At 47.3% G+C, this 115,343-nt stretch carries 102 protein-coding genes, 7 tRNA genes, 4 pseudogenes and 1 riboswitch (2 of these 114 running past the window's edge); of the genes and pseudogenes, 44 read left to right on the top strand and 69 right to left on the bottom strand.

The annotated features are described in order from the left end of the window. Positions 1-307, bottom strand: a protein-coding gene (locus ACT6PV_RS01380; protein ID WP_445114732.1) for an IS3 family transposase whose coding sequence is annotated in 2 segments (ribosomal slippage) — positions 1-49 and positions 49-307 — 1,140 coding nt in all (it extends 832 nt beyond the left edge of the window). Because the reading frame shifts where the segments join, the coding sequence is not laid out codon by codon here. A gap of 159 nt (positions 308-466) precedes the next feature. Between ACT6PV_RS01380 and ACT6PV_RS01375 the strand changes: the two are divergent. Further along, positions 467-589: pseudogene (locus ACT6PV_RS01375) on the top strand (IS1595 family transposase); the annotation flags it as partial. 425 nt (positions 590-1,014) lie between these two features. Here ACT6PV_RS01375 and rpoC read toward each other — a convergent pair. The 28 genes from rpoC to ACT6PV_RS01235 form a co-directional block, all read right to left on the bottom strand. Further along, complete coding sequence (rpoC, locus tag ACT6PV_RS01370) at positions 1,015-5,208, bottom strand: DNA-directed RNA polymerase subunit beta' (RefSeq protein WP_445114731.1); 4,194 nt, start codon at positions 5,206-5,208, stop codon at positions 1,015-1,017. A 117-nt stretch (positions 5,209-5,325) separates the two neighbouring features. Continuing rightward, positions 5,326-9,414: a DNA-directed RNA polymerase subunit beta gene (gene rpoB, locus ACT6PV_RS01365; RefSeq protein WP_445114730.1), complete on the bottom strand. Its 4,089-nt coding sequence runs from the start codon at positions 9,412-9,414 to the stop codon at positions 5,326-5,328. 307 nt (positions 9,415-9,721) lie between these two features. Continuing rightward, on the bottom strand, positions 9,722-10,096 hold the full coding sequence (gene rplL, locus ACT6PV_RS01360) for a 50S ribosomal protein L7/L12 (protein ID WP_445114729.1): 375 nt from the start codon (positions 10,094-10,096) through the stop codon (positions 9,722-9,724). A 48-nt stretch (positions 10,097-10,144) separates the two neighbouring features. Then, positions 10,145-10,651, bottom strand: a complete 507-nt coding sequence (rplJ, locus tag ACT6PV_RS01355) for a 50S ribosomal protein L10 (protein WP_445114728.1) — start codon at positions 10,649-10,651, stop codon at positions 10,145-10,147. A 368-nt stretch (positions 10,652-11,019) separates the two neighbouring features. Then, on the bottom strand, positions 11,020-11,715 hold the full coding sequence (gene rplA / locus ACT6PV_RS01350; RefSeq protein ID WP_445114727.1) for a 50S ribosomal protein L1: 696 nt from the start codon (positions 11,713-11,715) through the stop codon (positions 11,020-11,022). 3 nt (positions 11,716-11,718) lie between these two features. Then, complete coding sequence (rplK, locus tag ACT6PV_RS01345; RefSeq protein WP_121972937.1) at positions 11,719-12,147, bottom strand: 50S ribosomal protein L11; 429 nt, start codon at positions 12,145-12,147, stop codon at positions 11,719-11,721. A 112-nt stretch (positions 12,148-12,259) separates the two neighbouring features. Beyond that, positions 12,260-12,793 carry a transcription termination/antitermination protein NusG gene (gene nusG / locus ACT6PV_RS01340; RefSeq protein ID WP_445114726.1) on the bottom strand — a complete coding sequence of 178 codons (534 nt, stop codon included), beginning with the start codon at positions 12,791-12,793 and terminating at the stop codon, positions 12,260-12,262. A gap of 7 nt (positions 12,794-12,800) precedes the next feature. Further along, positions 12,801-13,241 (bottom strand): preprotein translocase subunit SecE, encoded by a 441-nt coding sequence (secE, locus tag ACT6PV_RS01335; protein ID WP_445114725.1) that lies wholly within the window; start codon positions 13,239-13,241, stop codon positions 12,801-12,803. Between the two features lie 75 nt (positions 13,242-13,316). Further along, positions 13,317-13,392, bottom strand: a tRNA-Trp gene (locus ACT6PV_RS01330). A 51-nt stretch (positions 13,393-13,443) separates the two neighbouring features. Further along, a complete protein-coding gene (gene tuf / locus ACT6PV_RS01325) occupies positions 13,444-14,634 on the bottom strand; it encodes an elongation factor Tu (protein ID WP_445114724.1) in 1,191 nt (396 codons plus the stop codon). Positions 14,635-14,779: 145 nt separating this feature from the next. Then, positions 14,780-14,854 (bottom strand) — tRNA-Thr (locus ACT6PV_RS01320). Between the two features lie 13 nt (positions 14,855-14,867). Then, a tRNA-Gly gene (locus ACT6PV_RS01315) sits at positions 14,868-14,943 on the bottom strand. Between the two features lie 38 nt (positions 14,944-14,981). Continuing rightward, positions 14,982-15,065, bottom strand: a tRNA-Tyr gene (locus tag ACT6PV_RS01310). A gap of 56 nt (positions 15,066-15,121) precedes the next feature. Continuing rightward, positions 15,122-15,197 (bottom strand) — tRNA-Thr (locus ACT6PV_RS01305). Between the two features lie 97 nt (positions 15,198-15,294). Then, positions 15,295-16,788, bottom strand: a complete 1,494-nt coding sequence (trpE, locus tag ACT6PV_RS01300) for an anthranilate synthase component I (protein WP_445114723.1) — start codon at positions 16,786-16,788, stop codon at positions 15,295-15,297. A 150-nt stretch (positions 16,789-16,938) separates the two neighbouring features. Continuing rightward, the gene (locus tag ACT6PV_RS01295; protein WP_445116986.1) at positions 16,939-17,613 is read right to left on the bottom strand and encodes an HAD-IA family hydrolase; all 675 of its coding nucleotides are present in this window, start codon (positions 17,611-17,613) and stop codon (positions 16,939-16,941) included. Between the two features lie 90 nt (positions 17,614-17,703). Beyond that, a complete protein-coding gene (locus ACT6PV_RS01290; RefSeq protein WP_445114722.1) occupies positions 17,704-18,441 on the bottom strand; it encodes an FHA domain-containing protein in 738 nt (245 codons plus the stop codon). A 102-nt stretch (positions 18,442-18,543) separates the two neighbouring features. Next, positions 18,544-20,823, bottom strand: a complete 2,280-nt coding sequence (gene gspD, locus ACT6PV_RS01285; protein ID WP_445114721.1) for a type II secretion system secretin GspD — start codon at positions 20,821-20,823, stop codon at positions 18,544-18,546. Positions 20,824-20,863: 40 nt separating this feature from the next. Continuing rightward, complete coding sequence (locus ACT6PV_RS01280; RefSeq protein ID WP_445116985.1) at positions 20,864-21,700, bottom strand: type II secretion system protein N; 837 nt, start codon at positions 21,698-21,700, stop codon at positions 20,864-20,866. Between the two features lie 8 nt (positions 21,701-21,708). Next, positions 21,709-22,452, bottom strand: coding sequence for a type II secretion system protein N (gene gspN, locus ACT6PV_RS01275; RefSeq protein ID WP_445114720.1), 744 nt, complete (start codon positions 22,450-22,452; stop codon positions 21,709-21,711). A gap of 169 nt (positions 22,453-22,621) precedes the next feature. Further along, positions 22,622-22,948 (bottom strand): H-NS histone family protein, encoded by a 327-nt coding sequence (locus ACT6PV_RS01270; RefSeq protein ID WP_445114719.1) that lies wholly within the window; start codon positions 22,946-22,948, stop codon positions 22,622-22,624. A gap of 157 nt (positions 22,949-23,105) precedes the next feature. Beyond that, complete coding sequence (locus ACT6PV_RS01265) at positions 23,106-23,537, bottom strand: acyl-CoA thioesterase (protein ID WP_445114718.1); 432 nt, start codon at positions 23,535-23,537, stop codon at positions 23,106-23,108. Positions 23,538-23,545: 8 nt separating this feature from the next. Beyond that, positions 23,546-24,739: a heme biosynthesis protein HemY gene (locus tag ACT6PV_RS01260; protein WP_445114717.1), complete on the bottom strand. Its 1,194-nt coding sequence runs from the start codon at positions 24,737-24,739 to the stop codon at positions 23,546-23,548. 4 nt (positions 24,740-24,743) lie between these two features. Then, positions 24,744-25,586 carry a hypothetical protein gene (locus ACT6PV_RS01255; RefSeq protein WP_445114716.1) on the bottom strand — a complete coding sequence of 281 codons (843 nt, stop codon included), beginning with the start codon at positions 25,584-25,586 and terminating at the stop codon, positions 24,744-24,746. Then, complete coding sequence (locus tag ACT6PV_RS01250) at positions 25,583-26,365, bottom strand: uroporphyrinogen-III synthase (RefSeq protein WP_445114715.1); 783 nt, start codon at positions 26,363-26,365, stop codon at positions 25,583-25,585. The genes ACT6PV_RS01255 and ACT6PV_RS01250 overlap by 4 nt, the downstream gene beginning before the upstream one ends. Positions 26,366-26,371: 6 nt before the next feature. After that, entirely contained in the window at positions 26,372-27,289 is a 918-nt protein-coding gene (gene hemC / locus ACT6PV_RS01245) for a hydroxymethylbilane synthase (RefSeq protein WP_445116984.1), read from the bottom strand. Positions 27,290-27,385: 96 nt separating this feature from the next. After that, a complete protein-coding gene (locus tag ACT6PV_RS01240; protein ID WP_445114714.1) occupies positions 27,386-28,126 on the bottom strand; it encodes a LytR/AlgR family response regulator transcription factor in 741 nt (246 codons plus the stop codon). Between the two features lie 57 nt (positions 28,127-28,183). Further along, positions 28,184-29,341 carry a sensor histidine kinase gene (locus tag ACT6PV_RS01235; protein WP_445114713.1) on the bottom strand — a complete coding sequence of 386 codons (1,158 nt, stop codon included), beginning with the start codon at positions 29,339-29,341 and terminating at the stop codon, positions 28,184-28,186. Between ACT6PV_RS01235 and argH the strand changes: the two genes are divergently transcribed. Then, a complete protein-coding gene (gene argH / locus ACT6PV_RS01230; protein ID WP_445114712.1) occupies positions 29,332-30,762 on the top strand; it encodes an argininosuccinate lyase in 1,431 nt (476 codons plus the stop codon). The two genes, ACT6PV_RS01235 and argH, sit on opposite strands and share 10 nt — an antisense overlap. An 11-nt stretch (positions 30,763-30,773) precedes the next feature. Then, positions 30,774-31,046, top strand: coding sequence for an oxidative damage protection protein (locus ACT6PV_RS01225; RefSeq protein WP_445114711.1), 273 nt, complete (start codon positions 30,774-30,776; stop codon positions 31,044-31,046). 569 nt (positions 31,047-31,615) lie between these two features. Here the strand turns inward: ACT6PV_RS01225 and phoU are convergent. After that, positions 31,616-32,338 carry a phosphate signaling complex protein PhoU gene (gene phoU / locus ACT6PV_RS01220; RefSeq protein WP_445114710.1) on the bottom strand — a complete coding sequence of 241 codons (723 nt, stop codon included), beginning with the start codon at positions 32,336-32,338 and terminating at the stop codon, positions 31,616-31,618. A gap of 128 nt (positions 32,339-32,466) precedes the next feature. Beyond that, positions 32,467-33,822 carry a TolC family outer membrane protein gene (locus ACT6PV_RS01215; protein WP_445114709.1) on the bottom strand — a complete coding sequence of 452 codons (1,356 nt, stop codon included), beginning with the start codon at positions 33,820-33,822 and terminating at the stop codon, positions 32,467-32,469. A gap of 279 nt (positions 33,823-34,101) precedes the next feature. Here ACT6PV_RS01215 and ACT6PV_RS01210 point away from each other — a divergent pair, with 279 nt between their 5' ends. The 6 genes from ACT6PV_RS01210 to gluQRS all read left to right on the top strand — a co-directional run bounded on the left by ACT6PV_RS01210 (position 34,102) and on the right by gluQRS (position 40,568). Then, a complete protein-coding gene (locus ACT6PV_RS01210) occupies positions 34,102-35,190 on the top strand; it encodes a hypothetical protein (protein WP_445114708.1) in 1,089 nt (362 codons plus the stop codon). A 71-nt stretch (positions 35,191-35,261) separates the two neighbouring features. After that, positions 35,262-35,396: riboswitch (TPP riboswitch) on the top strand. Positions 35,397-35,492: 96 nt separating this feature from the next. Next, the gene (gene thiC, locus ACT6PV_RS01205) at positions 35,493-37,388 is read left to right on the top strand and encodes a phosphomethylpyrimidine synthase ThiC (protein WP_445114707.1); all 1,896 of its coding nucleotides are present in this window, start codon (positions 35,493-35,495) and stop codon (positions 37,386-37,388) included. A 74-nt stretch (positions 37,389-37,462) separates the two neighbouring features. Then, positions 37,463-38,113, top strand: a complete 651-nt coding sequence (locus ACT6PV_RS01200; protein ID WP_445114706.1) for an NUDIX domain-containing protein — start codon at positions 37,463-37,465, stop codon at positions 38,111-38,113. Continuing rightward, complete coding sequence (cpdA, locus tag ACT6PV_RS01195; protein WP_445114705.1) at positions 38,100-38,906, top strand: 3',5'-cyclic-AMP phosphodiesterase; 807 nt, start codon at positions 38,100-38,102, stop codon at positions 38,904-38,906. Before ACT6PV_RS01200 ends, cpdA begins: the two co-directional genes overlap by 14 nt. 208 nt (positions 38,907-39,114) lie before the next feature. Beyond that, positions 39,115-39,648 (top strand): RNA polymerase-binding protein DksA, encoded by a 534-nt coding sequence (gene dksA / locus ACT6PV_RS01190; RefSeq protein ID WP_445114704.1) that lies wholly within the window; start codon positions 39,115-39,117, stop codon positions 39,646-39,648. Next, on the top strand, positions 39,648-40,568 hold the full coding sequence (gene gluQRS, locus ACT6PV_RS01185) for a tRNA glutamyl-Q(34) synthetase GluQRS (RefSeq protein ID WP_445114703.1): 921 nt from the start codon (positions 39,648-39,650) through the stop codon (positions 40,566-40,568). The genes dksA and gluQRS overlap by 1 nt, the downstream gene beginning before the upstream one ends. 3 nt (positions 40,569-40,571) lie before the next feature. Here gluQRS and ftsW read toward each other — a convergent pair whose 3' ends face one another. The 5 genes from ftsW to ACT6PV_RS01160 all read right to left on the bottom strand — a co-directional run bounded on the left by ftsW (position 40,572) and on the right by ACT6PV_RS01160 (position 45,689). Beyond that, a complete protein-coding gene (gene ftsW, locus ACT6PV_RS01180; protein ID WP_445114702.1) occupies positions 40,572-41,768 on the bottom strand; it encodes a putative lipid II flippase FtsW in 1,197 nt (398 codons plus the stop codon). A 22-nt stretch (positions 41,769-41,790) separates the two neighbouring features. After that, positions 41,791-43,137, bottom strand: coding sequence for a UDP-N-acetylmuramoyl-L-alanine--D-glutamate ligase (gene murD, locus ACT6PV_RS01175; protein WP_445116983.1), 1,347 nt, complete (start codon positions 43,135-43,137; stop codon positions 41,791-41,793). A 162-nt stretch (positions 43,138-43,299) separates the two neighbouring features. Then, entirely contained in the window at positions 43,300-43,551 is a 252-nt protein-coding gene (locus ACT6PV_RS01170) for a DUF6587 family protein (protein ID WP_445114701.1), read from the bottom strand. A gap of 15 nt (positions 43,552-43,566) precedes the next feature. Next, on the bottom strand, positions 43,567-45,423 hold the full coding sequence (gene feoB / locus ACT6PV_RS01165; protein WP_445114700.1) for a ferrous iron transport protein B: 1,857 nt from the start codon (positions 45,421-45,423) through the stop codon (positions 43,567-43,569). Then, on the bottom strand, positions 45,420-45,689 hold the full coding sequence (locus ACT6PV_RS01160; protein WP_445114699.1) for a FeoA family protein: 270 nt from the start codon (positions 45,687-45,689) through the stop codon (positions 45,420-45,422). The genes feoB and ACT6PV_RS01160 overlap by 4 nt, the downstream gene beginning before the upstream one ends. A gap of 175 nt (positions 45,690-45,864) precedes the next feature. Between ACT6PV_RS01160 and xerD the strand changes: the two genes are divergently transcribed. The 4 genes from xerD (at position 45,865) to thrC (ending at position 50,619) form a co-directional block, all read left to right on the top strand. Then, a complete protein-coding gene (xerD, locus tag ACT6PV_RS01155) occupies positions 45,865-46,782 on the top strand; it encodes a site-specific tyrosine recombinase XerD (RefSeq protein ID WP_445114698.1) in 918 nt (305 codons plus the stop codon). Positions 46,783-47,187: 405 nt separating this feature from the next. Next, the gene (locus tag ACT6PV_RS01150; protein WP_445116982.1) at positions 47,188-48,021 is read left to right on the top strand and encodes a DsbC family protein; all 834 of its coding nucleotides are present in this window, start codon (positions 47,188-47,190) and stop codon (positions 48,019-48,021) included. Positions 48,022-48,109: 88 nt separating this feature from the next. Then, the gene (locus tag ACT6PV_RS01145; RefSeq protein ID WP_445114697.1) at positions 48,110-49,414 is read left to right on the top strand and encodes a homoserine dehydrogenase; all 1,305 of its coding nucleotides are present in this window, start codon (positions 48,110-48,112) and stop codon (positions 49,412-49,414) included. Positions 49,415-49,473: 59 nt separating this feature from the next. Beyond that, entirely contained in the window at positions 49,474-50,619 is a 1,146-nt protein-coding gene (gene thrC, locus ACT6PV_RS01140) for a threonine synthase (RefSeq protein WP_445114696.1), read from the top strand. Positions 50,620-50,832: 213 nt separating this feature from the next. On the opposite strand, the gene pbpG is transcribed toward thrC, so the two are convergent. Continuing rightward, positions 50,833-51,882: a D-alanyl-D-alanine endopeptidase PBP7/8 gene (gene pbpG, locus ACT6PV_RS01135; protein ID WP_445114695.1), complete on the bottom strand. Its 1,050-nt coding sequence runs from the start codon at positions 51,880-51,882 to the stop codon at positions 50,833-50,835. Positions 51,883-52,104: 222 nt separating this feature from the next. Between pbpG and gacA the strand changes: the two genes are divergently transcribed. The 3 genes from gacA (at position 52,105) to ACT6PV_RS01120 (ending at position 55,757) form a co-directional block, all read left to right on the top strand. Then, complete coding sequence (gene gacA, locus ACT6PV_RS01130; RefSeq protein WP_445114694.1) at positions 52,105-52,740, top strand: response regulator transcription factor GacA; 636 nt, start codon at positions 52,105-52,107, stop codon at positions 52,738-52,740. Between the two features lie 25 nt (positions 52,741-52,765). Next, positions 52,766-54,322 (top strand): sensor histidine kinase, encoded by a 1,557-nt coding sequence (locus tag ACT6PV_RS01125; protein ID WP_445114693.1) that lies wholly within the window; start codon positions 52,766-52,768, stop codon positions 54,320-54,322. An 85-nt stretch (positions 54,323-54,407) separates the two neighbouring features. Further along, positions 54,408-55,757, top strand: coding sequence for a sigma-54-dependent transcriptional regulator (locus ACT6PV_RS01120; RefSeq protein ID WP_445116981.1), 1,350 nt, complete (start codon positions 54,408-54,410; stop codon positions 55,755-55,757). A 29-nt stretch (positions 55,758-55,786) separates the two neighbouring features. On the opposite strand, the gene ACT6PV_RS01115 is transcribed toward ACT6PV_RS01120, so the two are convergent. The 4 genes from ACT6PV_RS01115 to lptF form a co-directional block, all read right to left on the bottom strand. Then, positions 55,787-56,959 (bottom strand): S41 family peptidase, encoded by a 1,173-nt coding sequence (locus tag ACT6PV_RS01115; protein ID WP_445114692.1) that lies wholly within the window; start codon positions 56,957-56,959, stop codon positions 55,787-55,789. Between the two features lie 27 nt (positions 56,960-56,986). Beyond that, the gene (gene gpmI, locus ACT6PV_RS01110; protein WP_445114691.1) at positions 56,987-58,534 is read right to left on the bottom strand and encodes a 2,3-bisphosphoglycerate-independent phosphoglycerate mutase; all 1,548 of its coding nucleotides are present in this window, start codon (positions 58,532-58,534) and stop codon (positions 56,987-56,989) included. A 128-nt stretch (positions 58,535-58,662) separates the two neighbouring features. Next, the gene (gene lptG, locus ACT6PV_RS01105) at positions 58,663-59,733 is read right to left on the bottom strand and encodes an LPS export ABC transporter permease LptG (protein ID WP_445114690.1); all 1,071 of its coding nucleotides are present in this window, start codon (positions 59,731-59,733) and stop codon (positions 58,663-58,665) included. Continuing rightward, entirely contained in the window at positions 59,733-60,833 is a 1,101-nt protein-coding gene (lptF, locus tag ACT6PV_RS01100; protein WP_445114689.1) for an LPS export ABC transporter permease LptF, read from the bottom strand. The genes lptG and lptF overlap by 1 nt, the downstream gene beginning before the upstream one ends. Positions 60,834-60,978: 145 nt before the next feature. Between lptF and ACT6PV_RS01095 the strand changes: the two genes are divergently transcribed. The 3 genes from ACT6PV_RS01095 to blhA are packed head-to-tail and all read left to right on the top strand — an operon-like array spanning position 60,979 to position 63,478. Further along, positions 60,979-62,427 (top strand): leucyl aminopeptidase, encoded by a 1,449-nt coding sequence (locus ACT6PV_RS01095; protein ID WP_445114688.1) that lies wholly within the window; start codon positions 60,979-60,981, stop codon positions 62,425-62,427. After that, positions 62,420-62,827: a DNA polymerase III subunit chi gene (locus ACT6PV_RS01090; RefSeq protein ID WP_445114687.1), complete on the top strand. Its 408-nt coding sequence runs from the start codon at positions 62,420-62,422 to the stop codon at positions 62,825-62,827. The genes ACT6PV_RS01095 and ACT6PV_RS01090 overlap by 8 nt, the downstream gene beginning before the upstream one ends. A 33-nt stretch (positions 62,828-62,860) precedes the next feature. Then, the gene (blhA, locus tag ACT6PV_RS01085; protein ID WP_445114686.1) at positions 62,861-63,478 is read left to right on the top strand and encodes a cell division protein BlhA; all 618 of its coding nucleotides are present in this window, start codon (positions 62,861-62,863) and stop codon (positions 63,476-63,478) included. A gap of 517 nt (positions 63,479-63,995) precedes the next feature. Here the strand turns inward: blhA and ACT6PV_RS01080 are convergent. Then, positions 63,996-64,181 (bottom strand): annotated as a pseudogene (locus tag ACT6PV_RS01080) (esterase/lipase family protein); the annotation flags it as partial. 71 nt (positions 64,182-64,252) lie between these two features. On the opposite strand from ACT6PV_RS01080, the gene ACT6PV_RS01075 reads away from it, so the two are divergent. Further along, a protein-coding gene (locus ACT6PV_RS01075; RefSeq protein WP_445114685.1) for an IS3 family transposase occupies positions 64,253-65,328 on the top strand; the annotation gives its coding sequence in 2 pieces (ribosomal slippage) (positions 64,253-64,505 and positions 64,505-65,328; 1,077 coding nt in all). 175 nt (positions 65,329-65,503) lie between these two features. On the opposite strand, the pseudogene ACT6PV_RS01070 reads toward ACT6PV_RS01075, so the two are convergent. From ACT6PV_RS01070 to glnK, 8 genes and pseudogenes are all read right to left on the bottom strand, one after another. After that, positions 65,504-65,935 (bottom strand): annotated as a pseudogene (locus ACT6PV_RS01070) (DUF2345 domain-containing protein); the annotation flags it as partial. Between the two features lie 98 nt (positions 65,936-66,033). Further along, entirely contained in the window at positions 66,034-66,579 is a 546-nt protein-coding gene (locus tag ACT6PV_RS01065; RefSeq protein WP_445114684.1) for a VTT domain-containing protein, read from the bottom strand. A 127-nt stretch (positions 66,580-66,706) separates the two neighbouring features. Continuing rightward, positions 66,707-67,366 carry a riboflavin synthase gene (locus ACT6PV_RS01060; RefSeq protein WP_445114683.1) on the bottom strand — a complete coding sequence of 220 codons (660 nt, stop codon included), beginning with the start codon at positions 67,364-67,366 and terminating at the stop codon, positions 66,707-66,709. Positions 67,367-67,472: 106 nt separating this feature from the next. Then, complete coding sequence (locus ACT6PV_RS01055; protein ID WP_445114682.1) at positions 67,473-68,771, bottom strand: DNA adenine methylase; 1,299 nt, start codon at positions 68,769-68,771, stop codon at positions 67,473-67,475. Beyond that, complete coding sequence (gene ribD, locus ACT6PV_RS01050; RefSeq protein ID WP_445114681.1) at positions 68,768-69,853, bottom strand: bifunctional diaminohydroxyphosphoribosylaminopyrimidine deaminase/5-amino-6-(5-phosphoribosylamino)uracil reductase RibD; 1,086 nt, start codon at positions 69,851-69,853, stop codon at positions 68,768-68,770. Before ribD ends, ACT6PV_RS01055 begins: the two co-directional genes overlap by 4 nt. A 15-nt stretch (positions 69,854-69,868) precedes the next feature. Next, on the bottom strand, positions 69,869-70,333 hold the full coding sequence (gene nrdR, locus ACT6PV_RS01045) for a transcriptional regulator NrdR (protein ID WP_445114680.1): 465 nt from the start codon (positions 70,331-70,333) through the stop codon (positions 69,869-69,871). Positions 70,334-70,456: 123 nt separating this feature from the next. After that, on the bottom strand, positions 70,457-71,845 hold the full coding sequence (locus ACT6PV_RS01040) for an ammonium transporter (protein WP_445114679.1): 1,389 nt from the start codon (positions 71,843-71,845) through the stop codon (positions 70,457-70,459). Positions 71,846-71,934: 89 nt separating this feature from the next. Further along, a complete protein-coding gene (gene glnK / locus ACT6PV_RS01035; RefSeq protein ID WP_004868205.1) occupies positions 71,935-72,273 on the bottom strand; it encodes a P-II family nitrogen regulator in 339 nt (112 codons plus the stop codon). 291 nt (positions 72,274-72,564) lie between these two features. Between glnK and ACT6PV_RS01030 the strand changes: the two genes are divergently transcribed. From ACT6PV_RS01030 to ACT6PV_RS01020, 3 genes are all read left to right on the top strand, one after another. Next, positions 72,565-72,792, top strand: coding sequence for an accessory factor UbiK family protein (locus tag ACT6PV_RS01030; protein WP_445114678.1), 228 nt, complete (start codon positions 72,565-72,567; stop codon positions 72,790-72,792). A 72-nt stretch (positions 72,793-72,864) separates the two neighbouring features. Beyond that, entirely contained in the window at positions 72,865-74,355 is a 1,491-nt protein-coding gene (locus ACT6PV_RS01025; RefSeq protein ID WP_445114677.1) for a YifB family Mg chelatase-like AAA ATPase, read from the top strand. A gap of 225 nt (positions 74,356-74,580) precedes the next feature. Then, positions 74,581-75,394 (top strand): IS5 family transposase gene (locus ACT6PV_RS01020; protein WP_445114676.1). Its coding sequence is split into 2 segments (ribosomal slippage): positions 74,581-74,963 and positions 74,962-75,394, totalling 816 coding nucleotides; the frame shifts between segments, so codons are not numbered across the junction. A gap of 225 nt (positions 75,395-75,619) precedes the next feature. On the opposite strand, the gene ACT6PV_RS01015 is transcribed toward ACT6PV_RS01020, so the two are convergent. Continuing rightward, a complete protein-coding gene (locus ACT6PV_RS01015) occupies positions 75,620-76,435 on the bottom strand; it encodes a TorF family putative porin (protein WP_445114675.1) in 816 nt (271 codons plus the stop codon). Positions 76,436-77,099: 664 nt separating this feature from the next. Between ACT6PV_RS01015 and ACT6PV_RS01010 the strand changes: the two genes are divergently transcribed. Beyond that, complete coding sequence (locus tag ACT6PV_RS01010) at positions 77,100-78,380, top strand: OprD family outer membrane porin (protein WP_445114674.1); 1,281 nt, start codon at positions 77,100-77,102, stop codon at positions 78,378-78,380. 106 nt (positions 78,381-78,486) lie between these two features. On the opposite strand, the gene ppa is transcribed toward ACT6PV_RS01010, so the two are convergent. Continuing rightward, positions 78,487-79,014: an inorganic diphosphatase gene (gene ppa, locus ACT6PV_RS01005; RefSeq protein WP_445114673.1), complete on the bottom strand. Its 528-nt coding sequence runs from the start codon at positions 79,012-79,014 to the stop codon at positions 78,487-78,489. A 128-nt stretch (positions 79,015-79,142) separates the two neighbouring features. Continuing rightward, positions 79,143-79,541 carry an MAPEG family protein gene (locus tag ACT6PV_RS01000; RefSeq protein ID WP_445114672.1) on the bottom strand — a complete coding sequence of 133 codons (399 nt, stop codon included), beginning with the start codon at positions 79,539-79,541 and terminating at the stop codon, positions 79,143-79,145. Between the two features lie 102 nt (positions 79,542-79,643). On the opposite strand from ACT6PV_RS01000, the gene ACT6PV_RS00995 reads away from it, so the two are divergent. Continuing rightward, entirely contained in the window at positions 79,644-80,024 is a 381-nt protein-coding gene (locus ACT6PV_RS00995; protein ID WP_445114671.1) for a hypothetical protein, read from the top strand. Positions 80,025-80,110: 86 nt separating this feature from the next. Here ACT6PV_RS00995 and ACT6PV_RS00990 read toward each other — a convergent pair whose 3' ends face one another. Next, positions 80,111-82,459, bottom strand: coding sequence for a Tex family protein (locus ACT6PV_RS00990; RefSeq protein ID WP_445114670.1), 2,349 nt, complete (start codon positions 82,457-82,459; stop codon positions 80,111-80,113). A gap of 426 nt (positions 82,460-82,885) precedes the next feature. On the opposite strand from ACT6PV_RS00990, the gene ompR reads away from it, so the two are divergent. The 3 genes from ompR to ACT6PV_RS00975 all read left to right on the top strand — a co-directional run bounded on the left by ompR (position 82,886) and on the right by ACT6PV_RS00975 (position 85,986). Further along, positions 82,886-83,650, top strand: coding sequence for an osmolarity response regulator transcription factor OmpR (ompR, locus tag ACT6PV_RS00985; RefSeq protein ID WP_445114669.1), 765 nt, complete (start codon positions 82,886-82,888; stop codon positions 83,648-83,650). A gap of 267 nt (positions 83,651-83,917) precedes the next feature. Further along, positions 83,918-85,378, top strand: a complete 1,461-nt coding sequence (locus tag ACT6PV_RS00980; protein ID WP_445114668.1) for an ATP-binding protein — start codon at positions 83,918-83,920, stop codon at positions 85,376-85,378. A 188-nt stretch (positions 85,379-85,566) separates the two neighbouring features. Then, positions 85,567-85,986 (top strand): GNAT family acetyltransferase, encoded by a 420-nt coding sequence (locus tag ACT6PV_RS00975; protein WP_445114667.1) that lies wholly within the window; start codon positions 85,567-85,569, stop codon positions 85,984-85,986. Positions 85,987-86,027: 41 nt separating this feature from the next. On the opposite strand, the gene ACT6PV_RS00970 is transcribed toward ACT6PV_RS00975, so the two are convergent. The 4 genes from ACT6PV_RS00970 to ACT6PV_RS00955 all read right to left on the bottom strand — a co-directional run bounded on the left by ACT6PV_RS00970 (position 86,028) and on the right by ACT6PV_RS00955 (position 87,786). Beyond that, the gene (locus ACT6PV_RS00970) at positions 86,028-86,756 is read right to left on the bottom strand and encodes a class I SAM-dependent methyltransferase (protein WP_445114666.1); all 729 of its coding nucleotides are present in this window, start codon (positions 86,754-86,756) and stop codon (positions 86,028-86,030) included. A 214-nt stretch (positions 86,757-86,970) separates the two neighbouring features. After that, positions 86,971-87,046, bottom strand: a tRNA-Phe gene (locus tag ACT6PV_RS00965). 153 nt (positions 87,047-87,199) lie between these two features. Next, positions 87,200-87,275: transfer RNA gene (locus tag ACT6PV_RS00960), tRNA-Phe, on the bottom strand. 133 nt (positions 87,276-87,408) lie between these two features. Continuing rightward, entirely contained in the window at positions 87,409-87,786 is a 378-nt protein-coding gene (locus tag ACT6PV_RS00955; RefSeq protein ID WP_445114665.1) for a GNAT family N-acetyltransferase, read from the bottom strand. Positions 87,787-87,878: 92 nt separating this feature from the next. Here ACT6PV_RS00955 and hisB point away from each other — a divergent pair, with 92 nt between their 5' ends. The 3 genes from hisB to ACT6PV_RS00940 all read left to right on the top strand — a co-directional run bounded on the left by hisB (position 87,879) and on the right by ACT6PV_RS00940 (position 89,746). Continuing rightward, complete coding sequence (gene hisB, locus ACT6PV_RS00950) at positions 87,879-88,472, top strand: imidazoleglycerol-phosphate dehydratase HisB (protein ID WP_445114664.1); 594 nt, start codon at positions 87,879-87,881, stop codon at positions 88,470-88,472. Then, positions 88,472-89,089: an imidazole glycerol phosphate synthase subunit HisH gene (hisH, locus tag ACT6PV_RS00945; RefSeq protein ID WP_445114663.1), complete on the top strand. Its 618-nt coding sequence runs from the start codon at positions 88,472-88,474 to the stop codon at positions 89,087-89,089. Before hisB ends, hisH begins: the two co-directional genes overlap by 1 nt. Before the next feature lie 150 nt (positions 89,090-89,239). Next, on the top strand, positions 89,240-89,746 hold the full coding sequence (locus tag ACT6PV_RS00940) for a DUF805 domain-containing protein (protein WP_445114662.1): 507 nt from the start codon (positions 89,240-89,242) through the stop codon (positions 89,744-89,746). Positions 89,747-89,814: 68 nt separating this feature from the next. Here ACT6PV_RS00940 and ACT6PV_RS00935 read toward each other — a convergent pair whose 3' ends face one another. Next, positions 89,815-90,219 carry a helix-turn-helix domain-containing protein gene (locus ACT6PV_RS00935; RefSeq protein WP_445114661.1) on the bottom strand — a complete coding sequence of 135 codons (405 nt, stop codon included), beginning with the start codon at positions 90,217-90,219 and terminating at the stop codon, positions 89,815-89,817. A 228-nt stretch (positions 90,220-90,447) separates the two neighbouring features. Here ACT6PV_RS00935 and hisA point away from each other — a divergent pair, with 228 nt between their 5' ends. After that, entirely contained in the window at positions 90,448-91,179 is a 732-nt protein-coding gene (gene hisA, locus ACT6PV_RS00930) for a 1-(5-phosphoribosyl)-5-[(5-phosphoribosylamino)methylideneamino]imidazole-4-carboxamide isomerase (protein ID WP_445114660.1), read from the top strand. A gap of 58 nt (positions 91,180-91,237) precedes the next feature. On the opposite strand, the gene ACT6PV_RS00925 is transcribed toward hisA, so the two are convergent. The 3 genes from ACT6PV_RS00925 to ACT6PV_RS00915 all read right to left on the bottom strand — a co-directional run bounded on the left by ACT6PV_RS00925 (position 91,238) and on the right by ACT6PV_RS00915 (position 97,142). Continuing rightward, positions 91,238-95,227 (bottom strand): Pls/PosA family non-ribosomal peptide synthetase, encoded by a 3,990-nt coding sequence (locus tag ACT6PV_RS00925; protein ID WP_445114659.1) that lies wholly within the window; start codon positions 95,225-95,227, stop codon positions 91,238-91,240. A gap of 325 nt (positions 95,228-95,552) precedes the next feature. Further along, positions 95,553-96,179 (bottom strand): DUF1294 domain-containing protein, encoded by a 627-nt coding sequence (locus ACT6PV_RS00920; RefSeq protein WP_445114658.1) that lies wholly within the window; start codon positions 96,177-96,179, stop codon positions 95,553-95,555. A 12-nt stretch (positions 96,180-96,191) separates the two neighbouring features. Then, positions 96,192-97,142 (bottom strand): homoserine kinase, encoded by a 951-nt coding sequence (locus ACT6PV_RS00915; protein ID WP_445114657.1) that lies wholly within the window; start codon positions 97,140-97,142, stop codon positions 96,192-96,194. Between the two features lie 113 nt (positions 97,143-97,255). Here ACT6PV_RS00915 and hisF point away from each other — a divergent pair, with 113 nt between their 5' ends. Then, positions 97,256-98,014 (top strand): imidazole glycerol phosphate synthase subunit HisF, encoded by a 759-nt coding sequence (gene hisF / locus ACT6PV_RS00910; RefSeq protein WP_445114656.1) that lies wholly within the window; start codon positions 97,256-97,258, stop codon positions 98,012-98,014. Between the two features lie 139 nt (positions 98,015-98,153). On the opposite strand, the gene ACT6PV_RS00905 is transcribed toward hisF, so the two are convergent. The 4 genes from ACT6PV_RS00905 to ACT6PV_RS00890 all read right to left on the bottom strand — a co-directional run bounded on the left by ACT6PV_RS00905 (position 98,154) and on the right by ACT6PV_RS00890 (position 101,215). Beyond that, positions 98,154-98,657 (bottom strand): hypothetical protein, encoded by a 504-nt coding sequence (locus ACT6PV_RS00905; protein ID WP_445114655.1) that lies wholly within the window; start codon positions 98,655-98,657, stop codon positions 98,154-98,156. Between the two features lie 18 nt (positions 98,658-98,675). Next, positions 98,676-99,998 (bottom strand): LysM peptidoglycan-binding domain-containing protein, encoded by a 1,323-nt coding sequence (locus ACT6PV_RS00900; protein WP_445116980.1) that lies wholly within the window; start codon positions 99,996-99,998, stop codon positions 98,676-98,678. 2 nt (positions 99,999-100,000) lie between these two features. Next, a complete protein-coding gene (locus ACT6PV_RS00895; protein WP_445114654.1) occupies positions 100,001-100,135 on the bottom strand; it encodes a hypothetical protein in 135 nt (44 codons plus the stop codon). A gap of 411 nt (positions 100,136-100,546) precedes the next feature. Further along, the gene (locus ACT6PV_RS00890; protein ID WP_445114653.1) at positions 100,547-101,215 is read right to left on the bottom strand and encodes a hypothetical protein; all 669 of its coding nucleotides are present in this window, start codon (positions 101,213-101,215) and stop codon (positions 100,547-100,549) included. A gap of 227 nt (positions 101,216-101,442) precedes the next feature. Between ACT6PV_RS00890 and ACT6PV_RS00885 the strand changes: the two genes are divergently transcribed. After that, positions 101,443-102,444 (top strand): AraC family transcriptional regulator ligand-binding domain-containing protein, encoded by a 1,002-nt coding sequence (locus tag ACT6PV_RS00885; protein WP_445114652.1) that lies wholly within the window; start codon positions 101,443-101,445, stop codon positions 102,442-102,444. Positions 102,445-102,547: 103 nt separating this feature from the next. Beyond that, a pseudogene (aqpZ, locus tag ACT6PV_RS00880) lies at positions 102,548-103,238 on the top strand (aquaporin Z). Positions 103,239-103,494: 256 nt separating this feature from the next. On the opposite strand, the gene ACT6PV_RS00875 reads toward aqpZ, so the two are convergent. Then, on the bottom strand, positions 103,495-105,093 hold the full coding sequence (locus ACT6PV_RS00875) for a GMC family oxidoreductase (protein ID WP_445114651.1): 1,599 nt from the start codon (positions 105,091-105,093) through the stop codon (positions 103,495-103,497). A 693-nt stretch (positions 105,094-105,786) separates the two neighbouring features. Here ACT6PV_RS00875 and ACT6PV_RS00870 point away from each other — a divergent pair. From ACT6PV_RS00870 to ACT6PV_RS00835, 8 genes are all read left to right on the top strand, one after another. Next, positions 105,787-106,107, top strand: coding sequence for a hypothetical protein (locus ACT6PV_RS00870; protein ID WP_445114650.1), 321 nt, complete (start codon positions 105,787-105,789; stop codon positions 106,105-106,107). Between the two features lie 330 nt (positions 106,108-106,437). After that, the gene (gene mdtD / locus ACT6PV_RS00865; protein ID WP_445114649.1) at positions 106,438-107,823 is read left to right on the top strand and encodes a multidrug transporter subunit MdtD; all 1,386 of its coding nucleotides are present in this window, start codon (positions 106,438-106,440) and stop codon (positions 107,821-107,823) included. Positions 107,824-108,016: 193 nt separating this feature from the next. Continuing rightward, on the top strand, positions 108,017-108,736 hold the full coding sequence (locus ACT6PV_RS00860; RefSeq protein WP_445116979.1) for a glycoside hydrolase family 25 protein: 720 nt from the start codon (positions 108,017-108,019) through the stop codon (positions 108,734-108,736). 133 nt (positions 108,737-108,869) lie between these two features. Continuing rightward, positions 108,870-109,925 (top strand): DNA polymerase IV, encoded by a 1,056-nt coding sequence (gene dinB / locus ACT6PV_RS00855; RefSeq protein WP_445114648.1) that lies wholly within the window; start codon positions 108,870-108,872, stop codon positions 109,923-109,925. Between the two features lie 412 nt (positions 109,926-110,337). Then, complete coding sequence (gene creB / locus ACT6PV_RS00850) at positions 110,338-111,069, top strand: two-component system response regulator CreB (RefSeq protein ID WP_445114647.1); 732 nt, start codon at positions 110,338-110,340, stop codon at positions 111,067-111,069. A 5-nt stretch (positions 111,070-111,074) separates the two neighbouring features. Beyond that, entirely contained in the window at positions 111,075-112,574 is a 1,500-nt protein-coding gene (gene creC / locus ACT6PV_RS00845) for a two-component system sensor histidine kinase CreC (RefSeq protein ID WP_445114646.1), read from the top strand. Between the two features lie 188 nt (positions 112,575-112,762). Further along, positions 112,763-112,999 carry a hypothetical protein gene (locus ACT6PV_RS00840; RefSeq protein WP_445114645.1) on the top strand — a complete coding sequence of 79 codons (237 nt, stop codon included), beginning with the start codon at positions 112,763-112,765 and terminating at the stop codon, positions 112,997-112,999. A gap of 42 nt (positions 113,000-113,041) precedes the next feature. Beyond that, positions 113,042-113,395 carry a RidA family protein gene (locus ACT6PV_RS00835; protein WP_445114644.1) on the top strand — a complete coding sequence of 118 codons (354 nt, stop codon included), beginning with the start codon at positions 113,042-113,044 and terminating at the stop codon, positions 113,393-113,395. Between the two features lie 36 nt (positions 113,396-113,431). Here ACT6PV_RS00835 and ACT6PV_RS00830 read toward each other — a convergent pair whose 3' ends face one another. Next, positions 113,432-113,974 (bottom strand): DUF2726 domain-containing protein, encoded by a 543-nt coding sequence (locus ACT6PV_RS00830; RefSeq protein ID WP_445114643.1) that lies wholly within the window; start codon positions 113,972-113,974, stop codon positions 113,432-113,434. A 274-nt stretch (positions 113,975-114,248) separates the two neighbouring features. Between ACT6PV_RS00830 and ACT6PV_RS00825 the strand changes: the two genes are divergently transcribed. Next, the gene (locus ACT6PV_RS00825) at positions 114,249-114,548 is read left to right on the top strand and encodes a hypothetical protein (RefSeq protein ID WP_445114642.1); all 300 of its coding nucleotides are present in this window, start codon (positions 114,249-114,251) and stop codon (positions 114,546-114,548) included. Here ACT6PV_RS00825 and ACT6PV_RS00820 read toward each other — a convergent pair. Beyond that, positions 114,545-115,343, bottom strand: partial view of a YgiQ family radical SAM protein gene (locus ACT6PV_RS00820; protein ID WP_445114641.1) — the final stretch only. Its footprint extends 1,613 nt past the window's final position; 799 of the gene's 2,412 nt are visible here — the last part of the coding sequence; the start codon falls outside the window, past its right edge; the stop codon is at positions 114,545-114,547. The two genes, ACT6PV_RS00825 and ACT6PV_RS00820, sit on opposite strands and share 4 nt — an antisense overlap.

Raw genomic sequence — 115,343 nt, 5'->3', positions numbered from 1 at the left:
TATTCAAGAATAAACTGATACTTTACTCGGGCAGGCTTGCAAAGTACCTTGCGGCCTTTTTTAAGATATCCCGTTCCTCTTCAGTCTGTTTAAGCTGACTTTTAAGACGCAGGATTTCTTTCTTTGCCTCAAGCAGTTCATGTTCATCCGGGTTGCTGCGTAAAGGCTGTACTGCCTTTAGCCATTTATAAATGCTGTGCTGTGATACCCCTAAACGTTCTGCGACATCAGTGACAGAATATCCACGTTCAGTAATCAATTTAACAGCTTCATCTTTAAATTCCGGGGTGTATCGTTGTCCGCTCATAATGTTCTCTCCTATGCAAAAATAATAGACGATATTTGTCCAGGAGAGTGGTGGCAGTCCAATAATAGACGATATTTGTCCAGGAGAGTGGTGGCAGTCCAGTTATGTGATTAAAAAACTAGGGGCTGTAGTAGATTAGCTTTGTGATAGTCTACTTTTATGAAGAGAGCCCAATGTGTACTAGCTCAGAGCAAGCTATTTGAGTTTTTTATTGCTGAAGTAACTGCTAGAACTGCTGCTGATTTACTTGGGATACAACCTAATTCTGCAGCATTGTTCTATAGTCAACCTGTCAAAAAACCCATACACGTAAATATAATTTCTCTTAATTAATATTTTCAATCAAATCAATCGTATGATGAAATAAATTGTTCGATTATAAAAAAGCTTTTATTGCCACATTTTGCTTTGAAGGCAGCGCAAGTCCGCCCAACAGCGACATCCATGTCGCCCTACAGTAAGACAATCACTTATGATTCAAAAGTAAAAAAACAATTGATAACCGATAATTTCTAAAAGTTCATACAAAAATATAGGTTTCATTTATAATCAATAGTTTGAATAAAATCATATGTGTGAATAATTAGGCGGTTTGACTATACCTTTCTCAGTTCTGCAGATCAATCAGGGGATCTTAACTCAGGGAAAGTACAGTCACATGATATAAAAAAAGACGCCCTCAGGCGTCTTTTTTTCAGCTTTTCAGCTTAGAACTGTTCTTCGTTGAGTGCCTGAGAGAAGGCCTGATCAACTTCAGAGAAGTCATTTACCAGCTCATGTTCAGCAGCTTCTGCTTCCTGACGGCGGCGTTCCAGGTGATACGCAAGACCCGTACCGGCCGGAATCAGACGCCCCACTACAACATTCTCTTTCAGACCACGCAGATCATCTTCCTTACCTGTTACAGCGGCCTCAGTCAACACACGGGTTGTTTCCTGGAACGATGCAGCAGAAATGAACGAGTCTGTAGACAGTGAGGCTTTGGTAATCCCCATCAGCTGACGTTCAAACTTCGCAGGGAACTTGTTCTGAGCCAGTACTGCCTGGTTCTCCTCAACTACACGGATGTAGTCCACCTGTTCACCCTTAATGAAGCTGGTATCGCCACCATCGGTAATATCAACCTTACGCAGCATCTGACGTACAATGACTTCAATGTGCTTATCGTTGATTTTTACACCCTGGAGACGATAAACGTCCTGAACTTCATTGACGATATAGTTGGTTAATGCCGCTTCACCTTTCAGACGTAAAATGTCATGTGGGTTCTGCGGGCCATCAGACACGGTTTCACCACGGTTCACATGTTCACCTTCGAACACGTTAATGGTACGCCATTTCGGAATCAGTTCTTCGTAAATCTCCGAACCATCATCCGGGGTAATCACCAGACGGTTCTTACCTTTGGTTTCCTTACCGAAGCTCACCACACCAGAAATTTCTGCAAGAATTGCATGCTCTTTCGGTTTACGCGCTTCAAACAGGTCAGCTACACGTGGCAGACCACCGGTAATATCACGGGTACGTGAAGATTCCTGTGGTACACGGCCAATAACATCACCCACACCGATGGTTTCACCATCACGCACTGTTACAATCGTGTTCTGTGGCAGGAAGTAGAACTGCTCTCCACCCTCAGCCGTATCCAGTACAATTGCCGGACGCAGATCCTTACCGGATGCAGGCCGGGCTGTCACAGGCAGAATTTCAACCGTGGTCATGCCGGTTGCATCATCTGTTTTCGATGTTGCAGTGACGCCATCAGCAATCTGACTGAAACGTGCCTTACCGGCAACTTCCGTGACCAGTGGATGTGTATGCGGATCCCATGTCGCCACGATACCGCCTGCTTCCACAGCTTCACCGTCCTTCAGCAGGATGGATGCACCGTATGGCAGTTTATAGCGTTCACGTTCACGACCCAGGTCATCTGCAATACCAATTTCACCCGAACGGGAAACCGAAACCAGATGCCCTTTGGCATGCTGTACGGTTTTCACATTGTGGAAACGTACTGTACCCTTGTTACGGACCTGTACGCTGTTTGCCGCAGACGTCCGGCTTGCAGCACCACCCACGTGGAAGGTACGCATGGTTAACTGAGTTCCCGGTTCACCAATGGACTGAGCTGCCATGACACCGACGGACTCACCCGGATTCACCTGATGACCACGTGCCAGGTCACGGCCATAACATTTGGCACAGACCCCGAAAGTCGAAGCACAGTTCACAACGGAACGTACCCGGACTTCATCGACACCGGCTTCTTCAAGATAAGCCGCAATTTTTTCGTCAATCAGTGTATTGCGTGGCAACACCACTTCATCTGAACCGGCACGGGTTACATCTTCAGCAGTCACCCGACCCAGTACTCGTACACTTAACGATTCAATGACATCGCCGCCCTGAATCAATGGAGTCATCACCAGGCCTTCTGTGGTACCACAGTCAGGCTCAGTAATCACCAGATCCTGCGCCACATCGACAAGACGACGGGTCAGATAACCGGAGTTCGCTGTTTTCAATGCCGTATCGGCCAGACCTTTACGGGCACCATGTGTTGAAATGAAGTACTGAAGTACAGTCAGGCCTTCACGGAAGTTGGCCTTAATCGGTGTTTCAATGATCGAACCATCCGGTTTCGCCATCAGACCACGCATACCGGCCAGCTGACGAATCTGCGCCGCACTACCCCGGGCACCGGAATCCGACATCATGTAAATACTGTTGAATGACTTCTGTTTTTCATCCACACCCTGTTTGTTTTTCACCGTGGTGAAGGACAGATTGTCCATCATCGCCTTGGCAACCTGGTCATTGGTACGCGCCCAGATATCAACTACTTTGTTGTAGCGTTCGCCGGCCGTTACAAAGCCCTGCTCAAACTGCTGTTCAATTTCACGAACTTCAGTTTCCGCTTTTTCAATGATAGCCTGTTTCTGCGGTGGAATGACCATGTCTTCCATACCCACGGAAACGCCGGAGCGTGTTGCCTGACGAAAACCGAGATACATCAGCTGATCGGCAAAAATCACCGTGTCTTTCAGCCCCAGTTTACGGTAGCAGGAGTTGATCAGTTTGGAGATGTTCTTTTTAGTCATCTCAAGGTTGATCTGCTGGAAATCCATCCCTTCCGGAACAACTTCCCACAGTAAGCAACGACCCGGTGTGGTTTCCACAACAATGGTCTGATGCTCGCGTTCACCCTTTTCATTGATCACCGTCTGATGGACACGGGCTTTAACACGCGCATGCAAGTCAACCTGACCGGTTGCCAGCGCACGGTTGACCTCTGCCGTATCCGAGAACACCATACCTTCACCTTTGGCATTGACGGCATCACGGGTGATGTAATAAAGACCCAGTACCACGTCCTGAGACGGCACGATGATCGGTTCACCATTGGCAGGCGACAGAATGTTGTTGGTCGACATCATTAACGCACGTGCTTCAAGCTGTGCCTCAAGTGTCAGTGGCACGTGCACCGCCATCTGGTCACCATCGAAGTCGGCGTTGAATGCAGCACAGACCAGCGGGTGCAGGCGGATTGCCTTACCTTCAATCAGAATCGGTTCAAATGCCTGTAAACCCAGACGGTGCAGGGTTGGCGCACGGTTCAGCATCACCGGATGCTGACGGATCACGGACGCCAGCACATCCCAGACTTCTGAGGTTTCACGTTCCACCATTTTCTTGGCTGCTTTAATGGTGGTTGCCTGGCCTGAGGCCTGCAGTTTCGCAAAAATAAATGGTTTGAATAACTCAAGCGCCATTTTTTTCGGAAGACCACATTGATGCAAACGTAAATCCGGGCCAACGGTAATCACCGAACGACCGGAATAATCGACACGTTTACCCAACAGGTTCTGACGGAAACGACCCTGTTTACCCTTGATCATATCCGCCAGTGATTTCAACGGACGTTTGTTGGAACCGGTAATGGCACGACCACGACGACCGTTATCCAGCAGCGCATCCACAGATTCCTGCAGCATCCGTTTTTCGTTACGCACAATAATATCCGGCGCAGCCAGATCAAGCAGGCGTTTTAAACGGTTGTTACGGTTAATCACACGACGATAAAGATCGTTCAGGTCAGAGGTCGCAAAACGACCACCTTCAAGTGGAACCAATGGGCGCAGATCAGGTGGCAGTACAGGCAGTACATTCATCACCATCCATTCCGGCTTGTTGTTCGACTCTTTAAAGGCTTCCATCAGCTTCAGACGCTTGGATGCTTTTTTCAGCTTGGTTTCTGAGGTTGTGTTTGGAATCTCTTCACGCAAACGGGAAATTTCCGCTTCCAGATCGATATCCTTTAACAGGTCCTGAACCGCTTCCGCGCCCATCTTGGCAGTGAACTCATCACCGTGTTCTTCCAGCGCTGTGAAGTATTCTTCATCGTTCAGTAACTGGTACTTTTCCATAGGCGTCATGCCAGGATCCGTCACCACATAGGATTCGAAATACAGGACACGCTCAATGTCACGTAAAGTCATATCAAGCAGCAGGCCAATACGCGATGGCAGTGATTTCAGAAACCAGATGTGGGCAACCGGTGAGGCCAGTTCAATGTGACCCATGCGCTCACGACGGACTTTGGCCGTAGTGACTTCAACACCACATTTTTCACAGATTACGCCTTTGTATTTCATACGCTTATACTTACCGCATAAGCATTCATAATCCTTTACAGGACCAAAGATTTTGGCACAGAACAGACCATCACGTTCCGGCTTAAATGTCCGGTAGTTAATGGTTTCTGGCTTTTTCACTTCACCGTGAGACCACGACTTAATCATTTCCGGTGACGCAAGACCAATACGGATACGGTCAAATTCAATAGGTGCATGACCGTCTGAATCCGTCTTTTTACGCATGATATCGAGCAAGTCTTTCAATTTTTTTCTCCGTGTGCCAGAAAGCTCATCACTCTCCGGCTGGGTCACAAATATTGTTTTTAACTGAAAAATTCCCTGCCTCTCCCCCTTAATTAAAGGGAGAGTCAGGAAGGATTCTTAGTCACCATTTTTCAGTTCAATGTTGATACCTAAAGAACGGATCTCTTTGGTCAGTACGTTAAACGACTCAGGCATGCCTGGATCCATATAATGGTTTCCATCTACAATATTCTTGTAGATACGGGTACGGCCTTCAACGTCATCCGATTTCACAGTGAGCATTTCCTGAAGGGTATAAGCGGCACCATAAGCTTCAAGCGCCCAGACTTCCATCTCACCGAAACGCTGACCACCAAACTGGGCTTTACCACCCAATGGCTGCTGAGTCACCAGGGAGTAGGAACCTGTTGAACGTGCATGCATCTTGTCATCCACCAGGTGATTCAGTTTCAGCATGTACATATAACCGACGGTAACCGGACGGTCAAAACGCTCACCGGTACGACCATCATACAGTACAGTCTGACCGGTACGCGGCAGTTCAGCAAGCTCAAGCAGGTCCTTGATCTGACCTTCTTCAGCTCCGTCAAATACCGGCGTTGCCAATGGCACACCCTGACGCAGATTACCTGCAAGTTTCAGAATTTCGTCATCCGTCAGACTGTCCAGTTCTTCCTGCTGACCACCGACCTTGTTGTAGATCTTGTCCAGGAAAATACGCAGTTCGGCAATGGTCCGCTGTTGCTGCATCATCTTGTCAATCTGCTCGCCCAGACCTTTAGCGGCCAGCCCCAGATGTGTTTCCAGAATCTGACCCACGTTCATACGTGATGGAACGCCCAATGGGTTCAGCACCACGTCAACCGGGACACCATGAATGTCATGCGGCATGTCTTCAACCGGCAGAATGTTGGAGACAACACCCTTGTTTCCGTGACGACCCGCCATCTTATCGCCCGGCTGAATCCGGCGTTTTACTGCCAGATAAACTTTAACAACCTTCAGTACGCCAGTTGTCAGTTCATCACCGGTGGAAAGTTTGCGTTTTTTCTCTGCAAATTTTTCATCAATTTCCTGGCTTTTCTCTTTCAGGAACACCTGAATCTGAGTTAGGCGTTCAGCAATGGCTTCATCATTCGGCTGAATTTCCAGTAAATCGACAAACTCAAGACCGGACAGCAGTTCTTCAGAAAGCTTATCACCACGTCGGGTCGTACCACCACCGTTGGATTCCTTACCCTTAAGCAGACGGATAATACGTTCCCGTGCTGCTTCTTCGAAGATTTTGTATTCTTCCTTCAAATCCTTACGGTAAGCATCCAACTGCGCTTTTTCAATGGCCTGTGCACGTTCGTCCTTTTCAATACCATCACGGGTAAAGATCTGAACGTCAATCACGGTACCTTTGGTGCCGGATGGAACACGTAAGGAGGAATCCTTCACATCAGCCGCTTTTTCACCAAAAATTGCACGCAGCAGTTTTTCTTCCGGCGTCAGCTGCGTCTCACCTTTCGGTGTCACTTTACCGACAAGAATGTCACCGGCAGTCACTTCCGCACCGATATAAACAATACCGGACTCATCCAGTTTGGATAGTGCAGCTTCACCGACATTTGGAATATCCGCAGTGATTTCCTCTGCACCCAGTTTGGTATCACGTGCAACACATGACAATTCCTGAATGTGAATGGACGTCAGACGGTCTTCCTGCAGCACACGCTCGGACAGCAGGATCGAATCTTCGTAGTTGTAGCCATTCCAGGTCATGAATGCAACACGCATGTTCTGGCCCAGTGCAAGCTCACCGCCATCGGTTGATGGACCATCAGCCAGTACATCACCACGACCGACCTTATCGCCCAGGTTCACCAGTACTTTCTGATTGATACAGGTGTTCTGGTTGGAACGGGTGTATTTGATCAGGTTATAGATATCCACACCTGCTTCACCGGCGATCATTTCGTCTTCATTGACACGAATCACCACACGTGATGCATCAACAAATTCAATACGTCCACCGCGTTTTGCAATTACACAGACACCGGAATCACGCGCAACGTTTGCTTCCATACCGGTACCGACCAATGGCTTGTCAGCCAACAGCGTAGGAACCGCCTGACGCTGCATGTTTGAACCCATCAATGCACGGTTGGCATCATCGTGTTCAAGGAATGGAATCAGTGATGCAGCCACAGAAACGACCTGCTGTGCAGAGACGTCCATATGTGTCACTTTTTCCGGTGGCATACGTACAAATTCACCCTGATGACGGACTGAAACAAATTCTTCCGTCAGATTGCCGTCCTGATCCAGTGCGGAGTCGGCCTGTGCAATGACAGTGCCCACTTCTTCAATGGCAGACAGATATTCAACTTCTTCTGTTACACGTCCATCCACAATTTTACGATACGGTGTTTCAAGGAAACCGAAATCATTGGCTTTGGCATATACAGACAGTGAGTTGATCAGACCGATGTTCGGACCTTCCGGAGTTTCAATCGGGCAGACACGACCATAATGTGTCTGGTGTACGTCACGCACCTCAAAACCGGCACGTTCACGGGTCAGACCACCCGGCCCAAGTGCTGATACACGACGCTTATGGGTAATTTCAGACAATGGATTGTTCTGATCCATAAACTGTGACAGCTGGCTTGAACCAAAGAATTCCTTGATTGCAGCCGCGACAGGTTTCGCATTGATCAGATCCTGTGGAGACAGGTTATCTGTTTCTGCCTGGCTTAAACGTTCCTTGACTGCACGTTCCACACGCACCAGGCCCACACGGAACTGGTTTTCAGTCATTTCACCGACCGAACGCACACGACGGTTCCCGAGATGGTCGATATCGTCGACTTCACCCTTACCGTTACGGATTTCAACCAATGCCTTCAGTACATCAATAATGTCGTCTTTGGACAGAATGCCTTCCACTTCACGGGTTTTCTGATCGGTACCCACTTCGTATGGACGTCCCAGACGGCGGTTGAACTTCATCCGACCCACCGGAGACAGATCATAACGTTCAGTCGAGAAGAACAGGTTGTTAAACAGGTTCTCAGCGGCCTCTTTGGTCGGTGGTTCACCCGGACGCATCACTTTATAGATTTCTACAAGTGCCTGCTCACGCCCCTCGGTCATATCTGCACGTAATGAGTCAGCCACAAACGGACCATGGTCAATATCATTGGTATACAGCAGGTTAAACTGCTTCACGCCACCTTCTGCCAGCTTCACCATAATTTCGTGACTGAGTACGCTGTTTGCAGCAATGACTTCGCCATCTTTCAGTGGAATATCTTCAGCAGTAATCCGCTCATACAGATATTCGTCAGGCACCGGCAGTTTGCTTAAACCGGCTGCTTCCATCTGACGGACATGACGTGCATTAATACGCTTGCCCTGTTCAACAATGACTTTACCATCGCTGTCGGCAATATCGAACTGCGCCATTTCACCACGCAGGCGCTCAGGTACCAGGTCAATCTGGTAGCTGCCCATGTCCAGATACACGGGTACTTTTTCATAGAACATGTCCAGGATCTGTTCATTGCTGTAACCCAGTGCACGTAACACCACAGTCGCCAGTAATTTACGGCGGCGGTCAATACGCACATACACCAGATCCTTGGCATCAAACTCAAAGTCCAGCCATGAACCACGGTAAGGAATAATTCGTGCTGAATACAGCACTTTACCACTGGAGTGGGTTTTACCCTTATCATGATCAAAGAATACGCCCGGTGAACGGTGTAACTGAGACACGATCACACGCTCAGTACCATTAATCACAAAGGTTCCGTTTTCAGTCATGAGTGGCATTTCACCCATATAGACTTCCTGTTCACGGACGTCCTTGATTGATTTCGTTTCACGATCCTTAATGATCAGACGAATTTTTACGCGCATTGGTGCCGCATAGGTTGAGCCGCGAAGAATACATTCACGTACATCAAACTCTGGTTTACCAAGACTATACTCAACAAATTCCAGGGCTGCATTGCCAGAATAACTTTCTATGGGAAACACTGAACGGAATGCGGCCTGGAGACCGATATCTTCACGATTTTTTGGAGTTTTGCCGTCTTGCAGGAATGTTCTGTACGAGTCGACCTGAATCGAAAGCAAGTACGGAGCATCCATTACCTGGGGCAATTTACCAAAATTCTTACGGATCCGTTTTTTTTCGGTATATGAGTATGCCATCTGGAGTCCTCGGAAAGTAAACCAGGCCCGCCTGCAGAACGGGCCCGGAAGGAATTACGCAGGTCGATATGACCACCACCTTTACAAATGCTGCAATTTTTCAGTGGTATTAAAACGCTTAACAATATTTTTAACCAGAAAAGATATTGTTAAGCGTTTGAACTTACTGACTTATTTTTGAAAATGCCGATTTTCACATCAATCATTCAAAAATCGAGCCGATTATTGTAACGCAAAATGGCCGATGACCCAAGAGCCATCAGCCATTTTATGGAGTCGATTTTTCAAAAACCAACTCCATATGGAATTACTTAAGTGTAACTGTAGCGCCAGCTTCTTCAAGTTTCTTCTTAAGTTCTTCGCCTTCTTCTTTGGTAACGCCTTCCTTAACTGCTGAAGGAGCGCCTTCAACCAGGTCTTTCGCTTCTTTAAGACCCAGACCAGTGACTTCACGAACTGCTTTAATTACAGCAACTTTGTTCGCACCAAAGCTTGTCAGCTCAACATTGAACTCAGTCTGTTCCTCTGCAGCAGCAGCGCCACCGGCAGCAGGACCAGCTGCAACAGCAACAGCCGCTGCAGATACGTTGAATTTTTCTTCGAAAGCAGAAATTAATTCAACAAGTTCAAGAACAGTTTTTTCAGCAACTGCGTTTAGGATTTCTTCGTTAGATAAAGCCATGAGAATAACTCCGGATGGATATTGAATGGTGTGTAAAATTTTTTAAGCTTAAGCAGCTTCTGACTCGTTTTTCTCTTTGAGCGCCGTAATGAGACGACCCAGTTTCGAAATAGGAGCCTGAAGAACAGAGGCGAGCATGGTAAGTGCTTTTTCCTGGTTTGGAAGGTTTGCAATTACACTGACTTCATTTGCACCATAAACCTTGCCGTCAAAAGCAGCTGCCTTTAACTCAAAGTTTTTGTTGGTTTTTGCAAATTCCTCAAACAAGCGTGCAGCTGCACCCATGTCATCTTCAGAAGTTGATAAAGCAATGATTGTTGGACCAATAAGGTTGTCATTCAGAATGTCAAACTGAGTACCTTCAAACGCACGTTTCGCCAGCGTATTACGCACAATACGTACGTAAACACCTGATTGGCGAGCCTGGACGCGAAGTTGAGTCAGCTGCTCAACATTCAAACCCTTATAGTCAGCAACAACAGCAGAGAAAGCCGTGCTGGCAGCTTGATTCACTGCAGCAACAATCTCTTTTTTGTCCTCTAAGCGTAGAGCCACTGTATTACCTCCTAGCGGTGATTCATGCACTCAAAATAAGTGCACTCCCTATTCGTAAGCCTGCATTACTGAAGACTCACACGCGGAGGAGGAAAAAAATCACACCACCGCGTCTACCCAGGCTGGGCTTTTAAGAAACCCGCATAAAACGAATTTCGCCTGAGGTCTTTGACGCTGATAAATTTTCATCTATCAATTCAAAGTCCGCCTGATGATCCAACCGGCAAAACAACGCTTTGCCAGTCGATCCACAAGACTGCAAGTCATACTCCAGATGAAGCCACCTGCTTTTCTTGCCTGAAATCCGGGGCAATGCCTCAGATTTCACTCAGGACTTTAAAATCCTGTTCACACTTACACAACTGAAATCAGCTGGAAACGTTTGCCACATCAACAGTCAGACCCGGGCCCATGGTAGAGCTCAGCGTGATCTTCTTGATGTAAATACCTTTGGATGTAGCTGGCTTTAATTTTTTCAGATCGGCCACTAAAGTTTCAACGTTCTGACGAATCGCAGCCGCTTCAAAACCAATCTGACCAATCGCAGCATGGATAATACCCGCTTTGTCCACACGGTAGCGTGCCTGACCGGCTTTGGCATTTTTCACCGCAGTAGCAACATCAGGAGTCACCGTACCCACTTTCGGGTTTGGCATTAAGCCACGTGGACCAAGGATGGTCCCCAGTTTACCCACAACACGCATTGCGTCCGGTGCAGCAATCACGACATCAAAGTCAAGATTACCGGCCTGAATGCTTTCAGCAAGATCATCGAAACCGACAACATCTGCACCTTCAGCTTTTGCAGCGTCAGCAGCAGCACCCTGAGCAAACACTGCAACACGTACAGTTTTACCAGTACCGGCAGGTAATGTGGTTGCACCACGAACCACCTGGTCCGATTTACGCGGATCCACACCCAGATTCACAGAAATATCCAGTGATTCCTTGAATTTTGCAGCAGGAAGACTGTTCAGAACCTGTACCGCTTCTTCCAGCGTATACACCTTGTTTGCTTCTACAGCAGCAGCAATGGCTTTTTGACGTTTAGTTAACTTTGCCATGTCTTATAGCTCCACTTCCAGGCCCATAGAACGCGCAGAACCGGCAATGGTACGTACACGTGCGTCTAAATCAGCACCAGTTAAATCCGGTTCTTTTGTAGTCGCAATTTCTTCCAGCTGAGCACGGGTCAACTTACCCACTTTAGTCTTGTTGGGTACAGAAGAACCTTTCTGGATACCGGCAGCTTTCTTCAGCAGAATAGCTGCAGGTGGAGTTTTCATGATGAATGTGAACGATTTATCGTTGTACACAGTAATCACGACAGGAATTGGCAGACCTGGTTCAACTTTTTGTGTCGCAGCATTGAATTCCTTACAGAATGCCATGATGTTCACACCACGCTGACCCAATGCAGGACCAATCGGTGGAGATGGATTTGCCTTACCAGCTGGAACCTGCAGCTTGATATAGCCGTCAATCTTCTTCGCCATTTCAATTTACCTCTGGGTACAAACGCCGTCAGGCTCCCCAACTTCACAGATGTAACAAAAACGTTACAATAACAATGCCCGAATAAATCGGGCGCTTTGCAACCAATCAGTCTTAAACCGTTTTTTCGACCTGACGAAATTCCAGTTCAACCTGAGTTGGTCGGTTAAATACATTAATCGTCAGCGTTAAACGCGACTTGTCATACTGAACTTCTTCCACCACACCCTTAAAGTCTGTGAATGGACCGTCAGTAACCAGTAATTCTTCACCGGGCTCAAACATCGTCTTAGGACGTGGTGCTTCACCCTTATTGTGTACCCGCGCAAGAATTGCATCCGCTTCCTTCTGCGTAATCGGTGCCGGCTTTTCTGCCGTACCACCAATGAAACCCAAAACTTTTGGACATTCCTTCACAATGTGCCAGGTTTCATCATTCATTTCCATTTCAACCAATACATAGCCCGGAAAGAATTTACGCTCTGATTTGCGTTTCTTGCCATCCTTCATTTCCACCACTTCTTCGGTAGGAACCAGGACTTCACCAAAACTGTCAGCAACAGCGCTACGCTGGATTCGATCATTAAGTGAACGCATCACTTGTTTTTCATAACCTGAATAGGCATGAATAATGTACCAACGTTTCATAGCTCTCTTACCCGATAATAAACTTCATGAACCAGCCAATGATGTAGTCAAAACACCACAAACCTATAGCAGCAATTATAACGACCAATAGAACCTGCCATGACGTGGTGACTGTTTCCTGCTTGGTTGGCCAGGTGACCCGACGTAATTCCATACGCGAATCTTTCAGCAAACGGACAAAGCCTTTGCCCTGGTGGGTGGCGTATAATAAACCCAAAGCCACAACGATACAAGCAATAATTATCCCGACACGCACCCAGATGTTATTTGCAGGCGCCCAATAGGCCGGCAGAAATTGATTCACCGTCAGCGCGCCGGCAAATAATGCCAGTGCAATTACCCATAGCACAACATCCAGCGCAGAACCGGAACCCACCACTTCAGCAGTGTTATTTCTTTGAGGAATTGGTGTATCGCTCAATGTGTCACCCGATTTATCATTTGACATTTTTGTGCCCGTCACAGTATTCGCGACTTATTATATGACCAGTTTAAGCAGCATCAAGCTTTTATTTAAAAAATCTGGCAGGTCAGGAGGGACTCGAACCCCCAACATTCGGTTTTGGAGACCGACGCTCTACCAATTGAACTACTGACCTTCAGAACAAACCGGGAAAGCATTCCCGGTTTGCAACAGACATCAGTCTCTATTATGCAGTGACTTTCGCAACAACACCAGCACCTACGGTACGGCCACCTTCACGGATCGCAAAACGCAGACCCGGATCCATCGCAATCGGGTGGATCAGTTCAACTGACATTTCAACGTTGTCACCCGGCATCACCATTTCAACGCCTTCCTTCAGCTGGATCGCACCGGTTACATCCGTGGTACGGAAGTAAAACTGTGGACGGTAGCCGTTCAGGAATGGGGTATGACGACCACCTTCTTCTTTGGAAAGTACATAAACTTCCGCATCAAATTTCGTGTGTGGCTTGATTGCGCCCGGCTTGGAAAGTACCTGACCACGCTGCACTTCCTCACGCTTGGTTCCGCGCAGAAGTACACCACAGTTCTCGCCTGCACGACCTTCGTCAAGCAATTTACGGAACATTTCAACGCCGGTTACAGTCGTCTTCACGGTATCCTTGATACCAACGATTTCCACTTCTTCGCCCACTTTGACAATACCGGATTCAACACGACCGGTCACAACAGTACCACGACCGGAAATGGAGAATACATCTTCAATCGGCATCAGGAAGGCTTTGTCAATGGCACGCTCAGGCTCAGGAATGTAGGAATCCAGCGCTTCAACCAGCGCAAGAACTGCAGATTCGCCATACTGACCGGCATCACCATTCAGCGCAGCAAGTGCTGAACCACGGATTACAGGGGTGTCATCACCCGGGAAGTCGTAAGTGGACAGCAGTTCACGCACTTCCATTTCAACCAGTTCAAGCAGCTCTTCGTCGTCAACAAGGTCACACTTGTTCAGGAAGACCAGAATGTAAGGTACGCCCACCTGACGGGAAAGCAGGATGTGTTCACGGGTCTGTGGCATTGGACCATCAGTTGCCGCACATACAAGGATCGCGCCGTCCATCTGAGCTGCACCGGTAATCATGTTTTTCACATAGTCGGCGTGGCCCGGGCAGTCTACGTGTGCATAGTGACGGGTTGGAGAATCGTATTCCACGTGGGAGGTATTAATGGTAATACCACGTGCTTTTTCTTCCGGTGCAGAGTCGATTGCTGCATAGTCCTTCGCTTCACCGCCGTAAGTTTTTGCACAGATTGTTGCAATCGCAGCGGTTAATGTTGTTTTACCATGGTCAACGTGACCAATTGTACCCACGTTAACATGTGGCTTATTACGTTCAAACTTAGCCTTAGCCATGAATCTTTTTCCTCATTGACGTCGAGACAGTTCTGAGACAGGCTCAGCATCGACATACCGCCTAAAAACAGGCACCCAATACTCGAAAAGCAGACTAATAAGCCTGCTTTTGAAAAACTTTGTGAAAGTTACACGCAACCGTATCTGGAGCTCTTATCGAGATTTGAACTCGAGACCTCTCCCTTACCAAGGGAGTGCTCTACCACTGAGCTATAAGAGCGATAATCCTTCGATGGAGCGGGAGACGAGGATCGAACTCGCGACATGCAGCTTGGAAGGCTGCCACTCTACCAACTGAGTTACTCCCGCACATTGCTGGTACTATTTACCATTTCACTCGAAGTTAATGGTGGTGAGAGAAGGATTCGAACCTTCGAAGCTTTCGCGACAGAGTTACAGTCTGTTCCCTTTGACCGCTCGGGAATCTCACCAGTATCACACTTAGTTTTCAGTGCTATCCTCTGATGCAACCATACAAGCTAGAAGATGGTGCCGGCACACGGATTCGAACTGTGGACCTACTGATTACAAGTCAGTTGCTCTACCAACTGAGCTATGCCGGCATTTCTTTTGTTTCGTATGTTTCATATCGGAACGGTGTGCAGTTTAGCAAAACTTTCAGCGCATGCAAGTGCTTTTTTTTAAAAACCAGACAAAAACTTATAGAATCAAGCCATTTGATGATAATTCAACCGCTTTGATTACAGCCCGTGCCTTGATCTGAGTCTCATTCCATTCAGATTCAGGATCCGAGTCTGCGACCAGCCCAGCCCCGGCCTGCACATAGACTTTATTGTCACGGATTACACAGGTCCGGATTGCAATGGACATATCCATTTCACCATGCCAGCCCAGATAACCCACTGCGCCGCCAAAAATACCACGCTTCACCGGCTCCACTTCATCAATGATTTCCATGGCACGTATTTTCGGTGCACCAGACAGCGTTCCTGCCGGAAATGTTGCCTTAAAGACATCCAGCGCATCCACATTGTCCAACACTTCGCCCTGTACATTGGAGACAATATGCATGACATGCGAATAACGCTCAATCACCATCTGATCCGTGACCTGCACTTTTCCGATTTTTGAAACACGACCTACATCATTACGCCCCAGATCAATCAGCATGACATGTTCAGCAATCTCTTTTGCATCCGACAATAAATCTTTTTCCAGCGCCAGATCTTCTTCCTGAGTTTTGCCGCGGGGTCGTGTGCCGGCCAGCGGACGCACCGTCGCCATGCCATTTTCAAGACGGGATAAAATTTCAGGGGAGGAACCCACCACATGAAACGGCTTCTGATCACCCAGGGTCTGCCCCTGAACCAGAAACAGATAAGGTGAAGGATTCAGGTGTCGCAACGCGCGATAGACCTGCAAGGCCTCACCATCAAAATCCGACACCATGCGATGCCCGGGCACCACCTGCATCACATCTCCGGCACGAATATATTCCTTGACCCTGGCCACGGTGTCCAGAAATTTATCCTTGCCGGTCAGTGATTCAAAATGCGGGGCCGTATGGGGCTTTGCCGGCAGACTGACCGGCATGGCCAGTGTCTGCTCCAGCCTGTCCAGCTGCCGCTGGGCAGCATGCCATGCATCTGCATCACCGGTATCGGCATGTACAATCAGAAACAGTGTGTCTTTCAGGTTGTCAAACACAATGACGGTCCTGGACAGCATCATCCAGATATCCGGCAAACCGACCGGGTCTGCTTCAGGCACATTTTTCAGGCGTGGTTCAATATAACGTACCGAATCATAGCCAAAATAACCGACCAGACCACCGGTAAAACCGGGTAACTCCGGAAGTTGCGCTGAGGTCGGAACCTTAAACTGTGCCAGGAAGTCTCGGATAAAGTCGAAAGGCTCACTGCAGGCCCGGGACTGAACCGAACCATCGACCTGCTGCACCGTCAGCATGCCCTGATTGCAGGAGAAAATAGTGGACTCTCCAAGACCGATAATCGAATAACGCGCCCAGTTTTCACCCCCTTCCACAGACTCAAACAGATAAGCCTGCTGATGTTCCTTTAACCGGGCAAAAATGGACAAAGGGGTATCGGTATCCGCAAGGCGCTGGCGATACACTGGAATCAGGTTATAGCCCTGGGATTTTAATTGTTCAAACTGAATCTGACTGGTCATGAGGAATGTTCCCTGTTTTCGATGTTATCCGGTAATTAATCATTGGCGCTGACTTAAGTAACGCCATCGAAAAACGATATGATGGTTCATCCCCCTGTTCCTTGTTTCATCAGAAATTCTCTCTTTCAGGCAGCTGATATTTGAAATTCATTACACCTCAGCCAACAGTTCCGTCAGATCATCCACAATCAGCTGTGGACTGCACAGCCGGATATCCTCACCATGATTATAGCCATAACTGACCACGATACAATCAATCTGCGCACGACGTGCTGCCTCAACGTCATTGCTTGAATCGCCAATCATCAGCGTCTGATCCGGGCGGGCAGCATAATGTTCCATGCAATACAGCAATGGTCGGGGATGTGGCTTGCGCACCTCAAAGCGATCACCGCCAATGACATCAGCAAAATAATGATCCATGTTCAGGACGTCCAGGATTTTCCGGGCAGGCACTTCCGGCTTGTTGGTGACACAGACCAGTTTTTTATGATGTTTCAGTCCCCAGTCCAGAAACTTCAGAATGCCCGGGAACGGTCGGGTATCCACACAGGGATCGGCATTATAAATCTCAAGAACAGTGTTCAGTAATTGCAGGTGCAGTTGCTGATCCACCTCACCCCGCACATACCGCAATGTGCTTTCACAAAACAGTGAGGTCCCTTTTCCAATCCAGGTCCTGACCTGCTCCTCTGTGACCTGCGGTAAATTCAGGTACTCAAGGCTTAAATTCATGGCCCGATACAGGTCAAAAGCTGAATCGACCAGCGTCCCATCCAGGTCAAATAGCAGCAGTTCACGCTGAGTCAGCCGGGCAATTGTCATCATCTGAATACCTAAAAAAGTCACTTAAAAAGAATTATCCAAAAATAACAAGGGCATGCGATTGCATGCCCTGCGTACTGGGCTTATCGCTTACTTCAGAAACAACCACGCAATAATGGCCAATATCACCAATACCGCAATGGCGGTCAGCCCGGTAAAACTATTTTTCGTTTGCTCTTTTGCAGCAGACTGCTGCAACGATTCGGTTTCGGAAGCACCTGCCGTCAGTTTCGGGACCGAATTGGCATTATTTACACTCACATCTGCCGGGAGAGGAGCCGGTTTTGGCACAGCCATCCGTTCAGGCAGACCTTCTGCACTGACCGGAGTTTCAGCAGCACGTTCAGCCAGCACAGGTATTCCCTGATCATTCATTTTCTGTGCTGCTGTCAATGCAACTGATTCAATGGGTGACACCTGTTCAGCCGCCGCCCGGTCAGCAATGGCTTCTGAAACCGCAACAGCTTCCGGCGGCTGTGTCATCTTTCCCGCGGCCTGTTCAGGCTGTAGCCGTTGTTCGCCGGCTTCCCGTGAGTCAACAGGCGCCAACACTGTAAATTTCAGGCCGGCAAACTGCAGAACGTCACCATCCTTCAGCAGTGTTTCGTGTTCAATCCTCAGATCATTGACATAGGTGCCATTTGACGAGCCCAGATCCCGTACCCACAGCGCTCTGTCTGCAAGCAACAGTACAGCATGGCGACGGGAAATTTCAGCCGATTGCAAAATAAGATCAGCATCCTGCTGACGCCCCACCACCATCTCCCGGTTTATACTGATTTCCTGCCCAGTGAGCTCACCTGTAATCGCTTGTAGTTTCCAGGCCATGACCCTTTCCTCTTTCTGATTCAGATTGATCTTAACTATAATGTCGGCTCCGATCTTAACACAGATACAGCAACACCATATTCCACAGCATACAGGCTGAGCTTATTGCGGTGGCTGACTGTCTGTGCGCTGTGCACCCGGCGCCGGCTCCACCACTTTCTTCTGTACAGCAGGCTCCACCGCAACAGGCGTGGTCACAGCCGCTCTGGGTGTTGTTGCAGCTGACGGTGTCACACCACCGGCAGGTACCTGCTGATAGTTACCTTTTTTAGGCCCGGATGTAATCGGCAATCGCGGCTGATAAACATCTTCAACATTTTCAGGCAGTTTCGCAAAATTACCATCCTTATCCATCGCCAGCTGAAGACTGTACAGCTGACTGTAACGTTGTTGGGCAATTCTGCGCACATCCGCACTGTCGCCCACAATCGTTGGATGAATGAACACCAACAGATTTCGTTTATTGCCGGATTTGTTATCTGCCCGGAATAATCGCCCAATGACCGGAATCGCCCCCAGCCCAGGAACCGACTCACGACTGAGCATACTGTTGTCTTCAATCAGACCACCGAGCACCACTGTCTGCCCATGATCAGCAATGACTGAGGTTTTGATGGCCCGCTTACTGGTCACCAGATCCTGCGCCTGCCCTCTGTCCTTGGCAACAGCAGAAACTTCCTGCTCCACCTCAAGGCGGATGGAACCGCCGTTGCCAATATGCGGCACCACCTTCAGGGTTACCCCGACGTCCTTACGCTCAACCGATGTATAGGGATTCACCCCCGTTGCAGATGTGGTCACTGACCCGGTCACAAATGGGACGTTCTGACCCACCACAATGTAAGCTTCCTCATTGTCCAGCGTCACAATGGATGGCGTGGACAGCAGATTGGATTTGGTATTGGTTTTTAATGCCTGAATCAATGCACCATAAAGCTTACGTGAACCATCGGCACCTTCCCTGTAATTCCCCAGTGCCACAGAAGTACCAATACCATTCTGGCTCTGCCCATCAGACAATGCCGCACTGAGACCCGCTGTACCATTGGTCAGATAACCTGCTGCCAGACTGGCCAGTCCGGCACCCACGTTACTGAAATTGACCAGACCAATCCCGCTGCTGATGTCACCCATTGCCCATTGCACACCCAGCTGGTCAGCATCCGTACCTTCAACTTCAATAATCGCAGCTTCAATCAGTACCTGCTCCCGCCGCACATCCAGCTGCTGTACCGCTGCATCAATCTCACGCATTAATTGCGGATCTGCCCTGACCACCAGCGAGTTCTGGGAACTGTCGGCAATAATACTGACGCCATTGCCACTGAAACTGGTCAGATTGTTTTTATTATTCCGGTTTGAATTATTGTTCAGATTAATTGATGGTGTGGAAATGTTTGAACTGCCACTACCTGAACCATCGGAGCCGGTCATCGACGAGTTGCTGCCACCGGTGGTGTTGCTATTACTGCCGGATGATGAAGACGAGTCATCCGAACCTGATTTCACATTCTGTCCAGTCACCAGTCCCTGCAGTATTTCTGCCAGATTTTTGGCACTTGCGTATTTCAGCTTAAAAACTTTCAGCCCGCCTAAACGATCTGCAGATGGCACATCCAGCATTTCAATCATGTGACGAAGACGCTTACGTGTACCCGGATCGCCCTTGACCAGAATCCGGTTGGTCCGGGTATCGGCAATAATCCGTACCCGTGCCCCGGCAAAATCCTTCGATGCACCCGTAGCCGACATGGAATCCAGCAGGGTGATAATTTCCTCTGCCTGGCTTGACTGCAAGGGTACTGCTTCCAGGTCATTCTGCCCGGTACCATCCAGATTGCGGATAATGGTCTCAAGCTGATAAATGTTACTGGCCCGATCCGAAACAATCAGCGCATTGGTTCCCTGAATCGCCGCCAGATGTGCAAACTGAGGCATTAAAGGCCTTAAGGCCGGAATCAGGTCATTGGGATTGGTATTTTCCAGCCAGATGACCCGGGTCACCACCTGATCACCGCGTGCATTTTTTCTGGAATCATAAGGAATACCGGAATTCTTGACATTACTGTCCGGTACCAGCCGAATGGTATTCCCGGCAGGAATGGCAACCACACCATTGACATTCAGAACGCCCAGGAACAGGTCATACACTTCATTTTTATTTAAGGGTTTATTTGAAATGACCGTGACATTGCCGCGCACCCGCGGATCCACTGCAAAATTTTTACCGGTGATATCTGCAACTTCATTAATAAAAGCCGTCAGATCTGCATCACGCAGATTAATTTTCCAGGTCTGAGCCTGAGCAGCAGTCGTCACCGCAATGATCGGTGCCGCTGCAACCAAGGCCCAGAGTGGTCGATGATGATTCAAAAAAGCCATATTTATTATCTTTCCTAATTTGATCTGTAGCCCTGATTGTTTACAGACTTTGCTGAATGGTCATCACCTGATCACCGCGCTTAATTTCAATTTTCACTTTACCTTCCTGTTTTGCCTGTTCCAGCAGCTGGGCATCATTCTGGCCCTGACCAACAGGTCGTCCATTCAGGGACAGAATCCGGTCTCCTGACTTTAAGCCCAGTTTACTGCGCAATGCTGCCGGCGTCTTATCGGTAATTTCATAACCATCAGCGCCATTGGTTTTATTCACGCCCAGGTCTTTCATATACTGTTCATGATCTTCATTCATTTTCTGAATCGCCTGCGTCAAAGCACCATCTCCCGAGTCAGGAGATGAAGCCGGCGTCTTACTGCTGCTGGCCGGCTTTGCTGATGATCCATCAGCTACAATCGGCTGATTCAGCTCCATCCCTGTAAATTTCAATTCACGGCTTGCACCGTTATTCTGCCTTAAAACCACATGATCCCAGTAAACTTCTGCAAGCTGATAAGACGTTCCATCCAGCGTCTGCCCCACCACAATCCGGTCTGCTGCTTCATTGACCTTAATCACGGCAGATGAGTTGCGCGCCGGATATCCGACAATTACCCCCTGCAACTGCATGGGAATGCTTTCATCTGCACTTGCCTTACTTTCTTCATAAAACAGGGAGAATCCTGAAATATTCGGAATCGGCGTCTGCTGCGACCCCAGCCGGACCTGCTCAGGCTGCATGACCTGCGGCGGTGCAACCACCCACCAGAACATGGATGCCAGTTTCCAGCACAGCGCCAGAATCAGCAGCAGCAACACCAGCGGAGCGATCCGATCTGCCTTATTCCACTCAATATTTTCAAATTGTTCGCGAATATTCATTTTTTTCATCACAAACCACCCTGCAACAACGGCTGACGGGTTGTGACGACATAAGTATCCAGTCCGGCCTTGCCATCATAGGACGGTACATTCAGCAACAGACGCTGGGTCAGCTGGACATCCAGCATCATACTCTGATCCAGCATCAGATTCGCCATTTTCTGCCCGCGCTGATCCTGAATACTGATGCCGAGTTTTCCACTTTCATCGGCAATCTGACCATTCAGTGAAGGCATATTCATGCGGTCCTGACGCTGACCAAAGGTATATTGCAGCTCTCCACCGCCCCACTGCAATTTTCCGTCTGCATGACTGAAGCCTTTTTCCTGATTAAAATTAAACTGGACATCCGACAACTGAATTGCATTGGCCGGCCACTGCCAGTTCACCAGGCTTTTTAAGGTTGTCGGGGCAATCTGCCCGGTCATCTGCCTGATAATAATTTTTTTACCCAGCCCATAGCCTACAATCCCCTGCAACTGAGTTTCTCCGCTATGAATTTCCAGATTTGCACCAACACGCAACATAATCAGGTCAAGTGGGCGCGTGCGCCAGGACACTGAACCACGCAAATTTCCCTGATGCCAGTCCGCCTGCCCCTGCCAGATATTCCCACTGACATTCTGTAACGCCCGGGTATCCTTATAGAATTTTGAAATCAGCCATGTTGCAGGAATCTGCAAAAGTACAAAAATTAAAAAAGCAACGATGGCAATAACCCACCAGGTTATCTGTTTAGACTTTTTATTCACCAGCTCTTACCAACGTATTATCCATGTATTCGTCCACGAAGGATCATACCCTTATTGAATACACATTATGCATAATTTTTGCATAGCGCCAATTCACTTGTGTATAAAAAACCAGGCAATATGCCTGGTTCCGTAAACGCTACACCAATCGAATGACAATTGAATGAAATCAGATCAGGAAGTCTTCCAGCTTTGCGCCTTTTTCAATCTCAGCCACCAGCCAGCGTGGCTTCTTACCGCGACCGGTCCAGGTTTCTGCTGTGTTTTTTGTATTGCGATAACGTGGTTCAACAGCTTTACGTGTTGTTTTTTTGCGTTTCTGCGCACCATATTCAATAAACTGCTCCAGCGTCAGACCTGCTGCTTTTGCAATATCCAGGATCTGGTTATAGGCATCTTCAACAGCCTGATCCTTTTTGGATTCAATTAACGCTTCTGCTTCGGCAGTCAGACGTCTTAATTCATCAACAGACAGATTACTAATATCTGGCATCACATAAACTCCATAGAAATTTGATAATAATTATTTGAGCAATAATTTCGTAGCAATAGTATTTTTATTAACTACAATAAGCAAGACTATTATGTCAGCCAGGCTACATAAATAAACAAAAAAAAGTTCACAATTATTTTAAGTACATCACCAAATCACATCAATCCAAAGTGTGATTCACAGAATTTTCCAATGCCAGTATCCGGTTTCTGATATCCTCCGGAATGGCTGTTTTTTTCAGTTCTGCCTGATCAACAAATACCACAACCGCTTCTCCGGTCGCAGCGACCTGCTGCTGTGATTCACTGTATACAACATAATGCATGCGTATTGCACTGTTTCTGATTTCATCCACACGCACACCTATTTTTAAAGTGTCCGGATAAAATACCGGTTTTAAATACTGGCACTGATTTGAAGCAACCACGGTATATATATCCAGCTTAAAAATATCCAGTCGATCAAAATAACCGATCCTGGCACTTTCCATATATCGATAGTAGATTACATTATTCACATGACCGAAGGCATCCATATCGCCCCAGGCAACTTTTTGTTCATAAATAACCGGGTATTCATTAAATAAACTCATCATTTCCCTCATATTTTAAATTGAATAAAATTGGCGTCTTTTTCAAAAACCATATTAAGTTGCTGAATCAGTTCTTCATTTTCATGGAATGTCGACTTAATCCGCAAATAACTCATCAGAATATTATCCGGATACATACTGAGCAACTGATCTGCCAGGCTGCTGCGTTGCGTCGCCATATAGATATGCCATTTTGCAAAAGTAAATACAGGAATGCCCGGATATTGCAACTCAAACTGATTAATCTGCTGTTCCACCACATCATAATCCGGACGCTGTTTTAATAATTGCTGCTGAAACCACAAATAAAAAACGTCCTGATCAAACTGCTGTTGTAATAACTGCAAGGCCAGTTGCTGATGCTGCGTTGCCATTTCCGGTAATCGGGTCAGAACCTTCAGCCATAGTACCCTGATTTCAAAAGGCAGCAATTCAATTTGTTCAGCGCACTCAATATAACGCTGCTGTAATCGCTGTAAATCCTCAACATCCGCCTGTTCAAACTGACCCAGTAATTGCGTTAACCAAGCCTGGCAGGCCGATATTTCCAGTTGATCAGACTGAGTCGAATATAAATATTTCCAGGGAAACTGAACCGCAAAGCGCCCCCATAATTCATTGAGCCGTTGTAAATAAGTTACATTGAGCCGATTTAACCACGGCGAAAGTTCATGTCCCTGTAAAAATTCAAGATGCGTAAAAGCCTGCCTGGCATCATTCTGTGCCAGTGAAATTTCAATACGCTGTATTTCTGCCAGTTCAAAAACGGCTGCAGGACTTTCTTCCAGCAGATTCAGTGCTTCAGCAAATTGATGTTGTCTGGACAACAATTCCGAGCGAACCACCTGTTTCAGCAAAGCCGAGCGGTCAAATACCTGCTGAATAAAACCCTGTTGTTCCTCCTTGCCATCCAGCATCCATATAACACCCATCTGTTCATAAGCATGAAGATGGTTAAAGTCCAGCACCTGCGCCAGTTTCCTTTTCCTGCGGGACAGATCACGCCTGAAGACCAGCCAGCCTATTTGCAGACAAAGCCCCAATACCATCGCCAGCAGCAGCACAACCCACAGATTCGTCTGAATCTGCACCCCGTGCCATAGCACATAAACATAGCCACCCCCGGTGCCATAACTGAGCACACTCATCACGGCAATCAGGATCAGGCTCAGAAACGCATAGGCCAATAGAGTCTGTTTCATGGCGCTAACCCAGCACTGCAGTTGTATTCAGCTTTGGCGCCGGCAAAATTTGCTGTTGCTTCATCTTCATAAGCTGCTGTCTGAATGTCCGGCTTGCCGTATCCGGCAACTGACTTAGCTGCTGAATCACTGAGTCCAGCAGATTCTGATACTCGGCATACTGACCTTTGGCCAGGGTCTGCTGTGCCAGCAGCAGCCTCATCTGCACCTCCTTCAACACCATTTTTCGGCGGCTCAGCTCAGGCGGCTGTTGCTGATCGACCACTTCAATATTCAGCCATTTTTGCCAGAAATGCAGTGGTTTTCCCGCAGCAGAACTCAGTTGCTGATTATTCAGTTCAGCGCCGATACGCTGATCCAGCTGGCGCAGGATATCATTCAGCTTTTTTTGCTGCTCATCCCTGGCCTGCATGAAGTGCTGAATCCCCTGTTTATCACGGGCAATGGACTGATGCAGACTTTGTTTCAATGCGGTTGCCAGCTCATAACCCTCCACCGCCCGGTCCAGCTGATTCAGTTGATCAAGCGCAAATACAAACTCCTTTTGCTGCATGGCAAATTGAATCAACTCCAGTTGCTGCCGGATTACAACCAAAGCAGAAATGCCGGCATGACGCTGTTGCCGGGCGCTTTCTTTTTGCTCACGGGGCTGTACAGTTGCTGCTGTTACAGGCAGCTGACGCTGCATTGCAACCAGCTGATCATTCAGGGCAGCGTCTTTATGCTCATTCTGGTGCAGAATATTCTGTATGGATGACAATTGCTGCGAAAGCATATAAACGTCATAGCTCAGCCTGGCAAGCCCTGCAATCATTAAGAAAAATAAGATCCAGATCAACTTCTTCATTGTTTTCCCTGCAGGCATGCAATGACCTGACTGACCGACTGCGGTTCCAGACTGAGAATTTTACTGATATTAAAACAGAATCCACTGTTTTTTTTATCCTGTTGCAACAGTTGATACAAACGCTCACCCAATACCAGATAGTGACCCTGCTGTAAAATATCATGATCATGCTCACACAGCTGTCGCCAGTTTGTCCAGCCGGCTTCACTGCTGATGCACATCCAGAAAGACTGCCGATTCTGCACAGCCATTTCTTTCAGGACCGCAAACTGTGTCATTGCCCGCAGAGGCAAAGCCCGTTCATACAGGATAAAGTTTAAGACAGAAATATGACGTTCCAGGCATTGTTGCATCATGAACTGACGTCCACCCAGCCCCCGCCAGAAGGCCACTTTATTCAGGGCGGGATCCGAGCTGAAAACCGGCAGACTCAGCATTCCTTCCGAGCTTTCCACTTCCGGCACCTGCCCCTGAACCCCATATTCAGCCAATACACCTGCCGTGGCCTTTCCCACAGCAATCCACTGTACATGACTGAGCCGGGACAGCGGGATTCCGCTATGCTGCAGGTACTGCATACCCAGCCGCACCGCTGTCGGACTGACCACAACAATCATCTGTACAGTCATCAACTCAGTATACAATTGCTGTAACTGCTCACCATAGGTGCACGGCCTTAATTCCAGTAAGGGCAATGTCAGTACCTGAAAACCGGCCTTTGTCAGATGTTCCGTCAATGGCTGAGCCCGGTCAGCAGGACGGGTATTAATAAAGAGCATCGGTCATCACTGAAGTGCGCTCAACAGTTCGCCCGCACCCTGTCGCAGCAACTCCTGCGCAAGTTGCACACCCAGTTGTTCTGCCTGGGACATGGGGCCTGTCAACTCTGCCCGAAGCAGTATCTGACCATCTGCACTGCCGACACGACCTTCCAGTCTCAGCTGATCCTGCATCAGGGTTGCAAATCCGGCAATCGGTACCTGACAGCCCCCCTCAAGATAAGTATTAAAGGCACGTTCAGCCCGCACACAGACATCCGTCTCCAGGTGCATAAGCGGTGAAATTAACGCCAGCACCTGCGGATCCTCACTGCGGCATTCCAGCCCCAGCGCGCCCTGGCCAACAGCCGGCAAACTGACTTCAGTCGTCAGCACATGACGGATCCGCGCCTGCAAACCCAGTCGTTTCAACCCGGCACTCGCCAGGATAATGGCATCATACTGACCATCATCCAGCTTTGCCAGACGTGTCCCGACATTGCCACGCAGATCGATAATATTCAGATCAGGACGCTGTTTTAACAACTGACATTTTCTGCGCAGACTGGAAGTGCCCAACCGGGCTCCCAATGGTAAATCTTCAAATTTCAGATATTGATTTGAAACAAAGGCATCAAAGGGATCTTCGCGCTCACACATAATCGGCAGACTCAATCCTTCCGGAAGTTGCATGGGCACATCCTTCATGGAATGCACTGCAAGGTCTGCCCGTCCATCCAGCAGCGCGGCCTCAAGCTCTTTGACAAAAAGTCCTTTTCCGCCAATTTTAGCCAATGGCGTATCCAGGATTTTGTCGCCCTGAGTCACAAAAGCCACCAGCTCCACCGTCAGGTCAGGGTGCAGAGCCTGTAAACGATCACGGATATGTTCAGCCTGCCACAGGGCAAGAGGACTTTGACGGGTTGCAATTTTCAGGATTTTCATCATTTCAGGGCTGTCAGACTTTCAACACTCTAAACTTAACCGGATGTCCTGAAAATGCAAGCAAATTATCCCCTGTCCTGTAAATTGACCGGCATTTTATAAATTCTGCATTCTTTCCCTGAGCAATGGCAGATGTCTGCGACTGACCGCCAGCCGTTCATTTAACTCACGGCAACGGACCTGGTACTGTCCGGCAGCCACCGGCTCAAGGCCATCCAGATAGTCAACTGAAATCAGTGCATTACGATGAATTCGAATAAAGCGTCCGGCAAACTCCTGTTCCAGTTCCTTCAGGGTTTCATCAATCAGAACACTGCCATTTTTATGCCGGACTGTCACATATTTCTGATCTGCAAGAAAATAATAAATGTTTTCTATGGGAATCAGTTCCAGACCGCGATAGGTTTTTGCAGCAATCTGCTGCCTCTGTTGTGCTTTTTTTTCCATGAGCTGTTTTTTTTCTGTGTTGGATATCTGGGCCTGAGTCAGCCGGGTAATATTATTGAATACAATCTGCAGTTCCTGTGTCGCAACAGGTTTCAGCAAATATCCCTGTGCCTGTAGCTGAATGGCCTGCAACGCATGCTCGTCATAGGCTGTGCAAAATACGACAGCCGGCATTGGATTCAGCTCACTTAAATGCTGCGCACAGGTTAAGCCGTCCATTTCAGGCATCTGAATATCAAGCAGCACAATATCCGGTTCATATTGCTGCACCATTTCCAGTGCCTGTTTGCCATGCTGTGCCGTTGCAACCACCTGATGCCCCAGTTGCGACACCAGTCGGGATAGACGATCCACTGCAAGTGGCTCGTCATCACAAATCAGGATGTCCATCAATCCCCCCCAGCCGGTCAGCCATGGTTATTTTAGTGTGCTGACTGACTTCATACTTTACTTATATTGATATTGAACAACGGTGGTAAATATTCCATTACCTGTATAATTCCGGAACTGTACCGAAGACCCAAAATGCGCCTTAAGCCGTTGCCTTACATTGTCCTGCGCAATACCATGTCCTTCCCTTGGTTTTATTTTATCATCCCGTGTAAGCGGATTGGTAATGACTACAGTGACCTGATTGTGCAATATTTCGACCAATATGGCTATCTTAGCGCCAGTTATTTTTTTTTCAATCCCATGGAAAATACTATTTTCAACCAGCGGCTGTAAAGTCAGCAAGGGAATAGTGACCTGACTGAGCAGCTCCGGTTGCTGAATATTCCACTCCACCACCAGCCGATCTCCCAACCGGATTTGCTCAATCGCGATATATTGCCGGCACAGCTGTATTTCCTCCGCCAGGCTGACCAGTTTTAATTGCTGAAAACTGGCCCTGAACAGCCGGGAAAGATCAATCAGCATCTGTTCTGCCCTGTCCGGCGCAATACTGATCAGACTGACCACGCTGTTCAGACTATTGAACAGAAAATGGGGATGAATACGTGCCTGCATGGCCTGAATGCGGGCATTCAGCTCACTGTTCTGCTGTATGGCCCATTGTTCCCGCATATAAAGATAACGCAGGCAGAACGCCCCCAGCAAAACACCATAACTCAAATGCAGCACCAGCTGATGACTCAGATCTGACCAGGATAAATGCTGCACCGAGAAATAACGACCCCAGTACGTCAGCGCATTTAAAACCACCGTGGTCAGCAATACAATCAGTTGCAGCAAACAAAAGCTGATGATCATGGTCTGCATGGCATTCAATTTTTGCAGCGGTTTATGGCATACATCCATCATTGCGGCAAAGGCAAGCAGAATCCAATTAATGTATAAAATATACTGCAGGACATGACTAAACTGCAGATTTGACCATGACTGGGCTTCAGCCAATGCCAGCAATAACGCCAGCACATTACTGGCAATAAACAATTCAATTAAATATTGCCAGTGACCAATTTTTCTAAAAAACCAGGAATGCTGAAAAGCCCGGGGATGATTTGCGGTAGAATCAGCACTCCGGGATTCAGCAAGTGAATCTGAATTTGTTATACTGTTCTTAAATCGACTGCTTTTTATTTTACTGAGCCCACATGACCACATCTTCTCATTCCTCAAATCCATCACAGACCCAGACTTCGGGTATGTGGGGTGGACGTTTTTCTGAAGCGACTGACGCCTTTGTTGCTGAATTTACAGCATCTGTACAATTTGACCAGCGTTTTTACAAACAGGATATTGCAGGTTCAATCGCCCACGCAACCATGCTGGCGAAAGTGGGCGTCCTGACTGAACAGGAGCGGGATGTCATTATTCATGGCTTAAACACCATTCAGCAGGAAATTGAAGCAGGCAGCTTCCAGTGGAGCATTGAACTGGAAGATGTCCACATGAACATTGAGTCACGCCTGACTCAGCGCATTGGCATTACCGGGAAGAAACTGCATACCGGCCGTAGCCGCAATGACCAGGTGGCAACCGATATCCGCCTGTATGTGCGCGATGAAATTGATGCCATCCTGACCTTACTGCAAAAATTACAAAAAGGCATTCTGAGCCTGGCCGCAAAAAACACCCACACCATCATGCCGGGCTTTACCCATTTACAGACTGCGCAGCCGGTGACCTTCGGACACCACCTGATGGCATGGTTTGAAATGCTGGTCCGTGACTCAGAGCGCCTGATAGACTGCCGCAAACGGGTCAATCGCATGCCGCTCGGTTCAGCGGCACTGGCAGGCACCACCTATCCGATTGATCGTGCTTATACTGCTGAACTACTGGGTTTTGAAGCCGTGGCCGAAAACTCACTGGATGCAGTCTCTGACCGCGACTTTGCCATTGAATTCAGTGCCGCTGCATCGCTGATCATGATGCACCTGTCCCGCATGTCAGAAGAAATGATTCTGTGGACCTCAGCACAGTTTAAATTTATCAGTATTCCTGACCGCTTCTGTACCGGTTCTTCCATCATGCCGCAAAAGAAAAACCCGGACGTGCCGGAGTTAATCCGTGGCAAGACCGGACGCGTCTATGGCGATCTGGTCAGCCTGCTGACCCTGATGAAAGGACAACCCCTGGCCTATAACAAGGACAACCAGGAAGATAAGGAACCCTTATTTGATGCCATTGACACCCTGCGCGGTTCCCTGATGGCTTTTGCCGACATGATCCCGGCATTGGTACCCAATATTGAAAGCATGCGTGAAGCCGCACTGCGTGGTTTCTCAACTGCCACCGACCTGGCCGATTACCTGGTCAAAAATGGTGTGGCGTTTCGTGATGCACATGAGATTGTCGGTAAGGCTGTTGCTCTGGGGGTCCAGGAAGACAAGGATCTGTCTGAACTGAGCCTGCAGCAATTACAGCAATTTTCTGATCTGATTGCTGCGGATGTCTTTGAAAAAGCCCTGACCCTGGAAGCATCGGTCAATGCACGTGATCATATTGGCGGTACTGCGCCGACACAGGTTGCAGCTGCGATTGAACGCGCGCATATCCGTCTTGAAAAACTATACGCTTAAGGAGCTCTGATATGTCCCGACAGGTTTTTTGCCGTAAATATCAAAAAGAAATGGAAGGCCTGGAATTTGCCCCGTTCCCGGGTACAAAAGGTGATGAGTTATTTCATTCGGTTTCCAGACAAGCATGGCAGGAATGGTTACAGCACCAGACCACACTGATTAATGAAAAACGTCTGAACGTGTTTGAACCCGAAGCCAAAAAATTTCTGGAAGAACAGCGTGAAAAATTTTTCAGCAATGATGACAGTGTTGAAAAAGCTGAAGGCTGGAAACCTGAGGCATAATTCGCACATATAAAGCGCATAAACAGGGAAACCAGATAGAGCATTCAGGTCCCTGTCATGCTGTAACCACCCGGGATGATTGCATATTACCATTACAAAATCGGGGGGAATTCCAATAAAACGATTATTCATATGAAAATTACATAATTTTTCGGCTGTTTTTAAATCAATCAAGCACCTTATGCTTTTGGGCCAATTTCTCAAAAAATAGCACATATGCTACTGATAATTAAATATTAAAATAAAAGATATATATCCAGAGACCAATACCATATTTACACAGAAGCATAGATCGTTACACAGCGTCACAAGACTGGTAGTGAAACTTACGTTATTTTTGATTATATTAAACACATCACAAATAATTATGTTTGTGTAATGTATAACTCTTTCTTTCATTTGCTGATTTTTCAGTTTTCCTTCCTGAATTTCCCCCAAAATTCAGGAATTTTTTTGTCTGATCAAAACCACTTTACAATAAATAAATAAATGGCCATCATCGCCGGTAAATCAGCTGCTGCATAAAAAGCCCTGCTGCAGCAGGGCTTTAAAAATAATAAACAGGCCAATTATTTCTGCTGAACTTTTTCTTCAATTTCTTCCACACTGGTGTGTCGGACATCCAAGCCTTTTGCCATATAAATGACCTGTTCAGAAATATTACGGGCATGATCTCCAATACGCTCAAGAGAACGCAATACCCACATCACATTAATTACCTGGGTAATATGCCGCGGATCTTCAATCATATATGTCATCAGCGCCCGGGTTGCCGACTGATATTCACGGTCAATATCTGCATCTGCCAACAGGACCTTAAGCGCCTGCTCCGCATCAACACGGGCAAAGGCATCCAGCGCATCATGGATCATGACCCGGACCTGGTTGCCAATGTGTCGGGTTTCCATGTAACCCCGTGGGGATTCACCTTCTTCAGATAAGGTCTGTGCAATTCTTGCAATTTTCGCAGCTTCATCACCAATACGTTCCAGATCGGTATTGGCCTTACTCATGGCGAGCACCATCCGCAGATCAATGGCCGCAGGGTGACGGCGTGCCAGAATCAGGGTAATGGCTTCATCAATTTCACGTTCATAGGTATTAACCGTATTGTCCTGGAACTGCACATCAATTGCCATATTGGCATTGGCATCCAATAAGGCATGAATCGCATTGGCGACCTGTTGCTCAACCAATCCACCCATTGTCATAAATCTGGTATTTACATCCTGTAAATCCTCATTGAACTGAGAAGAAATATGATGGTTCAGCACAGGGTTATTTGGATTCAAGGTCGTTTCTCCACATATACGCCACATATGTCACAATAAAGAAATAAATATTTTAATTTTAATCAGGCGGTATATATTAAAACACAAAATGTATGAAATTATTATGACAATTGCATAAAATCCAGCCATTACTTCTGCACCAGCCATTCATTCATATTTTTAAATTCCTGTTCATCAAGCTGTCCAACCGAAGCTTTCAGCCGCAATACATTCAACACATAATCATATTGCGCATTGACAAAATCCTGCCGGGCTGAAAAGGCATTCCTCTGTGCCAGCAAGACATCCACCATGCTTTTCAGGCCTTCATCATACTGCGCCCTGGATGCACGGGACACCAGTTCAGCCGACGTCATTGCGGTTTTTCTGGCCTGCAGCGTCGCCTGATCCATTTCCACCTGTAAAAATGATTTTTTGACATCGGTTTTCGCTTTGCGAATGGTGGCATCCAGCTGGGCATCAGCTTTTTTGACATTGATTGTCGACTTTTGAATACTTTTACGGGTCTGTCCGCCATTAAACAGATTCCAGTCCATTTCCACACCAATCTGATCAAACTGACCGTCACTGGTGATCAGCGTTGCCGGTGTCTGTTTATTATAACCATAGCTCGCAACGGCATTCACCTGCGGATAAAGGGACGCTTTTTCCACACGCCGCTGATCATCAGCATACTGCCGCTGCAAACGGGCCTGTATCACTTCCAGATTATGACTCTGCGCCAGTGCACTCCATTCATCCAGTGAAACCGGCACGGGTTTCTGATATTGAAAATCATCCCTTAACACCGCCAGCGGCCCCTGCCAGGGCCCGGTCAGCTGAGTCAGCTGTTCCTGTGCAAGCAGCAGCTGAACGCCTGTTGCCATACGACTGGCCCGGGCATTCTGATACTGTGCGTCCGCCTCACTGACATCACTTCGGGCAACCAATCCTTCACGCAGTTTGGCATTCATCATCTGCAGCTGTTCAGACAGTGCTTTTTCTTCCTGTGTGCTGGTTACCGTCAGTGCCTGCTGCCTGAGTACATTAAAATAGGCTTCTGCCACACTCAGCATATGTTGCTGCTGTTGCAGCTTCAGTGTCACTTCGCTCAGCTGGACTGAGGTTTTGACTTGTTTATAGCCCTGCCATGCATCCATTCTGAATAAGGGTTGCCGCGCAGTAACTGCAATCTGACGCACTGTGGATGCCGAAGTCATTAAAAAACCATCGGAATTGAACCATTGCTGATCTTCCAGCCATGGCAGGGACAGCTGATTGATGTCCTGACGTCTGTGCGTAATATTGCCGGATAATCCCACCGTTGGCAGCAAGGCACCTCTTGCAATACCCAGATTGAGCTGGTCTGCCTGGTACTGGTAAACACTGGCTTGCCAGCCAGGATCAGTATCCCTGGCCAGCTGGTAGGCCTGCACCAGATCCATGGCATGACACAATGGACTGAACGCCAATAAATTTATGATAAGACATGCTTTTTTGTTCATTTTATTGCTTACACTATTTTAAAGCCGCAACAATGGATGCATGTGATCATAAAGATATTCACACGGCTCAGGGTATATTTTTATTACTTTTTCAGATGAAAATATGTGTTCAAAATAACAATACCACAACGGACCAGCCTTTTTTCAGGCCGATGTACTGCGGCTTACTTATTTGCCCTACAAAACTACAAATTATTTCATTTGTTTAGACCAAATTAAGCAAAAATAAAATCAGTAAATTCCCTGCTTTTTATATTGATATTCAACTCTGACCATAAAATGAATTTTCTTTTTAGAAACCAAATACGCAACATCTGGTTCCTGCTTTTACTGATTAATTGCGGTCTGCTGGCAGCCTGCCAGAAACCTGCACCTGAGATTATCCAGGAATCAGAACATGCCCACTCCGAGGCGAATATCGCACCAGATTTAACCACACTCTGTCAGAACCTGAAAAAGGAAATGCAGGAAATCAATAATCAGCGTACCACCCTTGCCATTGAACAGATGAATCAGGACCTGCGTCTGTGTTTACCCTTGACTGATTTCCCTGAACAAAAACAATTAATGAAACTGGCAGATCAGATGTATGCACAATTTTTAAAAGTTGACCGCACACCGCTTCAACAACAGCTTTTTGAAAGCTATGCCGTGGAACAATATCAATATCCCACCATTCAACAGCACCATTTTGAACAATTGCATATTCGTGACCAATACCTGATCCGGCACAAGGGGCAAGCCTATGTCGAGCTATTGCCCTATGCGGTAAAAGGCCATATCAATTACCGCAGAAACCCGCAATATCTGGTGAAAATCTTTGCACCCTACCTGCCGCATGTTGAAGCTGAATTTATCGAAGAACTCGCACAGCAGAACACTCAGCCGTTCTGGAACGACAATAAACTGGTGATTAGCCCTGAAGAAATTGCCCGCAGAGCGCTGTTCTGGGAAAATTACTACCGGGACTATCCGTCCAGTTCATATCGTAACGATGCCCGCTACCTGGCAGAGGTTTATGCTGCATTGCTGTTTAAGGGTTTGCCTGAATCAATGGTTTCAGAAGATTATGACGGTCGTGAAAATATCCAGCCGGCCTCACTGGCTGTCATCAAAAATATTGCCCGGCAAAAAAACAGCGACCTGGCGGATCAGGCCCGTAAATTCATAAAATTCATCGCACTCAGTCCGGATCAGCGACAGAAACTGATCCCGATCGAATCTGACAATCTGTCGGGGAAACCGCGTCAGACCGTACTGCTGCAATTAAACCAGTATCTGAACCTGAAAAATGTCGATACGGAATCCCTGAGAAAGCGGGATTGTTTCAGTGATGCAATCTGTCATGACCGCAGCACCTCAGGCTGATTGCTTATCCAACGCCCGGAAATTGCCATCAAGTACCTGATTTTGGCTGCCGCCTGTGCTAATATCATGCGCATAGCTTGACGGAGCGCGAGTAATGCGTCGCTGAGACTGTATCAGTTCCTCACACTGCCTGAAGGAACTTAAATACAGGTACCGTTGAACCTGATCAGGTTAAAACCTGCGTAGGAATCAAGCCATCTGAAAACTGAAGCCCGTCATTTGTCTGTTTGCCCGGACAACATAAATCTGCCACGTTTTTGGTCATGCTTGATTCGTTGATGTCATTCATAAGGATCATAACAATGAGCCAGTTAACGAATCTGTCACCTGCCGATCAGTCTGCTCAGCATGAGCAGGACGCCAGGGATCTCACCCGAATTTTACCGGCTTCATCAAAAGTCTATATTCAGGGCTCACGTCCGGACATTCAGGTTCCTATGCGTGAAATCGCCCTGACCGATACACCAACAGGCCTGGGCGGTGAATATAACCCACCGGTCATGGTGTACGACACTTCAGGGGTATATACCGACCCCAGTGTTGAAATTGATCTGAACAAAGGCCTGCCCAGCGTCCGTGAAACATGGATTGAGCAGCGCAATGATACCGAACGACTGGAAACGCTGACCTCTGCATTCGGACAGGAGCGCCTGCGGGATATCCGTACCGCCGGAATTCGTTTTGCACACATTCAGAAACCACGCCGCGCCAGAGCCGGCAAAAATGTAACCCAGATGCATTATGCCAGACAGGGCATCATCACCCCTGAGATGGAATATATTGCAATCCGTGAAAATCAGCGGCAGCGTGAAGGAACTGACATGCGCCAGCATGCCGGACAGAATTTCGGCGCAAAAAACCTGATGCAGATTACCCCTGAATTTGTCCGTCAGGAAGTGGCAGAAGGCCGGGCCATCATTCCTGCCAACATCAACCATCCTGAAATTGAACCGATGATTATTGGCCGGAATTTCCTGGTCAAGATCAATGCCAATATTGGCAACTCAGCACTCGGCTCCAGCATTGATGAAGAAGTTGCAAAAATGACCTGGGCGACCCGCTGGGGTGCAGACACCATCATGGATTTGTCCACCGGGAAGAATATCCATGAAACCCGTGAATGGATTATCCGCAATTCACCGGTTCCCATCGGAACAGTACCGATTTATCAGGCACTTGAAAAAGTGGATGGGGTTGCAGAAGACCTGAGCTGGGAAATCTTTAAGGATACGCTGATTGAACAGGCCGAACAGGGTGTGGACTACTTCACCATTCATGCCGGCGTGTTACTGCGTTATGTTCCCATGACGGCTGACCGGCTGACCGGTATTGTGTCACGCGGTGGTTCGATCATGGCTCAGTGGTGCCTGGCACATCACCAGGAAAACTTCCTGTATACACATTTCGATGAAATCTGCGAAATCATGAAAGCCTATGATGTGTCTTTCAGCCTGGGAGATGGCTTACGCCCAGGCTGTATTCAGGATGCCAATGATGAAGCGCAGTTCAGTGAACTGAAAACCCTGGGTGAGCTGACTCACCGAGCCTGGGAGCATGATGTACAGGTCATGATTGAAGGTCCCGGACATGTGCCGATGCATATGATCAAGGAAAATATGGACCTGCAGCTTGAAGTCTGCAAAGAAGCACCTTTTTATACCCTTGGCCCACTGACCACCGATATTGCACCGGGCTATGACCATATTACTTCCGCCATTGGCGCTGCCATGATTGGCTGGTACGGTACTGCCATGCTGTGTTATGTCACTCCCAAGGAACATCTGGGCCTGCCCAATAAAAAAGATGTCAAAGACGGTATTATTACCTACAAAATTGCAGCACATGCCGCCGACCTCGCCAAGGGTCACCCCGGTGCCCAGGCACGTGATAATGCCCTGTCCAAAGCCCGTTTTGAATTCCGCTGGGAAGACCAGTTCAATCTGAGCCTGGATCCGGACACTGCACGCAGCATGCATGATGAAACCATGCCGAAGGAAGCACACAAGTCAGCACATTTCTGTTCCATGTGTGGTCCGAAATTCTGTTCAATGAAAATTACACAGAATGTCCGTGATTATGCACAAAATCAGAAAAATGCCGAGCAGGACAAACAATCCAGCCCAGATGTTGAAGCCGGTATGGAAGCCATGAAAACCGCTTATCAGGAACATGGGCAAAAGCTGTATCACAAAGTTTAAAGATTTTAAAAAATCATTTGTCTTTAACAATTTATCAGTTAGGATGAAATGAATACGTTTCATCCTGACTGACTATGCCTATCAACATCATTCAGCAAGCAACCTATAGTACCGGGGACCTTGAAATTCAATCACGTGAATCTCTTTATAAAGGATTCATTCAGGTGGAAAAAGTCAGTTTGCGTCATCGTTTATTTGAGCAGACCGACTATACCCCCATTATTCAGCGTGAACTGATTCACCGCAAACAGGCGGCCGGTGTCCTCATTTATGATGATCAGCAGCAAAGGTTTGCCCTCATTGAACAGTTCCGCATCGGAGCAATGGATGATGCCACCTCTGCCTGGCAACTGGAGATTATTGCCGGTGTGCTGGATGAAGACGAATCTCCTGAAACCTGTATCAGACGTGAAAGCCTGGAAGAATCAGGTTATGAAATTACTGAATTACAACATCTTTATAGTTACTATCCTTCCGCAGGTGCCTGCGACGAAATTTTTCATCTTTATGTTGCACCCGTCAGTTTAGCGGCTGAAGGGGGCATTTTCGGCTTGCCTGATGAAGGTGAAAATATCAGGTTGCACATCCTGCAGTATTCGGAGCTGAGTCATTTATTACACAGCGGGCGCCTGCGTAATGCAGCCGTCATTATGGCGCTGCAATGGCTTCAGCAACATTTGACAACACTGGAAAATGGGTCGGGAGGCAGGTATGTCAGTCCATAAGACTCCCGCAGCAACCGATCAGATTCTGATTCAGATTACCGATACGCATTTAATGGATCATCCCGAAGCTGAGTTTGTGCAGATGAATCCTGAACAGACCTTCCATGCCGTCATGCAGGATGTTCACATACGTTATCCACATATCGACAGTATTCTGCATACCGGGGATGTTGCCCAGGTGGCCAGGCCTGAAACCTACCAGCGCTATCAGCAATATATGCAGCAACTGGGCGTCCCGTTTTTCCAGATTCCCGGTAACCATGATGATCCTCAATACTTCCCCTTTCATGTCCCGGAACCCATGCCGGCCGTCATTTCACTGGGGAACTGGCGGATTATTCTGTTAAACAGTGCCGTTAAAGGGAAAATTGATGGCTGGATTCAGACAGAACAGTTACAGCATTTAAAACATCTGCTGCAGACATTGACAGATCAGTTCATTATTGTTGCCTGCCATCATCATCCCTTTGACATGCAGTCACAGTGGATTGATCAGCATAAATTGAAGAACACCACAGAATTTACACAGATTCTGCAACAATTCAGCAATATCAAAGCGGTCATCTGCGGTCATGTACATCAGAACTCCAGTCATATATGGAACGACATCGAGTTTTTATCCACCCCAGCCACCTGTGTACAATTTAAACCGCTGAGCGATGAGTTTGCACTGGATGACATTGCGCCCGGTTACCGTTGCTTACATTTAAAAGCAAATGGTGAGTTTGAAACACAGGTCCATCGTCTTGAAAATTTCAAACAAACGATTCATAAAGAAATTTCCGGTTATTAGCTTTTCATTCCAGGCGTTTTGCATTAAGTTATTTGTCCAGAAGGATGTGTTCAGAACTCAATCAGTGCATGAGTGACTTTCATCTTTGCTGAAAACTCTATATGATGGCGGCCCCCGAGAGTAACATTCAATCGGAAGCGACAAAAACACTTGCATACCACCATATTTTTTGCGTATAGATATACGTATATGATGAGGAATGCCCTATATGGCGAATGATTACGAGAATCAGGTACTGGCAGAACGCACCAGTCCTGTAGACAGCGATAAAATTGTAAAGCGCGTACGTAAAACTAGGCCAAAAACGACGGAAGGTGCTGGAACCACCGCCAGTCTTTTTGGTATTGAGCCTTATCAACCCAAAAAAAATGAAGAATATATGTCCGAGGGACAGCTTGAGCATTTCCGCCAGATTCTGGAAGCCTGGAAAGCAGAGCTGATGTCTGAAGTTGACCGCACCCTGAACACCATGCAGGATGAATCCTCTTCACTGCCCGACGTCAATGACCGTGCCACCCAGGAAGAAGAGTTTGCCATTGAACTGCGCACCCGTGACCGTGAGCGTAAGTTGATCCGCAAGATTGAACAGTCCATTGAAGCCATTAAAAATGATGACTATGGTTTCTGTGAAACCTGCGGTATTGAAATTGGCTTACGTCGCCTGGAAGCACGTCCGACTGCAACTTTATGTATTGACTGCAAAACCCTTGCAGAAATCAAAGAGAAGCAAAACAACGGTTGATGCTGAGCAGCCATGTTCCCCTGACGCCCCTTTTACAGAAGCAAGGGCGTTCAGGACAGGCTTATGTCGGCCGATTTGCGCCATCGCCGACAGGGCCTTTGCATTTTGGCTCATTAGTTACCGCACTGGCCAGTTATTGTGATGCCCGGGCTCACCAGGGTACGTGGTTGGTGCGCATTGAAGATACCGACATCCCCCGCATTTATCCCGGCAGTGAAAGCCATATCCTGCAATGCCTGGATGCTTTTGAGTTTGAACCTGACGGCGACATTATTTTTCAGAAGGACCGGCTTGAGTCCTACCAGGCTGCCATAGCCCGGCTTAAACAACAGGCGCTTGTCTATGCCTGCCAGTGTACCCGCAAACAACTTGGATCGAGTCATATTTATGCAGGAAGCTGCCGGCAGCTGATGCTGCCTTTTGAGCAGCAGGCGATTCGGGTCCGGGTCGGTGACCAGCCGATTTGCTTTACCGACCGCTTACAGGGCAGACATTGTTCCAGCTTAAGTACTGAATTGGGTGACTTTGTACTCAGACGCCGCGATGGCATCATCAGCTATCAACTGGCTGTCGTGGTGGATGATCATTTACAGGGCATCACGGATGTGGTACGTGGTACAGACCTGCTGGACAATACTGAACGTCAGATCTGGCTGGGGCAGTTACTGGGGTATTCAGAACTGCGCTATATGCATTTACCCCTGGCCATGAATGACCAGGGGCAGAAACTGTCCAAACAGAATATGGCCCAGCCACTGGATATTCAGAAAGCGCCTGAACTCTTACAGCAGGCGCTGATTGCACTGGGACAGCCACCGGTTGAACTGGACCGCCCCGCCCGAATGCTTGCTCAGGCTGTGCACCAATGGAATACTGCACTGATTCCCCGCGGCACAGCCATACAGGCCACTTTTCAATAGCACTCAGAAGCTGGATTCTTCCCGGGCTGGATTCGTCTGTTGTGTGGCGGAATCAATTTTTAAAATCAGACTGATCATCACCGCACACATGATCAATGATGAACCTCCATAACTGATGAACGGCAGGGTTAAACCCTTGGTCGGTAACATGCCCATATTCATGCCGGCATTCACCAGAATCTGCAGCAGGAAAATAATACTGATGCCATAGGCCAGATAACCCGCACGCAGATATTGATGTTTCAGGGCACGATGTCCAATCCGGATACAACAGGTCAGCATGACGAAAGACAATAGAAGCACCGTGGTAATCCCAAAGAAACCAAACTCCTCACCCAGAATGGCAAGCATGAAATCCGTATGCGCTTCCGGCAGATAGGACATTTTCTGAATACTGTGTCCCAGGCCAACCCCCATCCATTCGCCCCGACCGAATGCCATCAGTGCATTGGACAACTGATAACCGGCACCCAGTGGATCTGCCCACGGATTAGCGAAGGACATTAACCGTTCAAAACGGTAAGGCTCAAACACAATCAGAAACACAAAGGCGGCAATAATGGCGCCAAATGCAATACCAAACTGAATCAGCGGTGCACCAGCCAGAAAGAAGATCCCCAGCATCATTAATGAAATCACGACCGTGGCACCCAGATCCGGCTCTGCAATAATCAGACCCACGGTAATCAGCATGACTGCACCCAGCCGGATCAGGCCCTTAATGTTATTCCGGACTTCTTCAGCTCTGCGGACCACATAATCCGCCGTAAATATGGCCATCATCACTTTGGCCACTTCGGTTGCCTGTAAGGTAAAGCCACCGATCCGGATCCATCGGGTGGAACCGTTAACCTCTGTTCCCACCACCAGTACCGCCAGTAACAGCACAATGGTGATCAGCCACAGCGGAAAGGTATTTTTAAACCAGATGTTCAGGGAAATCCGATATACAAAAGCCGCAGCCAGTGCTGCAACCACAATGGAAATGGCATGTCTGATCACATAATGAAAAGGTGCTTCATGCATGCGTTCTGCATAAGGCATGGAAGCAGAAGCCACCATAACGGTACCCATGCACAGCAATGAAATAACACAGAAAATCAGCATATTGCGGACTGTAATTTCAGCAGGAAGCTTAGGCATCCACCGATCATAAATCTGATTTATTTTACTGATGGTCGTCTCAGCAAAGCCAGCCATATTCGATTCCTTATGATTCCGCTTAATTTAATTCATTCACATATTCAACAAAATGCTGACCACGCTGTACATAGCCACTGAACATATCAAAACTTGCACAGGCCGGAGACAACAGCACCACATCACTCTCCCGGGCATGCTGCTGACAGAGTTGCACAGCCTGTTTCAGTGAATCAGCATGCAGCAGCATTGCCGCATCCTGAATGGCGGCGGCTATAACCGGGCTATCTTCCCCCATTAATACCACAATGCGGGCATATTTCTGTAAGGAACTGCGTAATGCCGTAAAGTCCTGACCTTTGCCCTGACCACCCAGAATAATTGCCACCCGGCCCTGCTGTGGTTCAATAGCCGCACCCAGACCATCAATTGCTGCCAAGGTTGCTCCAATATTGGTGCCCTTGGAATCATTATAATAGCGAACACCGTGAACATCCCTGATAAATTCACAACGGTGTTCCAGTCCCTTAAAGGTCCGGAGCGTATCCAGCATGGACGGCAACGGCAGGCCAATTGCCTCACCCAGGGCCAGACAGGCCAGTGCATTGGCAATATTATGTGTGCCCTGAATATACATATCCGAACTTTTCAGCAGACGCTCACGTCCCCGTGCCAGCCACATACTGCCGTCATCGGCCCGTAAAACACCATACTGATTCAAATCAGGCGCATTCAGTCCAAAACTCTGCATGGGCGTGGCATCCGGAACCAATGGGCGAGTCAATGAATCATCGCGATTAAACACCACTTTTTTCACACCCTGAAAAATCCGGTGTTTTGCCGAATGATAACCGAACATGTCGCCATGACGGTCCAGGTGATCTTCACTCATATTCAATACAGTCGCCACCTCAGCATTTAAATGCGATGTGGTTTCCAGCTGAAAACTGGACAGTTCCAGAATATAAAGCTCAGGATCATCGCGGGTCAGATCCAGCGCAGGTCGCCCCAGATTACCGCCCACGGCCACTTTACGGCCGGCATCCTTTGCCATCAGCCCCATGAGGGTGGTGACGGTACTTTTTGCATTGGAACCGGTGATGGCAACAATGGGTTTATCCGTTACACGGCGCAGAATCTGAATTTCACTGACCACAGGAATTCCCTGTTGCAGAGCAGCCTGTATGGCCGGTGTTTTAAGATCAAGCCCTGGACTGATGATAATTTCTTCAGCATTCAGCAATAGATCCAGGTCCAGCTGAGCAAAACGGGTAGTGACCTCAGCAGGAATCTGATCGTGCCCTGGAGGCGTATCACGTGAGTCGGTTACAGCGACCCGATAGCCTTTTTCATGCAGGAAATTGACTGCCGCCACGCCTGATATTCCAAGCCCTGCCACCACTTTTAAACCACCACGCTGTATTAACATACTGCTCACCGACACCAATCCCCTGAAACTTGCAAAATGTTAGCACTTTGCTGTTTTAAATGCTTTTTCTGTTTTGGCTTTCTGTGCAGTTTTTTGTGTCAGCGCGTAAAAAAACCGTCATATATGACGGTTTTCTTCAATACGCTACCGGCATGGGAAAAATTATTTCCATTTGACGGCCTGCACCGTCGTTTTCTGTGTACTTTCAGACTCGCTGCTGCTACAGCCACAGCTTCCTCCGCAACCGGCAACCATAGCAGGTTGCAGCCATTTTGCCAGCGCTGTCCAGCCTTTTGCCCGGCAGAATTCAGCCATTCTGAAAAAGACCGAATAAGCCGTCTTTGGCAGCACTTTTTTAAAAACAAAAATTGCACTCCAGCCCACCAGCGCTGCCACAATCAACAGTTCAACCATATCAACCTCCTTCGGCTACCAGCCGAAATAACGTGATGCAATCTGATACGTCAGAAATGATACAAAATAAGCCAGACCAAACAAATAAATGGTCATTCCGGCCACCGTAACCCACGACCCGGTTTCACGCTTTACTGTCGCCAGTGTGGCCAGACAGTGCGGTGCATAAATAAACCACACCAGCAGTGACAACCCCGTTGCCAGTGACCAGCCAAGGTCACCGGTGCTGATCAGCGAGACCAGGCCTTCCGTATTCTCTCCCGCTGCCGACAGCGCATATACCGTACCCAGTGCTGCCACCACTACTTCACGTGCTGCCATCGCCGGAATAAGTGCAATACAGATTTGCCAGTTAAACCCGATCGGTGCAAAAATCGGCTGCATCACATGGCCCATCATCCCGGCAAATGAGTAATCAATATCCGGTAAGGTGGCTCCATCGGGTGGCTGTGGGAACGTACACAGGAACCACAATAAAATGGACAGCGCGAAAATAATCCCGCCCACACGCTTTAAGAAAATTTTAGCGCGATCCAGCAGACCAATCCATACACTTTTAACATCGGGGATCCGATAGCTTGGCAATTCCATCAACAAGGCACGCTGAGACTGATCTTTCTGAAAAAACTTCAGAATAAAAGCCACAATCAGCGCACTGACAATGCCCGCCATATACAAGGCGAACAATACCAGCCCCTGCAGGTTGAAAAGCCCCCACACACTCTGCGATGGAATAAATGCAGCAATCAGCAGGGCATAAACGGGTAAACGTGCTGAACAGGTCATCAATGGTGCAACCAGAATGGTCACCAGTCGGTCCCTCGGATCACTGATACTGCGGGTAGCCATAATACCGGGAACCGCACAGGCAAAACTGGACAGCAGCGGAATGAAAGCCCGGCCACTCAGGCCAGCCTTGAACATCAGTTTGTCCAGCAAAAATGCTGCTCTTGGCAAATACCCCGACTCTTCCAGTACAAGAATGAAAAAGAACAGAATCAAAATCTGTGGCAAAAACACCACTACGCTGCCGGCCCCGGCAATAATGCCGTCCACCACCAGACTGTGCAGCAGCGGTTGCGAGATATATTCGCCAATTGTCTCACCCAGCCATCCAAAAAAGCCGTCGATGCTTTCCATGAAAGGGGCTGCCCAGGCAAATACCGCCTGAAAGACCACAAACATCATCAGCGCCAGGCTGATCAGTCCCATCACCGGATGCAGGAAAATCCGATCGAGAAAATCAGAACGCTTATCTTCCTGGTCAACAAAATGCACCACATCCTTTAAAATCTGATTGACTCTGTCATGACTGAAACCACTTAAACTGACATCACTCAGTGCCATGTCAGGTGTATGAAACCGATCCTGCTCCAGCGCCGCCATCAGATTTTCAATGCCTGAATTACGTACAGCAACCGTTTCCACCACAGGAATTCCCAGGCGCTGTGACAGTTTCTGGGTATTGATCTGCATGCCCCGGCGACGTGCTTCATCCATCATGTTCAGGACCAGTAACACCGGTTTACCCAGGGCAATGACTTCCATCACCAGACCCAGGTGCAACTGTAAATTGGTGGCATCCACCACGCACAGAAATGCATCCTGCCAATTTTCACCCTCAATTTTGCCCTGCACCACATCCCTAGTAATCGCCTCATCCGGGCTGGTGGCATTCAGACTATAAGTACCGGGTAAATCCAGTACACGTACTGCACGTCCCGAAGACAGATTAAACTGACCGACTTTGCGCTCAACCGTCACACCGGCATAGTTTGCGACTTTCTGACGTGTTCCGGTTAAATGATTGAAAAGTGAAGTTTTACCACAGTTAGGATTCCCCACCAGGGCGATACGTAAAGCCTCGCTCATACGGTAGCTCCCTGCATATCCGGATTAATCTCAATTTTTTCAGCTTCGGCCTTTCGTAATGCAAAACGTGTAAAACCAACCTGAATTAAAATCGGGTCACCACCAAAAATACCTTTAGTAATCACCTGAATACGTGTTCCTGGAACAAACCCCAGTGTTTCCAGGCGACTGGCAACAAGATCGGGGTGACCTGAGTTATCATCCAGGTTTCGATTGACCCGGGTAATAATAGCGGTCTGCTTAACTTTTAACTCTGATAGACGCACAGCGACAGACCCTGAAAGTATTCATAAAATATAGTCATTATACATATAAATGAGAATAATTAACAAATAAGGTTGCGTAGCAATAAGTATTCGACTTTGTTCGATTTTTCCTCTACATTTCAACTTATCATCAAATTCCATGCATCCCGGTTCCCTATTATGCTGAATAAAAATCATGCTAAATAAAAAACCACGCATTCCATCTGCGCTGAACATTCCTGAACAGCTGAGTTTTTTGCAGGGTTTTCGTGATTTCCTGGTCGCTCAGACGGTCAGTCCGCATACCCGTAATGCCTATCTGTCAGATCTGATTCAATGCAGTGACTACAGCCCGGTTCCCATGCTGGAATGGCAGCATGCTGATATTTCAGATGTGCTGACTGAACTGACCAAAAGCGGTAAAAGCCCCCGCTCCATTGCCCGGACGCTGTCTGCACTGCGTGCTTTTTTTAAATTTTTACGTGAACAGAAAATCCGCCTGGACAATCCGGTGGCAGCACATAAGACACCCCGACTGGGCAGGGCCCTGCCAAAGGATCTGTCAGAACAGGACGTGGAAGCCCTGATTCAGGCACCGGATTTAAACACAACCCTGGGCTTAAGGGATCGGGCCATGTTTGAAGTGCTTTATGCCTGTGGTCTGCGGGTTTCAGAACTGTTGAATTTACGGCTGGATTTAATGAATCTGAAACAGGGTTATTTAAGAATACTCGGCAAAGGAAATAAGGAACGGCTGGTGCCATTGGGAGAAATGGCCCGGGAATGGGTGGAAAAATATTTAAATGATGCCAGACCGCAGCTATACCACTCCGCTACGGATTATTTATTTTTAACCCGGCAGGGCGGCATTATGAGCCGTCAGAATTTCTGGTACGCCATTAAACGCTATGCCTTGCAGGCCGGTATTCAGACTGAACTTTCACCGCATACGCTCCGCCATGCTTTTGCCACTCATTTACTGAATCACGGTGCGGACTTACGTGTGGTTCAGATGCTGCTGGGGCACAGCGACCTGTCAACCACTCAGATTTACACTCATGTGGCACAGGTCCGCATGCAGCAACTGCATGCAACCCACCATCCACGGGCCTGACAGGCGACCATCGTCTTTGCTGTTGTGCATTAATAATCTATCCGATATAAATAAATATCAGACTTCTTTCATAAGTCATTTTTTATTCAATTGCATGTTCTAAATTCCAGTAATCAAATTGAATCTTAATTCAGGCTTTTTCCTCTGTTCCTGTACCGCCCTGAATGTACGAGAGTAAAAAAGTATCTGTCCCTGGGGTAACGGATTATTCCCTTAACCCTGATGAAAGATGTGCAGGATAATCATGTATAGACAGGAACCTCATACGCATCAGATCCAATATTGATTCTGCTGTTGCCTGGCCCTAAGCTTTTTACATCGCTTTATCAAGTTTTAACGAATAAAGTATTTTTTTTTGTTATGCTTAATTCCCAGAATACTGCTGAAAAATATAAAGAGTTGTTTATGCAATTGACCCGTTCAAAACTAATGCTGGCATGTACCCTGACAACAGGCCTGATATTTTCCGGATGTTCCCAGTCTCAGGATGCCAAAAAAGATGATGGCACGCTGACCGCAACATCACCTGCAACCGGTGAGGCATCCAGCATTACTGAACGTAATGCCCGGCAGAGACTGATTGAGACCCTGCAAAAGAACTTTAAGACAGCCAGTATCACTGCAAAAGTCATTGATGTCAAACCGACAGAAGTTCCCAGTCTGTACTGGGTCAATCTGGAAGGCATGACCTCTGTTTATGCCACCAGTGACGGCAAATATTTAATTCAGGGTGATGTGATCCGCCTGGGGGATAAACAGCTCAGCAGTATTGGTGACAAGCTTCAGGCGACTGAAAATAAAAAACACCTGGCAGCACTGAAAACTGAAGACCTGCTGGTGTATCCAGCCAAAGGCAAAACAAAACATATTGTTTATGTGTTCACTGATGCAAGCTGCCCATACTGTCATAAATTACATGAGCAAATGGCAGACATTAACAGTAAAGGCATCGAGGTCCGCTATATTGCATGGCCACGCGGTGAGCAATTCATGCCGGCCATGGAAAGCATATGGTGCAGCGCTGACCGCCAGACAGCCTTTAATCAGGCAGTTGCCGGCGTGCATCTGCCTCCGGCTCAGTGTAAAAACCCGGTCCGTGACCAGTATCAGCTGGGAGTCAGTATGGGGGTCAATGGTACGCCGGCCATTTACAATGCTGATGGACAATATCTGGGCGGCTATATGACCGCCAGCGATATGATCAGGCATCTTGAAAACAACAGCAAAAATGCAGAATAAACCACTTCCATACCCTGGAGTCCATGGCTTTTATTCGCTATGATCGCATGTTGATCAATTTTTTATTTTTATACAAATGGAGTGTGACGTGAAACCAGTTCGCCTGGCAATACTTGGTCTTGGTACCGTAGGTGGTGGGGCCTTTCAACTACTACAGGAAAACGCTGCTGAGATCAGACGTCGCACTGGCCGTGAAATTCAGATTACTCACGTCGGGACACGCCGTCCCCGCCCGGATTTAAACTTACCTGCAAGCATCAAGCAAAGCGCAGACCTGCTGGATATTGTGCGTCAGCCTGATGTGGATGTGGTGATTGAGGTTATGGGCGGAATCCATCCGGCTTATGAAGTCATTATGGAAGCCATTCAACATGGCAAACAGGTGGTGACAGCCAATAAGGCCCTGCTGGCTGAACATGGCAATGAACTGTTCAAAGCTGCCGATGACCACCATGTCCAGATTGCCTATGAAGCTGCGGTGGCCGGTGGCATTCCAATTATCAAAGTAATTCGGGAAGGCCTGGCTGCCAATAAAATTGAATGGCTGGCTGGCATTATTAACGGTACCGGTAACTTTATTCTGACCGAAATGAGCGAAAAGGGTCGTGCCTTTGATGATGTCCTCAGGGAAGCGCAGCAACTGGGCTATGCAGAAGCAGATCCCACCTTTGATGTTGAAGGAATCGATGCCGCACATAAGCTGACCATTCTTGCCTCCTGTGCATTTGGTATTCCGTTGCAGTTTGACAGGGTCTATACCGAAGGTATCAGCAAAATCACTGCGCAGGATGTCAGATATGCCGCAGAACTGGGCTACAACATTAAACACCTGGGCATTGCACACCGTTCTGCCAAAGGCATTGAACTGCGGGTACATCCAACGCTGATTCCGGAAGATGAGCTGATTGCCAATGTCAATGGCGTTAAAAATGCCGTACTGGTACAGGCCAATGCCGTGGGCCCAACGCTGTACTACGGTGCAGGTGCAGGTGCAGGACCAACTGCTTCTGCTGTGGTTGCCGATGTCGTGGATATCGTCCGTGATATTATTTATACGGAAGATGGTTCAGGCACCATTCCACAGCTGGCCTTTGAAGCACTGACTGATCTGCCGATTCTTGAAAGCGACGAAATGACCACCGGTTATTATCTGCGCCTGAATGCAGAAGATCAGACCGGCGTACTGGCCGATGTGACCACCATTCTGAGCCGTGCCGGCATCAGTATTGACGCCATTATGCAACAACCACGCCTGAAGGATTTAATTCCCATTGTGATTCTGACGGATCCGATTGTCGAATCTACAATGAATGAGGCACTGTCAAAAATTCAGGCCTTACCGGCCATTCATGGCGAAATCGTACGAATTCGTTTAGAATTGCTGGATAACTAACCGGGTTGAGGAGTGAGTGATACTCCTCTGCTGCTCTACTTCATATCTGGAACACCACCATGTCGAATGCCAATCGCTATACAGGACTCGTTGACCGTTACCGGGACCGTTTGCCGGTATCCAAAACCACACATGCAATTTCTCTTCATGAAGGCAATACGCCACTCATTAAACTTGAGAATATTCCGCGTATTATTGGCAAAGACGTTGAGATTTATGTGAAGTATGAAGGTCTGAACCCGACAGGTTCATTTAAGGACCGTGGCATGACCATGGCTGTAACCAAGGCCGTTGAAGAAGGTTCCAGAGCCATTATCTGTGCATCCACTGGTAACACCTCTGCTGCTGCGGCTGCCTATGCAGCACGTGCCGGCATCAAGGCATTTGTATTGATCCCTGAAGGCAAGATTGCCATGGGTAAAATGGCACAGGCCATGATGTATGGTGCAATCACCATGCAGATCCGCGGCAATTTTGATGATGGCATGCGCCTGGTCAAGGAAGTAGCTGATCAGGCCCCTGTGACCATTGTCAACTCCATTAACCCTTATCGTTTACAGGGTCAGAAAACCATTGCCTACGAGATTGTGGAAGCGCTGGGGCGCGCGCCGGATTATCACTGCCTGCCTGTCGGTAATGCGGGGAACATCACGGCACACTGGATGGGTTATACCGAAGCTGTGGCGAATCAGCCCGTGGAAGCATTTGAACCCGTGGTTTATGACGCTGCAACAGATCGGTTTACCGGACCATCACCGGAAGGCCGTCCAGTCATGGTTGGTTATCAGGCCTCCGGTGCTGCACCTTTCCTGCGTGGTGGACCTGTAGACAACCCTGAAACTGTTGCGACTGCAATCCGTATTGGTAACCCACAGAGCTTTAATCATGCCAAAGCCGTAGTTCGTGATTCCAGTGGCTGGTTTGATGAACTTCAGGATGCTGAAATCCTGGAAGCACAACGACTGCTGTCCATGTATGAAGGTGTATTTGTTGAGCCGGCTTCTGCTGCATCCATCGGTGGTGCAATCCGTGATATTAAAGCCGGTAAAATTGCTGAAGGTTCTGTCATTGTCTGCACCGTGACCGGCAATGGTCTGAAAGATCCGGATACCGCAATCAAGCAGTGTGAAGATGCTGTGATGCTGACGATTGATGCCACCATGAATGATGTGAAATCTTCAATTCTGTCCAATATGGCAAAATAAGTTTCATTCATGATGAAAACTTAATACGGAAAATTGAAACAACTTAAAAAAACCTGCTTCGGCAGGTTTTTTATTGTTCCATTCGTATTCGTTCTATTCAGGGCTGTTAATGCCAAAGTTGACGGTTGACCTGCTTCATATTGCATCCGCCTGCATAAAAAAGCCCTGCAATACGCAGGGCTTTTAAATTTCAGGGCTGGACAGGCAAATAACTTAAATACGTTTTGGTAAATTGCTGACCCAGTTTAACAGGTTGGTTGCATCATTGGTACGTGCCTGTGAAGAACTTGCCCCCAGTAACACCACCACGGCCGGACGTGAGTTCACAGTGGTGTGCATTACGACACAACGGCCTGCTTCGTTAATATAACCTGTTTTGGAAATATTGATATTCCAGCCGCCATTACGCACCATTGCGTTGGTATTGTTGGATTTCAGAACACGATAACCCAGGTTGAAGTCATAATGTGCAGTGGTGGAGAACTGACGGATCAGACCATACTGAGATGCGGCACTGACCAGAATCCCCAGGTCACGTGCTGAAGCGACATTACGCGGATCTAGACCGGTGGATTCATAATAATGAGTAGAACTCATCCCCAATTGACGTGCCTTGGCATTCATCGCCGCCACAAACGCAGGACGCCCCCCTGGATAAGTCCGTGCCAATGCAGCCGCTGCCGGATTTTCAGACTTCATTAAGGCAACCAGCAACATTTCAGCACGGTTCATGGTATCGCCGGCTTTTAAGGTTGAACTTGAATTTTTGCCACCAGCACCCGCAAAATCGATTTGCTGCAGGGTAATGTCTTCAGACATATTCAGACGGGCATCCGCCGTGACGACTGCCGTCATCAGTTTGGTAATCGAGGCAATGGGTAAAGCCATGTTGGTATTTTTACTGTACAGCACTTCACCGGTCTTGGCATCCATCACCAATGCTGCACGGGCACTGACCGCCGGCTGGCTGCTATAACCGCTGGTGTCCAGAATATGTACGGTTTTCGGCGCAGTATTTGCTGCAACTGTACCGGATGGGCGAATACTGGTACTCAATGTGGTTGATCCCTGCGGAGAGATCTCACCACTGTCCATTGAATCATCATTTAACAGCTGGCTGGCATCATCAGCCGACCAACCGGAAGAAGCCTGATCTGCGTTCCCTGAGGAATTCATGACAAGTTCTGCAAAACTCGTCGAGCTCAGACTGAGCAGTACTGATAAACTCAGCACATTCATTAACGTTTTTCTGGATTTTTTCACGATAACCTACTCATCTCAGGGAGGTTTAGCAATCTTGCGTCTTACCTCAAATATGACTTACATTTACACGACGTTATGGATAATATGAATTTACGCCATAATTGTGCATGACAATTCTATATATACATGGGAATAGGATGGCCAATTTTGTTATGACATTGCAAGTGAATTTTGCTTTATGTAACAAAAAACATGATATTCAACATACAAAGGAGGTGCAATGTGATTACAGTTTTAGTCGTAGACGACCATGAATTAGTCCGCACCGGAATCTGCAGAATGCTTGAAGACCAGGTGGATGTTCAGGTTATCGGCCAGGCTGAATCCGGCGAAGAAGCCATTGCTCTCGTACGTCAACACCACCCGAATGTTGTGTTACTGGATGTAAATATGCCGGGAATTGGCGGAGTGGAAACCACCCGGCGCTTATTGCAGACTGCACCGGAGACCCGGGTACTTGCCGTCAGTGGCCTGGCAGAAGAGCCCTACCCTTCACTGTTGCTTAAAGCCGGGGCCAGGGGATATATCACCAAAGGCGCGCCCATTTCAGAAATGGTCCGTGCCATTAAAAAAGTCATGCAGGGTGGTAAATACTTCAGCGCCGATATTGCAGAACAACTGGCCAGCTCCTATCTGTCCGACACTCAGACCTCACCTTTTGATGCTTTATCTGAACGTGAAATGCAGGTGGCGCTGATGGTGGTTAATTGTATCAGCGCCCAGGAAATTTCCGACAAACTTTTTGTCAGCGTAAAAACCGTCAATACCTATCGTTATCGTATCTTTGAGAAACTCAGCATTGACAGTGATGTCAAACTGACCCATCTGGCCATCCGTTATGGGCTGATCAAACCCTGAATCATCGCATCTGCTGAGTACGCCCATGTCGCCTGCGGTATCTGTTCCCATCTACCAGACCATTTACCGTCTGGGCACCGTGTACACAATGTATCGTCTGATCATTGTCATCTGCCTGACCCTGATTTTCCTGGTCACGCTGGACGATCAGATGCACCAGCATTCCAGTCTGTATTTCTATGCCTTACTGACTTATGCAATGACCGGCATTATGCAGATGCTGGCACTGAAACTGTATCCTCATGGCATCGCCCGGCAATTTATTGCCATTTTCTGTGTGGATATTGCATTTCTGAGCACACTGACCTTTGCCCACGGCGGACCGGATCTGTCCATTGGTCTGTTATTTGTCATTACAGTGTTCACCGCAAATTTTATGCTGAGCCGCACTCAGGCCTTGCTGATTACACTCATTTCAGTCATCTCGGTCATTTACCAGCAATTTTTCGGCAGCTTTTTTGATCCATCCAGCCTGAATGATATTGGCAACAGCGCCCTGCTGGCTTTTCTGTTTTTTGTGGTTTATGGCATCGGCCAGGTGGCTATCCGGCATTTTCAGATACTGGCCTCGCTGAATACGCATCAGTCCATTGAACTGTTCAAACTGCAGAACATTAACCGCTATATTCTGGAACAGATTGAAATCGGTTATCTGGTATTGGATGAGCAATGCAAAATTGTAGTCAGCAACCCTGCTGCATGTGCCCTGCTGGGCATTTCCCCCCTGTATGGGCACGAGCAGTATCATCTTGCCAGTTTACAGCCGGAGCTGTATCAGAATCTGAAAATGGCCGCACTCAGAGACGGTGAACGTTTTCATATTGAATCCCGGCAATCAACCTATACCGTGGATGTTCAGGTCCAGAAGCTGATTGTTCCCCATCAGGCACTGACATTGCTGATCCTGGAGGATGCCCAGAAAATCAATCAGAAAGTGCAACAGCTGAAACTGGCTGCGCTGGGGCAGCTTTCTGCCAGCATTGCCCATGAAATCCGCAATCCACTGGCCGCCATTGTTCAGGCCAATGAGCTGAATTATGACAGTGATGTGCAACAAAAAATCGTGTTAAACCAGATGATTGGGAAACAGTCACAGCGTATTGATAAAATTATTAAGGACACGTTGGATCTTGCCGGCAATAAAAAAACCCACACCACCCGGATTGACCTGCACCATTTTCTGGAAGACCTGTGTGAGCATGATCTGCATGACGTCAAAGACAAAATACAATTAACGATTAATGTTCACAGCCATATTTATTTTGATGAGTCACAGCTCAGACAGGTACTGGTCAACCTGGTCCGCAATGCCATCCGGCATAATGCTGTTTATGCAACCACGATTGAATTAAATGCTCATCAGACCGAACAGACCCTGTTCATGGATGTGATCGATTTCGGCAATGGCATTGCAAAACAGGATTTATCTCAGTTATTTCAACCATTTTTCAGTACCGAAATGAACGGAACTGGTTTAGGATTGTATCTGTCACACAGTATCTGCGAGGCTAACCAGGCCAGACTGATCTATGTGGAACAAAAACAACAAGGGGCCTGTTTCAGAATCGAGTGCCCACTATAAATCAGATTGAATTTTCCGGGGAAATGGGGTGACAAAACAACCTTTGGTCCTGCTTGTCGATGATGAGCATGATTTATGCACTTTAATGCAGATGAGCCTGTCCCGCATAGGCATCAAAACACATATTGCGCACCATCTGCAGCAGGCAAAACACTTTTTCAGTGAATATAAATATGATGCCTGTATTACCGATCTGAACCTGCCTGACGGCAGTGGTCTTGAACTGGTACAGCATGTGACCCGGCATTATCCAAAATCACCGATTGCGGTACTGACGGCTTATGGCAACATGGATATTGCCATTGCAGCACTCAAGGCCGGAGCTTTTGATTTTGTCAGCAAACCCATTAATCAACTGCACCTGCATCAGCTGCTGCAAAAAGCACTGCATGTCCCACCGATTAATGAAGTCACAGAGCAAAGCCTGCAACCTGAATATACTCTGCTGACCGGTGAGTCCCACCCCATTCAGGAACTGAGAACCGCCATCCGGAAATTTGCACGCTCACAGGCCCCTGTGTTTATCAGCGGTGAATCCGGGACCGGTAAAGAAGTTGTAGCCAATCTGGTTCACCAGCTGAGCAACCGGGGAGACAGTGCCTTTGTTGCCATCAATTGTGGCTCCATGTCCGAAGAACTGATGGAAAGTGAGCTGTTTGGTCACAAAAAAGGCTGTTTTTCCGGTGCAACCCAGGATAAACAGGGGCTGATTCAGGCTGCCAATGGCGGCAGTCTGTTTCTGGATGAAATTGCGGAGTTATCGCTGGCCATGCAAGCCAGGCTGCTCAGAGCAGTTCAGGAAAAGAAAATCCGACCGCTGGGCAGTGACCGGGAAATTGAAGTCGATTTCCGGATTATCAGTGCCAGCCATCAGCAGCTGGAAAAACTGGTCGAACAGGGCAAGTTCCGTCCGGATTTATTTTTCCGCATTCATGTCATGAATATTTCCCTGCCTCCGCTGCGGGAACGCGGGCAGGACATCCTGATCCTTGCCAGTCATTTTATTGCCGGAATCTGTCATGAATGGGACATTCCCGTTAAATCGCTGACAGATGCAGCAAAAAGTTTTTTACTGCAACAGCACTTCCCCGGTAATGTCCGCGAGCTGCGTAATATCATTGAGCGGGCAATTACCCTGGTGGATGATGAATATATTGATTTCATGCATTTACAGCCTGCGCCCATGCGCATGGTTCAGGCCACTGAATCCATCACACATCATCAGATTGCCGCCACACAGATCACACCAGCCGAAACTGCAAAAATACCGGAAGAAGGCCTGGAACAATTTCTGGAAAAGGTGGAGAAGGAAGTACTGTTGACCGCACTGCATCAGACCCACTGGAACCGGACCCTGGCCGCCAAGAAACTGGGGATGACCTTACGCTCCTTACGCTACCGTTTAAAAAAGTTTGGCCTGGACCTGGAAAGCTGACTGCGCCCATACACCCCGGCAACAGGCCACTACTTCTGCTTGAGTAACTGCTCTGCCACATTGTTCAGATAGGTTTCATCCTTCATTTCCGCAGGCCGCGGAAACTCCTGATTCGGCCGCACGCCATAGCCGTCAATCATATTGCCATTGGGGGTCAGATAATGCGACACCGTCATCTGTAAGGCCGCGCCATCGGCCAGCGGGAACAATTTCTGCACCACCCCCTTACCATAACTTTTTTCGCCGATGACCCATCCACGCTTATGCTCTTTCATCGCCGCGGTAAAAACCTCCGCCGCAGATGCAGAACGGTTGTTGATCAGAATACCGAGTTTCAGGCTCTCAAATTCGTTACTGGGCAATGCCTGAAATTGCTGATCACCTTCCGAACGGCTCCGGGTCGACACAATGATGCCCTGATTCAGAAATAAATCAGCGCTTTCAACCGCAGCGGACAATAAACCTCCCGGATTGTTGCGCAGATCAATCAGCACTGCCTTTAAACGTGGAGAATCATATTCTTCAATCAGCCGTTTGACTTCATTGGCGGTATCCTGCTGAAAAACTCTCACTTTTAAGACCAGTACCTGATTGTGGAGCATCACCGGTTCAATATCAGCCACTTCAATTTTCTTGTTACGCACCACGGTCACAGCCGGGCTGTTTATGCTCAGTTGCAATTGCACACTTGAGCCCATGGAACCGTGTAACAGATCTTCAATCTGCTCTTTGCTCAGATTTTTCAGCTCCTGATTTTCCAGCTTAGAGACGGTAAATCCATTTTTCAGTCCCAGTTTATAGGAGTCTGCGTCTGCCGCCAGGCCATTAATCTGCCACTGCCGGCTATGCGCATCGTACATCAGTTCAAAATCAACCGTTGCCAGATCACTTTCGGTATATTGCACCAACTGCTTATATTCCTCTGGTGTCAAATACCTGGAGTATCGGTCCAAACCACTGACCAACCCCTTAGTGGCCTGTAAAAATAAGGCGTCATCCGGTTTTTCATCAACATAGTTTTCTTTGACAATGCCATAAATCTTTACAAATTGCTCAATCGATTCAACCGGCACTTCAGTGACATGCTCTTCCGGCTCGTCAAAATCCTGAGCTGTAGATGGACTTTCCGCAGCCCAGGCCAGGTGGCCTCCAGCTGCAAGTAAAGCCATCAGAACAGTCGTATATTTCCAGTGTCGAACCATGCAGCTACCCTGTTATCCGGTGTAATTTCAGGTATTCAGCGTAATCAGATTGCGGCCCCGCATTTCCTCGGGCACCGGAAGCTGCATCAGCGTCAGCAGGGTCGGGGCTACATCGGCCAGCACACCGCCTTCCGCAATGGTTGCTGATCCAGGGCCAACATAAATAAACGGAACCAGTTCAGTGGTGTGCTGGGTATGCACCTGGCCACTGACATAATCCTGCATCTGCTCCACATTGCCGTGGTCTGCGGTAATCAGCATATGGCCATGATGAGCCATTACGGCATCATACAGTCGCCCCAGACAGGTATCCACCGCTTCAACGGCTTTTACCGCCGCATCAAAAACACCGCTGTGACCCACCATGTCACCATTGGCATAGTTGACCACCAATAAGTCATATTCTTCTGAGTTGATCGCCTTAACCAGCTCATCGGTGACTTCATAGGCGCTCATTTCCGGTTTTAAGTCATAGGTTGCCACATCCGGAGAGGGAATCAGAATACGTTTTTCCCCCGGATACTCCTCTTCGCGTCCACCACTGAAAAAGAAAGTTACATGCGCATATTTTTCAGTTTCAGCAATACGCAGCTGAGTTTTCCCCAACTTTGACAGATATTCACCAATTGAGTTTTCCAGTACATCCGGCATATAGGCAACCGGCGCATCAATAGTGGCCTGATAACGGGTCAGCATGACAAATTCAGATAAATGCGGAACCACTTTCCGTGTAAAGCCTGAAAACTCCTTTTCCACAAATGCGCGGGTTAACTCCCGGGCACGGTCTGCACGGAAATTCATAAAAATGACACTATCCTTGTCCTGAATCCTGGCCACATCTCCAATACGGGTGGCTTTTACAAATTCATCGGATTCATCTGCCGCATAAGCCAGTTCCAGCCCTTCAACCGCTGTTGCAGCGGTACGCACAGCCTCACCTTCTGTCAGCAACCGATACGCCTGCTCCACCCGGTCCCAGCGATTATCACGATCCATGGCAAAATAACGGCCAATCATGGTGGCAATCCGCCCCTGCCCCGCATACCGGGCAAACAGTGCGTCAAATCTTTGCAGTGAAGGCAGCGCACTCTTTGGCGGCGTGTCACGACCATCCAGAAAGGCATGTAAATACACCTGTGCGCCCCGCTTCAGCGCCAGTTCACACATGGCCTCAATATGGTCTTCATGGGAATGCACTCCCCCCTGGGAAAGCAATCCGATAATATGCACCACTGCGCCGGCAGTACGGGCTTTTTCCACCGCTCCGGTCAGCACGGCATGCTCAAAGAAAGCCCCGGTACGAATATCCTTGGTGATGCGGGTAAAGTCCTGGTACAGGACACGACCGGCACCAAGATTCATATGGCCGACTTCAGAATTGCCCATCTGGCCATCCGGCAGGCCAACATCCTCACCTGAACCAGAAATTAAACTGTGCGGATGCTTTTGTTGCATGGCAATCAAATTTGGCCTTTTCGCTGCAAGAAATGCATTGTCCTCAACAGCTTCACGATGTCCCACACCATCCATAATCACCAGAACGTGAGGGATTTTGCCTGCACTTGCACCCGCCATAATTTATACTCTTTTCTGTTTACAAATGAATCACTATCTTACCGAAATTTCGGTCAAGACTCTATCTGCCCCTAAAGGCTTATCCTGCCGGGAATTATTTTACCGATGTCCCCGTCCACAGAGGCGCATTATCTTACCCTGTAAAGTAAATAACTGCCGACTGCAAACATTAAGACAATCGGTCCAAAAACAAACCACACCGCTGACGGTGAATAGACCAGACTCGCATAACCGAGAAAATTCTGCAAATAATAAAATCCAAGCCCAATGAACAATGCGATCACCAGCCGAAATCCCATGGATTGCTGACGCAATGGCCCGAAAATAAATGAACAGGCAATCAGCACCAGCGCCAGCAATGCAAACGGTGAACCCATACTTTTCCAGAAGGCAAGCTGGTAGGTTTTTGGAATCTGGCTGTATTCATCCATATATTTCATAAAACTGATCAGCTGACTGGGCGCAAGATCTTCCGGATCAATAGTCACCATATGCACATATTTCGGTTGCAGTGCCAGTGCCAGCGGCTGTTTCTCACCTTTCAGCAAATGAGCTGTGCCCTGCGGCAGAATACTGACCTGCGTTGCATTGTTCAGCTCCCACTGACCATTCCGGATAAACTGCCCCTGTTCTGCATTCAGCAATGATTGCAGACGATAGTCCTGATCAAAATCGACCACCTGAATCTGTTGAAGCCGACCCTGCGAATTAGCATAGTCAATATAAATAAAACGCTGCCCTTCCCGGGTCCAGTAGCCCTTAACCTCTCCGAGTGCGGCAACCTTGCGATGACTCTTAACGCTTTTTGCCTGTTCAGTGGTATAGGGAACCACCCATTCACTCAATACAAAAGAAGCCACCACCAGCACCAGTGCACCACGCATAACCCAGCCGACAATACGCCACAGACTGATACCGGACGCCCGCATTACCACCAGTTCACTGTTGGAGGCCAGCGTGCCTAATCCAAGCACAGCGCCAATTAATGCGGCAATCGGTAAAATCTGATACAGATAACGCGGTGCCCCCCACAGCACATACAGCAATGCCTGCCAGGCACCATAGCCATCTTTCAGCTCCCCAAGCTCACTCAGATAAGTAAACAGAAGCTGCAACACGGACAGAACCACTGTAGCCCCCAGCATGGCAAGCAATGCAGTCCTTGTGACATGCCTTGCGGCAATTTTACGTAACAGCATTAAAATCTCACTCGCTGAATTTGTTTTTTCAATTTTGGCGCCAATTTTTGTTTTCTTGAAAAAATGGCCGCTGCAATGGCATAACACAATAAAACTGCCGGATAAGCCCATATGCCTATCTCATCCCTGGTAATACGGGTCCTGATGGCCATCAGGGCCACAATCAGACTGGCAAAAATCAGTAATGCAGGAAACAGTTTCAGATAACGACCCTGTCGGGGACTGACCTCAGACAAGGCCGAGGCCAGCATCAACGCCACAATGAGTGAAAACGGCACAAAAATCCGCCACCCCAGTTCACTGGCCACCACCGGATCACTCCAGTTTTTCACCAGTTTCAGAAATGACAGGGCTTCGACATTGTTACTTTCAAATTTAGCTTCGTTATTATTTTCCAGCCGTAAGCGGTAAGACTGAAACTCGGCCTGGCTATATCTGGCTGAATCCGGAAAAATTTCGTAACGCCGCCCCTGAATCAGGTCAATCACACTTGCCGTATCATTGGGCATCTGCACCCGGGTCGCTTCCTTTGCCAGGATCATGACATCCGGTTTCCCTTCTCTTACAGCACGCTGATAAAAAAAGATATCTTTCAGATTTTTACGGTCATCTGACAATGCGCCGGCATAAATCGTATAAGGGCCTGACGAAATAAACTCCCGGGGACGGACCAGGTCAAAACCGGTACGGACCGCCTGACTGGTGGTCAGCTGTTCAAACTGCCGGATTCCCCACGGCGCCACCCAGACCATCAGTACAGCCTGTACCGCCAGATATATCACAGTCAATGGCACCAGCAACCGGGCCAGTCGGTTGCGACTGACCCCACTGCCATTGAGAACCGCCATTTCATGGTCAACATACAGACGCCCAAAAACCAGCATCAAGCCAATAAAAAACCCCAGCGGAATAATTAATGTTAAAAACTCAGGCAACCGATAACCAATAATGCTGAATAAAACACTGGCATCAATACGTCCCAGCGCAGCCCTGCCGAAGTTTTTAATCAGTTGTCCACCCATCATGATCAGGGTAAGAAGAGCAATGACAACCAGTGAGGTCGACACCACCTGCCTGACGAGATAACGTCTTATAACCAAAGTAATCTTCCAGAATTTGGGTTAGTCGGGATGTGCGTAGTTTACCCGAATGATAAAAATAAAAAACCTCATTGAAATTCTATCACTGGTAGTGGTTCAATGGTTTAATGAATTTGAAATGTATATACAGGCATTTAAAACACATATGAAACTTACAATCAATACATCCCTCCCAGCACATGACGCCAGCCAATCCCTGTTCATCCTGGTGGACTCCAGCTCAGTTCAGCAGGCAAAATCCATCTATCAAATCAACAACCTGGATCATCTGATTGATGCCACACAATTCAAAGCCGGGCTGAATGAAGCCCTCCCGCTCATTGCCAGTGTTGCTGAACAGTCGAATGCCGCCCTGATCGGCCTGGGTGAAGCCGCTGATTTAAAGCCGGCAAAATTAGCAAAAATTGCACAAACCGTTATCAAAGATTCACAAAAAAAATTCAGACAAATCAGTGTGGATATCTCAGCCCTGCCTGCTGAACTGCATTATATATTTGCCCTGAGTTTAACCCAGGCAGCTTATGGTTATGATGAGTTTAAATCAAAGAAAAATGAATTTATACTGGAAGAAATTCATTTAATTGCTGCCCAGTCACCCCTCGGTACTGAGCAGATCAAACTGATTGAAGCCATACAGCAGGGCCAGAGTTTTGCACGGGATCTGGGGAATTGTCCTGGAAATATCTGTTTTCCTGAATATCTGGCAGAACAGGCTCAACTACTTGCCGCAGAATTCCCGGATCTGCTGAAAGTTACTGTTATTAATGAACAACAACTGGCAGATCTGGGAATGAATGCGTTCCTGGCGGTCAGCAAGGGATCTGACCGTCCGGGCTGTGTCATCACCCTCGAATATCAGACCAGTATCGATCAGGCACCGATTGTGCTGGTCGGCAAAGGAATTACCTTTGATACCGGTGGTATTTCATTGAAACCGGGCCCGGGTATGGATGAAATGAAATTTGATATGTGTGGCGCGGCGTCAGTACTCGGAACACTGCGTGCGCTCTGTGAAGCCCAACTGCCGATTCATGTGGTGGGTGCCATTGCGGCTGCGGAAAATATGCCTTCGGCCCATGCAAGCCGCCCCGGAGATATTGTCACCACCATGAGCGGTCAGACTGTTGAAATTCTGAATACCGATGCTGAGGGCCGGCTGGTGCTGTGCGATACGCTGAGCTATGTGCAGCGCTTTAACCCAGCTGTCATTGTTGATATTGCAACCCTGACCGGGGCCTGTGTCATTGCACTGGGCAGTGTGGTTTCCGGTCTGTTTACACCGGATGATGAACTGGCGGCAGAACTGACCGATGCCGGTGAGCAGACATTTGATCGGATATGGCGTATGCCGGTACTGGATGACTACCAGGAACAGCTGGACTCTCCTTTTGCCGACATGGCGAATATTGGCGGTCCAAAAGCCGGTGCAGTCACTGCGGCCTGCTTCCTGCAACGCTTTACCCGTGAATACCGCTGGGCCCACCTGGATATTGCCGGTACCGCATGGCATTCAGGTCCAGCCAAAGGTGCAACCGGTCGCCCTGTCCCGCTGCTTGTGCAATTCATTGCCAGCCGTGCAAAAAATCATGGCTAAAATCAGCTTTTATCTGTTTGAAAAAAGTCCGGAACGACAGGTGGAAAGCACTTGTCGTCTGTGTCGTAAAATATTGCGTCAGAACGCCAGCATCTGGTTGCATTGCCCTGATCAGGCACTGCAACAGCAACTGGATGAGCGTTTATGGAGTTTTGATGCAAGCAGTTTCCTGCCACACGGCATTGACCAGCCCAATGCCCCGATCTGCATATCATCCGGGCTGCCGGCGACATCTGACTGGATTGTGTTTAATTTTAACAATCAGGCACTTGAACAGGCCTCACAATTTAGTCACATTATAGAAGTCATTGAAAATGATGAACAGGCAAAGCAGACTGGGCGGGAAAAGTTCCGGGCGTATCGTACCTCAGGCATCGTGCCTCACATGTTTAAACTGTAACAAGCCTGTATTTTATTTTAAAGGAGAAAACCGGTGACCTTAAATGTCGGTCAGGATTTTAAAAAGCGCTGGCTGAATGCGCCGGATACGGTACACCAGACCTTTCTTGATGACCTCAGTCGCATCTGCGATTTACTTACGCCTGAATCCGACATTCAGCAATGGCTGACTCATGACCAGCATGCCATGCAAATTGCACAGCTTAAAGTAGAACAGGCCTATGCCGACCTGAAAGCCCGACTGATTGAAGAAGCACGTATTCGCAAACAACAGGCACTGGAAAAATCACTGGCAGACAAGCGGGCACAGCAACAGGCTTATAATCAGCAATTGCAGCAGGATGAAATTCAGCAGTTTCAGGCACAGACCGCATCCCTTGCCGTGCTGCGCCAGAGCATCGACCAGCAAATTAAGAACTATAGCGAACGCTATGGCAGCAATGCAGATCAACCTGGACATAACAGCAATGCTTTATCCAGTCTTTCTGCTGAACAGGTGAGTCGTGGACGCGAAAGCGTAAAATTACGGCTCGAACTGGAAGCTGAGGCACTGATTGAACAGACTGTGGCTGCCTTTCGGACCAGACTGCAAAGCGTTGCAGATGAAGAAATCAGCTATATGCTAAAAAATGCGGATAATTCAGAAAGATAGAATCGATTGAGAGCATAGTTTATTAAATCTTTTACTATGAAAAAATATAAATCTCATTAAGGCCTCCCAAAAGACCTTAATCCAACTTGTTACACAAGGTTGTTTTTTCACACTATAATTAATGACAAATACCCCGAAGCAGAATTACTACTATCTGACCCATAAGAGTCTCCTTAATTACCACCTTATTTCGATGCAATCGAATTAATAGGCCTGATTATTTTTAAAGAGTATTAATATTTTGAATTTTCAAAATATTTTTTAAAAAAAGTCAGTAAGCTAAATATAAACGAAAACCCGAAGCCTCCGACGATCACAAATATAAAAAAACCTCTCTTTAAAGAAAAATAATCAAGCCCTCCTTTCTGAAATAAGTCACCACTGTAGTGGTTTAATCAAGTTGGACACCAAATTAGGTGGTAATCTAATCACCTAAGAGGTGAACCATGAAGAAACAAAAACGTACATTTAGTCCCGAATATAAACTTGAAGCTGCGAGCCTTGTTTTAGACCAGGTTTATCTAAACTTCGGCTGAATATTATTTTCTTTAATAATTTTCACAATTGAATATAAAACTGAACGTCGTACATGATCATTGTTATATGAACCTTGATGGTCAAATCCAGTCATTTTAAATGTTTGCTTTACACCACGTTGACCCAATGGCGCACAACCAGACTGATAAGGTACTGTACCGTCACCGGTAATACTCCCCAAAAATAATTGAACTTAAAAGTAGAAAATCGAATACCCTTGATTTAAGGAGATTTTCCATGAAAACATCTAAATATTCAGACAGCTTAATCATGAGTATTTTGAAACAAGCAGAAGCAGGTACCCCGGTACCGAATTTGTGCCGAGAACACGGTATGAGCTCTGCTACGTTCTACAAGTGGAAGAGCAAATATGGCGGTATGGATCATTCCATGATAACCCGACTGAAAGAGCTTGAAGCCGAGAATGCCCGCCTTAAACGCATGTATGCTGATGAGCGCCTTAAAACAGATATCCTTCAGGATGCACTTTCAAAAAAGTTGTGAGGCCAGCTCAACGTAAACTACTTGCTCAACAAGCTGTTGAGCAATATCAAGTCTCTGTGAGTAAGGCCTGCCTGATCTTTGATGTCAGTCAAACGTGCTATCGCTATGCAGCTCAATTAAAGCAGCAGAACGTGGTGATCGCAGACTGGCTAATAAAGCTTACCAGGGACCATCAGACCTGGGGCTTTAAACTTTGCTTTTTGTATCTTCGCAATGTCAGGGGATATGGTTGGAATCATAAACGTATCTATCGTATTTATAAGGAATTGGAACTTAATCTACGTATCAAGCCAAAGAGGCGCATTAAACGGGAACAGCCTGAATCCCTTGCAGTACCGACAGCTAAGAATGAATCATGGTCCATGGACTTTATGCATGATCAACTCAGTGATGGGCGTAGCTATCGAGTACACAACGTGATTGATGACTATAATCGCGAGTCACTGGATATATTGATTGATTTTTCATTACCCGCAGAACGTGTGCTGAGAGGGCTTAATCAATTGATTGAATGGCGAGGTAAACCTAAACGTATTAGAAGCGACAATGGTCCGGAATATATCAGTGAGCTAATGGAAACGTGGTGTGATCAGCATGGTATTGAGCATGTATTTACTCAGCCAGGCAATCCACAGCAAAATGCCTATGTTGAGCGATTTAACCGTACAGTACGTTATGAGTGTCTAAATCAGTATTTATTTCGAGATCTGAGCGAAGTTGAGGACTATACAACTGGCTGGCAGTACTTTTATAATCATGAACGGCCTCATATGTCAGTAAATGGCTGTCCACCTATTTTTAAACAATAACAGGGGCTTTGGATTTTCTACCCATTAATTCAATTAAAAATGGGGGTATTACCAATCACTTGAATTCCTTCCTTCTGTTTTTCAACATTTGAACAGGCACTGAAAGACATTGTTGTAAATAAACAAAGAATTATACTCTTAAATAATTTCATATATTACATCCCATAATTCTTCCTTATTCAGGCGGAAATACTTCAATATTCAGCGCGGCCATTACATCTTTTGCATAAACATCCGTTTTACCATCCTCACCGGAAACCCCTTCAAAAACCTGCCCATCTTCCGCCGTGATTTTATATTTCATATTTTTGGTTGGTTCTCCATCTGGCCAGTGCAAAATAAAATGCTCGTCATATTGAGATTTTAATTCAGGCATTGCAGGCAACTGACTTGGAAGTGATGCGCCACTATTGGTCTTAATTTGACCTGCTTTCAACTCGATTAAACCTGGGCAGGCGATTTCAATATTGCCGCCTTCAATTTTGATATACCCGCCACCTGAAGTGATTAAAATTCCTTTACCACTTTCAACGCGTACAAAATCATTAAGTGAATAGACATGCATTTGTTGTTTAGAAGATAATGTCATTGTCCCTTTTTGAGCCGTAACATCAATATTATAGCTAAAATAACAAATGCTCAACTCAACGATGTGTTGCAGCAAAAATGAATCAAACTGAGATAAAAAACCAGAGCCGTTAAAAATTACAGAACATCAATCAGGTAGGATAGAAGGTTACCGGCTCCATAACCGATCCCCAGCAGCAATACAATCCATATCCATCCACCAAGAATGTTATACATCATAAAACTGGAGAGATTCATATGCCCGGCTCCGGCAGCAAATGGTGCAAAGGAGCGGACAAAGGGAATAAAACGGGCAACCAGTATGGTCTTGCCACCGTGTTTCATAAAATAATGATTGGTCCGGGTAATATAGGCGGGCTTAAAAATTCTGGAATGCTCATGAAAAAACTTAAACCCCAATGCCTTACCAGTATAATAATTGACGGTATAGCCCAGTACAGAAGCAATAAACAGTGCCAGGCACATATAATGCAAATGCACGGTTTCTGCGGTTGAACACAATGCGCCAATTGCAATCAGTAAACTGTCACCAGGTAAAAAGAACATAAAAACAGAACCGGTTTCTGCAAAAATGATCAGAAACAGAATGGCGTAAATCCAGATACCATAATTTTCAAGTATAGTGGGCAATAGCTGTTCAAGATGCAACAAAAAATCCAGCACCGTTCCATTCCACTCCGTTCAATATAAGTTCAGTTGAAGTATTCAGTATCAACATGAAAGAAAAATTAATAATGTAAAATTAAAAAAGCCTGATTGATATTAGGCTATAGCACAATATGCCCTGATTTTATTTCAGAAAACCACTTTTTGCTAAAAACTCCATACTGATGCTGGACTGCGTGTTCTGTTCTGCCGCCCGATCTCCCAGTAATAACCGTTCAATATAGCGTGCCAGCAGATCCACCTCCAGGTTAACCCTGGTGCCCACTTTCCAGGTGGCAATATTGGTCCGCTCAGCAGTATGTGGGATCAGATTCAGACTCAGAATGTTGCCATGCAGATGGTTAATGGTCAGACTGATGCCATCCACCGTGACGGAACCTTTTTCAGCCAGGTATTTCGCAATTTCCACAGGAGCCGTAACTTCAAAATACAGGGAGCGCGCATCTGAGCGGACCAGACTGATCTCTCCCACGGCATCGACATGACCACTGACAATGTGGCCGCCAAAACGGGTGGTCGGCAACATGGCTTTTTCCACATTGACGGGCTGTCCTGTCTTCCATTCACCCAGTGTGGAACGGCTCAGGCTTTCACGGGAAACATCGACAGCATACCAGTTGTCGCCCCACTCAATGACCGTCAGACAAATCCCGTTGGTGGCAATTGAATCCCCCAGCTGAACATCAGACATGTCCAGCGATGTCTGTATGCGCAGACGGACATCGCCACCCATGCTTTGTAAACTTTCCACCTTACCCAGACTTTCTATAATGCCTGTGAACATAAATCTTCTCCGGCTCTTCCCTTTAACAACAAAGGTCATGCCTGCATAGCCAATACATCAACAAAATCATGGCGAATCCCCCCTTGCAGGAAGACCGGCCGTCATTTTACCACAATGCCAGCTGTGTACTGGCGCCGGATGTGTCAACCCCACCCAGCTCTGCAAAATGATAAAGCTGCCCGAGCAATTGCCTTAATGGCGGGCCTGAGCGGGCATGTGTATCAGTAATCACAATAAATTCGAGTACCCGGGCACGTTCCGACTGACGCTGCTTACTGACCCGATAGCGGGGAACATCCTGAGTCAGCAACGTCACCTTACCGCGCTCCAGATTTGCTTTGAGTAAATCACTGACCTCAATATTACCATCGGTGGAATAACTGGTCAGAATATAACGTGCATTAATGGTGGCCAGTAAGGTCTCATAGGCTTCCCGGGCATATCTGGACGAATTATACTGGCTCGGGCGCTCCTTGCGCCATGCCCGGTCAATACCACTTTTAAAGCCTTTGGTGTCCGGTGTCGGCAAATCCACCTGATCCCACAGGGTCAATGAATTCAGTACGTGATAATTACTGCTGTAAGCGTGCTGATTATATGGCGGATCCAGATAAGCAACGTCCACCTTAAAACTACTCATCTGATTGGCCAGATGCTGTGCATCAACACACCACATTTCGGCCATTGCCTGTTGCGGTTTTGACTCGCCGATCTCACAGAAACGGGCCGGTGTCAGCCATAATAGTGATTCTATCCGTTCCAGTGCCGTTTGGGTTTTACCGCCCCATCCATGATGAAAGCTTTTAAAGACGCCACTGGTATTACTGACAAAGCTTGCAGAATATAGTAACGGCGCGAGCAGGGCACTCATTTCCACATCATCAATCGCACCCTGCACCTGCCAGGCTGCAATCTGCTGCCGGATGGCATCAATACGCATGCCATTGCGGCGTTTAAAGAACAGGCGGTCACGGTCTGGATCATAAATTTCATCATTGCGCGGGCACAGGTTATGTGTCACCCATCCCTTAACCTCAGGCAAACGGTTTAAAGCGTCAATGGCTTTCTGATAACCGCCCAACTGCTTAAAACCGGGGGCATCAGTACATGCCAGGATGGCATGGTTCAACGCGTGGCTATAGGGTTCCCAGTCATTGGCAATCACCCGGTAACCATTCTGACGGGCCAGTCGGGAGACCACGCCACTGCCTGCAAAAAAGTCAGCAAAAATCGGCGCACGCTGACTGCCGGTATGCAGTGTTCCTGTAATTTCCAGTGCTTCCAGAATCAGATGCAGCAAGCGGCGTTTATTTCCCAGATAAGGCACAAGCTGGTGAAAAAGATATTCATCCGTCGTACGTGCCGCATGGCGGCGTTTATGATAAACCGAAGACTCTGAACTCATACTGTCTCTTGTGCAGGGATTAATCTTAAGCGCAGGTCATCACCCACCTGAGTCACTTCTTCCAGCTGAAAACGGAACTGTTCTACCATACTGGCAAAATCAGCATTGAACATCGGCCGGGCAGACTGACCTAAAAATGTCGGCGCAATATAGCTGATCATTTCATCCACCAGCCGGTCCTGCAAAAATGCAGTCGACAGTGTCGCGCCGGCTTCAACCAGTACATCATAGATATGAAAATCCCTTAAAGTACGCAACAACAAGTCCAGGGGCTGAATTTCCAATTGTATCACGCCCGCATCGGCCAGTTCCTGACGAAATGGGCCCATCACCATGACGGTTTCCGGTACATCCAATAGCCGGGCGGTCAGGGGTAAACGCCCCTGCCGGTCCAGAATCACCCGCATCGGTTGCACAATATCACTGATTTCAGCAGCGGCCAGCTGTCGGACATTCAGCTGACAGTCATCGGCCAGTACCGTGTCAATTCCGCTCACCACTGCACCGGAAATCGCCCGCCAGTGCTGAACGTCCTGTCTCGCCTCAGTACCGGTAATCCACTGAGACTCCCCGGATGCCATGGCCGTACGGCCATCCAGACTGGACGCCATTTTTAAACGGACATAGGGCATCCCGGTTGCCATGGCCTTTAAAAAACCCTGATTCAACCGAATTGCCTGTTGCTCACAAATACCGACGGTCACATCGACGCCGGCATCCTGCAGAATGCTTACGCCTTTTCCTGCCACCAGCGGGTTCGGGTCCAGGCCGGCAATCACCACTCTGTGCACGCCGGCCGCCACCAATGCGCGGGCACATGGCGGTGTCCTGCCATAATGCGCACAGGGTTCAAGCGTGACATAAACCGTTGCGCCGCGGGCCATGTCCCCGGCTTCACGCAATGCAAGGACTTCGGCATGCGGCCCACCTACAGGCGCAGTTGCGCCACGCCCGACAATGACCTCATTGTTTACAATGACACAGCCGACCGCAGGATTGGGGCGTGCCCGATAGATGGCCTGTTCAGCCTGATATAGTGCCTGCAGCATCCATAGTTGATCGGGGTTTAACTCAGTATTCATAGGGTTTATCCTGAATTAATCATCCTGACCACGATGCTGCATCTGTTCAATCTGATGACGGAATGCTTCAACATCCTGAAAATCCTGATAGACCGATGCAAAACGTACATAGGCAACATGATCCAGCGCAAATAAAGCCTGCATCACAATTTCGCCAATGGTGCGTGACCGGACATCGCGCTCACCCAGCCGACGGATCTGCAACTGTATATCGCTGAGTACCGTTTCAATCTGTTCCTGGGTCACCGGCCTTTTTTGCAGGGCATGCATGAGTGAACGGCGTAATTTGGCTTCATCAAATGGTTCATTCTTACCATCTGACTTGGTCACACGCGGCATAACGACTTCATAGCTTTCAAAGGTGGTAAAACGTTCACCGCAACTGATACACTCACGACGGCGACGGATCTGACAGCCTTCAGCAGCCAGGCGTGAATCAATCACCTTACTGTCTGCTGCGTTGCAGAATGGACAATGCATAGCGGCTTTTACTGGACAAATGCTGATACAGTCAGTGTAGCAAAAATTATGAATTTTACCCAGCATATAGAAAAAAACAGCCCGGATGGGCTGTTTTATACAATATCCAGTTCTATATTGTCATTATTCGATGCGTTCGCCATGCTGGCTTAAATCCAGTCCCATGCGTTCATCATCAGATTCAACACGGATACCAATCACAACATCAATGATCTTTAACAGAATGAATGTCCCAATCGCTGAATATGCAATAGTTGCCAGTACACCTTCAAGCTGTACCCACAACTGATGCATCATGCTTGCAGGAACTTTATCGCCCATGATGAACTCGCTGGCAAAAACCGCAGTCAGAATTGCACCAACAATACCACCAACCCCATGCAGACCGAATGCATCCAGTGAGTCATCTGCTTTTAACATGCGTTTCAGTGCAGAAATACCCCAGAAACAGACCACGCCGCCAATCAGCCCCATCACCAATGCACCACCGACAGTCACGAAACCGGCAGCCGGTGTAATGACCACCAGACCGGCAACCGCACCTGATGCAGCGCCCAGTACCGAAGCCTTGCCACGTACCAGTTTTTCAACCACCAGCCAGGAAATTGCTGCTGCCGCTGCTGCAACCTGCGTAGTCACCAGCGCATAGGCTGCTGAGCCATTGGCCCCCAATGCTGAACCGCCATTAAAGCCAAACCAGCCGACCCAGACCAGACTTGCACCCAATACAGTCAACGCCAGATTGTGAGGCGCCATCGATTCCTTGCCCAGGCCCATACGTTTGCCCAATACATAAGCCGCCACCAGACCGGCAACACCTGAGTTAATGTGTACAACCGTACCTCCGGCAAAATCAAGCGCGCCGTCATTCATTAACCAGCCGCCGCCCCATACCCAATGGGCAATCGGCGCATAAACCACAATCACCCAGATCGTAATAAAGGCCACATAGGCACTGAATTTCATCCGTTCAGCGACCGAACCGCTGATAATGGCCACAGTAATAATGGCAAATGTCATCTGGAAGATCACAAACAGAATTTCAGGGATGGTTCCACTCAGCGCCTCAGTGGTAATACCTGACAGCATGGCTTTATCCAGACCACCAATAAAGGCATTGCCTGAACCAAAGGCAAGTGAATAACCAACCACCACCCATACAATACTGACAATTCCAGCCGCAACAAAGCTATGTGCCATGGTACTGAGCGCATTTTTCTTACGCACCATGCCGCCATAAAACAAGGCCAGACCTGGAATGGTCATCAGCAATACCAGCGCCGTAGACACCAGAATCCAGGCGGTATCGCCAGTATCCAGCTTCGGTTGTTCTTCATGAGCAGCAGGTGCAGGTGTTTCAGCCGCCTGTTCAGAGACAGCAGCTGTTGCAGTTGCATCCCCTGAATCAGCAACAGCAGTTACCGCAGGTTCTGTGACCTTTTCTTCAGCCCATGCAGCTGAACCACCCAATAATGCGCCAGACAAGCTGAGCGCAAGCAGCATTTTTTTCATTCGTATCCCCCAACCTGATTTTGTGAGCTGTGTAGCAATGCACACGACTCTGCAAACTTTATGCCAAGCGGCAAGTCCCCTGCCGGAAATTAGACAGCGTCCGGACCTGTTTCACCTGTACGAATACGGATCACCTGTTCAAGATTCGTGACAAAAATCTTACCATCACCAATTTTCCCGGTACTGGCGACACGGGTAATGGATTCAATCACTGAATCGACCATATCATCGCTGATTGCAATTTCAATTTTCACCTTGGGTAAAAAATCCACTACATATTCAGCACCACGATAAAGTTCAGTATGACCTTTTTGACGGCCAAAACCCTTGACCTCAGTGACGGTAATCCCCTGAACACCAATCTCGGAAAGTGCTTCACGCACATCATCCAGTTTAAATGGTTTTACAATTGCAGTTACGAGCTTCATGTTGTTTTCCTTCGGCTTTTCTCACCAGTAAGGTTTTATGTTCAATTTTCATGCCAGAACGGTCATAATGGTTGAGGATTATTAATCTGTTTCGGCACGAGTTGTCTTTATACCCTATTTTACAGATGAAGATGCAGTTTGAGTTTAAAAAAGGTACCGTTTTTATTGTGATTTTTTTATCTGTTGCCGCTCCCATTTCCCGCGTTGATTCACACCGGCCAGTTAATGCTTTGGTCTGACTTTAAGCGATGTTACACTGTAAAAACAACATGATGCTCAGCTGGATATCCAATGATTGAAACATTATTACAGGCCATACTGGAACAGGTGGATCAACCGGGAAAGGATCTGGAACACAACCTGCGTGCCTTGCTGAATGAAGCCGTGACCCGCATGGACCTGGTCTCCCGGGATGAAATTGAACGCCATAAAACGGCACTGAACAATGCAAATGAACGCTTAAACCAACTGCAGCAACAGGTCAGAGCACTGGAAGCGGCTATACAGCAACACGGCTAAATAAGATTTGCACAACTTTAGTGCAACACATGACTTTAAAATGATTAAAAATGAAGCAAACCGGAAAATCATATGTCTTTTGCAAAAATTTATACCCGGGGATTACTTGGGCTGCATGCACCACTGATTGAAGTTGAAGTCCATGTCAGTCAGGGTATGCCCTCGCTGACTATTGTCGGTCTGCCAGAGGCGGCCGTCCGCGAAAGCAAGGACCGGGTCCGTTCCGCAATTATCAACAGTGGCTTTCAGTTTCCGACAAAACGCCTGACCATTAACCTGGCACCGGCAGATTTGCCCAAAGATGGTTCACGGCTGGACCTGCCCATTGCGCTGGGGATTTTAATTGCCTCTGGCCAATTGCCTGAAAATGTAACCGATGACTTTGAATTTATTGGTGAACTGGCACTGGATGGTCACCTGCGTGCGGTGACCGGCACACTGACCATTGCCATGGCGTGTCAGCAGGCACAACACCGGCTGATGCTGTCACATGACAATGCCGAAGAAGCCGCTCAACTGCCTGATTTTCAGGTATTTGCCGCACAGCATCTGAAACAGGTGTGTGAGCATTTCCTGGAAATGCACAAAATTGAGGCAACAGCATCACCGGCAGCCGAGGCCCCGTCCGGCTACACATTTGACCTGGCTGATGTCAAAGGGCAATTGCGGCCACGGCGTGCATTGGAAATTGCTGCTGCAGGCGGTCATTCCATTTTATTCAAAGGCCCACCAGGCACAGGTAAAACCCTGCTGGCCTCGCGCTTGCCCAGCATACTGCCACCACTGAATGCCGAGGAGAATCTGGAAGTTGCCAGTATTTACTCCATTGCCAATACCCCGCATCGTTTTGGCCAGCGTCCATTCCGGGCACCGCATCATACTGCTTCAGCCATTGCCCTGGTCGGCGGTGGTTCACAACCCAAACCTGGAGAAATTACCCTGGCGCATCTGGGCGTGCTCTTTCTGGATGAATTGCCTGAATTCGACCGCAAAGTACTGGAAGTCCTCCGACAACCGCTGGAGTCCCGGGAAATCGTGATTTCGAGAGCCTCCCGGCAGATGACCTTTCCTGCAAATTTTCAGCTGATTGCTGCCATGAACCCCTGTCCCTGTGGTTATGCCTTTAATCAGGACAGCCGCTGTCAGTGCTCGGCGGAAGCCATTAAGCGCTATCAGAACCGGATTTCAGGTCCTTTACTGGATCGTATTGATTTACATATTGAAGTGCCGCCGCTGAAAGCACAGGAACTTCAGGACAATAAGCCAGTGGAAAACTCGCAGACAGTGCGGGAGCGTGTCAGCAAAGCCTATGATTTGCAGATTCAGCGGCAGGGCTTTTTAAATCAGCGCCTGTCTCCCCGGCAACTTGAAACCCATGCCGACCTGGACGAGTCCTGCTGGAAAATGATGGAAATGGCTCAGCAACGCCTGAATCTGTCCGCACGGGCCTATCACCGGATATTACGGGTCGCCCGCACCATTGCGGACTTAAGCCAGCAGACCGCGATACAATCCGCCCATCTGAGCGAAGCGTTATCTTATCGCAATAACGAAAACCAGTAAGCAAAGGGAGTCATCATCATGCCTGACTGACCTCCTCCCGAAAAACAGACCATGTCTACAGTTTAGAGTGTATCGACTTTGGGGTGGAGGTCAATGGCTGCTTAACTTCCACTTTTAACTTCGGTTATTTATGGGGAGTATTACCGGAACATTGCAAAATTCCCCATTTTTTTCTATATATAATAGACTTCTTGCGAAAGTATAAAATGGGTTTATAATTTGAGAATGAAATATGAAAATTTAACGCGATTTGATGATCTGGAATTTAAACGTCTGGTTGGAGTTCCGCGCCCTTTATTTTCTAAAATGTTGAGCATTTTGGAAGAGGCAGAACGTGCGAAGAAGAAATCCGGTCGCCCTCATTCCCTGACTCTGCAAGATCAATTACTATTAACTTTGAATTACTTACGCTCATATCGAACTCAGATTGAATTATCTGCTGATTATGGCTTAGCTGAAAGTAATGTGAATCGAACGATTCAGAAAATAGAGAATGCACTTGTTCAATCCCGCCATTTTGTTTTACCGAAGAGAAATCAGGAGATTGAAAATGATGACTTTGTGCTGATTGATGTCACCGAATCACAAATAGAACGCCCTAAAAAAACAGAAAATGTACTATAGTGGGAAAAAGAAGAAACATACGCTTAAGACACAGGTTATTTTTAGTACGAAATTGAATCAAATTATCAGTATCCAGATCGATCCAGGAACAACCCATGACCTTACAATAGCCCGTAAACATGCAAAGGAATTAGCGAATTTTGCGTTTGTTATAGGTGATCTGGCTTATAAGGGTTTTAAAGAGATAAGCAGTAAGTTACTAATTCCAATAAAAAAGTTAAAGAAAAAGGAGCTCTCTCCAGAGGCGAAACTGATCAATAAGGAAATAAGCCGCCGCCGAATTCCAATTGAACATTTAAATAGAAGAATAAAAGTATTTCGTATTCTTAGTGAACGATATAGAAACAGGCGGAGAAGATTTGGCTTAAGAATGAATTTAATTGCAGGGCTTATCAACTGGATGATTAAAATATGACTTACGCAAGAAGTCTAATTAGAATCGGCTTTAAATGGTAATCTCCCCCTAAAAATAAAAGGAAGTAAAAGTAGAATTTTCTCTTAAGATAGAAGCAGGAAATTCTGCAGGAAAAACATCAGTACCAGATAACTTTAACTGACCTCCTCATCTTTAACCATGGACATTGACATAAAAAAGCCATTCCTGAGTGTTCAGAAATGGCTTTTTCATTGCAATCAATGATCAGAACGATTTGGATAACGTAAATACTGCGCCCAGATCATAAGGCTTCTTATCGGAATCAGTCATACCGGATGTGCTGATGTTGGTGCCTACGCCTGCCAGCTCAGCAGTCACACCCAGCAGCTCATAAGACACACCGAATTTATAGTCGATATAATCATCATCCTTACCTGGGCCACCGGCAACCACAGACAGCGCATCGTTATTTTTCAGTTTGTTATAGCCAACGGAAGCCAGTCCGGTAAAACCTGTATCTGCAATCGGTGCGCTATAGCCAACATTGAAGTACCAGAAATCATCAGTACGACCCCAGTAGTCCGGTGAATAGTTCACGCCGGTAGTAATGCTGTCGCCCTTAAACAAAGCGTCTGCAAAGATTAATTTGGCATAAAGCTCAGTAAAGTTAAGGCCTGTTTTATCGTTGTATGGGTTGGTGAAGTTCGATTTAGCACCAATATAGCCGTAATACGTTACGCCGACATCATAACCAACGCTATACGCCGGTGACACCTTGAATGAGCTGGCATAGCCCAGGGTTGCATCCGTTTCAGTTGAGTTGCCATCAATACCAAAGTCAACACTTGATCCCCACAGGGTCAGATATGCGCCGGACTCATGGTTCACCGTGAACCCACCCTGAATAGCCGGGTTATTGGAGCTTTGCGTCACCCCACGGAAACGGTAATCCGTTGTTGCTGCGATATCACCACTGATGGAGAAACCGGCAATTGAAGTTTTTTGTTCTTCTGCCATCGCCCCTGTTGAACCCACAGCCAATACACTTAAAGCCATTGCTTTACATGCAAATTTTTTCATTCTGCTTTCCCCTGTCATCGGACCACTCCGACGGATCTATGTTGTAAATTGCACCCATTTAGGCTTAGCAAATGCTGTGCCAGGATGAGAAAATACCCGACATCAGAATAGAAAATTAAATTTAAATTATTGATATATAAATATAAAATATTTTTTAACAATGAATTTCAATATCCACCTTAACAGAATGGATGGCATCGCCCGAAAATGGATACACATCTCCCCCCGTCTGGCCAAACATATTCAAGGTTGCCATGCTTCATGCTGGTTCACCGGCAACACAACTGCAAAAAATAAAACAGCAGCCATATTCCCCTCCTGACCCGGTCTCTTTTCCGGTCATGCAGCAATAAAACCCACTTTAAAAATGGAAAAAATAAAATTATGTTTTTTATTTATTTTATAACAAATGATAAATTTATAAGATAAAAATCAATAGATATTTCCCCCTATATTGCATGCTGTTTTAAAGGCCTGTCAGTGGACATCAACAACGTATTTCAGTGTGAATAACCACAAGCTGATATTCGGCATACCCGTCACAAAGATGCAATAAAGTTAAAAAAACGATATCTTTTTCATAAATTGCTTATACAATTTATCCATTTTTTGAATTGTGTTTTTTTAAACATAGTTATATTGATCATTTTTTATGAGGCTCTCGATGCTAAAAGCACAAAAACTTACGTCAGCAGTTTTAATTCATATTGCATTCATTTCCTCAGCAGCCCAGGCCAGCGAACAAAGCGAAGCAAAAGGGTTCATGGAAGATTCCAAAGCCTCCATTTTATTCCGTAATGGATGGATTTATCGGGACAGATCTGATGGTCGGCATGATTTAAGCTCATGGGCACAGGGAACCATCGGAAACTATGACTCAGGTTTTACCAAAGGAATTGTCGGCTTTGGTGTCGGTGCTGTCGGAGATTTTACCTTTAAGCTTGGAGAAAACAAAAATTCCGGGAATCAGATGATTCCACATCATAATGATGGCACGCCTTATTCTCAATGGAGCCGTGGCGGTGCCAATGTCAAGGCCAGAATATCCAATACCACGGTTCGTTACGGGACACAGAAGGTTGAACTGCCGGTCCTGTCCAGTAACTCTGCCCGCCTGTTGCCTGAATATTTCACAGGAACTTTAATCACCAGCCGGGAAATTAAGGACCTGGAACTGACTTTCGGACATTTCACCAAAGACCAGTATTCAGACCATATTGCAACGGACCAGGGCGAGCTGAAGCGGGCGATCGTTTATGGTGCAAAATATAAAGTCAATGATCGTTTAAATACGTCCTATTATGGTGCGGATCTCAAGGACGCCCTGTCCCGTCACTATCTGAATGTCAATTATAAATACCCACTTGCATCAGAAGATTCACTGACCCTGAATTTCAGCGGTTATCACACCAAATACGAAAGTGATATTTACAACCGTCTGTCCTTCCCGACAGGTGAGGAAAATACCGACAAGAAAAACAATATCTGGGCCGTTTCAGGAACCTATAACACCGGGCCACACACTGTGATGGTGGCTTACCAGCAAAGTAATGGTAATGTCGGTTATGACTACAGTGTGGCGGCAGATGGCGGTGACAGTATCTATTTACCCAACTCCTATCTTTCTGACTTTAACGGCAATGGTGAAAAATCCATTCAGGCTCAGTATTCCCTTGATTTTACAAAATTTGGAGCCCCTGGTCTGAACTGGACCACGGCTTATGTGCATGGCTGGGATATCAACGTAGGCGATGTCACCGACAATGCCAGAGAAGATGAGTTCTTTAATCAGGTGAAATACACGGTACAAAGCGGCGTTGCCAAAAACTTAAGCTTCAGGGTGCGTAACTCTATCTACCGTGCCAGTGATGAGTATTCAAGAACCTATCTGGGTGACACCAATGAATGGCGTATCTTTGTGGACTACCCACTGGATTTATTCTAAGGCTCATCAGTCTGATTCCCATAAAAAAACCTACACCTGTCATCAGATGTAGGTTTTTTGGTTATCAGATTTTAAACAGCTGAAATCTGAGTCCGTTACCGCACTTTTATTTTTTCGCGGCTTCAATGGATTTTAAAATTTCCGCTTTCGCCACTTCTGAGCCTTCCCAGCCGGTCAGTTTGACCCATTTGCCAGGTTCAAGATCTTTATAATGCTGGAAAAAATGTTCAATCTGATTGATCAATAAAGGCGGAAGATCCGTATATTCCTTCACATCCTTATATAGCGGAGATAACTTGTCATGCGGAACTGCAATCAGTTTGGCATCAATACCGCCATCATCTTCCATATTCAGTTTACCGACCGGACGGCAGCGAATGACTGAACCATGCACTACCGGGAACGGTGTGACCACCAAGACATCCAGTGGATCACCATCTTCAGACAGTGTATTGGGTACATAACCGTAGTTTGCCGGGTAAAACATGGCCGTACCCATAAAACGGTCTACAAATAATGCATCAGAATCTTTATCCACTTCATATTTAATCGGGGCCGCATTGGCCGGAATCTCGATAATCACATAGATATCATCTGGTGCATCTTTACCCGCAGGAATATTATTGTAGCTCATAGGATACTCTTTCACAGTAATGGAAGGTTTTAAAAATTCAGTCGATTATAACGCCTGATCCGGCGAACAGTCCGTGATTATACAATTTGCATAAAAATTTGAATATGGATAAATCGCACAATCCGGCTTCAGATTACCTTGATGACCGTAATCAGCAATGCAATCGGACAGGCCATTGAAAGAAACCAGATGATCGATCTCAAGGCCGATAAATTACACAGATAACAGATGCCGTAAATCACCCTGAGCAGAATGTAGGCAATTCCCAGTGTCATGATGATGTTCTGTGGAATCACCATATATTCCGCCATTAATATTGAAGCAATAAATAAAGGCAGACTTTCAAAACTGTTTTGCTGTACGGCATTGGCACGTGCGGCCAGCCCTGTGGTTGCAGCAAGAAATTCGCGAGGATTCTGATTGTCCCTGACTTTAAAACCACCTGCTTTTTTGGCGATAATGGCAAAGATATAAGGCAGTAAACAGGCAATTAAAATTAAATATATGATGCCATCTATCCCGGACATGAATTTATTCTCATGAAAGTTATGTGCGGCATATCATAACACGGCAATGTTGATATAATTTCTGTCAGATAAATAGTTTTTTGAAATTGTGTGGAGACAGGCATGGCCAGTCCGGATCAGAAAGAAATGTTTGATGCGCTGGATACACACCATCAGATAAAGACCAGAGTTGATCGTGTACTGAAAATTGTATTGCCGATCATCGCATTTTTGCTGTGTGTGATTTGCGCCAATCTGAATATTCCCTCTACGCTGGGGACTTTTTTCGTGCTGGTCATTGCATTTTATGCCGTCGGAATCCGACGCATGCACACCGGCGTATGGCTTGCCGTCATTGCCCTGTATTGCCTGGCAGACATTTACCTCAGCTATGGCACACTGCTGCCGTCAGCGCTTGGCCGGCAAATGGGCACCATGCTGACCTTCACCGGCATTATTGGCCTGGGTCGTCCCTATATGGACCGCTGGTTTATGGCGTCATAAATTCAGAGACAAAAATATGCCGGCACAATGATTGTGCCAGCATATTGATTCTTCACGATTTCAGCAGCAATGACCATCTGCCGTGATTATTTGGAGCCCTTGATTCCTGCCTGTAACAGCAACGCCCCCAAACCACCAATTTTATTTTCCGGGGCCCTGGCTGGTTGTGGCTTATTACCCTGACGCTGTGGCCGGTCACCCTGTGGAGGACGTTTGCCCTGCGTTTTACGCTCACCACGCTGCTCACCGTTCTGTTCACGACGCGGCTGACGTGCTTTTGCAGGCGCTTCCGAACCTTCCGGACGCATGGACAGGTTGACGCGCTTGCGCTCTGTATCCACCTGTAAAATACGCACCTGAACAATTTGCCCCGGTTTCACCACTTTATGCGGATCGGACACAAATTCATTCGCCAGCTCCGAGATATGCACCAGGCCATCCTGATGCACACCGATGTCCACGAATGCACCGAAATTGGTGACATTGGTGACCACACCTTCCAGTTGCATGCCTTCCGTCAACTGTGAAACCTCTGTGATATCTTCACGGAATTTTGCAGTACGGAACTCCGGACGTGGGTCACGGCCCGGCTTTTCAAGTTCACTTAATACATCCTGAACCGTCGGCAGACCAAATTGTTCATCCACAAAATCTTCTGCTTTCAACTGACGGATAATTTCAGTATTGCCAATGATGTCCTGCACTGTCGTTGCTTTCGCAGCAACTATTTTTTCAACCAGGCCATAACTTTCAGGGTGCACCGCAGATGCATCCAATGGTTCAGTCCCCCCCTGAATACGCAGGAAACCTGCTGCCTGTTCAAAGGTCCGCTCACCTAAACGGGGCACACTTTTCAGCGCCTGGCGGTTATCAAAACGACCATTTTCCTTCCGGAATTCTATAATCTGCTGTGCAATGGTTTTGTTTAAACCGGCGATATAACCCAGAATGGCAGGCGATGCAGTATTGACATCCACACCCACCGAGTTAACACAGTCCTCAACCACTGCTTCCAGGGTTTTGGCCAGACCGGTCTGGTTGACATCATGCTGATATTGCCCCACACCGATTGATTTCGGGTCAATTTTGACCAGTTCGGCCAGTGGGTCCTGCAAACGGCGGGCAATGGAAACAGCGCCACGGATGGACACATCCAGTTCGGGCAGTTCTGCGGATGCCAGCTCAGATGCGGAATACACTGAGGCACCGGCTTCACTGACCGTGACACGGGTCATTTTCAGATCGGTATTGGCTGCCATCATTTCGGCCACCACGGCTTCCGTTTCACGGCTGGCCGTACCATTGCCAATGGCTATCAGATTCACACTGAATTCCCGGCAAAGACGTGCCAGTTCTGCAATGGAGCCTTCCTTATCATCTTTCGGTGCAAATGGATAAATGGTGCTGTGTGCAAGCACATCCCCCGATTCACTGACCACTGCCAGTTTCACTCCGGTACGAATGCCGGGATCCACCCCAAGCGTACAACGTGAACCTGCAGGGGCAGAAAGCAACAGATGACGCAGGTTTTCTGCAAATACATCCATCGCTTCGGCTTCAGCAGCCAGTCGCTTTTCCGTCAGCAGGGAGTGCTCAATGGTCGGGCGGACTTTCCCCAGCCAGAATAATTTTGCCGTCTGTTTCAGAAAGTCCTGACGGCTTTGTGGCTGTGTCTGATCCAGCAGATATTCAGTTTCAATACGTGTCAGTGGCGCTGCATCTTCACCATCCACCTTTAAGCCCAATACGTTTTCCTGACGACCGCGCAACATGGCCAGTAAGCGATGGGAAGGAACTTTATTTAAATTTTCCGAGAAATCAAAATAATCACGGAACTTTCTGCCCACTTCTTTCTTTTCATCACTTGCAACCAGGCTTTTCAATACCGCTGTTTTTGCAAATGTCGCTTTTAATTCTGTGGTCAGCGCAATATTCTGGGCCCATTCATCAATAATGATGTGCTGAATGGCATCCAATTGACTGTCCGGGTCAGCATAATCTTCGTGGCTGAAACCCGCCAATGCTTCTGCCGGATCAACCTGTTCCGTCAGAATTTTCTCTGCAATCGGAGCAAGGCCTGCCTCTTTTGCCTTAAATGATTTACTGGTCCGCTTTGGACGGTAAGGCGCGTAAATTTCTTCCAGGGCATTTTTAGTTTCCGCGGCATTCACCCGCGCCATTAAATCTTCTGATAATTTGTCTTGTTCTTTCAGGGATTCAATGACTTTTTCACGACGTTCATATAAATCACGCAAATACACCAGCCGTGTATCCAGCTGACGCAGCTGCGTATCATCTAAGCCCTGGGTGACTTCTTTACGGTAACGTGCAATAAATGGAACACTGGCACCGTCATCAATCAATTGAATGGTGGCTGCCACCTGCTCTGGACGTATGGCAAGCTCACTTGCCAATTGCTGAACCAAGTCAGTCATCGTGTTAATTCCACAAGGGTAAGGACTAAAAGTTACTGATTATAAAGACCGGGATCATAAAATCCACAATTGTTTTACATATTCACAGTGAAAAAACACCGGCAAATGAATTTTTCAACGACTTTATTATATCGCCTGATTCGACTGATTTACAGCACATCCAGCCATTCCGGCACAGAAAAGTACGGCAATGCCCACACTTCAATCAAAAATCATTTACAGATCAGTGTGATTTCAAAGTCTGTTGACCCTTCATAAAATATCACCGAAGCTTCAGACCCACAGGAACTGAAGATGTTGTTTTTTGGTTTCAAATATCGCTCAGAATTGTAATTTTGAGCAATTTGATACATAGTCTTAACAAGAACTTAGCCATTATACTGAGCGTAGCGAACGCCCATAATTAACAACTGAAGGGAGTGCATCATGAGCCTGGTCGTACCTGCTGAAAATACAGACACCGTACAGAATGAAATTGACCGTGTCGAACGCATCCTGGTGGTCGATGATGATGTGCGTCTGCGTACACTGTTACAGCGCTTTCTGGAAGATAAAGGCTTTGTGGTCAAGACCGCACACGATGCACCACAGATGGATCGTCTGCTACAGCGTGAGTTATTTTCCCTGATTGTGCTGGATTTCATGCTTCCTGTGGAAGACGGCTTAAGTATCTGTCGCCGTCTGCGTCAATCCGGTATTGACACCCCCATTATCATGCTGACTGCCCGGGGCAGTGACTCTGACCGTATTGCCGGACTGGAAGCCGGCGCAGATGACTATTTACCGAAACCATTCAATCCAAACGAACTGCTGGCACGGATCCGTGCCGTATTACGCCGCCAGGTGCGGGAAGTTCCCGGCGCACCCAGCCACAATGTTCAGGTGGTCTCTTTCGGACCGTGGTCACTGGATTTATCCACCCGCGCCCTGACCCGTGAAGGCCAGGTGGTGACTCTGACCACCGGTGAATTTGCCGTACTCAAAGCGCTGGCACAGCATCCACGTGAGCCACTGACCCGTGACAAACTCATGAATCTGGCACGCGGCCGTGAATGGGGTGCAATGGAACGTTCCATTGATGTTCAGGTTTCCCGCTTGCGCCGCCTGATTGAAGAGAACCCGACACGGTCACGTTATATTCAGACCGTCTGGGGAGTCGGCTATGTTTTTGTTCCAAATGGTGCAGAATAATTCCGGCGCTGACCGCAATATGCTGCATCCTCAATACAACCTGCATTTCACAGACCGGCAACCCGAACATTCAACTTACACAGGTTTTATCGTATCGCAGCGCCGATGAAAACCCTGCTGAGAAAACACGCTGAGAAGATTATATTGAGAAAATCATGCTGACGAATGCTCCGGAATTCTGCTCAGCCAGAGACAGCAACAGCATGCCATGGGGATGCAGTCATTGCATACTTACGCCCTGCAGAGAATTGACATCAGGATGAATCAGTGAAACTGGACTCTATCGACCCACAGGAATTTACAGAATCTGATAGCTATTCCGCAAAGAAACGTACTGGCTGGGAACGCTTCCTGGATAAGCTCAAACCACGTTCTGCAGCAATGCGGACCACAGTACTGGTCCTGTTCGTTGTGTTTTTCAGTCTGTTCATGTCGTTATGGTTCTTCTGGAAAACCCTGTATCTGCCGGAGATTCAGCAACATGCACGCTATCTGGTGATGGAACTTGAAATGGTCAATAATCCGGACCTGCGGATGTTTCACCGGGAAACTGAACTGGACATTGATGACTGGCTCAAACAACGGGTAGGCACCGAATATGTCACGAATCCAAAAGAGTTTCCGAATGTCAAGGAGAAGATCATTGCCGACTTCTTTACCAACCGCATTGAGCGTCAGATGACCAGGGAACTGGGACTGGAAGATGTCACCGTCTATTTCCAGTTCAAACCCAGCCCGCGGATCTGGGTGCAGACCCCTGAAATGCATGGCAACTGGGTTCGTGAATCTCTGAATACCTATGCCAATTACAGCCCTGAACTGATTCTTGGCTGGCTGCTGGGCATTCCATTAATTGCCGCCGCCATTATTTTAACCCTGATCAGACAGCTGAACCGTCCCTTACGCCGTTTGCAGAATGCAGCCAACAGCTACAGTAAGACCGGCACTGCGCCCTATCTGGAAATCAATCATGGTCCACAGGAAATTCGCCAGGTGAATCAGGCCTTCAATCATATGATTTATACGCTTGAACAGATTGAACGTGACCGGAAAATCATGCTGGCGGGTATTTCACACGACTTACGCACCCCTTTAACCCGCATTCGCCTGAGCGCAGAAATGATGCCGGACGAAGACTTTTTAAAGGAAGGCCTGATTTATGATGTCGAAGATATGGATGCCATTCTCAATCAGTTCATTTCCTATATGCGGGACGGCTCAGATGAAGAGTTGCAGCAGACCAATCTGAATACTTTATTACAGGAACTGGTGGTTCAGTTTAAACCGCTGGATATACACTTTGAGAAGCATGAATTACCGGCCATCACCGCCCGCTCACTGTCACTGAAACGCCTGATCGGCAATCTCATTAACAACGCCCGGCGCTATGGTGCAGAACCCATTGAAATTTCTGCCATAAAAGAACAAGACCGCATAAAAATCAGTGTTTCAGATCACGGTGAAGGCATTCCGGAAGATCAGATTGCCGAACTGATGCAGCCCTTCAGTCGTGGCGATTCGGCCAGGACCATTCAGGGCAGTGGCCTGGGACTGGCCATCGTCAAAAGGATTGTGGATATCCATCAGGGCGAGCTCTGCATTCAGAATCGCCCGGCCGGTGGCCTGGAAGCAATTATTTTCCTGCCGATCACCATTCCCGGACAGCAGGACAACACTCCATCCAATCCCATCCAGAAATTTAAGCAGAGTCTGAGCGAGCGCTTCTGATCTGAAAAACCACAGCTGCAACTGGTTTTATCGTTCCGGTCAGTGACATGCTCCCCATAAACATGACATAAAAAAGTGATCGCACTCACAGAACGGACTGTTTTTTTTATTGGCCGGTATCTTTACTGCTTAAAAATAAATCAAATCCAGATTAATCTGAATTCATCCCGTCAACTTCCTGGAACGCCATGTTCATTATTCGACCTTATCTGGATACAGACTTAGAAGATATCATTGCGCTGTGGGAACTTTGCGACCTGACGCGTCCGTGGAATAACCCTGAAACGGATATCTTCCGCAAAGCGGCGCAAAAGGATGGGCTGTTACTGGTGGCGGCCAGGGATGAACAGCTCATCGCAACCATTATGGGCGGATATGATGGTCACCGTGGCTGGGTCAATTATCTTGCCGTCCATCCGCATTGCCAGCGCAATGGTGTGGCGACCGCGCTGATCCAGCAGTTGGAAAAGCGCCTGATTGCACTTGGCTGCCCCAAACTGCAATTACTGATCCGCAGGGACAATATCGATGTGCAGAGTTTTTACGAACAGCTGGGCTATGAAGAAATTGAAGTCATCTGTCTGGGTAAACGGTTGATTGAAGACTAGGCTGAAATCAACCAATACCACATCGATTCAGTCATACCGCTTCAGACTTTCCCCAGTCGCAGCAGCACCGGGAATTCCACAGTCAGTTCCCCCGCATGGTTTTCCAGATGCTCAGCAATTGTCAGTAACGGATGCACCTGATTATGTTTCTGATAATGCTGAACTGCGGACCAGGTGGACAGGTATTTAAGTAACTGTGCCGCGGACCACTGATAATGCATATTCAGTACCGGCGCATGAATCTCATTAAACGGAAAGGGAATGGTTTGATAGGCCTGATCAATATAATGGCGCTCGGCATCCCAGTAATCCTTCAGCACATGAAAATATAACTGCTGAACCAGTTCATCAATATGCTGATTTTTCACACAGATCAAGCCATAGCCAATAGCTGCAAACAAACCTTCCGGTTTCAGTGTCCGTTTCACTTCCCTGTAAAAGGCATCAAAATTAAACCAATGAATCGCCTGCGCAACCGTAATCAGATCAAAACTCTGATCTGCAAATGTGGTCTGCTCTGCCGATTGCACCTGATAGCTGACATTTTCAAAATAAGGGGCTTGCTGCAACTGACTGGCGCTCAGATCGGTTGCCACAATATCGTCGAAATAAGGCACCAGTAACTGAGTAAACTGTCCTGAGCCGGCGCCGCAATCCCAGGCAAAATTATGCGCTGGAACGTATTTGAGTATTTCCTGAATGACAGACTGTGGATAACCCGGCCTAGCCTGCTGATAAATCAAACTGTGATCTGAAAATAAATCCTTCATTGTTTTTATTAAAACTGTTTTTAAGCATCAATCATAATGATATTTTTAACATCTATTGTAGTTTTTTGTCTGACAGACGGATACTGCGTTCCGAAATCATCAGAAAAAATATCGCTGTTGTCACTGACTTCTGTTTTTTATCGCCTGTTTTTTATGGGCTTTTACTTTCATAGCGGCAAAAAAAATCCCAGACCTATGCTGAGAGTTTTTAATATGGTGGCGAGACCCAGGATCGAACTGGGGACACACGGATTTTCAATCCGTTGCTCTACCGACTGAGCTATCACGCCAATGCGGTGTATTAAGCCGTATATGAAAATATTAGTCAATATAAATCATGCCCGGTTGATTTAATCGGGTAAATTTTACCCAAAAAAAAATCCCTGATGGGATCAGGGATTGAAAACACAAAATGATCTTCAATAACGTCAATAAAAATAATATGGTGGCGAGACCCAGGATCGAACTGGGGACACACGGATTTTCAATCCGTTGCTCTACCGACTGAGCTATCACGCCAATGGCGCGTATTAAACAGTTTAAAGTCCGGTTCGTCAAGCCCTGAATGACGGAATAATAAGGCAACTGCCCATTTTTTACCGGACCCGCACGCCCTGCAATCAATTCATTGCCCAACAGATCATCTCACAGCTTAAATCCTGCCAATATGCGCCAGACAACGGTGAATTGCACCGCATCCCGGTTCAAAGACGGTCACCTGTTTTTGTTCCTCCATGCGACAGGCTTCTTCAACCAGCCGTTCTGCCACACCACGTCCACGATTGGCAGGATGCACCACAATATACTCCAGCACTTTGGCCTCACCCTGTCCGGTACACCACATTGCAGCAATAATTTTTGTATTAAATTCTGCGGTATAAAGTACAGTATACTGTGTCAGGCTTTGTTCGAGTTGTTCAATGGCATCCTGCCCATCACCGAACTCCGGACTGGTATCATACAACCGCTCAAGCTGGTCACGGATTTCTTCACTCTCCAGTGAAGTTCTGGCATGTACAGTAATAGGCATTGATTAACACTCCATAGCAATCTAATATGCGATAATTTCGTCATAACGAAAACATTTTAATCATCATTCTTGACGTTTTGAGGAACCTTTCCATGACGCAACGTATCAGTGAAGTGGTCAGAAACACCAGCGAAACCAGCATCCGGGTTCGGGTAAATCTTGACGGTACAGGTCAGGGCACTCTCAATACAGGTGTTCCCTTTTTAGATCATATGATTGATCAAATCAAGCGTCATGGCCTGTTTGATATCGATATTCATTGCGATGGCGACCTTGATATTGATGACCACCATACAGTGGAAGACTGCGGCATCACGCTGGGACAGGCCTTTGCTCAGGCACTGGGTGATAAAAAGGGTTTACGCCGTTATGGTCATTTCTATGCTCCACTGGATGAAGCCTTAAGCCGGGTCGTGGTGGATTTGTCCGGTCGTCCGGGCCTGTGGATGGATATTCCATTTACCCGTGCCCGTGTCGGTACCTTTGATGTGGATCTGTTTTCTGAGTTTTTTCAGGGTTTTGTCAATCATGCCTTAATGACCCTGCATATTGACAACCTGAAAGGTAAAAACAGTCACCACCAGATTGAAAGCGTATTCAAGGCATTTGCCCGGGCATTGCGTATAGCCTGTGAAGTTGACCCCCGCGCTGAAAATACTGTGGCTTCAACCAAGGGAACCCTGTAATGACCCGGATTGCCCTTCTTGACTATGGCATGGGAAACCTGCACTCAGCAGCCAAGGCGCTGGAGCATGTTGGCGCACGTGTGGATGTCACCAATGACCCCGGCATCATTGCACAGGCAGATAAAATTGTATTCCCCGGTGTTGGTGCCATGCGTGACTGTATACAGGGTATGCATGAAGCCGGCATTGATGAAGTGGTCCGTAAAGCGGCCTTTAATAAACCTATACTGGCCATCTGTGTCGGTATGCAGGCCTTAATGCAGCGTTCCGAGGAAAATGGCGGAACAGATGCGCTGGATATATTCAAAGGCACTGTACAACACTTTCCGGATATGCAGGGTTTAAAGGTTCCGCATATGGGCTGGAATCAGGTGCATCAGGCACAGCCGGAACATCCTCTGTGGAAAAACATTGCACAGGATACCCGCTTCTATTTTGTACACAGCTATTATGTTGCGCCTGAGGATGCACAACTGGTCGCTGCCACCTGTGACTATGGACTGCAATTCTGTACAGCCATTCATCAGGAGAATCTGTTTGCCACCCAGTTCCACCCGGAAAAAAGCCATACCGCCGGTCTGCAGCTACTGAAAAACTTTGTGGAATGGAACATCTGAACATGCTGTGGGTCAATCCGGCCTGCTGAAACAGGCCTTTTGACTGTTCCAGGCCGGATGAATCAAGCCCTTTTATTTTATAAAAATTTTAATTATCATGCATATGGATGATATACAAAAAAGACAAACTTTTAATAAGGAATATGAAAAATGAATTCAACTGTACCAGACAATGATTCACCCCTGAGTGCCAAAGGACGATTTGGACGACTGTCCTATCTGGGCTGGAATCTGCTACTCGGATTCTTTATATTTTTACTGGGAGTTCTTGCAGCTTTTCTGATCCCCAACTTTGCTAACCCACCAACAACCCCCACCATTCCCAATACATTTTTAATCATCGTATACATTGTTATTCTTTATTTCAGTCTGATCTTTGCCATCCGTCGTTTACATGACAGGAATCACAGTGGCTGGCTTTCACTGCTCATCATTTTGCCCTTAATTAATTTGTTCTTTTTAATTTATCTATCCTGTGCAAAAGGTGATGAAGGTACAAATAATTATGGCGCACCCCGTATTACCCGGGGCTGGGAAAAAATACTGGCCTGGATTTATATTATCGTTGTCCCAGTCTTTCTTTTATTATCAGCAACACTGGGCATATCCGCCTATAAAAACTATATTGAACAGGTCCAGCAAATGCAAATGGAATAAAATATCAACCAAGCCGAATGGTCAAATGAATATGCGTTTTTCATCTGAAAGGCGCATATTTTCAGGTGTTATTCCCTGGTGACAAAACCACCCTCCAGCGGCTGTACACTGATCTTAATTTCAGCTTTCAGATTCAGGGCTGCATAGCGCGCCTTAATTTCAGCCATCAGCTGCTCGACCGATGCATCCTGTAAATGCACTGCATTGTCCGGCTGAATATGTGGGGCATCCTGATCTGCCGACTTACGGCCTTTTCCTTCCAGAATCCAGCGTTCAGTCACCGCCAGGAAGCGGGCCAGTTCCATTAAACTCTGGGCAGCCGGTACAGTGGAGCCATGTAACCACTGGCTGACCGTGTCCCTGGAAACTTCCAGTGCGTTGACAATATCAATCTGTTTCAGGTTTCTGTCCTGAATCAATTGTTTTAATCGTTTCGCGCCTTCCACAAAGAGATCATCGTCCTTCTCGTTCATCAGGAATCCACCATTTTCTGTATTTTCTGCAATCAATCAGCCTGAATACACTACCACCATTCACCGGGCAGCAGCCATAAGCAATGACCGAATTACATCAATTCTGATGAACCGCTCAGGCCGGTATTCAGCGGAATCGACAAAACCTGCAACTGATGCTTAGAGATTTGCCAATACTTTGCTAAGATGACCACAATAACATCATAAGATTAGGCAAGGAGCGAAAGCATGCTGATCATCCCTGCAATTGACCTGAAAGATGGTAAATGTGTCCGCCTGAAACAGGGCCGTATGGAAGATGATACTGTCTTTTCCGATGATCCTGTCGCCACTGCACAACACTGGGTCAATGAAGGCGCCCGCCGTCTGCATCTGGTTGACCTGAACGGCGCATTTGCAGGTACCCCCATTCATAAACCCGTGGTTGAAGCCATTGTGCTGTCACAGCCTGAACTGCCCATCCAGATTGGTGGCGGCATTCGTTCCATGGAAACCATTGAGCATTACCTGGATGCAGGCGTGTCTTTTGTGATTATTGGCACCAAAGCGGTCAAAGAACCCGAATTCGTTGAAGAGGCATGCAAAAAATTTGCCGGTCACATCATTGTCGGCATTGACGCTATGAACGGCATGGTTGCAACCGATGGTTGGGCCAATATTACCGAGGTCAAAGCCACTGAACTGGCAAAACGCTTTGCTGATGCCGGTGTATCCAGTATTGTCTACACAGATATTGCACGTGACGGCATGATGCAGGGGGTCAATGTGGAACAGACGGTCAACCTGACCAACTATTCCGGCTTACCCGTTATTGCCTCCGGCGGTGTGACCAGTCTGGATGATATCCGCAACCTGCAGGGACACCCGGGTATTTTGGGTGCAATCACTGGCCGGGCAATCTACGAAGGCACACTGAACCTGCGTGAAGCCCAGCTGATTCTGGACGAACAAAGCCTATAAACCAGGATCAAATGCAAAAAAAGCCCTTCATCTGAAGGGCTTTTTTTATGCTGAGAAATCAGGCATTGGTCCATGGCTGTGCCGGAGAGCCAATCCAGGCTGAATGCGCCGGGATTTTCTCGGCTTTCATCACCAGCGTCAATGGTCCAAGCAGGGTTTGATCGGCAACCTCGGCACTATAGAGCACAATACTGCGGGAATGGATGGTGACATGACTGCCGATCCGGACATGGCCAATTTTCATGATCCGGTCTTCAAATAAATGCGTCTGTGGCCCACTGAAACTGTTCAGTTCGGTGTAATCACCAATCGAGATACAATCAAATTCGGTCATATCGGCTGTGTCCAGATACACATGTTTCCCGATTTTCACCCCCAGTAAACGCAGGAGTATCGGTAAAAATGGCGTGCCCCGCAAATAATTCAGGCAATTGGGAATGGCAATGGCTTCATAAAGACTGGTAATCCCTTCACTCAGCCACACAAACATGGTCCACATGGGCACTGAACGTTCCCGGTAACGACCAATCAGCAGCCATTTCATCAGTACAATCATCAGAAAACTGCCGGCACCATACAATACACCCGCCACGGCCAGCGCCAGTCCGCCATACAGCCATCCCTGACTGACCACAATATCAATGACTGAGAGCACAATCATATAACCGACACCAATAGCAAACGCAGAAGGCAGCACAATACGCAGGCCTTCAATGCAGCCCCGCATCAGACGGCGCCATATGCCTGGCCTGAAGGTCAGATGTTCAGGATAATCCGCTGCCGTCTCACGGGCAGGCAGACGCAGTGCCGGAGAGCCAAACCAGGTTTCGCCACTGTTTAATGGCTCGGTTTGCGGAATTTTCGACTGAACCCCAATCAGCACACCATCAGGCAGTGTGGTGCCATCTGCAATATAGGCACTGTTGCCGACAAAACTGCGATGCCCAATAACTGTCGGTTGCAGAATCATCCAGCCGCGGGTAATTTCTTCATCGCCCAGCATCACTGCATCGGCAATGAAGCTTTCATCCCCCAGCGTCAACAACTCTGGAACCACACCGGTCGCCGTGGACACTTCCGTATCCCTGCCGACTTTTGCTCCCAGCAAACGGAACCAGGCCGGTGCATAAACGGTTGCAAATAAACTATGCAGGGTCTGCAGACTGGTTTCCAGAATCTGGGTTGCAAACCATTTACGGTAATAGGTGCCGCCATGCAGCGAATATGTACCGGCCTGTAGCCCTGGCAGAACAATTTTACGCAGTAAAGCGGCGAAAAGCGCGGTAAATAAAATCATCAGGCCACTTGCCGGAATCGCAAGAATAAAATACTGCAGTGCAATCAGGGCATGATCAGTGGTTGCCGGAACGTTAAAATAGTGAGCATCCAGCCAGTCCACCATAATAAAACTCGGGAAGATCGGAATGAAGAACAGACAGGCAATGATAATGGCGCTACAGGCATAATAGAAGAATTCGGCCATTTTGCGTGATCCGGAAACATGCTCCCGTGCCAGTAAGCTGGCAACATTCAATTCACGGACATAACGGGCAGGCGCACCATCCCACACCTGATAAGCCGGTATGGTTTTCCCGGCAGGCAATGCAGACAGGGCCTGCAGGTGCGCATAGTCTTCCAGGCAGGTATTTTCCTCAATCACACTATAGGAACCGACATAACTTTCCTTTTTCAGGGTCATGCTCCCAAGCACCAGCCAGCCCTGTTCAACCTTGGCATTTTCCAGGTTGACCTGGGAACCAATACTGACACCGTCCTCAATGCTCAGCAGACCGGGCATGCGAATATTGACCGAACCAATATTGACGTTATGGCCAATTTTTGCACCCAGTGCCCTTAAATACAGATTATTGAGTGTGGAACCGGCCAGCAAATATACCGGGGCAATGGCCGTCAGACGGTCAGCCAGCCACCATCTGAAATAGACGCCACCCCATAGCGGATATTTACCTGCCTGAATCCCCCCCAGCAACAGTCGTCTGCAAGCAATCGAAATGGCAAAACTGGCCACAATACTGATGATGTAGACGCCCAGGGAAATACCAATCGCTGCCGGAATACTGTCTCCCGGGCTGCCGGTAAAGTAGTGATAGGTAAAAAACGGTGCCAGCCACTGTAAAATCGTCAATGCAATTAAAACCGGAATCACCAGTAATTGGGCAAAACCACAGCTTATACGATGCAGAACATTAACCTCAAAGGCACTGACTTCCCGCATATCCTGCTGTCTAGCCTGATCCAGCATCAACTGACTGATGGCACCAACCCGCCGGGCCTGATAAATATTCTGAATGGTGATCTGTCCGTATTGTGGATGTTCACGCAGTGCAGAGGTCAGTACGGCTGCCAGCAGCGAGTGTCCACCCAGATCATCAAAAAAATCTGCATTGAGCCGGATGGCCTGATTCGGAAAAATTTTTCTCAGTGCTGCAAATAAAATTTCTTCCGCCTCATTCTGCGGTTCGTCTGAAAGCTCCTGGTCCACCTGTTCAGTCAGTGCAATTTTACGCAGGGCATTACGGTCAATTTTTCCGGAAAGTAAGCGTGGAACCTGTGCCACAATTTCAAAGCGGCCAGGAATCATATAGGCAGGCAGCCGTTCTTTCAGCAACGCCCGAATCGGCTGGACCTGAATCTGACCAGCATGCTCCTGATCCGGTACAATAAACGCAACCAGCTGATCCATGTCATCTTCACGGCGCAGCACCACCGCAGCGGTACCAATGCCGTCCTGATCACACAATGCCGCTTCAATCTCGCCCAGTTCAACCCGGAATCCCCGGATTTTCACCTGATCATCAGCCCGCCCCAGACACTGAATCTGGCCATGCTCATCCAGCCGGGCCAGGTCACCGGTCCGATAGAGTTTTTTCTCATCCTCATTTTCAGCCCAGCGGTTTTCAATGAATTTTTCATTAGTCAGCTCAGGCCGGCCCAGATATTCCCGTGCAACGCCAGGACCAAAGATACACAACTCACCGGTCTGTCCCTGTTCGACAATGTCCAGCTGGTCATTCAACACCAGCATACCGTAGTTGGGCAATGGCGTCCCGATGGTGACCGGCTGGTCCTGGCTCATCCTGGCGAGGCTGGCGGTCACCGTGGTTTCTGTCGGACCATAGGTATTGAACATTTCATGGTGCGGCAAGGCCCAGCGTGCCACCAGTGATTCGGGGCACATTTCCCCGCCTAAATTGATGATTCTTAAACCGGGAACATCCTCCGGGAATAATGCCAGCAGCGTAGGAACTGCATGCAGTACGGTAATTTTTTCCGCCTGCAATGTGTGGCATAGCCGCTCCGGATCCGTCACCAGTTCTTTCGGTGCGATCCATAACGTCGCACCCACCAGATACGACATCCAGATTTCTTCAAATGACATATCAAAGGCCACCGAGAAGCCCTGATAGACCTTGTCTTCATGTCTGACACCCAGCACTGCATTCTCTGAACGCAAAAAATGGCAGATGTTACGCTGTTCAATCACAATCCCTTTGGGTTTTCCGGTAGAACCTGAGGTATAAATCACATAGGCCGGATCAGTCACAAACGCCCTTTGCTGTATTGGTGCCTGCTGCATAGGTTGATTCAGGGCGTCAACACGCCATACCGGCTGGTTCAGCCCGGTCAGCAGCTCAGACCACGCCACACTGGTGACAATCCCAACGGCCTGAGCATCATCCAGGCACACCTGAACCCGGTCGACAGGAACGTCCATATCAAACGGTAGCCAGGCCGCACCTGCCTGACAGATACCAGCCTGGGCAATCAGCAGATCGGCGCCGCGGGGAACCCATAAACCGACAATATCACCGGCCCGGACGCCCAGCTGTATCAGTTGCTGCGCGATCTGATCTGCCTGGCACTTCAGTTCGGCATAACTGACGTTTCGGTCCTGATCAATCAGGGCAATATGATCCGGATAACGTGCTGCTGTTGCATCCAGAATATCGGCAAGCACTTCCGCCTGCATAAATTCCGGTTGTTGCTGACCACGAATAATAGAGGAGACATGAATAATTGATGTCATATTGATTTCCTGGAACCTGCATTCAATACAGCCGGACCTTCATTCTGGTTCAATAAAAATGGCAGGAATCCGGCATGAAATTCCTGTCGGCATCAGTTTCAACAGTCCCCTGTCGATCCACGGGAACAGATCATCAACTGATGGAACGGAATAACGTTCCAGGATTTGTCTTTTTCATTCAGGCCTGCTGCTTCAGATTTCAGTATGCTGGTCATTTCTTAAAACATAATTAAGAATTGGATACAGACTATTAACGGCGGTTTTCCATGACTTATCATCATTGTTATACGCTATATCAGCGCCGCTTCAGCACAGCCGGCGCCGTTTAGAAACGCAGCAGATTCAAAGGGGAAATTAACCACAACAACAGTAAAATATTAAAAAATATACTGCACATATACATCTTACGAAAAGGCTGCTTGTGGGTTTTATGCCTTAGACGCTGCTGAGCAAGCCATGCAGCAGGCCATCCGCCCAGAAAAGATAAAAGATGCAATGTCTGTTCGGGCACACGGCGGCGTCCCTGCTGTGCTGCTTCCTTGTCCTGGGCATAGAACCAGTACGTCATGACATTAATCACGCTGATGAATAACAACACGATGCCATTTAACAGGCCTGTCGCCGTTAAAACCCCGAGTGCAATGATATAAATCACCGCCAGCACCTGTATGGGCTGCATTTTTCCCACATGTGAAGAAACAGATTTCGCCGGCGGTGATGATGCATTTCGGGTCTGTGAAGCCTTTAAATATGACACCTGTATGGCCCGGTAACGCCCTGCGCCATCCACCTGTACGGCATATTCCAGTGCACAGCCGACAATCGGGCGTGGTCCGGGACGGGAGAAATCCTGAATATGCAGGAATACCCGACCTTTCGTAGTATCATTCGGCTGAATAAAACCATAACCTTTGTCATCAAACCATTCGATGAGCCGTCCCTGATCACGCATTGTTCTGTCCCGTCAAGCTGTTACAAATTTCAGTCGTTCAATCAGCATATTACGCATTTCCAATGGGTTTTTCTGCAAAATATCATCTCCCATACGCCCTTCTTCAGCATTTTTCTGTGCCACCTGCATACGCATCAGCCAGAATCGGCAGGCAGACATCGCCAGATAAACTTCCAGACAGGATTTTTCATCCTCTGTCAGACAACGTACGGTTTCATAGGCTTCAAGAAAAGCCTGCGCCCTGACTTCATTCAGGGACACATCCGGATATTCAGTACAGAAATCATTCAGGGTAATGGCAATATCAAACAGAAATTCGTCCTGATTCAATTCATAAAAATCGAGAATGCCATTCAGGTGGTCCCCTTCAAACAGGGTATTGTCCCGAAACAGGTCGGAATGTATAAAACCCTTCGGGCGATCCGGGTAAACGGAGGTCAGGGCGTCAAACAGTCCCAGCACTTCGTTCAGCAGGGTTAAATCAGCAAAATTCAGCGTCGGTTTCAGCTGTGCTGCAACCTGTAACCAATAGGCATGATTACGGTATTCTGCCCGCTCCAGTGGAAAATCCTGCAATGCCAGATGCATCTGCGCCTGCGCAATGGCAATGCTCCTGGTTTGCTGCACCGTAGCCGGAACCGGATGATGGCCCATCAGACGCGGTGCGATCTGCGCCGGTTTCTGTTTCAGTACATGAATGGCCTGACCGTCATATTGCAAGGGTACAGCCACCGCCAGCCCCTGCCGGCCCAGATGCTCCAGCACCGGCACCAGCTCTCCGGCGCCCTGTTCGTCCATATTTTCAAATAAAGTCAGCACAAACTGAGTGCCGTTATCACAGACAAGAAAATAATTGGTATTCTGAATACCTCCCTGAATTGGATTCAGTGCCGTCACCGTTAAACCGTAGGGTGCTGCAAAAACCTGAACTTCCTTTAAACTCAAAGTGGTATAAACCGACATGGAAAACCTGCGAAAAAACTTACCTAAGTTTGATAGAATAACCGCTCCCACCACCAAGGTGTAGCACTAGCGTGGCTGAGTTTCATAATCGACTGTTATTTCTGGAAAAAATTATGCTTGCTAAACGTATTATTCCCTGCCTGGACGTAGATAACGGTCGTGTGGTGAAAGGGGTGCAATTCCTGGATATCCGTGATGCAGGTGATCCGGTCGAAGTGGCACGGCGCTATAATGAACAGGGCGCAGATGAAATCACCTTCCTGGATATTACCGCCACCTCCGGCGAGCGGGATACCACCTATCGGACCGTGGAACGCATGGCCGAAAGCGTTTTCGTTCCTCTGACAGTCGGTGGTGGTGTACGTAAAGTGGAAGACATCCGTTTACTGCTGAATGCCGGTGCCGATAAAGTCAGCATTAACTCAGCTGCCGTGTTTAACCCGGAATTTGTCCAACAGGCTTCCCAGCGCTTTGGGGCACAATGTATTGTCGTTGCGATTGATGCCAAACAGACCGCAGACAATCGATGGGAAATCTTCACCCACGGCGGACGTAAACCAACAGGAATTGATGCCATTGAATGGGCTGTAAAAATGGCGGATTACGGTGCCGGAGAATTACTGATCACCTCCATGGATGCCGATGGAACCAGAGCCGGTTATGACCTTGGTCTGATGCGCCAGATCAATGACCGGGTCTGCATTCCCACCATCGCATCCGGTGGCGTGGGTAATCTGCAGCATCTGGCCGATGGCATTTTAGAGGGCGGTGCAGATGCCGTACTGGCGGCCTCAATTTTTCATTTTGGTCAGTACAGCATTCCAGAGGCAAAACAGTACCTGACTGAACAGGGCATTGAAATGCGGCTGTAATCCAGCCCCAGAAATGGACGATGCCAATTCACTGACATTTAGCGATGAATTGGCTTACGATTCAGTTCAGTTCGATGAGCGATTAAAAGATCATTTATAAACAATGGAACTTACACAAAATTCAGAACCGTTCCATATTTTACTCACATTTTAAAATTACATCAGTTGGAAACTGGCTTAGGTAATATTGGAATTCTTCAGCAATCTTTTTATTTTTATTACCTACGACCTTCTCCTCTTTTATCAACTCCATTTCATTTAATTCTGTTGTCTTTTCTTTTGGTTCTGCCATTAATTCCTGTAACTCTTTATCATCTTCAGTTCCATAACTTACAATCCCATTTACATATTTATATGTAGAATGATTAGTTGTTTTTAATTTTGAGCTTTTAAAATTAAAGTCATATGTTTCCTTACCATAACTACTAAATAGCTCCACGCTAAGTTTACATGAATGCGTATTTTTAAATATTTTAGCAACTCCTCCTTGATCACTTATCTGTTTATCAACCAAATTCAGCTCAAAAATTTTTTCATTAGCACGACTTGACTTATCACTTTCAGGAGAAGCCTTAATATCTGAAGAACCACAACCAAATAAAGTTAAAAGAATACACCCTAAAAAAAAATTATTAAAAAACAAAATTATTTACCCCTTAATTTACTTTACTGTATATTGAACTTTCATTGGATCACCTCCAGCATTTTGTACAGCTTGCCTCAACTCACTCATGCTCTTTCCAACGTTTAATTCAAAATGAGGATTATCTTGTTTCTTTCCCTTCCAATCCCCTCCCCACATTAACCCAGCAGTTTTTCCTGTTTCACCAATCACTCGTAATATTTTTACATTTTTTGCATCAACCCCCTTCCCTGCCATATGTAATTTTCCATCCTCCCATAGAGGAAATACATCTACAGCTAAACCAAAATTGTGATTACTTTCACCTCCACGGGCGTATGTTACTATTGGTCCTTTTTTTGTCCGGCCTTGAGCATATAGTGCATCCTGCTCAGCATAAGTTCTAAAGGATTGAACAATAACCAACTGTATTTGGTGTTTCTTATAAACTACTTGAATAAGTTTTCTTATCCGATCTTGTGCTTGAGGATGAAGCTTGCGAATATGCCTTTCATTACGTTCTGAAATTCTGGAGCTAGCAGGTACAGGAGATTCCACTTTTGCTACAGGTGTTTTTTCCTTATTCTTTGATGCATCTTGTTTTACTGTCGGAGGTCTAACAGGCTTGTTCTCTTCTTTTTTCTTCTCAGGCTGTGATTTAGATACCGCAGATGCTACTTTACGGTCATAAACTCTTAATTTTTGATTTTGGCTCAATTTATCGCTGTTTAGCCCGCTTAATTTCTTAATCTCATCAACTGTATTACCAGTCAATTTAGCAATCAACGATAGAGTATCTTTTTGCTGAACAACAATAATCTTCGTTTTTTCTTGCTGACTTGGTTTTACTGGCTGTGGTTTTGGCTTACTTTCAGGTGGTGGCGTTGGTGTTTCTGATTTTTTGGGAGGGAGCTTTAGAATTTGACCGGCACGAATATCTGTATCATCCTTGAGGTTATTAATTCTAACCAGTTCATCAATAGTCGTAGCGTTATCAACAGCAATTCGCCCTAAATAGTCGCCCTCAGCAACAATGTATGTCGATCTGACGTATGTACCTGTTGCCACATCTCTGGCAGAAAGACTTAGCCCTTTAAGTAATACTTTTGGGCTACGGACAATAAAAACTGTTTTTTCACCAATGAGTCGTATTTTAACTTTGGATTTATACTCTCCAGAAGTAATACTTCTAACCCGAACATCAATAACTGTACCGACAGGACGTTTAACCCAGACAGATTCACCACTGGCTGGAGTAACATAATCAGAGATTAACGTTGGGCCTACCCAGAGTTGATGAACTAAACCCTTAATCGGCTGATCAAGCGCATCCAGGAATTTAATATTTGCCAGACAATCCATCATTATATTTCTTCCTCATCTTCTGGATCATGATCTTGCCCACAAGCACTACAAACATGCTCTATTTCTTCTAAATCTTCATCATAAAATAAATCGTAAAAACCCCACTTATTGGTAAGTGTTTTGATTTCATTCACAATAGGTAAAGTGGGAGTTTCAGCCTTAACTTTTCGTCCATCTTCAAAAACATATTATCCCGCCTGGTATAAAGTTTTTCCGTTAGTCGATATTGTTATACCCTGATCATCAATTACAATACTGGAACCACCTGCCATTATTATTACTCTATGTGTCGTTATTCACTTAACATAGCATAAAACAAAATCCTGAGGAATCTATATGATCATATCTGCCTGCCCATTACCGCTTCATTCAACGCAGATTGGCGCAATAACCTGACAATTGAATTGAAAGGATTATTTCTGTGCACCAATGACAATCAAGGCATCGCAGAAACTTACAGCGCAATAAAAAAGCGTATTCAACATCTGAATACACTTTTTTTGCCATGAACAACGGCCCAACTGACAGGTCAGCAGAGCGCTGATTCAGGCCACCGAATCAACCCGATGACTCTCTTCTGCACGGCTCTCTTGCTGATCACTGATTTTTTGTCTCAACTTTGGGGGTATTTTTTCCACCCATCTGACCGGAAAATACTGTTCCACCCACCTGGACAGCCAATTGGCCAATGGCTGCGGCAGATGGATCCCCAATGGATTCTGTTCCTTTAAATCTGCGGAAGATACCACCCGGGTTCCGAGCAGATAGTCAAACCAGGGTTTGGTCACACACCAGTTGGCGTCCTGATTCGAATTCATATGATGATCATAATGCCACGGAATTTTCTTACGTGCCCAGTCCGGTTCCAGATGCGCGCGGCGATGGATATAATAATAATTACCGGCACTGTACAACACCCCTGCCGCCATGCCTTTTGACAGTGGATAAAAGCCTAAACCAAATACACCGGCGGCCACAACCAGCGATATAATCTCATTTTTTGTCCGCCAATTGGAAATTCCTTCCACATAGCCGTCATCATGAAACTGCTGCTTACGGACTTCACGGTGATGTTCCCAGTGCGACTTCATACTATGTGGTATCGGGCTATAGCGTGTTTGCCCGGGCCGATGCGTGCCATGCAGAATATATTTATGTGCAAACCATTCAAAACCATTGGCCACCACCAATCCGGCCACAAAACCCTTTAACATATCGGTATCTCCATATTCCTGTGATTTAATCTAACTGATCCGTACAGCGGGGTATTGACTTCAGATTTATTTTATATTGACATATTGCGACAGACATTCATCTGAAATCTGTGTGATCCAGGGGAATATACAGCCCAGTAGCGCTTGTTGCCTGTCCCGGAAAATGCTAAAAATAAGCAGATCGCATTACAGACCTGCATTTTACGACAAGGGCAAAGACTTCCCACATGCAGCAATTCAAGGATTATGCAGGCTCTGTCTATGGTGGCCTTGGACATTTACTTTATGCCTACTGTCAGGCACACGGTTTACTCATTTGTGAAAAATTACAGCAGGTTCAGAATCAGGAACGTTTTGAATTCAGCCTGTGGCGTGAAATACTCGATGATATTCATCGGCAGACCCGGCATACTGCGCTGGGCCTGGACATTGCGGAGTCTGTACAACCCAGACATCTGGGCATCATTGCCTATATTGCCCAATCCTGCGATACCCTGGGCGAAGCACTGAGCCGCTATCATGATTTTCATCGGCTGATTTATGATGGTAGCCCCCTTCAGGTTGAAGCCCGGGGCGACTATCTGTCCATACGCTGGCAAGCGCTTCCTGCCCATTTAGCCACCCAGATTACCGATGAAATCGCTATCGCACTGATGGCGAAGTTTCTGCAACACGTCATGGAACTGGAGGATATCCGGATCCACGAGGTCAAATTTATACATCCGGCCCCCGAAGACGTACTGTTTTATGAACGCTATTTTCATTGCAGGGTCAGGTTTTCCCAGCCACAGAGCGAACTGATCTTTCCTGCCAGTGTACTTTTGATGCCGATCAGACATGCCGACCAGACCCTGCAGAAATTACTGATGCAACAAGCCACCACACTGCTGGAAAAATTGCCCCACAGCACTCAACTGGATGAACGTCTGCAACAGAGTATTCTCAAGGGTTTACAAAAAAACAACCATCAGATCCAACAGATTGCTGAGCAAATGCATCTGTCCGTGCGGCAGCTGCAACGACACCTGCAACAACAGAATACCACCTATCAGCAACGGGTCCAGCAAGTCCGGCAATTACTTGCTGTACAATATTTACAGGACCCGCACCTGAGTCTTCAGCAAATCGCCCTGTTGCTCAATTATTCGGAACAAAGTGCTTTTCAGCGGGCATTTAAGTTATGGACAGGACTCACGCCGTTGCAATGGAGACAGCAAAATATTGCTTAATTGTATCTGACATGGGTTTTTCTTCCAATATGAATAAAATGTAAATATATCATTTGATATTTCTGATAAAAACAACTTAATATATCACAATAAGAGAAAATGCATGAATAAATATCTTGCAGAACTCGCGGGTACTTTCTGGCTCGTGTTTGGTGGTTGTGGCAGTGCGGTGTTCGCTGCAGCATTTCCAGAACTCGGTATTGGATTTGCTGGCGTTGCATTGGCTTTCGGTTTAACGGTACTGACCGGCGCTTATGCATTAGGCCATATTTCAGGCGGTCACTTTAACCCGGCAGTCAGTGTAGGCCTGTGGGTCGGTGGACGTTTTGAAACCCGTGATCTTGTACCTTATATTATTGCCCAGGTGGCCGGCGCCACACTTGCAGCATTCATCCTGTTCCTGATTCTCCAGGGCAAGGCTGACTTTACCGGTGTCGGTGCTTTTGCCAGCAACGGTTTTGGTGAGTTATCACCAGGTCATTATTCACTGACATCTGCATTAATCATTAAAGTGGTGCTGACCGCTTTCTTCCTGATCGTCATTATGGGAGCAACGGATAAACGTGCACCCGCAGGCTTTGCACCCATTGCCATTGGTCTGGCATTAACCCTGATCCATTTAATCAGCATTCCTGTCACCAATACCTCTGTAAACCCTGCACGCAGTACCGGTGTGGCACTGTTTGCAGAAACTGCTGCCCTGAGTCAGCTGGGCCTTCTGGCTTGCCCCGATTGTCGGTGCCATCATTGGCGCGCTGATCTATAAAGGCATTGCAGGAGAATCCAGCCGCTGATTGTCCATACAGAGAAAATCAGTCCAAAGAGAACACTTTCGCATCAGATCAGTCCGTTTCTTAACGGACTGATCTGATTTTACAGAATGCATTTTTACGTTTCAGATGGGATAACCAAACCCTGACTTTCCATGTAAGCCATATGAATTACCGGTTGTACTCACAATCAGGCACAGGCAGATCACATGCAACAATACATGTGTCTGCCGGTTCATTCAGACTGCACTTACAGCCCGATGAGACTTCCCGACTTAATTTATTTGGCAAAATAATCTGCCACCAGCATTTTAGCTGCGTGCCGGGCCATTGCCTGTGTAGGCGCATTGGTATTACCGCTGCTGATGTTCGGCATAACTGAGGCATCAATGACACGCAACTGGTCAATTCCCTTAACCCGCAAATGCATATCCACCACAGCATGTTCATCACGACCCATCCGGCAGGTTCCAACAGGATGCCACATTGTGGTCACCACTTTTCTGGCCCACTCTGCAATTTCCTCATCTGACTGAACAGACGGCCCCGGAGAAACTTCTTCTTCAACAATACCCGTCAGTGATTCCTGTTGAAGAACCTGACGGATCTGCTTAACCGACTGCACCGCTTTTTTCATGTCGTCTTCATCACTGAGAAAAGCCGGATTGATCAGTGGCATGGAGGTTGGATCTCCATCCGCCAGGCGAACCCATCCACGACTTTTCGGTTGCAGCACCACCAGTTCCAGGGTGATCCCTGAGCGTGAACCCGTAGGACTTAAACCATCTTCGGAAATAATTGGAACGTGATAGCATTGAATGGTCGGCTCAGCCTTGAAGTCTTCCGGGTCCCAATAGGAAACGGTTTCAACACCATTACCGGATGCCGGACCATCTTTGGTCAATATATAACGCACGCCTGATTTTATCGCCCCCATCCCATGTGCTGCACTCTGGTATCCCAGATCACCCTTGACATAGGAACTGACAGGAATCACCGGATGGTCATGCAGATTTTCACCCACACCCGGGGCGTCCACAATCACTTTGATATTGAACTGGTCCAATTGTTCCTTTGGCCCAATACCGGAATGCATCAGGATTTTAGGCGTATGTAAACTGCCCGCACTCAGAATCACCAGTTCTGCATGAATTTCACTGCGCTCCCGGCCATCCAGAATTTCAACGCCGACTGCCCGCTGATTTTCAATCAGCACCCGACTGACCAGGGTATCGGTCAGTAAAGTGACCCGCCCACTCTCTATATGACGTCGTAAATGCGCCTCGACAGCACTGCAACGGCGCTGATTTTCAACATTGGACTGTACCGGGGCCACACCAATCTGGCTTGCACCGTTATAATCCGGGTTATAAGGCAGACCGAATTCCTGAAATGCCTTTAGACAGTACTGATTTAACTGATTAATGCCTTTGGGCACCTGTACCGCCAGAGTACCCTCAATACCGTGATGTTCGTTGTGAAAAGTATCGTTTTTTTCCTGCTCAATAAAGTTTTTCAGCATGGTTTCATAGGACCAACCGGCTTCACCACCAGTCGCCTGTTCCCAGCCATCATAATCACGCTTTTGTCCACGTACATAGCACATGGCATTGACTGAGGTGCCACCACCCAGAATTTTCCCAGAGCGGTATCTTCGTGCCTGACCATACAGTGGTATGGTGTCGTACGGCCATACATGCTTATCATGAGCAAGAATATTGCCATAACCTGCCGGGATATGAATTAAGGGATCCAGATCCCTGGGACCAGCTTCGATCACGCCAATACTGGCTTCCGTATTTTCTGCCAGATAACCTGCGACGACACAGCCTGCCGCACCACTGCCAACGATCAACACATCAAATTTTTGGTCAGACATTTTATGAGCTTCCATATAAGCGAATACTTTTACTACAAAGTCATGGGATTAAAGTTGTTTAGAATTACTCTAATATTAAAGAAAATAAAATACGTATAAGAATTGTTCAATTGCCCTGAAAAATGAAGACAATAGAATAATCAATGCCACTTTCCAATTGAATTTTAAAACTTTTCACTGCAATTCCACCGATTGTATGTTCAAGGCAGATGACTTTAATATAAATTAAAAATCACAGGATTTGTATATTTTTTAACGCTGTATTTAAAATATCTTAACGGGCTCATTGTCTGTGTGCCAGAACCGCTTATCAGATAGGCTGGTTTGTATAGCCACACGCTGTTTTTGGAAGCTTTGTTGACAAACTCATCTCTAAAGGCCTATTTACTCAGGCGGACCTCACCCCCCAAATTGTCACTTAAATTTGGGGCCCCAGGGTAACTTTAACTTTTAAATCTTTGTACAACAAAGCCGATCTACATTACTAAACTAAAAGGCTATGCCATATGGCTCAGCAAAGCTTCTCTTATTCGGTTCCATACGTAACAGTTTGTTGTTTTTATAAGAGTGTTTCTCAATAAAATCGATAAAATTCCGCATGTTCTATTGAACAGTCAATAAAAAATATGGCATGTTAAAACATGGAAAGCACATGACAATATGATGTGATATTAAGAATATCTGGAGTTTATTATGCGTTTACAACTTCGTGGACTGGCTTTAATGACAGGCCTGTCACTGCTGAGTATCTCAGTATTTGCTGAACCGGCTGTTCAGGCAGGGGAAACACTGGAAAGCTTATCCAAAGCAAAAATCAGCACCACTGTAAATGGTCAGCCGGGTTCACTGCAGGAACTGGTTGCCAATGGTCAGGTACGCATCGTATCAGACAATAATGCTGCTGCACCTGCACCTCAGGATATACCTGCTGAGCAGCCAGCACCGGCAGATGTCCCTGCGGACACTGCTCAACCTGCAGACAGCACCCAGACTGAACAGCCTTCAATCAACTGATTCCCCCTGTTCCACACACATAAAGCCAGGGATTGATCCCTGGCTTTATGCTATGAACACGGCGGTCAATAGAAATAAGTCCATGAAAAAAATTATCGGATACTGACTGGTTTTTATCATCATTGCAGGCCACCATCCCCAGAACCCTGAATTTCATTTAAAATTTTCCTTTTTATCATTGCCCCCAATCCATGCAGCAGAGATGTCAGCTTTGTGACATCTGAATGTCTGTTTTATTGCAATTTATTCACGCTATTGCTGAGCATAATTTGCCAGAGCATTTTGCAGTACTTTGCTTTAAACTGATTCAAAACACTTATTCCCGGAATCATGACTGCCCCGTCTCAGCGTCTGCAACCTGAATTTAACCTGCTGGTTTTCCTGGTCTCCATCGGCTTTTTTATGCAGGGCCTGGACAGTACCATTGTCAATACCGCCCTGCCTGCCATGGCACGGAGTCTGAACGAAAGTCCACTGCATATGCACAACGTAATCATTGGCTATGTGCTGTCGGTTGCCGTCAGTATGCCATTAAGCGGATGGTTGTCAGACCGTTTCGGTGTACGCAATGTTTTTTTTAGCGCAATTGCCGTTTTTACCCTGGCCTCACTGGGCTGTGCGCTGTCACAGAACCTGAATCAACTGATTTTCTGTCGTGTCCTGCAGGGCATCGGTGCTGCCTTTCTCCTGCCTGTTGGCCGGCTGGCAATGCTGAAACTCATTCCGCGCGAACAGTTTTTATCTGCCATGGGCATGATGAGCCTGGCCGGGCTGATCGGTCCCTTAATTGGACCGGCGCTGGGTGGCTGGCTGGTTGAAACAGCCAGCTGGCACTGGATTTTTATCATCAATATTCCGGTCGGTATTTTAGGCATGCTGGTGACCTTTAAAGCCATGCCGAATGTCCGGGAAACCTCCATCAAAAAATTTGACTTCGGTGGTTTTCTGCTGCTGGGCATCGCCATGCTGGGAATGGTACTGGGCATTGAAAATATTGCCCGTCAGGATATTTCCATCACCCTGAGTACTGGATTATTTATTGCAGGCTTAATTGCCGCCGCCCTGTATGCCTACTATGCACATCATCATCAGAATGCATTGTTCCGCAGCACATTATTTAAAAACAAAGTCTATACCATTGGTGTTTCCGGTAATTTCTTTGCCCGTTTTGGCGGGAATTCCATGGCATTCATTATCCCGCTGATGTTACAGCTTGCCTTTAACATGGACCCGCTGACCACCGGGGTCATGATGACGCCCATGATTCTTGGCGCACTGTTTTCCAAATCCATCATCAGCCCGATCATTCAAAGAACCGGTTACCGTCGGTTCCTGCTGACAAACACCCTGCTGGTCGGTGTCTGTATCGCCAGTTTTTCCCTGACCACTGCAGACACGCCAGGCTGGCTGCGCATTCCGCATTTCTTTATTTTCGGTGTCCTCAACTCATTACAGTTTGTCGCCATGAATACCCTGACCTTAAAGGATCTGCCTCAGCAGGATGCCAGCAGCGGCAATAGTTTTCTGTCCATGACCATGACACTGTCCATGAGTATCGGTATTGCCCTGGCCGGTACATTACTGAATATCTTTACCGACTATTATGGCTCGGCACACATCACAACAGCATTTCACAGCACCCTGATCTGTCTTGGCCTGATCAATGTAGTGGCGACCATGATCTTCTGGCAGCTTCCCAGTGATTGCCCTGCCTGAAATGGCAATGCTTCAGACAACAACGCTTAAAACCCTATGGATTAAAGCCATGCAGAAAGCGCATGGCTTTAGCTGTCAGAGTTGGCATAATAGTGAATGTTCAGCTTCAATACAGCAGATGATGCAACCCATGCTTTTACAACAATCCTCCGCACCGTACGGTCATGCACCTTACAACCCTGCTGCCATGCGTATGACTTTTTGCCGCCGCATGATACTGGCGGGCCTGATTTGTTTATTGCATTCTGCTGCCAGTGCCCAGAGTTATCCCATCAGGGGTTTTGATGTGTCCCACCATCAGGGCAGAATTGACTGGCAACAAATATCTCCACAGCAATATCAGTTTGTTTATTTAAAAGCCACTGAAGGTGGCGATTACCGGGATGATCAGTTTCAGGACTACTGGCTACAGGCACGGGAACAGGGTTTACGCACGGGGGCTTATCATTATTTTAACCTCTGCGGTAAAGGTGAAACGCAGGCCCGTAACTTTATGGAAACTGTGCCAAATAAACCCAATGCATTGCCCCCGGTCATTGACCTGGAATATGACAATCAGTGTATCAACACCCGGACCCGGGAACAGTTGCTCCGACAGATTCAGATCATGCATGATCATCTGTACCGGCATTATGGCAAACAACCGATATTTTATACCTCCAGAAGTTTTTATCATATTGTGCTGATCGGTCAGTTCAGTCAGACCCCGATCTGGATCCGCGAATATCAGGGCCAGCCTGAGTTAAAGGATCACCGCCGCTGGACCTTCTGGCAGCACACCAGCCAGGGCCATATTCCGGGTATTGCCAGACCTGTGGATTTAAATGTCTTCCACGGTTCCGAACCACAATGGCAGGATTTTCTGAAAGAGAATCACCTGCCTGTTTCACACCACGAAGAACCGGCCCATTAAACCATCAGACAGATACAGACGTATAGGTCATCCTTTTATACGCACAACATACAGTGATTGATGATTGTCATGCGATACAGCTCGTCATTTCGGTTAGAATAAAGTCACTGACCTGAAATGCATTGCACTGTGCATGAGAAAAATCATACATATTGATATGGATGCCTTTTTTGCATCTGTAGAACTCAGAGACCGTCCTGATTTAAAACACCTGCCTGTAGTGGTGTCTTCACATCATCCGCGGGCAGTGATTGCTGCGGCATCCTACCCGGCCCGGGTGTTTGGCCTGCGTTCGGCCATGTCAATGTCTCAGGCCAGAAAGCTTTGTCCGCATGTGGTGGTCATTGAGCCACGTTTCGACCAGTACCAGCAGGTTTCTGCCCAGATTCACCGGATATTTCAGCAATATACCCATCTGATTGAACCCCTGTCGCTGGATGAAGCCTATCTGGATGTGACCGACAACCTGCTGAACATTCCCAGCGCCACGGAAGTTGCCGAAAGAATCCGTACCGATATTTTCTCAGCCACAGGGCTGACTGCATCAGCAGGTGTCGCTCCCAATAAATTTCTGGCCAAAGTGGCATCCGACTGGAATAAACCCAATGGTATCTGCGTCATTAAGCCCGCCCAGATTCAGCATTTTATTCAGCATTTGCCCTTAAAGAAAATTCCCGGGGTCGGTAAAGTCACCCAGCAGAAACTGCAGCGCCTGAACCTGAGCACCCTGGGAGACCTGCAGAAAATTGAAGAAGCCGTATTGGTCCATCATTTTGGTAAATACGGCAAACAACTGTTCCTGTACGCACAGGGCGTGGATGAACGTCCGGTACAGCCGGAACGACAACGCCAGCAGATTTCCAAAGAAACCACCTTTGATGCTGATTTTACCCTGATGCAATGCCAACCCTACTGGAGCAATTTAATTGAACGGGTATGGAACAGTCTGGAACATAAACAGATACAGGCCCGGGGAGTCAGCGTTAAATTAAAACTCAAAAATTTTCAGGTATTGCAACACAGTAAAAGCTTTAAAACTGCTTTAAGCTCAGAACAGGAAATGACCCGGATTGTCCAGCTGCTGTTGCAGGAGATGCAGATTGCAGCACATGATCAGTTTCGGTTGATTGGCGTGGGCGTCTATCAGCTATCGGAAAAACAGGAAGAATCCCAGCTGTCGCTGTGGTAGGTGCAGTGCAACACCGGAAGCTGCCGGATCCTGAAACAACCGAACCGGCGTCTGTCGGATATCAACTGCAAATGGACTGAGATAATACCTGCGGGGACACGGATTATTTAGCATGGATCATTTCCATCCACCTGGAAATATGCAATGATTCATGCAGCACGGCATTATGGCGTCAAATTGCATACGGCATATTTTCACTGCTTTCACCGGACTGATCCGCGGGAACTGAGGCTGAACATCATTGAATACCGGGCTGAATTCCACAGTCAGATCACAGGGTTAAAAGCTGACAGCCATCTGCAAAAAATAACTTTTATGCGGTCGGAAACAATTTTGGCCAGTCACAGGCAGCGTTGTTCACCGAAAAGCAACTTTGTTCAATCAGAAGCAATTATGACCATCCCAGAACAGCATGAATAACAAAAAACAGATTTTATGTGTAGAAGACGATGCTGCCATCTTAATGCCGCTGCGTTATGCGCTGGAACGTGAAGACTGGCAGGTCAGCTGGGCAGATACCGGCACACAGGCCATTGAGCTTGTTGGGCAGCAGCATTTTGATTTTATTATCCTGGATGTTGGGCTGCCGGATCTGAACGGGTTTGAAGTCTGTAAAAAAATTCGGGCCTTTAACCATACGCCCTTATTGTTCCTCACTGCGCGGGATGATGAAATTGACCGCATTATCGGACTGGAAATTGGTGCAGATGACTACTGCACCAAACCGTTCAGCTCCCGCGAAATTGTGTCCCGGATCAAAGCCACCTGGCGCAGAATGGAACTGCAACAGGATTTGCATCAGCAGCAAACTGCCCCCACAACTGATACTGCTGTGCAGACCGATCATACACAGCGTATCTGGCAATGTGTGGATGAAGCCCTGCAAATTCAATATTTTGATACGGTACTGCAACTGACCCGCTATGAATATCGCCTGCTCAAATTACTGATTGACCATCCTGAGCAGGTCTTCAGCCGTCAGCAATTGATGCATCACATCTGGGAGCACCCGGAACACAGCCTGGAACGCACTGTAGATACTCACATCAAGAGTCTCAGACAAAAACTGAAACAGGTTTCACCGGACACTGACCCAATTATGACCCACCGTGGCTTTGGCTATAGCCTGAAACGGATGGAATAACAGATATGTCTATTTTCATACGGATCTGGTTCTTTTTTGGATTGGTGATTCTGCTTGGCCTGTGGTTCATGTCCTCGGCATTCAATCAGCAGGTCAAGCCGAATGTCCGCCAGGTTGTTGAGGATACCCTGGCGGAAAATGCCAATATTATTGCCATGCTGGTGGCCGAAGACGTTTATGAAAATAAGGTCTCAACCCCTGAATTCAATGACAAAATTCAGAATGCGCTGAATCGGAAACTGAACGCCAGTATGTGGCAGCAGGATAAACAGAACATCAATCAGCAGATTTACATTACCAATGCTGAAGGTATTGTCATTTATGATTCACAGGGGCTTGCCTCCACCGGCCAGGATTATTCCAGATGGAATGACATTTATCTGACCCTGCAGGGTAAATACGGCGTCCGCTCCACACGTGCCCAGTATAAAGACCCGGACAGCAGTATCATGTACGTTGCCGCCCCGATTTTTCATCAGCAGCAGCTGATTGGGGTGGTCAGTATCGGCAAGCCGAACAGTTCTGTACAGCCTTATATCCAGCGGGCAGAAGATAAGCTGATTCGACAGGCACTGTGGATCAGTCTGCTCAGCCTGTTTCTGGCCAGTCTGGTGGCCTACTGGCTGAAACACAGCATAGACCGGGTACGCAAATATGCACAGGCACTGGCGCCGGTCAATCAGGCACCGCATTTCCGTTCTGCAAGAGAATTAAACCTGGTGACACAGGCGGTTGAAACCATGCGTGAAAAACTCGAAGACCGGGCCTATGTGGAGCATTATGTCAACGCGCTGACCCATGAGTTAAAAAGCCCGCTGACCGCCATTCAGGCCAGTGCCGAACTACTCCGGGAGGACTTGCCACTGGACGACCAGCAGCAATTTGCCAGCCATATTCATGCGCAGAGTCAGAGATTACAAACCCTGATTGACCGCATGCTGCTCCTGACCCGGCTGGAAAAATCCAGGCACCAGATTGACATTCAGTCCATCAACCTTTCTACACTCATTGAACAGGTCATTCAGCAGAAATACAGCCAGATCCATCAGAAAAACATCTGCTGTCATACCGATATCCTGCCAGACTGTTTCATTCAGGCAGATCGTTTCTGGCTGCATCAGGCACTGAGTAACCTCGTGGACAATGCACTGGATTTTTCAGCAGAGTCGGCAAAACTCTCTATTCAGCTGCATCCGGATCAGAAAAACCATGTGCATATCCATATTTTTAATGAAGGTGAATGGATTCCTGAATTTGCGCTGCAACAGGTGTTTGATACCTATTTTTCCCTGCCCAGGCCGGGGAGCCGGCAACGCAGCTCGGGGATTGGCCTGAGCATTGTCAGGCAGGTGATTGAACAGCACCATGCCGCCATTAATATTGAAAATCTTCAGGCAAATAGCCTGCCCGCAATTGCCCCACACCATCAGGGAGTCTCGGTCAGCATCCGGCTTCACTGTAACTTCACACAAAGTTCACCTGTTTTTCAAAAGCAACTCAAATAAAATACATCTGTATTTTGCACACTTGGCCTGTCAACAGAATACATGCAAAAGAGACAGCCACCATTTCACCCGCCTGAACATGGTGATTTCTATTTTTACATGCTGTGCTCAGTCATGATTTATTTCGGGGCCGGTTGCTGAAAACCGGTTCAGAATTTTTCCCTTTCAGCAAGCTGTGGTGATTTTCCATGAATACAAACTTTCTTTCTGCTGCCACGCCAGTGCAACTGGCACAACTCTGCCCCCCCAACAGTTCAGTTGCCACCTGCCTGAACCAGTTACGGCATGCACATATCAGCCATTTAAACCTGGGCAATTTAATTATCTGCCCGGACTTCAACTGCCTGATTATTTTTAAGGAAAAACTGCTGATCAGAATTGAAACCCTGACCTCCCGGCATTCGGGTCTATTTGCAGATAACTGAGCTTCACGTACACTGTTGTGATTTCCCGGTTTGAGTAAAACAATGACTGTACAGCGTTTACATGTAGAAAAGCGTTTTTCTGAAATTGCCATTTCAGGCAACCTGATTCACCTGGCAGGTCAGCTGGCCACAGATACCCGTGTGGGGATTAAGGAACAAACTCAGCAGACGCTGAACATAATTGACCGTTTACTGGCCGATGCCGGCAGCGATAAACGTCATATTATGTCCGTGATGATTTTTCTGAAAGATATCGAAAATGATTATGCCGGTATGAATGAAGTCTGGGATGCATGGTGCGCCGATATGCAGGCCCTGCCCCGGACCTGTGTGCAAGCCCGGTTATATCGGCCTGAGGTACTGGTTGAAATGACCGTGGTGGCTGTAAAAGCCTGAATCGCATAGCAGACCATGATCAGCATGCATGCTGAATTAACCAAATGCCCGCATAGCCGAAGTCCGATGCCGATACTCACCCAATTGACCCGGTAACTCGGCGATATCATGATCTGTGTCCTGCATTTCCGGAAGTTCAGACCGGAAATCTTCACGCAGTTGCTGATATTCAGGCACGCCACTATAACGGATGACCCGATAGCCGGCAAACCGCAATACAGCGTCCTGATAGCTTTCTCCATGGGCTGCCCGTTTGATCGGATTCAGATCATCCAGCGCAACAATGGCCACGACACGACAGGCCTGATCCAGCACCACAAAATCAGCAAACATTTGCTGATATTTACGGCGGGTGCGTAAATATTTGGTGGTCAGCAATGCATCAAATGATACATGTGCCAATACATTGGCATTCGGTAAAATGTCCTTTAAGCGGGTAAAGGTTTTTTGCTCATTTGCATTAAATACAGCTCTCTGTCGCAGTACACTGTCACTTTGTTGCTTCGTTTTTAATCCTTTATAAGCAGCAACAATCACCAGTGCAAAGACCAACAGGCTTGCAGCGATTATCATATTCATTTTTCATCAATCCTTCGTTTTTATAATTCCGGCTCCTCTCCTATATACCTCTACCACCTGAGGGCCGGTTCCTGTTTCACTCGATCAATATACAGTCGATTGCTTTTATTAAAATGCCCGGTTAAAAAAACACCATTCAAACACGACACAACACTCATAAACGCTGACAATTCATTGCATAACTTACAGTGCGGTTTAAATCTGTCGTACCGGGAGCAGTTGCACACCGATAACCTGAGCTTTATACATAATATCCGTAGCTTATGACTATTTAATGAATCACGGGGCTGTTTCATTTTATAGCGATATCTCACTTAAAAAACAAGCTGGATTCACAACAACTGCTGCTTTTTCTACATCCACTCTTTTCTACATCCATTGTGGCCACGCAGACAGCAATACATGTCCGTCAGCTGAGCAGCCTGATGCAAATCATATTTTATCAACAGGTCTGAAAAAGTTATCCACAGCTGTGACGTTTTTCAGAGATCCATCCATTCTTCCAACAGAAAAAGGATGCTGTCGCATCCTCTCTGATTCTTATTTCAGGCAAAAAACAACCGGCAAAAACTAAGCTCTGCTCTTTGATCTGGATTTTGCTTTGCCATTCCCACCAGCCGGTTTTTTATCGCCTGTTTCACGTGGCGGCAAACCGGTATGCTGGGTCAGCATTTCTCCTTTTTCAGGGCGCTTGTCCGTATTTGCAGGCCGTGACTGACCACTGCGCTGCTTATTATTCACAGCAGGCCCGGTACTGCGTTTCTGTGAATCGCCGCCCACTGTGGAATTCTTCTTACGGGCAGACTGATACTGTCCTTCAGTCCCCTGTGGCTGATAGTTTGGAATCAGATGCTGTTTAGAATTCCCGATCAAATCCATACGCCCCATCTCACGTAAGGCATCGCGAAGCAGCGGCCAGTTGTTCGGATCATGGTAACGCAGAAATGCCTTATGCAGACGCCGGCGTTTCTCACCCTTAACAATATCTACATTTTCAGTATAACGTGCCACTTTTGCCAGTGGGTTTTTACCGGTGTAATACATGGTCGTTGCTGTCGCCATGGGAGACGGATAAAAGGTCTGTACCTGATCGGCACGGAACCCATTCTTTTTCAGCCAGATCGCCAGATTCATCATATCGTAATCGGTGGTCCCCGGATGCGCCGCAATAAAGTATGGAATTAAGTACTGTTCCTTACCTGCTTCCTTACTGAAACGTTCAAACATCTGTTTAAAACGGTCATAAGTGCCAATGCCCGGCTTCATCATTCTGGATAATGGGCCTTGTTCGGTATGCTCCGGTGCAATTTTTAAATAACCGCCCACATGATGCTGTACCAGTTCCTTCACATATTCAGGATTAAGTACC

It is taken from the genome of Acinetobacter sp. WZC-1 (genome assembly GCF_052544965.1).
This window is presented reverse-complemented; position numbering and strand designations above follow the sequence as displayed.

Coding starts and splice junctions, on each gene's coding strand:
- hisH (WP_445114663.1), top strand. CDS start 88,472: ATGACCCGGATTGCCCTTCTTGACTATGGCATGGGAAACCTGCACTCA.
- ACT6PV_RS01090 (WP_445114687.1), top strand. CDS start 62,420: ATGGCTAAAATCAGCTTTTATCTGTTTGAAAAAAGTCCGGAACGACAG.
- ACT6PV_RS01125 (WP_445114693.1), top strand. CDS start 52,766: ATGTCGCCTGCGGTATCTGTTCCCATCTACCAGACCATTTACCGTCTG.
- trpE (WP_445114723.1), bottom strand. CDS start 16,788: ATGACCAGTCAGATTCAGTTTGAACAATTAAAATCCCAGGGCTATAAC.
- hemC (WP_445116984.1), bottom strand. CDS start 27,289: ATGAAAATCCTGAAAATTGCAACCCGTCAAAGTCCTCTTGCCCTGTGG.
- ACT6PV_RS00955 (WP_445114665.1), bottom strand. CDS start 87,786: ATGCCTATTACTGTACATGCCAGAACTTCACTGGAGAGTGAAGAAATC.
- ACT6PV_RS01260 (WP_445114717.1), bottom strand. CDS start 24,739: ATGAAACAGACTCTATTGGCCTATGCGTTTCTGAGCCTGATCCTGATT.
- lptG (WP_445114690.1), bottom strand. CDS start 59,733: ATGCTGTTACGTAAAATTGCCGCAAGGCATGTCACAAGGACTGCATTG.
- ACT6PV_RS00830 (WP_445114643.1), bottom strand. CDS start 113,974: ATGAATATGATAATCGCTGCAAGCCTGTTGGTCTTTGCACTGGTGATT.
- ACT6PV_RS01255 (WP_445114716.1), bottom strand. CDS start 25,586: ATGAAGAAGTTGATCTGGATCTTATTTTTCTTAATGATTGCAGGGCTT.
- ftsW (WP_445114702.1), bottom strand. CDS start 41,768: ATGGCTGGCTTTGCTGAGACGACCATCAGTAAAATAAATCAGATTTAT.
- ACT6PV_RS01240 (WP_445114714.1), bottom strand. CDS start 28,126: ATGGACATCCTGATTTGTGATGACGAGCCACTTGCAGTGGATCGTCTA.
- ACT6PV_RS00885 (WP_445114652.1), top strand. CDS start 101,443: ATGCAGCAATTCAAGGATTATGCAGGCTCTGTCTATGGTGGCCTTGGA.
- ACT6PV_RS01015 (WP_445114675.1), bottom strand. CDS start 76,435: ATGAAAAAATTTGCATGTAAAGCAATGGCTTTAAGTGTATTGGCTGTG.
- ACT6PV_RS01060 (WP_445114683.1), bottom strand. CDS start 67,366: ATGTTCACAGGCATTATAGAAAGTCTGGGTAAGGTGGAAAGTTTACAA.
- ACT6PV_RS01150 (WP_445116982.1), top strand. CDS start 47,188: ATGCAATTGACCCGTTCAAAACTAATGCTGGCATGTACCCTGACAACA.
- ACT6PV_RS01170 (WP_445114701.1), bottom strand. CDS start 43,551: ATGGTTGAACTGTTGATTGTGGCAGCGCTGGTGGGCTGGAGTGCAATT.
- ACT6PV_RS01095 (WP_445114688.1), top strand. CDS start 60,979: ATGAAACTTACAATCAATACATCCCTCCCAGCACATGACGCCAGCCAA.
- ACT6PV_RS01030 (WP_445114678.1), top strand. CDS start 72,565: ATGATTGAAACATTATTACAGGCCATACTGGAACAGGTGGATCAACCG.
- ACT6PV_RS00940 (WP_445114662.1), top strand. CDS start 89,240: ATGAATTCAACTGTACCAGACAATGATTCACCCCTGAGTGCCAAAGGA.
- dinB (WP_445114648.1), top strand. CDS start 108,870: ATGAGAAAAATCATACATATTGATATGGATGCCTTTTTTGCATCTGTA.
- gpmI (WP_445114691.1), bottom strand. CDS start 58,534: ATGGCGGGTGCAAGTGCAGGCAAAATCCCTCACGTTCTGGTGATTATG.
- ACT6PV_RS01295 (WP_445116986.1), bottom strand. CDS start 17,613: ATGACAATTGCCCGGCTGACTCAGCGTGAACTGCTGCTATTTGACCTG.
- ACT6PV_RS00970 (WP_445114666.1), bottom strand. CDS start 86,756: ATGAAGGATTTATTTTCAGATCACAGTTTGATTTATCAGCAGGCTAGG.
- hisB (WP_445114664.1), top strand. CDS start 87,879: ATGACGCAACGTATCAGTGAAGTGGTCAGAAACACCAGCGAAACCAGC.
- secE (WP_445114725.1), bottom strand. CDS start 13,241: ATGTCAAATGATAAATCGGGTGACACATTGAGCGATACACCAATTCCT.
- ACT6PV_RS01290 (WP_445114722.1), bottom strand. CDS start 18,441: ATGGCCTGGAAACTACAAGCGATTACAGGTGAGCTCACTGGGCAGGAA.
- rplK (WP_121972937.1), bottom strand. CDS start 12,147: ATGGCGAAGAAGATTGACGGCTATATCAAGCTGCAGGTTCCAGCTGGT.
- argH (WP_445114712.1), top strand. CDS start 29,332: ATGACCACATCTTCTCATTCCTCAAATCCATCACAGACCCAGACTTCG.
- ompR (WP_445114669.1), top strand. CDS start 82,886: ATGAGCCTGGTCGTACCTGCTGAAAATACAGACACCGTACAGAATGAA.
- ACT6PV_RS01210 (WP_445114708.1), top strand. CDS start 34,102: ATGAATTTTCTTTTTAGAAACCAAATACGCAACATCTGGTTCCTGCTT.
- nrdR (WP_445114680.1), bottom strand. CDS start 70,333: ATGCATTGTCCATTCTGCAACGCAGCAGACAGTAAGGTGATTGATTCA.
- ACT6PV_RS01200 (WP_445114706.1), top strand. CDS start 37,463: ATGCCTATCAACATCATTCAGCAAGCAACCTATAGTACCGGGGACCTT.
- ACT6PV_RS01000 (WP_445114672.1), bottom strand. CDS start 79,541: ATGTCCGGGATAGATGGCATCATATATTTAATTTTAATTGCCTGTTTA.
- nusG (WP_445114726.1), bottom strand. CDS start 12,793: ATGAAACGTTGGTACATTATTCATGCCTATTCAGGTTATGAAAAACAA.
- ACT6PV_RS01025 (WP_445114677.1), top strand. CDS start 72,865: ATGTCTTTTGCAAAAATTTATACCCGGGGATTACTTGGGCTGCATGCA.
- ACT6PV_RS01010 (WP_445114674.1), top strand. CDS start 77,100: ATGCTAAAAGCACAAAAACTTACGTCAGCAGTTTTAATTCATATTGCA.
- ACT6PV_RS01215 (WP_445114709.1), bottom strand. CDS start 33,822: ATGAACAAAAAAGCATGTCTTATCATAAATTTATTGGCGTTCAGTCCA.
- thrC (WP_445114696.1), top strand. CDS start 49,474: ATGTCGAATGCCAATCGCTATACAGGACTCGTTGACCGTTACCGGGAC.
- cpdA (WP_445114705.1), top strand. CDS start 38,100: ATGTCAGTCCATAAGACTCCCGCAGCAACCGATCAGATTCTGATTCAG.
- ACT6PV_RS01055 (WP_445114682.1), bottom strand. CDS start 68,771: ATGAGTTCAGAGTCTTCGGTTTATCATAAACGCCGCCATGCGGCACGT.
- ribD (WP_445114681.1), bottom strand. CDS start 69,853: ATGAATACTGAGTTAAACCCCGATCAACTATGGATGCTGCAGGCACTA.
- ACT6PV_RS00890 (WP_445114653.1), bottom strand. CDS start 101,215: ATGTTAAAGGGTTTTGTGGCCGGATTGGTGGTGGCCAATGGTTTTGAA.
- dksA (WP_445114704.1), top strand. CDS start 39,115: ATGGCGAATGATTACGAGAATCAGGTACTGGCAGAACGCACCAGTCCT.
- hisA (WP_445114660.1), top strand. CDS start 90,448: ATGCTGATCATCCCTGCAATTGACCTGAAAGATGGTAAATGTGTCCGC.
- ppa (WP_445114673.1), bottom strand. CDS start 79,014: ATGAGCTACAATAATATTCCTGCGGGTAAAGATGCACCAGATGATATC.
- ACT6PV_RS01280 (WP_445116985.1), bottom strand. CDS start 21,700: ATGAATATTCGCGAACAATTTGAAAATATTGAGTGGAATAAGGCAGAT.
- ACT6PV_RS00900 (WP_445116980.1), bottom strand. CDS start 99,998: ATGGATTGTCTGGCAAATATTAAATTCCTGGATGCGCTTGATCAGCCG.
- ACT6PV_RS01040 (WP_445114679.1), bottom strand. CDS start 71,845: ATGAAAAAAATGCTGCTTGCGCTCAGCTTGTCTGGCGCATTATTGGGT.
- rplL (WP_445114729.1), bottom strand. CDS start 10,096: ATGGCTTTATCTAACGAAGAAATCCTAAACGCAGTTGCTGAAAAAACT.
- ACT6PV_RS00925 (WP_445114659.1), bottom strand. CDS start 95,227: ATGACATCAATTATTCATGTCTCCTCTATTATTCGTGGTCAGCAACAA.
- ACT6PV_RS00990 (WP_445114670.1), bottom strand. CDS start 82,459: ATGACTGACTTGGTTCAGCAATTGGCAAGTGAGCTTGCCATACGTCCA.
- feoB (WP_445114700.1), bottom strand. CDS start 45,423: ATGAGCGAGGCTTTACGTATCGCCCTGGTGGGGAATCCTAACTGTGGT.
- ACT6PV_RS00860 (WP_445116979.1), top strand. CDS start 108,017: ATGACTTTTTGCCGCCGCATGATACTGGCGGGCCTGATTTGTTTATTG.
- ACT6PV_RS00975 (WP_445114667.1), top strand. CDS start 85,567: ATGTTCATTATTCGACCTTATCTGGATACAGACTTAGAAGATATCATT.
- murD (WP_445116983.1), bottom strand. CDS start 43,137: ATGTTAATACAGCGTGGTGGTTTAAAAGTGGTGGCAGGGCTTGGAATA.
- creC (WP_445114646.1), top strand. CDS start 111,075: ATGTCTATTTTCATACGGATCTGGTTCTTTTTTGGATTGGTGATTCTG.
- mdtD (WP_445114649.1), top strand. CDS start 106,438: ATGACTGCCCCGTCTCAGCGTCTGCAACCTGAATTTAACCTGCTGGTT.
- creB (WP_445114647.1), top strand. CDS start 110,338: ATGAATAACAAAAAACAGATTTTATGTGTAGAAGACGATGCTGCCATC.
- ACT6PV_RS01225 (WP_445114711.1), top strand. CDS start 30,774: ATGTCCCGACAGGTTTTTTGCCGTAAATATCAAAAAGAAATGGAAGGC.
- ACT6PV_RS00915 (WP_445114657.1), bottom strand. CDS start 97,142: ATGTCGGTTTATACCACTTTGAGTTTAAAGGAAGTTCAGGTTTTTGCA.
- gluQRS (WP_445114703.1), top strand. CDS start 39,648: ATGCTGAGCAGCCATGTTCCCCTGACGCCCCTTTTACAGAAGCAAGGG.
- ACT6PV_RS00995 (WP_445114671.1), top strand. CDS start 79,644: ATGGCCAGTCCGGATCAGAAAGAAATGTTTGATGCGCTGGATACACAC.
- gspD (WP_445114721.1), bottom strand. CDS start 20,823: ATGGCTTTTTTGAATCATCATCGACCACTCTGGGCCTTGGTTGCAGCG.
- rpoB (WP_445114730.1), bottom strand. CDS start 9,414: ATGGCATACTCATATACCGAAAAAAAACGGATCCGTAAGAATTTTGGT.
- ACT6PV_RS00920 (WP_445114658.1), bottom strand. CDS start 96,179: ATGCGTGATCAGGGACGGCTCATCGAATGGTTTGATGACAAAGGTTAT.
- ACT6PV_RS01265 (WP_445114718.1), bottom strand. CDS start 23,537: ATGAGTTTATTTAATGAATACCCGGTTATTTATGAACAAAAAGTTGCC.
- rplA (WP_445114727.1), bottom strand. CDS start 11,715: ATGGCAAAGTTAACTAAACGTCAAAAAGCCATTGCTGCTGCTGTAGAA.
- thiC (WP_445114707.1), top strand. CDS start 35,493: ATGAGCCAGTTAACGAATCTGTCACCTGCCGATCAGTCTGCTCAGCAT.
- xerD (WP_445114698.1), top strand. CDS start 45,865: ATGCTAAATAAAAAACCACGCATTCCATCTGCGCTGAACATTCCTGAA.
- ACT6PV_RS01120 (WP_445116981.1), top strand. CDS start 54,408: ATGCAGATGAGCCTGTCCCGCATAGGCATCAAAACACATATTGCGCAC.
- ACT6PV_RS01115 (WP_445114692.1), bottom strand. CDS start 56,959: ATGGTTCGACACTGGAAATATACGACTGTTCTGATGGCTTTACTTGCA.
- ACT6PV_RS01250 (WP_445114715.1), bottom strand. CDS start 26,365: ATGCTCTTTATTAATACCCGTCCTGCTGACCGGGCTCAGCCATTGACG.
- ACT6PV_RS00870 (WP_445114650.1), top strand. CDS start 105,787: ATGCGTTTACAACTTCGTGGACTGGCTTTAATGACAGGCCTGTCACTG.
- ACT6PV_RS00935 (WP_445114661.1), bottom strand. CDS start 90,219: ATGAACGAGAAGGACGATGATCTCTTTGTGGAAGGCGCGAAACGATTA.
- ACT6PV_RS01235 (WP_445114713.1), bottom strand. CDS start 29,341: ATGTGGTCATGTGGGCTCAGTAAAATAAAAAGCAGTCGATTTAAGAAC.
- ACT6PV_RS00835 (WP_445114644.1), top strand. CDS start 113,042: ATGACTGTACAGCGTTTACATGTAGAAAAGCGTTTTTCTGAAATTGCC.
- glnK (WP_004868205.1), bottom strand. CDS start 72,273: ATGAAGCTCGTAACTGCAATTGTAAAACCATTTAAACTGGATGATGTG.
- ACT6PV_RS00875 (WP_445114651.1), bottom strand. CDS start 105,093: ATGTCTGACCAAAAATTTGATGTGTTGATCGTTGGCAGTGGTGCGGCA.
- tuf (WP_445114724.1), bottom strand. CDS start 14,634: ATGGCTAAGGCTAAGTTTGAACGTAATAAGCCACATGTTAACGTGGGT.
- ACT6PV_RS00840 (WP_445114645.1), top strand. CDS start 112,763: ATGAATACAAACTTTCTTTCTGCTGCCACGCCAGTGCAACTGGCACAA.
- ACT6PV_RS00825 (WP_445114642.1), top strand. CDS start 114,249: ATGAATCACGGGGCTGTTTCATTTTATAGCGATATCTCACTTAAAAAA.
- hisF (WP_445114656.1), top strand. CDS start 97,256: ATGCTTGCTAAACGTATTATTCCCTGCCTGGACGTAGATAACGGTCGT.